General features: G+C 42.7%; 106 protein-coding genes. 51 read left to right on the forward strand and 55 right to left on the reverse strand.

Annotated elements, in window-relative coordinates:
* Both LJ658_RS14210 and LJ658_RS14215 read right to left on the reverse strand, forming a co-directional pair.
* On the reverse strand, nucleotides 1-479 hold a 479-nt coding region (locus tag LJ658_RS14210; protein ID WP_230547185.1), incomplete at its 3' end, for an outer membrane beta-barrel protein.
* 199 nt (nucleotides 480-678) lie between these two features.
* On the reverse strand, nucleotides 679-2289 hold the full coding sequence (locus LJ658_RS14215) for an ammonium transporter (protein ID WP_230547186.1): 1611 nt from the start codon (nucleotides 2287-2289) through the stop codon (nucleotides 679-681).
* 558 nt (nucleotides 2290-2847) lie between these two features.
* On the opposite strand from LJ658_RS14215, the gene LJ658_RS14220 reads away from it, so the two are divergent.
* The gene (locus tag LJ658_RS14220; RefSeq protein ID WP_230547187.1) at nucleotides 2848-5022 is read left to right on the forward strand and encodes a glutamine synthetase III; all 2175 of its coding nucleotides are present in this window, start codon (nucleotides 2848-2850) and stop codon (nucleotides 5020-5022) included.
* Between the two features lie 102 nt (nucleotides 5023-5124).
* The gene (locus LJ658_RS14225; protein WP_230547188.1) at nucleotides 5125-6306 is read left to right on the forward strand and encodes an AIR synthase related protein; all 1182 of its coding nucleotides are present in this window, start codon (nucleotides 5125-5127) and stop codon (nucleotides 6304-6306) included.
* Nucleotides 6307-6376: 70 nt separating this feature from the next.
* Here the strand turns inward: LJ658_RS14225 and LJ658_RS14230 are convergent, their stop codons facing one another.
* From LJ658_RS14230 to LJ658_RS14245, 4 genes are all read right to left on the reverse strand, one after another.
* Nucleotides 6377-7759 (reverse strand): OmpA family protein, encoded by a 1383-nt coding sequence (locus LJ658_RS14230; protein WP_230547189.1) that lies wholly within the window; start codon nucleotides 7757-7759, stop codon nucleotides 6377-6379.
* Nucleotides 7760-7940: 181 nt separating this feature from the next.
* The gene (locus LJ658_RS14235; RefSeq protein ID WP_230547190.1) at nucleotides 7941-9122 is read right to left on the reverse strand and encodes a PLP-dependent aspartate aminotransferase family protein; all 1182 of its coding nucleotides are present in this window, start codon (nucleotides 9120-9122) and stop codon (nucleotides 7941-7943) included.
* A 15-nt stretch (nucleotides 9123-9137) separates the two neighbouring features.
* The gene (locus LJ658_RS14240) at nucleotides 9138-9572 is read right to left on the reverse strand and encodes an OsmC family protein (protein WP_230547191.1); all 435 of its coding nucleotides are present in this window, start codon (nucleotides 9570-9572) and stop codon (nucleotides 9138-9140) included.
* Nucleotides 9573-9686: 114 nt separating this feature from the next.
* Nucleotides 9687-10112, reverse strand: a complete 426-nt coding sequence (locus LJ658_RS14245; RefSeq protein ID WP_230547192.1) for a DUF3052 domain-containing protein — start codon at nucleotides 10110-10112, stop codon at nucleotides 9687-9689.
* 98 nt (nucleotides 10113-10210) lie between these two features.
* Here LJ658_RS14245 and LJ658_RS14250 point away from each other — a divergent pair, with 98 nt between their 5' ends.
* Nucleotides 10211-11452 (forward strand): nucleoside recognition domain-containing protein, encoded by a 1242-nt coding sequence (locus tag LJ658_RS14250; RefSeq protein ID WP_230547193.1) that lies wholly within the window; start codon nucleotides 10211-10213, stop codon nucleotides 11450-11452.
* Between the two features lie 79 nt (nucleotides 11453-11531).
* A complete protein-coding gene (locus LJ658_RS14255; protein ID WP_230547194.1) occupies nucleotides 11532-11966 on the forward strand; it encodes a hypothetical protein in 435 nt (144 codons plus the stop codon).
* 219 nt (nucleotides 11967-12185) lie between these two features.
* Here the strand turns inward: LJ658_RS14255 and LJ658_RS14260 are convergent, their stop codons facing one another.
* The 6 genes from LJ658_RS14260 to LJ658_RS14285 form a co-directional block, all read right to left on the reverse strand.
* Nucleotides 12186-12803: a TetR/AcrR family transcriptional regulator gene (locus LJ658_RS14260; RefSeq protein ID WP_230547195.1), complete on the reverse strand. Its 618-nt coding sequence runs from the start codon at nucleotides 12801-12803 to the stop codon at nucleotides 12186-12188.
* 156 nt (nucleotides 12804-12959) lie between these two features.
* Nucleotides 12960-13445: a DUF4126 family protein gene (locus LJ658_RS14265; RefSeq protein WP_230547196.1), complete on the reverse strand. Its 486-nt coding sequence runs from the start codon at nucleotides 13443-13445 to the stop codon at nucleotides 12960-12962.
* Between the two features lie 181 nt (nucleotides 13446-13626).
* A complete protein-coding gene (locus LJ658_RS14270; protein WP_230547197.1) occupies nucleotides 13627-17043 on the reverse strand; it encodes an efflux RND transporter permease subunit in 3417 nt (1138 codons plus the stop codon).
* A 25-nt stretch (nucleotides 17044-17068) separates the two neighbouring features.
* Nucleotides 17069-18172: an efflux RND transporter periplasmic adaptor subunit gene (locus LJ658_RS14275; RefSeq protein WP_230547198.1), complete on the reverse strand. Its 1104-nt coding sequence runs from the start codon at nucleotides 18170-18172 to the stop codon at nucleotides 17069-17071.
* A 19-nt stretch (nucleotides 18173-18191) separates the two neighbouring features.
* A complete protein-coding gene (locus LJ658_RS14280; protein ID WP_230547199.1) occupies nucleotides 18192-19553 on the reverse strand; it encodes a TolC family protein in 1362 nt (453 codons plus the stop codon).
* Nucleotides 19554-19641: 88 nt separating this feature from the next.
* Nucleotides 19642-20253, reverse strand: a complete 612-nt coding sequence (locus LJ658_RS14285) for a TetR/AcrR family transcriptional regulator (RefSeq protein ID WP_230547200.1) — start codon at nucleotides 20251-20253, stop codon at nucleotides 19642-19644.
* Between the two features lie 148 nt (nucleotides 20254-20401).
* Between LJ658_RS14285 and purB the strand changes: the two genes are divergently transcribed.
* Together purB and LJ658_RS14295 are read left to right on the forward strand one after the other, a co-directional pair.
* A complete protein-coding gene (gene purB, locus LJ658_RS14290; RefSeq protein WP_230547201.1) occupies nucleotides 20402-21745 on the forward strand; it encodes an adenylosuccinate lyase in 1344 nt (447 codons plus the stop codon).
* Between the two features lie 172 nt (nucleotides 21746-21917).
* Nucleotides 21918-22469 carry a NifU family protein gene (locus tag LJ658_RS14295; RefSeq protein WP_230547202.1) on the forward strand — a complete coding sequence of 184 codons (552 nt, stop codon included), beginning with the start codon at nucleotides 21918-21920 and terminating at the stop codon, nucleotides 22467-22469.
* Between the two features lie 89 nt (nucleotides 22470-22558).
* Here LJ658_RS14295 and LJ658_RS14300 read toward each other — a convergent pair whose 3' ends face one another.
* The 7 genes from LJ658_RS14300 to ppk1 form a co-directional block, all read right to left on the reverse strand.
* A complete protein-coding gene (locus LJ658_RS14300; protein WP_230547203.1) occupies nucleotides 22559-23350 on the reverse strand; it encodes an inositol monophosphatase family protein in 792 nt (263 codons plus the stop codon).
* Nucleotides 23316-23801: a GtrA family protein gene (locus LJ658_RS14305; RefSeq protein ID WP_230547204.1), complete on the reverse strand. Its 486-nt coding sequence runs from the start codon at nucleotides 23799-23801 to the stop codon at nucleotides 23316-23318. The genes LJ658_RS14300 and LJ658_RS14305 overlap by 35 nt, the downstream gene beginning before the upstream one ends.
* Nucleotides 23794-24966 (reverse strand): prolipoprotein diacylglyceryl transferase, encoded by a 1173-nt coding sequence (locus LJ658_RS14310; RefSeq protein WP_230547205.1) that lies wholly within the window; start codon nucleotides 24964-24966, stop codon nucleotides 23794-23796. The genes LJ658_RS14305 and LJ658_RS14310 overlap by 8 nt, the downstream gene beginning before the upstream one ends.
* A 27-nt stretch (nucleotides 24967-24993) precedes the next feature.
* On the reverse strand, nucleotides 24994-26313 hold the full coding sequence (gene mtaB / locus LJ658_RS14315; protein WP_230547206.1) for a tRNA (N(6)-L-threonylcarbamoyladenosine(37)-C(2))-methylthiotransferase MtaB: 1320 nt from the start codon (nucleotides 26311-26313) through the stop codon (nucleotides 24994-24996).
* A gap of 86 nt (nucleotides 26314-26399) precedes the next feature.
* A complete protein-coding gene (locus LJ658_RS14320) occupies nucleotides 26400-26960 on the reverse strand; it encodes a UbiX family flavin prenyltransferase (RefSeq protein WP_230547207.1) in 561 nt (186 codons plus the stop codon).
* A gap of 157 nt (nucleotides 26961-27117) precedes the next feature.
* Nucleotides 27118-28011: an ethanolamine ammonia-lyase reactivating factor EutA gene (locus tag LJ658_RS14325; RefSeq protein ID WP_230547208.1), complete on the reverse strand. Its 894-nt coding sequence runs from the start codon at nucleotides 28009-28011 to the stop codon at nucleotides 27118-27120.
* A 1-nt stretch (nucleotide 28012) separates the two neighbouring features.
* Complete coding sequence (gene ppk1, locus LJ658_RS14330) at nucleotides 28013-30061, reverse strand: polyphosphate kinase 1 (protein ID WP_230547460.1); 2049 nt, start codon at nucleotides 30059-30061, stop codon at nucleotides 28013-28015.
* 159 nt (nucleotides 30062-30220) lie between these two features.
* Between ppk1 and LJ658_RS14335 the strand changes: the two genes are divergently transcribed.
* Entirely contained in the window at nucleotides 30221-30712 is a 492-nt protein-coding gene (locus tag LJ658_RS14335) for a YajQ family cyclic di-GMP-binding protein (protein ID WP_230547209.1), read from the forward strand.
* Nucleotides 30713-30974: 262 nt separating this feature from the next.
* Here LJ658_RS14335 and LJ658_RS14340 read toward each other — a convergent pair whose 3' ends face one another.
* A complete protein-coding gene (locus LJ658_RS14340; protein ID WP_230547210.1) occupies nucleotides 30975-31502 on the reverse strand; it encodes a thioredoxin family protein in 528 nt (175 codons plus the stop codon).
* A gap of 249 nt (nucleotides 31503-31751) precedes the next feature.
* Entirely contained in the window at nucleotides 31752-32189 is a 438-nt protein-coding gene (locus LJ658_RS14345) for an Hsp20/alpha crystallin family protein (protein ID WP_230547211.1), read from the reverse strand.
* A 134-nt stretch (nucleotides 32190-32323) separates the two neighbouring features.
* Here LJ658_RS14345 and LJ658_RS14350 point away from each other — a divergent pair, with 134 nt between their 5' ends.
* Both LJ658_RS14350 and LJ658_RS14355 read left to right on the forward strand, forming a co-directional pair.
* Complete coding sequence (locus LJ658_RS14350) at nucleotides 32324-32770, forward strand: thioesterase family protein (protein WP_230547212.1); 447 nt, start codon at nucleotides 32324-32326, stop codon at nucleotides 32768-32770.
* Nucleotides 32771-32915: 145 nt separating this feature from the next.
* Nucleotides 32916-33191: a hypothetical protein gene (locus tag LJ658_RS14355; protein WP_230547213.1), complete on the forward strand. Its 276-nt coding sequence runs from the start codon at nucleotides 32916-32918 to the stop codon at nucleotides 33189-33191.
* A gap of 30 nt (nucleotides 33192-33221) precedes the next feature.
* On the opposite strand, the gene LJ658_RS14360 is transcribed toward LJ658_RS14355, so the two are convergent.
* The 4 genes from LJ658_RS14360 to LJ658_RS14375 all read right to left on the reverse strand — a co-directional run bounded on the left by LJ658_RS14360 (nucleotide 33222) and on the right by LJ658_RS14375 (nucleotide 35733).
* Nucleotides 33222-33812 (reverse strand): hypothetical protein, encoded by a 591-nt coding sequence (locus tag LJ658_RS14360; protein ID WP_230547214.1) that lies wholly within the window; start codon nucleotides 33810-33812, stop codon nucleotides 33222-33224.
* 104 nt (nucleotides 33813-33916) lie between these two features.
* Nucleotides 33917-34096: a hypothetical protein gene (locus LJ658_RS14365; RefSeq protein WP_230547215.1), complete on the reverse strand. Its 180-nt coding sequence runs from the start codon at nucleotides 34094-34096 to the stop codon at nucleotides 33917-33919.
* A 176-nt stretch (nucleotides 34097-34272) separates the two neighbouring features.
* On the reverse strand, nucleotides 34273-34965 hold the full coding sequence (locus LJ658_RS14370) for an SIMPL domain-containing protein (RefSeq protein WP_230547216.1): 693 nt from the start codon (nucleotides 34963-34965) through the stop codon (nucleotides 34273-34275).
* Nucleotides 34966-35043: 78 nt separating this feature from the next.
* Complete coding sequence (locus tag LJ658_RS14375; protein WP_230547217.1) at nucleotides 35044-35733, reverse strand: bifunctional 2-polyprenyl-6-hydroxyphenol methylase/3-demethylubiquinol 3-O-methyltransferase UbiG; 690 nt, start codon at nucleotides 35731-35733, stop codon at nucleotides 35044-35046.
* Between the two features lie 162 nt (nucleotides 35734-35895).
* On the opposite strand from LJ658_RS14375, the gene LJ658_RS14380 reads away from it, so the two are divergent.
* A complete protein-coding gene (locus LJ658_RS14380; RefSeq protein ID WP_230547218.1) occupies nucleotides 35896-36405 on the forward strand; it encodes a hypothetical protein in 510 nt (169 codons plus the stop codon).
* Nucleotide 36406: 1 nt separating this feature from the next.
* Here LJ658_RS14380 and LJ658_RS14385 read toward each other — a convergent pair whose 3' ends face one another.
* Nucleotides 36407-36604, reverse strand: a complete 198-nt coding sequence (locus tag LJ658_RS14385) for a YqaE/Pmp3 family membrane protein (protein ID WP_230547219.1) — start codon at nucleotides 36602-36604, stop codon at nucleotides 36407-36409.
* Between the two features lie 101 nt (nucleotides 36605-36705).
* Complete coding sequence (locus tag LJ658_RS14390) at nucleotides 36706-36936, reverse strand: PLDc N-terminal domain-containing protein (protein WP_230547220.1); 231 nt, start codon at nucleotides 36934-36936, stop codon at nucleotides 36706-36708.
* Between the two features lie 94 nt (nucleotides 36937-37030).
* On the opposite strand from LJ658_RS14390, the gene LJ658_RS14395 reads away from it, so the two are divergent.
* Nucleotides 37031-37453, forward strand: coding sequence for a secondary thiamine-phosphate synthase enzyme YjbQ (locus LJ658_RS14395; protein WP_230547221.1), 423 nt, complete (start codon nucleotides 37031-37033; stop codon nucleotides 37451-37453).
* Nucleotides 37454-37457: 4 nt separating this feature from the next.
* Here the strand turns inward: LJ658_RS14395 and LJ658_RS14400 are convergent, their stop codons facing one another.
* Nucleotides 37458-38429: a GlxA family transcriptional regulator gene (locus tag LJ658_RS14400; protein ID WP_230547222.1), complete on the reverse strand. Its 972-nt coding sequence runs from the start codon at nucleotides 38427-38429 to the stop codon at nucleotides 37458-37460.
* Between the two features lie 128 nt (nucleotides 38430-38557).
* On the opposite strand from LJ658_RS14400, the gene LJ658_RS14405 reads away from it, so the two are divergent.
* The 5 genes from LJ658_RS14405 to LJ658_RS14425 all read left to right on the forward strand — a co-directional run bounded on the left by LJ658_RS14405 (nucleotide 38558) and on the right by LJ658_RS14425 (nucleotide 42289).
* Nucleotides 38558-38983 (forward strand): VOC family protein, encoded by a 426-nt coding sequence (locus LJ658_RS14405; protein ID WP_230547223.1) that lies wholly within the window; start codon nucleotides 38558-38560, stop codon nucleotides 38981-38983.
* Nucleotides 38984-39032: 49 nt separating this feature from the next.
* Nucleotides 39033-39308 carry a hypothetical protein gene (locus LJ658_RS14410; RefSeq protein ID WP_230547224.1) on the forward strand — a complete coding sequence of 92 codons (276 nt, stop codon included), beginning with the start codon at nucleotides 39033-39035 and terminating at the stop codon, nucleotides 39306-39308.
* 34 nt (nucleotides 39309-39342) lie between these two features.
* Nucleotides 39343-40719, forward strand: a complete 1377-nt coding sequence (locus tag LJ658_RS14415) for an MATE family efflux transporter (RefSeq protein WP_230547225.1) — start codon at nucleotides 39343-39345, stop codon at nucleotides 40717-40719.
* A 336-nt stretch (nucleotides 40720-41055) separates the two neighbouring features.
* The gene (locus LJ658_RS14420) at nucleotides 41056-41838 is read left to right on the forward strand and encodes a DUF1080 domain-containing protein (RefSeq protein WP_230547226.1); all 783 of its coding nucleotides are present in this window, start codon (nucleotides 41056-41058) and stop codon (nucleotides 41836-41838) included.
* A 211-nt stretch (nucleotides 41839-42049) separates the two neighbouring features.
* Nucleotides 42050-42289 carry a hypothetical protein gene (locus LJ658_RS14425; RefSeq protein ID WP_230547227.1) on the forward strand — a complete coding sequence of 80 codons (240 nt, stop codon included), beginning with the start codon at nucleotides 42050-42052 and terminating at the stop codon, nucleotides 42287-42289.
* Nucleotides 42290-42366: 77 nt separating this feature from the next.
* Here LJ658_RS14425 and LJ658_RS14430 read toward each other — a convergent pair whose 3' ends face one another.
* Complete coding sequence (locus LJ658_RS14430) at nucleotides 42367-45159, reverse strand: PKD domain-containing protein (protein ID WP_230547228.1); 2793 nt, start codon at nucleotides 45157-45159, stop codon at nucleotides 42367-42369.
* A gap of 408 nt (nucleotides 45160-45567) precedes the next feature.
* On the reverse strand, nucleotides 45568-46986 hold the full coding sequence (locus LJ658_RS14435; protein ID WP_230547229.1) for an FAD-binding oxidoreductase: 1419 nt from the start codon (nucleotides 46984-46986) through the stop codon (nucleotides 45568-45570).
* A gap of 104 nt (nucleotides 46987-47090) precedes the next feature.
* On the opposite strand from LJ658_RS14435, the gene LJ658_RS14440 reads away from it, so the two are divergent.
* On the forward strand, nucleotides 47091-48299 hold the full coding sequence (locus tag LJ658_RS14440; protein WP_230547230.1) for a glycosyltransferase family 4 protein: 1209 nt from the start codon (nucleotides 47091-47093) through the stop codon (nucleotides 48297-48299).
* Here LJ658_RS14440 and folB read toward each other — a convergent pair whose 3' ends face one another.
* On the reverse strand, nucleotides 48300-48659 hold the full coding sequence (folB, locus tag LJ658_RS14445; RefSeq protein WP_230547461.1) for a dihydroneopterin aldolase: 360 nt from the start codon (nucleotides 48657-48659) through the stop codon (nucleotides 48300-48302). It lies immediately after the preceding gene.
* Between the two features lie 103 nt (nucleotides 48660-48762).
* Here folB and LJ658_RS14450 point away from each other — a divergent pair, with 103 nt between their 5' ends.
* Nucleotides 48763-49944 (forward strand): acyl-CoA dehydrogenase family protein, encoded by a 1182-nt coding sequence (locus LJ658_RS14450; protein ID WP_230547231.1) that lies wholly within the window; start codon nucleotides 48763-48765, stop codon nucleotides 49942-49944.
* Nucleotides 49945-50075: 131 nt separating this feature from the next.
* Nucleotides 50076-52151 (forward strand): tetratricopeptide repeat-containing sensor histidine kinase, encoded by a 2076-nt coding sequence (locus tag LJ658_RS14455; protein WP_230547232.1) that lies wholly within the window; start codon nucleotides 50076-50078, stop codon nucleotides 52149-52151.
* On the opposite strand, the gene LJ658_RS14460 is transcribed toward LJ658_RS14455, so the two are convergent.
* Complete coding sequence (locus LJ658_RS14460) at nucleotides 52119-53471, reverse strand: GH1 family beta-glucosidase (RefSeq protein ID WP_230547233.1); 1353 nt, start codon at nucleotides 53469-53471, stop codon at nucleotides 52119-52121. The two genes, LJ658_RS14455 and LJ658_RS14460, sit on opposite strands and share 33 nt — an antisense overlap.
* A gap of 320 nt (nucleotides 53472-53791) precedes the next feature.
* Between LJ658_RS14460 and LJ658_RS14465 the strand changes: the two genes are divergently transcribed.
* From LJ658_RS14465 to LJ658_RS14480, 4 genes are all read left to right on the forward strand, one after another.
* The gene (locus LJ658_RS14465; protein ID WP_230547234.1) at nucleotides 53792-54247 is read left to right on the forward strand and encodes a DinB family protein; all 456 of its coding nucleotides are present in this window, start codon (nucleotides 53792-53794) and stop codon (nucleotides 54245-54247) included.
* A gap of 71 nt (nucleotides 54248-54318) precedes the next feature.
* Nucleotides 54319-54726, forward strand: coding sequence for a hypothetical protein (locus LJ658_RS14470; protein WP_230547235.1), 408 nt, complete (start codon nucleotides 54319-54321; stop codon nucleotides 54724-54726).
* A 2-nt stretch (nucleotides 54727-54728) separates the two neighbouring features.
* Entirely contained in the window at nucleotides 54729-55382 is a 654-nt protein-coding gene (locus tag LJ658_RS14475) for an SCO family protein (RefSeq protein ID WP_230547236.1), read from the forward strand.
* Nucleotides 55379-55798 carry a cytochrome c gene (locus LJ658_RS14480; protein WP_230547237.1) on the forward strand — a complete coding sequence of 140 codons (420 nt, stop codon included), beginning with the start codon at nucleotides 55379-55381 and terminating at the stop codon, nucleotides 55796-55798. Before LJ658_RS14475 ends, LJ658_RS14480 begins: the two co-directional genes overlap by 4 nt.
* Nucleotides 55799-55813: 15 nt before the next feature.
* Here LJ658_RS14480 and LJ658_RS14485 read toward each other — a convergent pair whose 3' ends face one another.
* On the reverse strand, nucleotides 55814-56173 hold the full coding sequence (locus LJ658_RS14485) for a DUF5655 domain-containing protein (RefSeq protein ID WP_230547238.1): 360 nt from the start codon (nucleotides 56171-56173) through the stop codon (nucleotides 55814-55816).
* A 64-nt stretch (nucleotides 56174-56237) separates the two neighbouring features.
* On the opposite strand from LJ658_RS14485, the gene LJ658_RS14490 reads away from it, so the two are divergent.
* On the forward strand, nucleotides 56238-56798 hold the full coding sequence (locus tag LJ658_RS14490; protein ID WP_230547239.1) for a hypothetical protein: 561 nt from the start codon (nucleotides 56238-56240) through the stop codon (nucleotides 56796-56798).
* 2 nt (nucleotides 56799-56800) lie between these two features.
* Here the strand turns inward: LJ658_RS14490 and LJ658_RS14495 are convergent, their stop codons facing one another.
* From LJ658_RS14495 to proS, 3 genes are all read right to left on the reverse strand, one after another.
* Nucleotides 56801-57613, reverse strand: coding sequence for a TIGR02757 family protein (locus tag LJ658_RS14495; protein ID WP_230547240.1), 813 nt, complete (start codon nucleotides 57611-57613; stop codon nucleotides 56801-56803).
* Nucleotides 57614-57691: 78 nt separating this feature from the next.
* Complete coding sequence (locus LJ658_RS14500) at nucleotides 57692-58831, reverse strand: cystathionine gamma-synthase (RefSeq protein ID WP_230547241.1); 1140 nt, start codon at nucleotides 58829-58831, stop codon at nucleotides 57692-57694.
* A 77-nt stretch (nucleotides 58832-58908) separates the two neighbouring features.
* Entirely contained in the window at nucleotides 58909-60381 is a 1473-nt protein-coding gene (gene proS, locus LJ658_RS14505) for a proline--tRNA ligase (RefSeq protein ID WP_230547242.1), read from the reverse strand.
* Nucleotides 60382-60512: 131 nt separating this feature from the next.
* Here proS and LJ658_RS14510 point away from each other — a divergent pair, with 131 nt between their 5' ends.
* From LJ658_RS14510 to LJ658_RS14530, 5 genes are read left to right on the forward strand one after another with little or no spacing between them, the layout of a single operon-like run.
* Nucleotides 60513-61457: a hypothetical protein gene (locus LJ658_RS14510; RefSeq protein ID WP_230547243.1), complete on the forward strand. Its 945-nt coding sequence runs from the start codon at nucleotides 60513-60515 to the stop codon at nucleotides 61455-61457.
* 10 nt (nucleotides 61458-61467) lie between these two features.
* Complete coding sequence (locus LJ658_RS14515; RefSeq protein WP_230547244.1) at nucleotides 61468-62940, forward strand: OmpP1/FadL family transporter; 1473 nt, start codon at nucleotides 61468-61470, stop codon at nucleotides 62938-62940.
* A 46-nt stretch (nucleotides 62941-62986) separates the two neighbouring features.
* The gene (locus tag LJ658_RS14520; protein WP_230547245.1) at nucleotides 62987-63739 is read left to right on the forward strand and encodes a DUF4905 domain-containing protein; all 753 of its coding nucleotides are present in this window, start codon (nucleotides 62987-62989) and stop codon (nucleotides 63737-63739) included.
* A 21-nt stretch (nucleotides 63740-63760) separates the two neighbouring features.
* Nucleotides 63761-64684: a LysM peptidoglycan-binding domain-containing protein gene (locus LJ658_RS14525; protein ID WP_230547246.1), complete on the forward strand. Its 924-nt coding sequence runs from the start codon at nucleotides 63761-63763 to the stop codon at nucleotides 64682-64684.
* Nucleotides 64677-65312, forward strand: coding sequence for a uridine kinase (locus LJ658_RS14530; RefSeq protein ID WP_230547247.1), 636 nt, complete (start codon nucleotides 64677-64679; stop codon nucleotides 65310-65312). Before LJ658_RS14525 ends, LJ658_RS14530 begins: the two co-directional genes overlap by 8 nt.
* On the opposite strand, the gene LJ658_RS14535 is transcribed toward LJ658_RS14530, so the two are convergent.
* Nucleotides 65305-65964 (reverse strand): 3-oxoacid CoA-transferase subunit B, encoded by a 660-nt coding sequence (locus LJ658_RS14535; RefSeq protein WP_230547248.1) that lies wholly within the window; start codon nucleotides 65962-65964, stop codon nucleotides 65305-65307. The genes LJ658_RS14530 and LJ658_RS14535 overlap by 8 nt on opposite strands.
* A 54-nt stretch (nucleotides 65965-66018) precedes the next feature.
* Nucleotides 66019-66714, reverse strand: coding sequence for a CoA transferase subunit A (locus LJ658_RS14540; protein WP_230547249.1), 696 nt, complete (start codon nucleotides 66712-66714; stop codon nucleotides 66019-66021).
* 98 nt (nucleotides 66715-66812) lie between these two features.
* On the opposite strand from LJ658_RS14540, the gene LJ658_RS14545 reads away from it, so the two are divergent.
* Complete coding sequence (locus LJ658_RS14545; RefSeq protein WP_230547250.1) at nucleotides 66813-67202, forward strand: hypothetical protein; 390 nt, start codon at nucleotides 66813-66815, stop codon at nucleotides 67200-67202.
* 71 nt (nucleotides 67203-67273) lie between these two features.
* Here the strand turns inward: LJ658_RS14545 and dinB are convergent, their stop codons facing one another.
* Complete coding sequence (dinB, locus tag LJ658_RS14550) at nucleotides 67274-68458, reverse strand: DNA polymerase IV (RefSeq protein ID WP_230547251.1); 1185 nt, start codon at nucleotides 68456-68458, stop codon at nucleotides 67274-67276.
* Between the two features lie 73 nt (nucleotides 68459-68531).
* On the opposite strand from dinB, the gene LJ658_RS14555 reads away from it, so the two are divergent.
* The gene (locus LJ658_RS14555) at nucleotides 68532-69149 is read left to right on the forward strand and encodes a 2'-5' RNA ligase family protein (protein ID WP_230547252.1); all 618 of its coding nucleotides are present in this window, start codon (nucleotides 68532-68534) and stop codon (nucleotides 69147-69149) included.
* A 42-nt stretch (nucleotides 69150-69191) separates the two neighbouring features.
* On the opposite strand, the gene LJ658_RS14560 is transcribed toward LJ658_RS14555, so the two are convergent.
* Both LJ658_RS14560 and LJ658_RS14565 read right to left on the reverse strand, forming a co-directional pair.
* On the reverse strand, nucleotides 69192-69572 hold the full coding sequence (locus tag LJ658_RS14560) for a DUF1080 domain-containing protein (protein ID WP_230547253.1): 381 nt from the start codon (nucleotides 69570-69572) through the stop codon (nucleotides 69192-69194).
* 15 nt (nucleotides 69573-69587) lie between these two features.
* A complete protein-coding gene (locus LJ658_RS14565; protein WP_230547254.1) occupies nucleotides 69588-71117 on the reverse strand; it encodes a hypothetical protein in 1530 nt (509 codons plus the stop codon).
* 372 nt (nucleotides 71118-71489) lie between these two features.
* Between LJ658_RS14565 and LJ658_RS14570 the strand changes: the two genes are divergently transcribed.
* Both LJ658_RS14570 and LJ658_RS14575 read left to right on the forward strand, forming a co-directional pair.
* A complete protein-coding gene (locus LJ658_RS14570) occupies nucleotides 71490-73307 on the forward strand; it encodes a beta-galactosidase family protein (protein ID WP_230547255.1) in 1818 nt (605 codons plus the stop codon).
* Between the two features lie 101 nt (nucleotides 73308-73408).
* Nucleotides 73409-73864 (forward strand): hypothetical protein, encoded by a 456-nt coding sequence (locus LJ658_RS14575; RefSeq protein WP_230547256.1) that lies wholly within the window; start codon nucleotides 73409-73411, stop codon nucleotides 73862-73864.
* 52 nt (nucleotides 73865-73916) lie between these two features.
* Here LJ658_RS14575 and LJ658_RS14580 read toward each other — a convergent pair whose 3' ends face one another.
* Nucleotides 73917-74177: a hypothetical protein gene (locus LJ658_RS14580; RefSeq protein WP_230547257.1), complete on the reverse strand. Its 261-nt coding sequence runs from the start codon at nucleotides 74175-74177 to the stop codon at nucleotides 73917-73919.
* Between the two features lie 197 nt (nucleotides 74178-74374).
* Between LJ658_RS14580 and LJ658_RS14585 the strand changes: the two genes are divergently transcribed.
* The gene (locus LJ658_RS14585) at nucleotides 74375-75577 is read left to right on the forward strand and encodes an MFS transporter (protein WP_230547258.1); all 1203 of its coding nucleotides are present in this window, start codon (nucleotides 74375-74377) and stop codon (nucleotides 75575-75577) included.
* Between the two features lie 25 nt (nucleotides 75578-75602).
* Here LJ658_RS14585 and LJ658_RS14590 read toward each other — a convergent pair whose 3' ends face one another.
* Complete coding sequence (locus tag LJ658_RS14590; RefSeq protein WP_230547259.1) at nucleotides 75603-78035, reverse strand: outer membrane beta-barrel family protein; 2433 nt, start codon at nucleotides 78033-78035, stop codon at nucleotides 75603-75605.
* A gap of 122 nt (nucleotides 78036-78157) precedes the next feature.
* On the opposite strand from LJ658_RS14590, the gene LJ658_RS14595 reads away from it, so the two are divergent.
* Together LJ658_RS14595 and LJ658_RS14600 are read left to right on the forward strand one after the other, a co-directional pair.
* Nucleotides 78158-81187 carry a glycosyl hydrolase gene (locus tag LJ658_RS14595; RefSeq protein WP_230547260.1) on the forward strand — a complete coding sequence of 1010 codons (3030 nt, stop codon included), beginning with the start codon at nucleotides 78158-78160 and terminating at the stop codon, nucleotides 81185-81187.
* A gap of 14 nt (nucleotides 81188-81201) precedes the next feature.
* Complete coding sequence (locus LJ658_RS14600; RefSeq protein ID WP_230547261.1) at nucleotides 81202-82647, forward strand: arabinose isomerase; 1446 nt, start codon at nucleotides 81202-81204, stop codon at nucleotides 82645-82647.
* 6 nt (nucleotides 82648-82653) lie between these two features.
* Here the strand turns inward: LJ658_RS14600 and LJ658_RS14605 are convergent, their stop codons facing one another.
* The gene (locus LJ658_RS14605) at nucleotides 82654-82794 is read right to left on the reverse strand and encodes a hypothetical protein (protein ID WP_230547262.1); all 141 of its coding nucleotides are present in this window, start codon (nucleotides 82792-82794) and stop codon (nucleotides 82654-82656) included.
* Nucleotides 82795-82800: 6 nt separating this feature from the next.
* Here LJ658_RS14605 and LJ658_RS14610 point away from each other — a divergent pair, with 6 nt between their 5' ends.
* Nucleotides 82801-83178 (forward strand): LiaF domain-containing protein, encoded by a 378-nt coding sequence (locus tag LJ658_RS14610; protein ID WP_230547263.1) that lies wholly within the window; start codon nucleotides 82801-82803, stop codon nucleotides 83176-83178.
* Between the two features lie 107 nt (nucleotides 83179-83285).
* Here LJ658_RS14610 and LJ658_RS14615 read toward each other — a convergent pair whose 3' ends face one another.
* From LJ658_RS14615 to LJ658_RS14660, 10 genes are all read right to left on the reverse strand, one after another.
* Nucleotides 83286-84473, reverse strand: a complete 1188-nt coding sequence (locus tag LJ658_RS14615) for a sorbosone dehydrogenase family protein (RefSeq protein ID WP_230547264.1) — start codon at nucleotides 84471-84473, stop codon at nucleotides 83286-83288.
* 156 nt (nucleotides 84474-84629) lie between these two features.
* Nucleotides 84630-85424 carry a WecB/TagA/CpsF family glycosyltransferase gene (locus LJ658_RS14620; protein WP_230547265.1) on the reverse strand — a complete coding sequence of 265 codons (795 nt, stop codon included), beginning with the start codon at nucleotides 85422-85424 and terminating at the stop codon, nucleotides 84630-84632.
* Between the two features lie 169 nt (nucleotides 85425-85593).
* Nucleotides 85594-86340, reverse strand: coding sequence for a ChbG/HpnK family deacetylase (locus LJ658_RS14625; RefSeq protein ID WP_230547266.1), 747 nt, complete (start codon nucleotides 86338-86340; stop codon nucleotides 85594-85596).
* A gap of 65 nt (nucleotides 86341-86405) precedes the next feature.
* The gene (locus LJ658_RS14630) at nucleotides 86406-88025 is read right to left on the reverse strand and encodes a right-handed parallel beta-helix repeat-containing protein (RefSeq protein ID WP_230547267.1); all 1620 of its coding nucleotides are present in this window, start codon (nucleotides 88023-88025) and stop codon (nucleotides 86406-86408) included.
* Nucleotides 88026-88105: 80 nt separating this feature from the next.
* Complete coding sequence (locus LJ658_RS14635) at nucleotides 88106-89275, reverse strand: glycosyltransferase family 4 protein (protein ID WP_230547268.1); 1170 nt, start codon at nucleotides 89273-89275, stop codon at nucleotides 88106-88108.
* 1 nt (nucleotide 89276) lies between these two features.
* A complete protein-coding gene (locus LJ658_RS14640; protein ID WP_230547269.1) occupies nucleotides 89277-90143 on the reverse strand; it encodes a glycosyltransferase in 867 nt (288 codons plus the stop codon).
* Between the two features lie 9 nt (nucleotides 90144-90152).
* On the reverse strand, nucleotides 90153-91394 hold the full coding sequence (locus LJ658_RS14645; protein WP_230547270.1) for a glycosyltransferase family 4 protein: 1242 nt from the start codon (nucleotides 91392-91394) through the stop codon (nucleotides 90153-90155).
* A gap of 12 nt (nucleotides 91395-91406) precedes the next feature.
* Complete coding sequence (locus LJ658_RS14650; protein ID WP_230547271.1) at nucleotides 91407-92687, reverse strand: hypothetical protein; 1281 nt, start codon at nucleotides 92685-92687, stop codon at nucleotides 91407-91409.
* Nucleotides 92688-92733: 46 nt separating this feature from the next.
* A complete protein-coding gene (locus LJ658_RS14655) occupies nucleotides 92734-95061 on the reverse strand; it encodes a tyrosine-protein kinase family protein (RefSeq protein ID WP_230547272.1) in 2328 nt (775 codons plus the stop codon).
* 2 nt (nucleotides 95062-95063) lie between these two features.
* Nucleotides 95064-95900 (reverse strand): polysaccharide biosynthesis/export family protein, encoded by an 837-nt coding sequence (locus LJ658_RS14660; RefSeq protein ID WP_230547273.1) that lies wholly within the window; start codon nucleotides 95898-95900, stop codon nucleotides 95064-95066.
* 440 nt (nucleotides 95901-96340) lie between these two features.
* Here LJ658_RS14660 and LJ658_RS14665 point away from each other — a divergent pair, with 440 nt between their 5' ends.
* The 11 genes from LJ658_RS14665 (at nucleotide 96341) to LJ658_RS14715 (ending at nucleotide 107711) form a co-directional block, all read left to right on the forward strand.
* Complete coding sequence (locus LJ658_RS14665; protein WP_230547274.1) at nucleotides 96341-97165, forward strand: MOSC domain-containing protein; 825 nt, start codon at nucleotides 96341-96343, stop codon at nucleotides 97163-97165.
* 5 nt (nucleotides 97166-97170) lie between these two features.
* Nucleotides 97171-97455, forward strand: coding sequence for a SelT/SelW/SelH family protein (locus LJ658_RS14670; protein ID WP_230547275.1), 285 nt, complete (start codon nucleotides 97171-97173; stop codon nucleotides 97453-97455).
* 71 nt (nucleotides 97456-97526) lie between these two features.
* Nucleotides 97527-97961: an Rrf2 family transcriptional regulator gene (locus LJ658_RS14675; RefSeq protein WP_230547276.1), complete on the forward strand. Its 435-nt coding sequence runs from the start codon at nucleotides 97527-97529 to the stop codon at nucleotides 97959-97961.
* 149 nt (nucleotides 97962-98110) lie between these two features.
* Nucleotides 98111-100204, forward strand: a complete 2094-nt coding sequence (locus LJ658_RS14680) for a HEPN domain-containing protein (protein ID WP_230547277.1) — start codon at nucleotides 98111-98113, stop codon at nucleotides 100202-100204.
* Nucleotides 100201-100965 carry a uroporphyrinogen-III C-methyltransferase gene (gene cobA, locus LJ658_RS14685; protein ID WP_230547278.1) on the forward strand — a complete coding sequence of 255 codons (765 nt, stop codon included), beginning with the start codon at nucleotides 100201-100203 and terminating at the stop codon, nucleotides 100963-100965. The genes LJ658_RS14680 and cobA overlap by 4 nt, the downstream gene beginning before the upstream one ends.
* Complete coding sequence (locus LJ658_RS14690; RefSeq protein ID WP_230547279.1) at nucleotides 100943-102448, forward strand: TSUP family transporter; 1506 nt, start codon at nucleotides 100943-100945, stop codon at nucleotides 102446-102448. Before cobA ends, LJ658_RS14690 begins: the two co-directional genes overlap by 23 nt.
* Nucleotides 102448-103164 carry a phosphoadenylyl-sulfate reductase gene (locus LJ658_RS14695; protein WP_230547280.1) on the forward strand — a complete coding sequence of 239 codons (717 nt, stop codon included), beginning with the start codon at nucleotides 102448-102450 and terminating at the stop codon, nucleotides 103162-103164. Before LJ658_RS14690 ends, LJ658_RS14695 begins: the two co-directional genes overlap by 1 nt.
* 69 nt (nucleotides 103165-103233) lie before the next feature.
* Nucleotides 103234-104142, forward strand: coding sequence for a sulfate adenylyltransferase subunit CysD (gene cysD, locus LJ658_RS14700; RefSeq protein WP_230547281.1), 909 nt, complete (start codon nucleotides 103234-103236; stop codon nucleotides 104140-104142).
* 66 nt (nucleotides 104143-104208) lie between these two features.
* Entirely contained in the window at nucleotides 104209-105459 is a 1251-nt protein-coding gene (locus LJ658_RS14705; RefSeq protein WP_230547282.1) for a sulfate adenylyltransferase subunit 1, read from the forward strand.
* Nucleotides 105460-105867: 408 nt separating this feature from the next.
* Nucleotides 105868-106971 (forward strand): AAA family ATPase, encoded by a 1104-nt coding sequence (locus LJ658_RS14710; protein ID WP_230547283.1) that lies wholly within the window; start codon nucleotides 105868-105870, stop codon nucleotides 106969-106971.
* Between the two features lie 218 nt (nucleotides 106972-107189).
* Nucleotides 107190-107711, forward strand: a complete 522-nt coding sequence (locus tag LJ658_RS14715) for a transposase (RefSeq protein WP_230547284.1) — start codon at nucleotides 107190-107192, stop codon at nucleotides 107709-107711.
* Nucleotides 107712-107873: 162 nt separating this feature from the next.
* Here LJ658_RS14715 and LJ658_RS14720 read toward each other — a convergent pair whose 3' ends face one another.
* Nucleotides 107874-110828, reverse strand: coding sequence for a TonB-dependent receptor (locus LJ658_RS14720; protein WP_230547285.1), 2955 nt, complete (start codon nucleotides 110826-110828; stop codon nucleotides 107874-107876).
* A gap of 425 nt (nucleotides 110829-111253) precedes the next feature.
* Between LJ658_RS14720 and proB the strand changes: the two genes are divergently transcribed.
* The 3 genes from proB (at nucleotide 111254) to mnmA (ending at nucleotide 115241) form a co-directional block, all read left to right on the forward strand.
* Complete coding sequence (gene proB / locus LJ658_RS14725; protein ID WP_230547286.1) at nucleotides 111254-112333, forward strand: glutamate 5-kinase; 1080 nt, start codon at nucleotides 111254-111256, stop codon at nucleotides 112331-112333.
* Between the two features lie 5 nt (nucleotides 112334-112338).
* On the forward strand, nucleotides 112339-113583 hold the full coding sequence (locus LJ658_RS14730) for a glutamate-5-semialdehyde dehydrogenase (protein ID WP_230547287.1): 1245 nt from the start codon (nucleotides 112339-112341) through the stop codon (nucleotides 113581-113583).
* A 569-nt stretch (nucleotides 113584-114152) separates the two neighbouring features.
* Nucleotides 114153-115241 carry a tRNA 2-thiouridine(34) synthase MnmA gene (gene mnmA, locus LJ658_RS14735; protein ID WP_230547462.1) on the forward strand — a complete coding sequence of 363 codons (1089 nt, stop codon included), beginning with the start codon at nucleotides 114153-114155 and terminating at the stop codon, nucleotides 115239-115241.
* The last annotated feature ends 102 nt before the right edge of the window (nucleotides 115242-115343 follow it).

Here is a 115343-nt window from a genome sequence, read left to right on the forward strand (position 1 = left end):
ATACCGGCATTCTGGAACGGCCCGTAGCTAAACAAATAGGAAGTTGTATAGTTAAAGTTTCCTGTCGGGGCTATAACCTCATAGCCAACAAACGTAGCCATATAGCCACCCGTTAAATTGAAGTTATCCGTTACGTCATAGGATACGTATAAGTTCTCGATATGATTAGAAGGAACCGGTAACGAAGCATCACTGCGCGGGCCAAAAGATAATTCACCTACAAAAGCAGCTTTGCCTACTTTCTTCTTAAAACCAAAATCGATCATACCTATTGAAAATGAATTCTGGTCATTGCCATAATAGGTACCTCCCGCCGGAAGCGCAATGTTGTTATGACCTGAAAAATCATATTTATAATAAGCATCCGCCGAACCGAAAATAACTAACGGAGCATCACTGGTCGTTTTAACAGTATCCTGGGCTTGCGACGCCAGGCTAAATGCTGATACAGTAAGTAATAAAAGTAATAATTTTTTCATGATAATTTGATAAGTGATTGATTAATAATAGATTGTTGTGTTTTATTGCTGTTGTAATAGTTTATTTTATAAATTGTATGTCAGGACCTTATTAATATTTTTTTCGTTAGTTGCTTGCAGTCAGATATAGCTAACCCTTGTACGATTGATAATAGCGTGGCATTATCAGCCGCACAAGGGTTAAATATGTATTTATACCTTAAGCTGTTACTTTAGTGCCTTTATCAAAAAGGCCGCTTAAGCTAATATCATCGTCAGTTACCGGATATACTTCTATACCGTGATCAAACATATCAATACCGCCTACACCAAGTTCGCCATGTTCTTCAATACGCAGTCTCCATGGATTTGGTAATTTATTGATGATGTACATCATGGTTATTGACACCACAAACACTGCTATCGCGATAGTAAATGTACCGATGGCCTGGGCCTCCAACACACTTGCGTTACCACCATAAAATAAACCGGTTACCGGTGCACTGTTATCCGGGCCGCTAACGCCTGTTACGCCGTATTGACCAGAAGCGAATAAACCTAAAGACAGAGTTCCCCAGATACCGCAAAAACCGTGTACAGATACTGCACCAACCGGATCGTCGATACGTAACCACTCAATAAAGTTCATTGCCGCATATACCAGGAACCCGGCAACAGCACCTAAAGCAAGCGCGCCAAGCGGGCTAACCCAGTAGCAAGGGCAGGTAATGGCAACCAGGCCACCTAATAAACCATTTAATGTATAACCCAGGTCAAATTTACCTTTAGTGGGGCCCCACCATAAACCGGCTAACATAGCCATCATACCACCAGAGCAGGCAGCAAGTGTAGTGTTGGCAGCAACGCGGCCGATACCCTGTACATCCATACCAGATAAGGTACTTCCAGGGTTAAATCCGTACCATCCAAACCAAAGGATAAAGGTACCTACTGCGGCAAGAGCCATGTTGTGTCCCGGTGGCATTCCTCCTTTTTCTTTATCATCCCGGGCAAATATTCTGCCCAAACGCGGGCCTAATACAATAGCACCGGCTAATGACGCCACACCGCCAATGGTGTGTACAACTGTTGAACCGGCAAAATCACGGAAACCCTGGCCAATACCCGGTAAGAAACCGGTTGGTGTACCCATAGTAACTAAGAAACCGTCAGGTCCCCAGGCCCAGTGGCCTATTATCGGGTAGATAAAACCAGTAATACCTATACTATAAAGGATATCTCCGCGGAAACTTGTACGGCCGATCATTGCACCCGATACGATAGTTGAGCAGGTATCAGCAAAAGCATATTGGAAAATCCAGTGTGCCAAAATAGGTACGCCGTAAGCCTCATAAGTTGCAGGCGTATTTTGCAGGAAGAACCAGTTTTTACCGTCAGCGCCACCCCATCCTATAAAACCGTTTCCATGTCCAAACATAAATGCGTAACCAACGGCATAAAATAAGATCCCGCAAAGGCAGGTATCATATATACACTCCATTAATACGTTAACTGTTTCTCTTTTACGAGCAAAACCAGCCTCAAGCATTACAAACCCTGCCTGCATCCCAAATACCAAAAACGCAGCTACCAATGTCCAAACTGTATTGATTGAATTCATGATTGAAGTTTCAATATCAGTTGGTTTTGCCGGAGCAGCGGCAGCGTGAGCTGCAGTAGGCAATAACCCCGGAATAGTGAACATTGCTGCCACCACCAAGCCTAAGCCAATCATTTTTCCAGTTAAAATGGTCGCACCCAGCGCCCATTTCTCCCGCGTCAATCCGCGAAACGCGCTTAGCAGGGTGAATTTTGGTTGTTTTACTTTCATTTTGTTTGTTGATTTAGTGAATTAGTTAAATGTGATTTTGTTTCTTGTATAATTAATAAGCGTTGTTGCAATTTTTCATTTAAATATTAACAATATCGTTGTTGAAATATCAGTTTGTTAATATTTTCATAAAATTATGGATGAATTTTATGAAAAACAAGAGTTTGATTAAAAAAATTGCATTAAATCGTAAATTATTACGATAAATATAAAATTTAACAATTATTTAATAGACTTTTTGAATAATTTTTAATTGAAAAACTATACAAGGTATAATTTATACAATTATTTATCCCAACTTTATTTGATTTTCTCCAAAAAAAGATGATTTATCTTTACGATTTCCAATAAATAAATAGATATTTTTCAAAAAAGGCTCTTTTTAATTCTAAAAAACAGAAAATACACCAAATAAAGTGCGGCAACCCTATTTATATTACCATCGTATAAAAAAATAGAAAAAAGCGCGGAACTTTTATAAATTCCTATAATAATTACCGTTTATTTTAAAGTATAATTCTATTTTTGAGCTAAACCATCAAAATAAAAACGCAAACCATGCCTAATATTCGTTTTCAAGCCTTACAGGCTGTATTAACAAGGACAATTCCTGAAACAAAGGCGCCTTCTTCAAAAATTTCTGATTTTTTTGGCGCCAATGTATTCGATATAAAAAAAATGAAGGAGCTTCTTTCAAAAGAAGCTTATAATAGTATAGTAAACTCTATTGAAAAAGGCGAGCCTATCCCCCGGGACATGGCAGAACAGGTTGCAACCGCTATGAAATCATGGGCTTTGGGTAAGGGCGCTACCCATTATACCCACTGGTTTCAGCCCCTTACCGGCACCACAGCCGAAAAACATGACGCTTTTTTTGAACCCACAGCCGATGGCGGTGCTATAGAAGTTTTCTCGGGGGATGCCCTGGCGCAACAGGAGCCTGATGCTTCAAGTTTCCCAAGCGGCGGTATCCGTAATACATTTGAAGCCAGGGGCTATACCGCGTGGGACCCATCTTCTCCGGCATTTTTAATGGCGCGCACCTTATGTATACCAACTGTATTTGTATCGTACACCGGTGAGGCATTAGATTATAAGGTACCTTTATTAAAGGCCGTTAGTGCTTTGGATAAAGCTGCGGTTGATGTTTGCCATTATTTTGACAAAGGCATCGAAAAAGTAAATGCATCATTAGGTATTGAGCAGGAATATTTTTTGGTTGATATTGCCTTATTTAATGCACGCCCTGATCTTTACTTAACCGGACGTACTTTATTCGGCCATATGTCTGCCAAAAATCAGCAGCTAGAAGATCATTACTTTGGTTCAATACCTGAACGTGTATATGCGTTTATGCAGGATATGGAAACCGAGTCGTTATTACTGGGCATACCATTAAAGACACGTCATAATGAGGTTGCACCATCGCAATTTGAATGTGCCCCTATTTATGAAGAGATCAACCTGGCTATAGATCATAATCAGCTATTAATGGACCTGATGGATCGCGTAGCCAAGCGCCATAACTTTAAAGTTTTGCTGCACGAAAAACCTTATGCCGGTATAAACGGATCAGGCAAACACAATAACTGGTCGATGATTACCAATACGGGTAAAAACTTATTGTCGCCGGGCAAAACGCCCAAGAACAACCTGATGTTCCTGACGTTTTTTGTTAACACCATTAAAGCGGTGTATGAACATGCCGATTTATTGCGCGCATCCATTGCCTCTGTAAATAACGATCACCGCCTGGGCGCAAATGAGGCCCCTCCCGCTATTATATCTATATTCCTGGGCAGCCAGTTAAGCGAGCTTTTGGACGAGATAGAAACCTCACGGATCAGCAAAAAAGTTAAAGATGAGGCATTGCTATGGCAGGGCATCCCTAAAATACCGCAAATATTAAAAGATAATACAGACCGTAACCGTACTTCGCCGTTTGCATTTACCGGTAATAAGTTTGAGTTGCGCGCGGTTGGCTCATCAGCAAACTCGGCCAGCCCGATGACGATCTTAAATCTGATCGTGGCCGATCAGCTTAAAAAATTCAAGTATGATGTAGATAAACTGTTGAAAAAAGGCGAGAAAAAAGACGTTGCCTTATTAATAGTGATCAAAAAATATATTAAAGAATCAAAAAATATCCGCTTCGAGGGTAATGGCTACAGTGAAGAATGGGAAAAAGAAGCCGAACAAAGGGGCCTGTCCAACTTTAAAACCACGCCCAAAGCGCTTGATGCATTCGTCTCAGAGAAATCCGAGATCCTGTATGCAGAAAGCTCTGTATTTACTAAACGCGAAGCGCAGGCGCGCCATGAGATATTATTAGACGCTTTTTATAAAAAACTACAGATCGAGGCCCGCGTTATCGGCGAACTGGTAATGAACGTCATTATTCCGTCGGCAATTGATTACCAAAGCAAACTGGTTGAAAATGCAACCGGGCTAAAAGGTTTGGGACTGGACAGTTCTGTTTACCAGGTACAGCTGGACATTATTAATAAAATTGCCGAGCACATTAATTTCATCAAATTAAACGTAGACCAGATGGTTGCCGAGCGCAAGAAGGCAAATGATATTGAGGACCTGCGGGAAAAAGCTATTACTTATGATGAGAAAGTTAAATCATACTTCCAGCCTATCCGGTACCATGTTGATAAACTGGAGCAATTGGTAGATGATTCATTATGGCCACTACCTAAGTTCAGGGAACTGCTGTTTATTAAATAATTTTTCACGAAATGCACGAAATACAGGACGAATTTCACGAATTACCTTTGTGAAATTCGAATAAATTCGTGCATTTCGTGTTTATGACGGTATATTTGGCCCATGATTTCTTCGCAAAGATATGATCAAAGAGGCGTTTCTGCCTCTAAGGACGATGTACACAACGCTATAAAAAACATTGACAAGGGCATTTTTCCGCAGGCATTCTGCAAAATAGTGCCGGATATTTTAACCAATGATCCGCTGTATTGCAATATTATGCATGCCGACGGCGCCGGTACAAAATCTTCGCTTGCTTATACCTATTGGAAGGAAACCGGCGATATCTCTGTTTGGCGCGGGATTGCACAGGATGCCATCATAATGAACCTGGACGACCTGCTGTGTGTAGGCGCGACGGACAATATCCTCTTATCATCTACCATCGGCAGAAATAAAACCCTGATACCCGGCGAAGTTATCGCAGCCATTATTAATGGTACCGAAGAAATACTGGCAGAGTTGAGGGAGGCCGGCATAGGCATTTACTCGACGGGTGGCGAAACAGCGGATGTTGGCGATCTTGTTCGTACTATTATTGTTGACTCGACGGTAACCTGCCGGATGAAACGTGAGGACGTAATATCAAACGACCGTATTAAACCGGGGGATGTTATTGTCGGATTGGCCTCTTACGGGCAAGCAACGTATGAAAAAGAATATAACGGCGGTATGGGGTCGAACGGATTAACATCTGCCCGTCATGATGTGTTTAATAAAAGCATAGCCGATAAATATCCAGAAAGCCATGACGCTGCTATCCCGCAAGAGTTAATATTTTCTGGTACCAAATCGCTAACAGATCCAATCAGTATAGGCGGTGGAAAATCTGTTACCGCAGGCAAACTGGTTTTGTCGGCCACCCGTACTTATGCGCCCGTTATTAAGCAGATACTAGATAACTACAGAAGCCAGGTGCACGGTATGGTGCATTGCAGCGGCGGTGCGCAAACTAAAGTATTGCATTTTGTTGATCGGTTACATATTGTTAAAGACAACCTCTTCCCTATTCCGCCTTTATTTAAACTTATACAGGAAGAATCAAAAACCAGCTGGCAGGAAATGTATAAGGTATTTAATATGGGTCACCGTATGGAACTTTATGTACCCGGGGATATTGCTGACGATCTGATTAAAATTTCTCAAAGTTTTGGTGTTGAGGCACAGGTAATAGGCTACGTTGAAGCGGCCGAAACGAAACAGGTAACGATCCGCTCAGAATTTGGCGAATTTATTTACCAATAGGTAAAATTATCAATAACAAAAAAGTCCGGCCAAAATTGGCCGGACTTTTTTTGCTTAATTATTATAGAGATTAAAACAACGTGAATTCAACACGACGGTTCATCTGACGGCCTTTTGCAGTTTTATTAGTTGCAATTGGCTGTGATTCGCCGTAACCGGTAGCTTCAATACGAGATGGGTTAGCACCTTTGCTTACCAGGTATGATTTGATAGATTCTGCACGATCTTTAGATAATCTTAAGTTTGCTTCATTTGATCCGACAGCATCAGTATGACCTGCTAATTTCAGGCTAAAGTTTTTGTCGATCAGCAATTGAGCAACTCTGTCTAAACTTGGGTATGAATGCGCACGGATAGTCGCTTTTCCAAAGTCAAATTCAAGATTTCTGATAGCTTCTTTTACAATTTTTCTATCTTCTTCAGTTACGTATACTTTAACGTCAGGTCTCGGTGCTGCTGCAACAGGTAACGGACAACCTGAACCATCAACTTTAACGCCAGATGGTGTACCCGGGCATTTATCATAAAAATCAGCAACACCGTCACCATCACTATCAGTGGTAAATTTAGCAAGGTTAGCATTAGTTGCATTGATATCATTTCTAAGTTGATCATTGATTGCTTTTTGGGCGTCAATCTGACTTTGCAATCTTTGTTCTTCAGTTAAGTATTCATGCTGAATAGAAGTGATCGGGTTAGCCCATTGTAAATGAGGTTTTGATTTTGAACCCAAAAAGAACTCTATACCACCATAACCATATGAGTAATGACTGGTTTTAGGATATTGATTAACACCGTTAAAGCTATTTGCATCAATAAAGTTCTCGTTATAACCTAAGTTAATAGCAACGGCATCACTTACTCTAAATTTGACACCTCCGCCAATTGGCATAACCAGGGCTGATGATTTAAAAGAAGAAGTTGCCGTGGTAGGGAAATCGGTGCCATTATAACCGGTAACAGTTGGTGTATAATAAACAACACCCAATCCTGCGTTTAAGAAAAATTGTACTGCATTTTTACGACGCAGATAATCAACTGTAGCGAAGTTAAATACGCCGCTTAAACTAACCTGATTAAATTTGGTGCTAAAGTCTGTATAACGCTCGCCGGCATTGTTGGTAATATAAGGAACATTTGAAGGAACTCCGCCTTTTACTGTACCACCATTATAATCTAATTGCAAACCAAACGAATGAACAAGCTGATCTCTGATAGACAGGCCATAACCAGCAGCTGGCTTCCAATGGTCAAAACCATTATGGCCGCCGGTTGCTAACATTAATGATGGCAAGCCCCCGTTAATACCAATTGACCAGGTATTGTAAGCTGAAGCACCTGAAAATGGTTTCACATACTCAGTATTGCTTACATCAGTTGTTTGGGCAAATACACCGCCGCCTAACAGAACCCCTGTCATCATAAGGGCAGCTTTTTTTAAATTTGTTTTCATAATTGTTGTTTTAGTTGAACGCCTAAAAAAGGCATATACGTGTAAAGGCAATTGTAATGCCATATCGGTAAAACAACTTAATCGCTGCGAGGCTGTGTCCCATAAAAAAAGTGCAATAATTAATTATTGCACTTTAAAGTATACAGTTTTGTATAATATGTGTCAGATTTGAAGCGGCTAATTAGCCTGCACTTTTCTCTAAAGCCTGAGTAATATCAGCTATTATATCTTCGGCTTTTTCCAAACCTGTTGATATGCGAATCAGGCCCGGGGTAATACCCACGCTTAAACGCTCGGCGTCCGTTAAACGCGAATGTGTGGTACTTGCCGGATGTGAGGCGATGCTGCGTGTGTCACCCAAATTGGCGGTAACAGAAAGCATCTGCAAGGCATCTAAAAACTTGCGGCCGGCTTCTAACCCGCCTTTTATCTCCATACAAAAAACACCACCACCCATTTTCATCTGTTTTTTGGCGATGGCATATTGTGGGTGCCCCACTAAAAAGGGATATTTTACCGATGAAACACGCGGGTTATTTTGTAAAGTTTCAGCAACCTTAAGCGCATTTTCGCAATGGCGGGTCATGCGTACATCAAGCGTTTCTAAACTCTTGCTTAATACCCAGGCATTAAACGGCGCTAAAGCCGGGCCCGTATTACGGCAAAACAGGTAGATCTCTTTTATCAGGTCGGCACGGCCAACTACAATACCGCCAAGCACCCTGCCCTGCCCGTCTATCCATTTGGTAGCCGAGTGTACAACAAGGTCGGCACCATATTCAATAGGTTTTTGCAATAAAGGGGTTGCAAAGCAATTATCTACATTTAAAATAAGGTTATGCTTTTTAGAGAATTTACCCGCCCACTCCAGATCCAGTATCTCCAACTGCGGATTGGTAGGGGTTTCCAGGTAAACCATCTTTGTGTTTGGCTGTACAGCAGCTTCCCAGGCAGCCTCATCCCCTGCAGGAACTAAAGTGCAGGTAATGCCATAGCGTGGCAAATATTTGGTTACCAGCGTAAATGTACTGCCAAAAACCGAACTGCAACTTATCATGTGGTCGCCCTGCTTCAGCAATGCAAAAAAGGACCCAAATATGGCGCTCATGCCGGTGGAGGTTGCAAAACCATCCTCGGCACCTTCCAGGGCGCACATTTTAGCGATAAACTCATCAACGTTAGGATTGCTGAAACGGCTATAGATATTATCGTCTGTTTCATCAGCGAAAGCAGCGCGCATGGCTTCAGCTTCATCAAAAATAAAGCTACTGGTTAAGTATAAAGGTGTGGAGTGTTCCTGCTGTTGCGTTCGTTCGGTTTGAATGCGTATAGCCTGGGTTATCGGGTCTGTTTTAGCTGACATTTATATATATGCTTTTTATTTAGTAACAGCAGGATGTACAAATACCTGCGTTTTAATCTCGGCGCCGCCTTTTTCTAAAGTAGCAGCAACCGAACAATATTTATTTACAGAAAGATCCACGGCGCGGTTGGCTTTGTCAGGATCTATGTCGCCGTACAGGTGAAACTCAATGGTAACATCTTTCCATAGGGACGGTTCTTTGCCTGCTTCGCGGCCGCCATTGATCACCATTTTATAATCCTTCACGTCCTGCCGCTGTTTCTTTAAAATAGTAATCACGTCAATTGCCGAGCATCCGCCCAACCCCATTAGCAGCATTTGCATAGGGCGCACCCCAAAGTTTTCGCCGCCGCTTTCCGGGCTGCTGTCCATATTAACCGTATGTCCGTTTTCATCACTTGCAGCAAAGCCGAAGTCGCCGTGCACGCGTTCTAAATTTATAGTAGGCATAATCTATGTAACAAGTGTGCTAAGTTATAACTTTTGCAGGAGTAAACTTTGGGCTAAATCAACATTTTTGTAATTTTAGCAACATGCTATTGTAAAATAGAGCGATCAAAAAACTCACTCTGCGGGTCTGTCCTTTACCGGGATAACCAATTTTAGCCCCGACCAAACCTCATTAACTGCGCAAACTTTTATGTCAACCAAACCTATGCTTATCGCGTAATTTCTGATGATATCTTCGGTAATATCAGCACTCACTTTTGATGCCTTTTTGGGCCATGATACCCATATTATTCCCGCAGGTTTCAGCTGAGCTTTTAATCGCGGAAGCAGGTCAATAAATTCAGATTTGTGTTTGGTGAAGAGATGGATAAAATCCTTTTTAACGCCGTCATCACTAACCAACCTGCAGTCATTCGGAAAGTCAGTAAACAGATCGAAGTAATTTGACGGCTCATTAATCAGGCATAGGGTAAACCCTGATTTTACACCCAGTTTCTTAGCCAGCGGCGTTCCCGAATATCCTGAAGTTTGGTTTGTCATCCTTACAGATGTTTATATTTAATTAAAATTGCGTAAAACAACAGTGCTTATCAAATCAAAATTGCATATTTTCACACCGCTATAAATACGCTCAACACATGGCTTTAAATTATATCTGGGTTGCCTTTTTCTTAATTGCGTTTGTTATCGGCCTGATTAAGCTGATATTTTTTGGCGATACAGAAATATTTAAACTCATGGCCGAGGGAACTTTTGACACGTCAAAAGCAGCTGTTATGGATATTGCGTTGCCATTGGTGGGGATAATGTCCTTATGGTTGGGGATTATGAAAATTGGCGAAAAAGCCGGCGCTATTAATTTCCTGTCGCGCATAGTGGGCCCGTTTTTTAACCGCCTTTTCCCGGAAGTACCTAAAGATCATCCTGCTGTCGGGCAGATGATGATGAACTTTTCGGCTAACTTATTGGGATTGGATAACGCAGCGACGCCATTTGGCTTAAAAGCGATGAACGGTTTACAGGGGCTTAATAAGGATAGCGATACGGCGTCAAATGCACAAATCATGTTTTTAACGCTGCACGCTTCCGGCCTGACAATTTTGCCAATTGCCATAATTGCGCAGCGGGCCATATACCATTCTGCCGACCCTACTGATGTGTTTATCCCCTGTATAATAGCTACCTATGTTGCAACGCTGGCAGGATTAATTGTTGTTAGCATTAGGCAAAAAATAAACCTGTTTGACCGGGTGGTTGTATCCTGGCTGGGCGGAATAACGGCCGCCATTGGTTTAATGATATGGTATTTTGTGGCTTTTTTAAACAAACAGCAGATAGGCGAATTTTCGAAAGTATTTAGCAACATTGTTTACCTGACCATCCCTACGTTATTTATACTGGGCGGATTACGAAAAAAGATAAACATATTTGAAGCATTTATTGACGGCGCAAAAGAAGGGTTTGAAGTATCTGTTAAAATTATCCCCTACCTGGTTGGTTTACTGGTTGCTGTGAGCCTTTTCAGGACCTGCGGTGCATTAACCTATATTGGCGATGGTTTTAAATGGATATTCGGACATTTCCATAATATAGACACGCGGTTTACCGATGTTATTCCTATTGCTTTTATACGCCCGCTAAGCGGCTCGGGTGCCCGGGCAATGATGCTGGATAACCTGAAAACCTTTGGAGTAGACAGCTTTACCGGCCATTTATCGAGCGTGTTATATGGCACGGCCGACACAACTTTTTATATTGTGGCGCTTTATTTCGGCGCGGTAGGCATCAAGAAAACACGCTATGCCATCCCCGCGATGCTTATAGCTGATTTTTTCGGGATAATGACAGCTATTTTAATTTCTTACCTATTCTTCGGTTAGTCTAACCAGTTATATGCTCAACACTGCAAACAGCACCGGAACTATTTTAAACATTAAAATCTAATACCTTTTTTATAGCATGCCTAACAATTTATCTGAAAACAAAACCCAAGATTATTTAAACCAAAAAGCCAATAAGAAAAAAACCGGCAACCGGGCGTTGTGGGTGTTCCTGGTATTTATTTTTATCGCGATAACTGTCGTAGTAAAAATAACCCTTACTGGCTCATTAAAACCGGAATTTTTTAAAGGGATGCCCGGCAGCGATGATGTTTATGCTGTAGCTAAAGAATTTATCCGCCCAACCCTCCGGTCATCAGGCGTCACATTTGCTGACAGTAAATACAAGTTTGGCAAACAGGCCGATTCTGTTTATGTAATCCAATCATCAGTTGAATCAACAAATGATAACGGCGAAAAGATCAATACTGAATTTAAGATAATTTTAAAATATAACGGCGGCCAGGTTGACAAGCAAAAGAACTGGACACTGATAGACCTGAGTGAACATTAAGCCGTTAAACCAAATAAAAAAGCAGGCTGAAATTTTACTTTCGGGCCTGCTTAATCACTCTAAAACAATCACCTCTTAACTTTAGAAGTATCTTTTATAACTAATATATTGTGTATCGATTATTTACTAAACTAAAAACTTTAGTCAAAGGTATTAATAAGTTAGCTGTTTAAACTCATAATAAATATTTTTTACGACGAGGTGACAGTGGCCTGTTAGTTAATACATTAACCCTTTAACAAAAATATCAAGCAACATTAATCTTTTGCTATGTATCTCATCAAGATGCTCTTTTTTAGGGAACATAACTTTTTTATGCGACACTGCGCTAACCCTTACCCCATGCAGGGCATCCAACAGTAAGTCGACAACTTCAATGGGATTAGCAACCGGCTTTATATTTCCTTTATCAGCTTCAATCTTTATGGCCGCGCTTAACAGCGTCAACTCGGTTTGATGGATCTCTGTTATAATTTCCCAAATGGTATCGGGCAGGTTCTGCTCATTTACCCTGAAAAAATCAAAGAAGTTATAATTCTTAACGATAAAATCATGCTGCGCATCTATCTGCGAAATAAAAGCCTCTTTAAGATTATCAAACTGGTTAAGCTTACTTTCAAGCGTTTCAATATACTCACCGGCCAGCTTGCGCATAACATCAATATATAACTGGCTTTTATCCGGAAAATAATAATACAATAACGCTTTGGACAAAGACAGATCACCGGCAATTTCGTTCATCGTGGTTTTTGAATAACCATAATGCAAAAACCTTTGATAAGCCGCATCTAAAATTTTATCTCGCTTGATATCCTGCTGGTCGCTTCCTGAGCTCATTGTAGATTAATTATTCCAAAAACTGACTATTTAAACAAAATTATCAATAATTCTACATTATTAACCTATTATCCCGCCTTTAAGTGTTTAAACTCTCAAAATTGATACACAAATTACATTGAGATTAAATTCAGATTAGATTCAAATGTACTTTGCTCAAGCCAGTCTGGCCAGCTCAATTCCGGCCCCGACCACCAATGCGTCCTCTATTGCGCCAATAACCGGATCGATGATCCCGGTGGCTTTAACAGTCGCTTTACGTAAAAAGAAACTGCCAAATGTTGAAGCGACAGCTGCCGTTCCGCCTAATAAAGCACCGGTAAATGCGTTGCCGCCACTTGCTTTTAATATCCCCGCGCCTGCCAGCGCGCCTGATAGGCACCGGGCAACCAGTACAACAGGTTTTATCCGGTTAGGTGTAAAAGGTAATTTATCGCCAACAAACTCTGCCAGCGCCATATATTTTAAACCACTGGCAACAACGTTCGACTGCAAAAAGCTCAACTTGGATTTTGTCAGGGTTTTAGATTTGTGGTGACTCAATAGATAACTGGTGATTGCAGGAGCAGATGCTGACCGCATCCCCGCCAATGCACCAACACTTAATACCTGCCAAAATGGTTTCTCTATCTTCAGTTTCATAATTACAAGTTTTTCCACTTCATTCGTCGCAATAACCGTTCCTGAAAAAAAGCAGAGTTTTAAACAAAATCCATTGGGGCTATAACGGGATGGGCATAGCCGGTTATGGAAGACCATTCAACAAAAAAAGACCGGACATTTGTGCCCGGTCTTTTTTACGATGTGATCTTTGATCCGACAATTATACTTCTGCCAGCTCGGGTTGTGTTTTATGCGGCTGGCTGTTTTTACTAAACCTTGCCTTGATCCGGTAACGAATCAGGTACATACATGGAACGAGGATCAGGGTGATAATGGTTGCGAAACCTAACCCAAATATCATTGTCCATGCTAATGGCCCCCAGAATGCAACGTTATCGCCACCAAAGTGGATATGCGGCTGGAAATGGGTAAATAATCCAACAAAATCAATATTGAAGCCTACTGCCAACGGTATTAAACCCAATATGGCTGAAGTAGCTGTTAACAACACCGGGGTCATCCGGGTATGGCCGGCTTCAACAACCGCGTCATGTATGTTTGAGCCACTTTCCATTAACATGTCGGTAAACTCAACCAGTAATATCCCGTTACGTACCACAACACCCGCAAGGGCAATGATACCTACACCGGTCATTACAATAGATATGGTCATCTTAAAGATACTCACACCCAGCAATACACCAATGATACTAAACAATATTTCGCTGAGTATGATCAGCGTTTTACCGGTCGAGTTAAACTGGATCATCAGGATGATCAGGATCAAACCAAATGAGGTAGCCAGGGCACCCAGCAGGAAGTTCATAGCTTCTGCCTGGTCTTCCTGGCCGCCGCCCATTTTAATGGTAACGTTAGCCGGTTTTTTAAAGTTGTTTATCGCCCTTAAAATATTGGCGTTAACTTCATTGATATTATTGGGCTTAATAACATTTGATCCCAGTGTTAACACCCGCCTTTGTTGTTTGTGCTTAATGTTACTATAGGTTGTAGTATACCTAACATCTGTAAAAGCAGATATCGGCACCTGGCGTATAGCACCACCTGTGGCTAAGTCGCGGTAAGTGATCTTTAAGTTCTTTAAAGCGTCCAGATTACCGCGCTGGCTTTCAAGTGCCCGCACTTTTATCTGGTAATCATCTTCCCGCGTATTCCTGAAATCGCCGGCTTTACCGCCAAATACCGCGGTAGCTAATGTTTGCGTTATCTGGCCGGTGCTTATACCTTCACGGTTGGCACGTTCACGGTCAACGTCAAATACAATTTCGGGTTTATCAGTTTGCACGTCGGCAATCAGTCCTTCAATACCGGCTATATTTTGTTTAGCCAGGTAGCTTTTCAGGTGATTGGCTGTTTTAACCAGCGTATCTATATTATCACCCGCAATTTCAATACTGATATCTTTTTGCACCGGCGGGCCACCGTTTTCCTGGGCCACCGCTATTTTAGCGCCCGGGATTATACCGTCAACAGCCTTACGTACTTTTGCAAGAACTGCTTTGGTGTCCTTACCATTACGTTTACCAAATTCAACAAACGCAACGGTTATCTTACTCTTGTTCTCGTAATCGCCCTGATCTTCATCAGACGGGTCGGCAACGCTGGCCGTAACGTTTGATATGATTGACGATACAATATCCTTATCCGGTTCAACGGCTTCTGCAACACGTTTCTCTAACTTTTTGGTTACCTCATTGGTGTAAGCCTGGTCGGTACCGATGGGCATGGTTACATACACAAAGGCAAAGTTAGGATCACCCGCCGGGAAAAACTCCACTTTTGGCGACCGGGCAACCAGGAAGAATATGGTGAAAATAAATAAGACTACCGTTCCGCCTAATACCACCCACGGGCTTTTAACGGCACGTTCCAGCCATCTGGCATACCAATCTTTAAAGCGGGGCCAAAAATTATTTTGGAAACCGTCTATCGCTCTTAATAAAACAAAGTGGTTTAGCAGGTATAACGCTATGATCAGCACCATAAAGTTACCAAAGCCAAAATTTATCAGATAGCCAACTACGGTGGCTATTACCAGGTACAATAATGAACGCTGTACTTTTTTATCAAATTTTGGATGATCATGTTCGCCTTCAACATGCGGTTTCATAAAATCAACCGCGAATACCGGGTTAAATAAATACGCTACAACTAATGACGCCAATAACGTTATGATTAATGTGATAGGCAGGAAGAACATAAAGTGACCGATCAGGCTATTCCAGAAAGCCAGCGGGATAAACGGAGCAAGTGTGGTCATGGTACCAGAAAACACCGGTAAGAATACCTCGCCTGCCGCCATCTTGGCAGCCTGCTTAATTGGGATTGCTCCGTTGTTAAAGATCCGGTGCGTGTTTTCAATTACCACAATGGCATCATCCACCACAATACCCAAAGCAAGCAAGAAGGAGAACAGCACGATCATGTTTAACGTAAAGCCTATAGCCGGCATCACCAGGAAGGCAATAAAACACGACAACGGTACAGACAGCGCCACAAATATGGCGTTGGTGCTACCCATAAAGAACATCAGGATAATGGTAACCAATATAAACCCAATAACAATGGTGTTTATAAGGTCATTTAAGGTGGTACGTGTTTTGTCTGACTGATCGCCGGTTACGGTAATCTTAAGCCCCTTGGGGAACGTAGTTTTTAATTTTTGCGCAATCAGGCTATTGATCTTGTCAGAAGCTTCGATCAGGTTCTCGCCGGTACGTTTACTTACGTTAAGGGTGATAACGTTTTTGAAATCCTTACTGTCATTCGTTTTTAAACGGGCATAACTCTCCTGCTCTAAAAACGAATCTTTGATCTCCGCTATATCACGCAGGTATATCGGTTGCCCTTTGGGGTTTCTGACTACCATTTCGGCCACTTCAGCAGCGCTTTTGTAATCTTTTTTAATGTCGATACTGCGGCGGATACCATCAGTAGTTACGTTACCTGCTGAGGCAATGATATTTTCATTACCAATTGCCTGCATAATATCATTAAAAGTTAATTGTACTGCCGCCATTTTATTCATGTCGACATTGACCTGGATCTCGGGCGTTAACGCTCCTACTTCCTCAACCCTTGATATTTCTTTATAGCTTTCAATTTCGTCTTTTAAGTTATCCGCATATTCTTTTAACTTTTTCAAGTCGTAATCGCCTGAAATATTTACGTAAAGAATAGGGATATCGGCAACGTTAATATCAGATATAATAGATTCTTTCAGGTTGGCATCATTTTGCGGCAGATCCTGTTTCGCTTTGTCAACGGCTTCCTTAACATCAATCTTTGCGTCCCTGATCTTAACATCCGCATTAAATTCGGCTGTTATAACAGAGATGTTTTGTTTTGAGTTTGAGGTTACCTTTTTTAACCCTTTAAGTGATTTTAATTGCTTCTCTAACTGCCTGGTTACCAGCAACTCAATATTTTGCGGCGATTGGCCGATATAAGGCGTGCTCACAAAAACCTTTGATTGCGCTATATCCGGGAAATTCTCCTTAGGCAAATTATTGTAGCTGATAAGACCGAGTACCGTTATTAAAAATATCAATACGTATATGGCAGTCTTATTATCAATGGCCCAGCTTGATGGCCCAAATTCTTTGTTAAGATCTTTCATTATAGATCAAATTAGTTAAGTGTGATTAATTAACAGACTGTAGCACATTTACCTTGTCGCCGTCATTCAAATCAGATGCGCCGGCAGTTATTAACTGATCGCCGATAGCTAAACCTGATGTAATTTCGGCCTGGCTGCCATAGCTTGCGCCAACTTTAATGTTTTTGCGTGTGGCTATGCCGTTATTATTAACATAAACGTAATCGCCCTGCTCTGATTTTTGAATAGCGTTTAACGGAATAACAATTGCCTTGCTATGGTTATAGTCAGCTATCTTAATAATTGCTGTCATATTTGGGCGCAATGTTTTGCGTGCCGGCAGGGCTATCTCAATAGCAAAACTACGTGATGTCGGGTCGATTGCTTTAGCGGCAAAAGTTAACCTTGCACTTAAAGAATCGTTACCATCAGGGATAACAATTTTAACATTATCGCCCTGGTTCACCCGGCCCGCATATGATTCAGGCACATCAGCCTTTACTTTCAAAACATCGGCATTTACAATACGTATACCTGTGGTACCCGGCTGTGCAACCTGGCCCAGTTTCAGATCCATTTGGTCAATGCTGCCGCTAATTGGCGATATGATGCGGTACAAATCGGCTTGTTGACGCAATCCGTCCACCTGCTTTTGTGCGCTTTGCATTTGGGTTTGTGCCTGTAAAAACTGCACTTCGGTACCAATCTTCTGATCCCACAGATTCTTTTGACGCTGGAACAAAGTTTTAGCTAAAGCCGCCTGCGACTCGGCCTGTGCGATGTTTTCTTTTAACACGCTGTTATCCAGTTGTACCAATAGCTGGCCTTTGTTAACGTGCTGACCCGGCGCTACATATATTTTGGTAATAACACCCGGTGATTGCGGGTAAGCCGTAACATTATCTTTAGCGTCAATTTTACCTTGTATATCAACATAATGGGTAAAATTGGTTGCTGCAATTTTTAACACGCTTATATCAGTGCTTTTTGAAGAATCCTGACCTGCATCAGCTAGCTGTAACGCTGCAATTTTTGAATTGATATCTGCCTGTTGTTTTTTAAGATCGGCTAATTCGGCCGCTTTATCTTTTGGCTTGTGCGAGCAGGCCGCTAACAACAATAAAGCCGGTATGTATATTAATTTTTTCATTTTTATGGTGATTTTAGTTTTAGTTAATGCGTGCATATGCTTTATCAAGATCTACCTTGCTTATTAAAGCATTGTAAAGCGCCTGTATATATTGGTTATCTGCGTTCTCAAGTTCGGTTTGTGCCTGTGTAACTTCAATACTTGAACCTACCCCCTGCTGATACTTGATTTTTGATACCCGTAAAACCTCCTGCGCCAGCTCGCGGCTGCGTTTTTGGTTGTTAAGCGATTGCAGGCTGTTGGTAAATGTAATTTGTGCTGCGTTGGCTTGTAGTTTGAACCCGTTAGTTGCGTTATGCAAATCGTTTTGTGCCTTATAAACGCTGATCTGTGATTGCTTTAACTGATTAATTTTTTGGCCACCACTAAATATGGGTATGTTAATATTTAAACCTATGAAGCTGGTTGGATAAGCGTGGTTGTATAAAAACTTAGCGTGATTTTCTTGAAACACTTCAGAAAAACCGCCATTTAAACTAACAGATGGCAAAAATTCAGCCTTTTTGCTTTGAACGTCCAGCTGGTTTAAAATAACATTAGTTTCTAAAAGCTTGTATTCTATCCTGTTATGATAAAAACTCGTATCCACTGCATTTTGCAATGTTTGGTCAATGTTGACATCAGCCAGTTTATCTGTTAAGGTCAGGTCCTGCTCAATCGGCATACCCATCTGGAACTTTAGCATCTGGTAGTTTAAGGTCAACGCACGTTGTACATTATCGCGGTTAGTTACCAGGTTGTTATATTGAACCGATAAACGGTCAACGTCAATCTTCTCGACAAAGCCTTGCTTATTTTGTTGTGTAGTTTGGTCAAGCGTTTGTTTTAGCTGCGCGATGTTGGCATCCAACAACGTAATTTGCTCGTTGCTTACCAGGGCCTGGTAGTAAGCTTTGGTTACGTTAACATTAGTTTCAATTTTTGAGCGTACCAGGCTGCGTTGCGACAATTCTCTGAAAGTTTTTACTGCTTTCAATCCGACAAGAAATGTTCCGCTAAACAAAAGCTGGCTGGCATTAAGCGCATAAGTATTATTATACTTTAAAGCACCAAACGGAAGCGCAACCAATGGCGCATTGAAGTCAGGAGTACCTGCAAAGATACCTGCCGGAGCTAACGAGGTTGGCGTTTTCAAAAAATCCTGAAAGGTAATTGAGCCGTTAACCTGCGGTAACCCGGTAGCAATAGTTTCTTTTACCTTATAATCAGCACTTCTAACATCCAGATCGGCATTTTTTACCGAGTCCTGATGTTCATATGCATATTTTATACAATCGGCCAGGCTAAAGCTTACCGGCGTATTGGGTGGCGGTGCCTGTTGCGCATAGCTGCTTAATGCTATGGTGCAAATTAAGGACGCTGTTAAAAAAATATATTTCATTGTATTGTTGTGTTGTTTAGTTGTATTATTTATTAATTATCTTCAAAATAACATCGCCCGGTTGACAACCCTATGTCAGCAGTCAATTTTATTCGTTAGCTATATTTTTATATTCATTTAATAGTTTATATCCTTTAAGCGTACAAATACCAAAGTTAAAATGCTCTAAAAGCTGGTACTGTACTTTCCAGGTGCTAAACTCGGCTATCGGGAAGATGTTGGGATTAAACCCCATCTCTACCTGGTTTACCCGCATCCGCGCCATAATTTTTACATCAATATCCGGACGTATATAGCCCTGTTTAATCCCTTTGGTTAATAATTCTTCTAAAGTGCGTACAATAACATCGGCCTTAAAGCTTTGAAACTGCTGCCAGGCATCCGGATGATACTTTTGCAGATCGTGAATTACTATCGGGTTGATGCGTGAAAAAATATCCTCAGAACATTTCATCATATTGATCATCTCTTCGATCACATTGCCCGACTGGTTGATGATGGCGCACATCTGATCTTCGTCCTGCTGCAGCTTTTTCTTTACCAAAGCTATCACCAACTCGTTTTTATCTTTAAAGAACTGGTAGATGGTTTTTTTTGACATGCCTAAGTGTTTGGCTATATCATCCATCGTTACGCTTTTGATGCCTGCTGTTAAAAACAGGTCCTCGCCGCCTTGTATTATTCTATCTATTTGACCCATTGACTTGATTGGTCAAAACTAAGGAAACATTTTTAGATTTCAAAGTTTCCATTAAAAAATGTTTTCCACATCTGTTTAGCCAACAGGCCAATTCCCCACTACATCTTAATAATGCCGAATTTGTTACCTTTGCACAAAATCAAAAAAAATGACACTTACACCTCTATCTGCAATATCACCCATTGATGGCCGTTACCGAAAAACTACTGCCGGGCTTGGCGCTTATTTTTCTGAATATGCCCTGATCAAATACCGGGTGTTTGTTGAGATCGAATACTTTATAGCTTTATACCAGCATCCGTTGCCACAATTACAGGATTTTGATGAAAATCTGGTAGAAAAGTTACGGAATATTTATAAAAATTTCAATGAAGCTGATGCGCAAAGCATCAAAGACATTGAAAAAATAACCAATCACGATGTTAAAGCGGTTGAGTATTTTATTAAACAGAAGTTTGACGGGTTAAACCTGCATGATTTTAAAGAATTTATCCACTTTGGCTTAACCTCGCAGGACATTAATAATACTGCCATACCTTATACTTTTAAATTAGCCTTAGATGAGGTTTATTATCCGGTCATTGATGAGCTGATTAGCTTATTAAAAAAATATGCCGGCGACTGGGATAAAGTACCCATGCTGGCGCATACACACGGACAAGCGGCGTCTCCTACCCGCCTGGGTAAAGAAATACAGGTTTTTGTTGAACGCCTTGAAAATCAGCTTGTATTATTGAAGCAGGTGCCAACCTCGGCTAAATTTGGCGGCGCTACAGGTAACTTTAATGCACATAAGGTAGCTTATGGCAACATTGACTGGAAAGCGTTCGGCAATAATTTTGTAAACAATATTTTAGGACTCAGCCGCTCGCAATACACCACGCAAATTGAACATTATGACAATTTTGCCGCCCAATGCGATGCGTTAAAACGGATCAACAATATCCTGATAGATCTGGACCGCGATATGTGGGCCTACATCTCAATGAATTATTTTAAACAGCAAATTAAAGCCGGCGAAGTTGGTTCGTCAGCCATGCCGCATAAAGTTAACCCGATAGATTTTGAGAACTCTGAAGGTAACCTGGGTATTGCAAATGCTTTATTTGAGCACCTTGCTGCTAAATTGCCAATATCAAGACTGCAACGTGACCTAACCGACTCGACCGTTTTACGTAATATCGGCGTGCCGGTGGCGCATACGTTAATCGCGCTTAAATCAACCGTAAAAGGTTTGGGTAAATTATTATTAAACGAGCCAGCCATCAATGCGCACCTGGAAGCTAACTGGGCGGTTGTAGCGGAAGCCATCCAAACTATTTTAAGGCGCGAAGGCTATCCTAACCCGTATGAAGCGCTAAAAGAGCTTACCCGCACCAATACACAGGTTAACGCACAAACTATTTCCGAGTTTGTAGATACGTTACAGGTTGATGACAGCGTAAAAGAAGAAATTAAAAAGATAACACCTGGCAATTATACAGGGATTTGATGTGCAGATATGCAAATGTGTGTATGTGCAATGATTAGTTAGTTAATTTTTCATCAGCACATTTACATATCTGCTTATTTGCACAACGTCACCAACAGGTCATAACTATTTTAGTATGATACATTAATCAAAAAGCTATTTAACTTTGTTAAGTAAATAAAAGAAGATCAAGATGAATATCAACGTATATACCGAATCAACGCCTAACCCGGCCACAATGAAGTTCATTGTGAACAAGTTGCTGATTAATGGCAGTGCCGATTTTGCCACTAAAGAAAGCGCAGAGAAATCACCCTTTGCTAAAGAGTTATATAAATTTTCGTTTGTAAACGGCGTTTTCTTTGCCAGTAATTTTGTTACGGTTACCAAAACCGAAGGCACAGACTGGGAAGATATTGAGGCAATACTGAAAGAGTTTGTAAAAGGAGCGGTTGAATCTGAATTGAAAGTTCAACTGGAAGAACAAGCCGAGACCGTTGACTTTGAAGGTACAGATACCGAAATCAAAATTCAGCAGATCTTAAATGATTATGTACGCCCGGCTGTTGAGCAGGATGGCGGCGCTATATCTTACCGTTCGTTTGAAGAAGGCGTGGTAACCGTTGAGTTGCGGGGCTCATGCAGTGGCTGCCCGTCATCAACTATCACCTTAAAAGCAGGTATCGAGAATTTGCTTAAACGTATGGTGCCCGAGGTTACTGAAGTAGTATCGGAAGCTTTGTAAAAAATTTAAAGATCAAAGCTTAGCAGCTTTATCAGAAAAGGATTATACAGCTAATGTATGATCCTTTTTTATGTTTATGCGCAGGACGGTCAGGCAAAATATCGTTGAACTACTGCCAGCATTTCCTCAGTTATTTTACCGTTGGTGGCCAATACCTCGCGGGTATTTAAAACTTCGTCGCCACCATTAAAATTAACTACCTGCCCTCCTGCCTGTTTTAATATTACTATCCCGGCAGCTACGTCCCAGGCGTTCAGGTTATATTCGTAAAACGCATCAAAACGTCCGGCGGCGGTGTAAACCAGGTCTACCGCTGCTGATCCCAACCTGCGCAAACCATGGCAGCTTTGCATCAGGTGCGTAAACAACTCAATATATTGAGCCTGTTTGGTAAAATCATAGTAAGGGAAACCGGTTGCAATTAAGCTATCGGCAATTGTCGGGGCGTTGCTCACCTTTATTATCGTACCGTTTAAATAAGCCGGCGAGCCTTTCCAGGCGTAAAAACACTCGTCCAGGTTAATTTCATAAACCACGCCTAGTATCAGCTCATTATATTCTTTTAAGGCGATACTAACCGAGTATGAAGGTACGCCATGTATAAAGTTGGTAGTGCCATCCAGCGGATCAATGATCCAGTTATATTGGTCGGCAATATTGTTTTTTGTTTTTTCTTCGGTTATGAAACCGGCTTCAGGCAGGATCTTTTCAAGCCCGGCTACAATAATGCCTTCGGCAGTTTTATCAACGTACGATACCAGGTCGTTTAAACCTTTGTATTCTATTTTATCAGCATTAAAGGTTTTTCTTTCCTGGCGAATAAAATCGCCTGCTTGTTTTGAAAGCTCAATTACCTGTTTTGCTATCTGGTCTGGCTGCATGATGTCTTAATGATAAACTAAATGAGAAAAATTTATGTACAAAAAAACTGGCGAAGAACAAGCTCAAAGCTGCCGCAACACGTGCGACAGGCGCATAAAGGTGTAATGACCGGATAAAGATATCCAGTAAAGTGAGGTTTGCAAAAAAACCAATTATGGCCACCGTTACAAAACGAAAGAACTGTTTTGCCGGTGAGGACACTGACTCGTTAAACACCAGGTACCGTGTAATTAAAAAATTAACCATCACCCCTAAAAAGAAAGAAATAGCCAGCGAAAGCGTATAATTATCAAACGTGAAAGAAAACACGCGATAAGTTGGCTGCTCCAGAAAATTATGATCTAAAAGATAAAAAACAAAAATATCAACCAGAAAACCTACACCCGCAGAAAATATAAACCTGGCTACCTGGTTTTTAAAAAGCTTTTGACCAAAGGTTGCGCTAGCCACGTTTAACCGTTGTTTTTTTCTGCCGGTTTAACCCGGTAACAATTAAAGCCAACCCGCCTATAACCAGCAATAAGGAAATCATTTCGGCCTGCGTAAACGATATCCCGCCTACATGGTAGCGAGTATTTACGCGTATCAGTTCTATTAAAAAACGCTCTATCCCATTTAATATCAGGTATACGCCGAACATAATACCCGGTATTTTAATACGGTCACGTATGGCCCATAAAAGCAGGAATAATAAAATGCAAACTACCGACTCATAAAACGAGGTAGGATATACTGGTAATTTTAATTCATTACAATATTTGCCTACGCAGTTGGGTATAATGTTTCCGGCATCTTCCATACCCACATTATGCGGAAATTTAAACGACCACATCCAATCAGGTGCCCAGCTTAAAAAGCCGGGTTTGGGTTTAAGATTAGGGATGCCCCAATCTCCATCGCCAGACATTTGGCAGCCTATGCGGCCAACGGCATAAGCCAGCATCATACCCGGCCCGCCTATATCCAACATATTTAAAGGCTTAATGCCATGTTTATTGGCAATATAAAGAACCGCCGCGCCACCGCAAATCAGTCCGCCATAAAATGTCAGCCCGCTAAAACCAATCAGCATCCCTACAGGGTCAGCCATAAACTCGTTCCAGTTTTCAAGCGCGTTAAATAACTTGGCACCAGCAAACCCGCAAATGGCGGCCCATAACAACAGGTTCCCCATCAATTCATACGGATGGACCTTTATAGTTTTAGTCTCTGGTTTGGGCAGGCGTTGCTTTTTATTTTCGGCATAGGCCCAGTAGCCAAACAGGGCTGCAAACACAATCCCTCCGGGGATATTACCGCTGGCAGATAAAAGAAATGCCTGCGGATCGTCGATCATGGCATGGTAGTTAAATACCATCGCTACCAATTTAAGCCCTAATACAAAACCAAAAAAGCAGTTAGCCAATAATTCAACCGGGGTGATAGCTTTACCTATTGTTATTGTTTTTTCGAACGTGCGGATATAGCCGAGTTTTTCTTTCCGTTTAAATTCCTGCACAAACGCCCAGTAAGCGGCCATAAAAGCCAATGCTACAAAAAAGCCAAAGGTTTGAATTGGTAACAGGATATCCCAACCGGTGAGATATTTTATAAGCGAACTAATGCTTGGAAACATAGGTAATAATTTGCTGCGAATATAGAGTTAATGTACTAATATTTCTTCGCTTTCGGTTATTTCAACATCACCATCAGTTGAAATTTTTGTTAAGCCTACTTTTTTTAACTCATTTACCAGCACCGGGTCAAATTTAGTTTTAACCTTAACATAGTTACGGGTAAAACCGTGCATATAGCCTTCTTTGATATCGCCTTCAAACAAAACCTCGCCGGTGCGGCCTAACTGGGTTTCGTAAAAAGCACGGCGTTTTTTGTCTGATAAGATATGCAGCATCTTGCTCCTGTCGGCGCGGGTTGAGCCGGGCACTGTCCCGTTCATTTCGGCAGCAAGGGTATTTTCACGTTCAGAATAGGTAAATACGTGCAGATATGATATATCGAGATCGTTTAAAAAGTTGTAGGTGTCTACAAAATCTTCACGTGTCTCGCCCGGGAAACCGACAATCACGTCGACCCCTATACAGCAATCGGGCATTAGCTGTTTAATGTTAGCTACTCTGTCAACATAAAGTTCGCGCTTATAACGACGGCGCATTAAACTTAAAATTTTATTGGAACCTGATTGCAGCGGAATATGAAAATGCGGCACAAAACGTTTTGAACCGGCCACAAATTCTATGATCTCATCAGTCAGTAAATTGGGCTCGATAGATGAGATCCGGATCCGGTCTATACCTTCCACTTCGTCCAGCGCCTTAACCAAATCAAAGAATTTAAACTCGCGTTTCCCGTCAATTATTCCAAAATCGCCCAGGTTAACGCCAGTTAACACAATCTCTTTAACGCCTGATGCCGCTATCTGTCTGGCCTGCTCAATTACACTGGCAATAGTATCGCTTCGGCTTGCACCGCGCGCCAGCGGTATAGTACAAAATGAGCAGGAGTAATCACAGCCGTCCTGCACCTTTAAAAACGTGCGGGTACGATCGCCGAAAGAATAAGCAGGCACAAACTCATTGGCCTGGGAAACCGGCTGATTATAAATCTGCGCTTTTGGCTTTTTGGTAAGATCTGTAATGTAATCAATGATCTGAAATTTCTCGGCAGCGCCCAAAACCATGTCCACGCCCTCAATTTCGGCTATCTCGATCGGTTTTAATTGCGCATAGCAACCTACAATGGTTACATAAGCGTTAGGCGATACCTTTAATGCTTCTTTTACAACCTTTTTGCATTTTTTATCTGCATTTTCAGTTACCGAGCAGGTATTAATAACGTAAACGTCGGGCGTATCCGTAAAATCAACCGTATCAAAACCGGCATTGCTAAAAAGGCGGCCCAGCGTTGATGTCTCTGAGTAGTTGAGTTTGCAACCCAGCGTATAAAAAGCAACTTTCTTGTTCATTATCAAGCCGCAAAGATAAGATTTTTAAAGATTAGTTAAATACCTGCTGAATATTAGTACCAGTTGCCACTATGTTAACTTAATTACTATTCAGACCAGCGGTAGCTGTCGTTCTCTAATCCTATTAAATCGACAACCCGGTTTACTACGGTCATTGCCACTTCTTCTACTGTTTGGGGCTTACTGTAATATGACGGTACTGCCGGGCAGATGATCCCGCCTGCCTCTGTAACGGCTGCCATATTGCGGATATGGATCAAATTTAAAGGCATATCACGGGCAACCAATATTAGTTTTCGGCGCTCTTTCAATATCACATCGGCGGCGCGGGTAATTAAATCGTCAGATATGCCACCCGCTATGCGGCCCAGGGCACCCATGGAGCACGGCACAATCACCATGGTATCAAACTTCGCCGAGCCGGAGGCAAACGGTGCCATAAAATCTGTTTTAGCATAAAATTTATAGGGCAGGTTATTATAGTCTTCGTTATCCAGTTCAAATTGCCATACCTGTTTTGCATTGTCAGACATCACAATTGCAATTTCCTGAACTTGACTATCTAAGTGCTGTAAACGATCCAGCAATAATTTAGCATATATGGAGCCGCTGGCGCCGGTAACAGCAATTACAATTTTTTTCTTCATGATTATTGGTTAACAAACCAAAGGGATTAAAGTTGCGGGTACAAAAAAGGGTCGAATAACAAGTACCCGACCCTACATCTACCTATGAAAAACATGCCCTTTGAGAGGGCAATACAAATATAATAACACTTTTTAAATTATTAAACAATTATTGAAATTATTTTAATGCACTTTTCACATAATTTTCATCTATCAGGGTTTGTATAATACCGTCAACCATGCCCACACTTGGTACATAGATATTTTTTATACCTGCCCACTTCATTACAGACAGGTAAATTTCGCAGGCGGGTATGATAACGTCTGCCCTGTCCTGGTTTAAACCCAGCACATTAATACGATCTTTTAACGAAAACGAATCCAAATAATCATAGAGCGATTTTAGTTTGGAAAAGCTCATCGGTGCGTTGTTTTTCTCTTCGGATAACTTATACAACTTGTTAATATTACCGCCGGTGCCAATGCCTAGTACCCCTTTAAAATGGCGGGTATGTTCGCGGATAAAGTCGCGCATGGCGTTCCAGGTCTCTTCGGTGTCCTGGTTATCCAGGATCCTGATCGTTCCGATATTAAATGATTTTGACGCAATCAGCTCTCCGGATGAAAATAATGAAAGCTCTGTACTGCCGCCCCCCACATCAATATACAGGTAGGTTTTATTTTTATCGATGTTTTGCTCGGCATGGCTGGCATAAATGATCTTAGCTTCAACCTGGCCATGTACAATTTCCAGCTTGATATCCGCTTCTTCTTTTATCTGTTTTACCACCTCTGCCCCATTTTTGGCTTCGCGCATGGCGGAGGTAGCGCAGGCCATATACTCGCCGACTTTATATACATCCATCAGGTTACGGAAAGCCTGCATGGTTTTAACCAGGTCGGCAGCTTTTTTATCCGAAATATGCTGATTTAAAAACGCGTCGTCGCCTAAGCGCAGCGGCACGCGGATAAGTGTGTTTTTTTTGAACGATACTGTCCCGTCGTTCTCTTTAATATCCGCAATAAGTAGCCTTACCGCGTTTGATCCTATATCTATAGCTGCGTATCTCAATTTATTGTATGTTGCTCTTTAAATAATTATATATATCTATCTGCGCGCGCACCGGCAGGTCTGATTTTGTTTTGTGGTATTTATTGGAGTTTTGGCTATTGATCTCGCGCGATTTGGTATTATCGCTTAACTGGATATTAATGATATCCCGCACCTCCTTTTTTATCCGTTTATCATATATCGGGAAACCAACCTCAACCCGGCTGTCAATATTACGCGACATAAAATCAGCAGATGTTAAATAGATCAGCTCATCGCCGCCATTACAATAGATATGTACCCGCGCATGTTCCAGGTATTTATCAATGATGCTTATAACTTCAATATTTTCACTGTAACCCTTTACGCCCGGCACCAGGCAGCACATGCCCCGTACAATTAACTGTATTTTAACACCTGCATTACTGGCCTGGTATAATTTGATGATCAGCTGCTCATCAGCCAGGCTGTTCATTTTCAATATCATGTAAGCCGGCTTTTTGGCTTTAACATTCCTGATTTCTGTATCAATCAGCTTATAAATTGCCGGCCTTGAATCAATAGGTGATACAATGAGGTGTTTTAAATCTTTAGGTAATGCCCCTTTGTTAATGGCTTTAAATACGTTTACCAGATCGGCGGTGATTTTCTTATTGGCGGTAAGCAAAGTATGGTCTGCATATATACGGGCCGTTTTTTCGTTATAGTTGCCGGTAGACAGGCAGGCATAATAGGCTAACTTATCTTTTTCGGTGCGGCTAACCAGGCATATCTTTGAGTGTACTTTATACCCATCAATGCCGTATATTACGTTAACCCCCTCCTCCTCTAAACGGCGGCTCCAGGTTATGTTATTCTGCTCATCAAAACGGGCCCTGAGCTCAACCAGGCAATTAACCTTTTTGCCATTTTTAGCCGCGTTAATCAACGCGTGCATAATGCGCGAGTTTTCTGCCAGGCGATATACCGCTATGCTGATCTCTTTTACCTTTGGGTCAATAGCTGCTTCCCGTAAAAAGTGAATCACATAGTCGTAAGTTTGGTATGGAGTGCTTATCAGGTGGTCTTCTTTGGCTATAATAGCCATTAAGCTTTTATCAAAACCAAGCTCATCAACGGGTAATGCAGGGTACTTTACATACTCAAGCTCAGGCCTGCCCACGTTTGGAAACGATATAAAGTTTTTAAAGTTATGATAGCGGTTGCCCGGTATCAGGCTCTCGCCGTGTAGCCCCATCCTGCTTACCACGTATTTTAACATATCCATCGGCATTTCAGAATCATAAAGTAAACGCATCGGCTTACCCTTTTTTCGTTTCTGTAAACTTTTTGATAAGGAATCAATGAACTTTCCGCTAACTTCTTTATCTAAATCAAGCTCGGCATCACGGGTGAGCTGGATAGAATAGGCTTCGATGCTGTCGTGCTCAAAAATGAAAAATATGTCTTCCAGGCAATACCTTATAATGTCATCCAGCAGGATAATAAATTTAAGATTATTGGTCTCGGGCAGTACGATAAACCGCGAAAGGTTATCGGGGATCTCAATTAAGGCGTAAGTAACCTTTTTCTCATGGCTCAGCTTTACAAAGAAGTAAATGGCACGGTCGCGCAGCTCCGGTAATACGGTAGTGTTATCCAGCATAATGGGCACCAGCGTAGCCAGCAGCTTTTCGCGGAAGTGATTTTTAACAAAGGTACCGCGGGCAACGTTTAACTGCTTGTCGTTTAGCAGGAAGATCTTCTCTTCGGCAAGCTGTTTGACGATAATATTTTCATAAAGATCATTAAACTTACGCTCTTGCTTTACCACCAGGTTTTTGATCTGGTTAAGTATCTTTTTGGGATTGTAGCCTAAGATCTCCTTTGCCTTATCATTCAGGTTAGATAAACGGCTTAGGGTGGCTACCCTCACCCGGTAAAACTCATCAAGATTTGAAGAAAATATGGCTAAAAACTTAATCCTCTCAATTAATGGCACTGTGGGGTCGGCAGCTTCCTGCAAAACGCGCTCGTTAAAGTATAGCCAGCTTATTTCTCTGTTAATTAATGGTACCCGTTTAATATCCATATTCTGAACGCCTTGCAGCATTATTGCAAAGCTGCTTATTTATTTGTTAAGTTAATATTAATAGATTACTAATATCTCCCCGTTTAACATAAAAGTTAACTATTTGATTTTATAACCTTATAAATACTAATTTTGTAAGAAATTATAAACACTTTACCTATGCCAACATTTGATATAGTAAGCAAGATAGACGGCCAGACCCTGGATAACGTTATCAATATCGCGAAAAAAGAGATTTTGAACCGTTATGATTTTAACGACTCAAAAAGCACCATAGAACTTGAGAAGAAAACCAACGTGGTAACCATAGTTACCGAGAATGACATGCGCGTTAAAGCCATACAGGATGCCATTATCAGCCGGATGGTGAAGCAGGGGCTTGACCCCAAAGCAATGGATTTTGGTAAGGAGATAGCCGCATCAGGCAACATGATCCGCAAGGAGATCAAGATCAAGCAGGGGCTTGACCAGGACGCTGCTAAAAAGATCGTCAAGAAAATTAAGGATAGCGGACTAAAGGTACAGGCCAGCATTATGGACGACCAGGTGCGGGTGCAGGCCAAGAAGATAGACGACCTGCAGGCCGTGATAGCCCTATGCCGTAAAGAGGATTTTGATCAGCCGTTGCAGTACATCAACATGCGCGACTAACCGCTGTTAAGCGAGGTGATCCACATTAAAATATGGATCACCCGGATCACCGTTCTGGGTTAACTCGTTGTAAACAAATGGATTAACTTTTTGAGCGGATCACTTTGGATCAGTCTTATTCGTCAGGATCATTAAACTCAATATTTAGTTAAATAACTGATAATCAAATAATTGCAAAATAGCCGTTTTGGGCCATTTTTTGATGGATGGATCAGTAGATATGGATCATACCTAAGATTCTTAGGTATAGTGAACTGCCAACTTATCTACCTTTATAAGTTTCAGGATCAATTGCTGCAGGCGACCAATTATGAAAAAACTCCATCACCTTAGCTTTGCTATGTCCCCGGCCCTCTTCCAGGTAAGCCGAATTTTGGGTATGTAACCTTTTACCCTTATCGTCAAGCACCACAAATACCGGGAAACCGAAACGCTGCGGGTAACCCAGATCAGCCAGCACCTGCTCATTTTTATTTTCGGGACTGTAATTTACATGCACCACAACGTAATTTTCGCGCAGGTATTTATCAAGTTCGGCGTCTTTTTTTACCAGGTCATTAAAATATAAACACCATATGCACCAGTTGCCGCCAATTTGCAGGAATACATTTTTATGGCTCGCGGCTGCCTGTTTTACCGCCGCTGCAATCTCTGCCTTTGCATCAGCAGCGGGATTGTACACCCTGGAGGTATCTGTAGGGTTAACAGCTTTAGCCGGTACCGCCGTGGTTTGCGCCTTTGCCCCAAGGCCTAAAATAATAAGGGATATAATGAGCAGTAATTTTTTCATAGCCGGGATGTTTAAAATTTAAAGGTAGTAATTGCCGCGATTATTCGGAAAGAGCCGGACCCATGATGGAAAATATTGACAATTAACACACATTACTAAAAAGAAAAGGACCGCCCCTTACGGAACGGCCCTCTTCAAACTAAACCAACATTACTTATGAAAACACTCTTTTTTCGGTATTTCCCGGGTCCGGGCCTGTCATTCACAAACCTCACTCACTGCCACGGACCTTCGGAACGTCCCGATATATTATTTTACAGCTATTTCTCTTGATTGAAATTTAGCTTCTTCTTTTTTAGCGATGGTCAGTTTCAAAATCCCGGCTGTGTAATCAGCTTCGATTTTTGAATGATCTGCGCTTTCAGGTAAGGTAAATGACCTTGAAAATGAATTAAAACTGTATTCGCGTTTGGTAAATTTCTTATTGTCATCAGTGGTTTCAGTTTTTTTATCAGCCGAAACGCTTAATACATTTTTGTCTAAATTGATTTTGATATCTTCTTTGCTTAAGCCGGGTACCGCAACTTCAATCTCAAACTGGTTATCGTTTTCTGAGATGTTTACAGCGGGTATACGGGTAGCTAATTTTTCGTTTAAAAACGAATCATTTAACAGTGAATACACATCATTAAAAAATGGATTCACGATGTTGTTCTTTTGTTCCTTGCCAAATTTTACTAAAGTCATTTTTATATCCTCCTAAGTTTTTCTTTTATTAACTTCGCAGAGACTTAATCAAGAGCTGTACCAATGGCTTTTTGAGTTGTTTTGTATGGCAATTTGTCGCTTAACCTTTTTTTAACCAGACATAATGACACTTAATGGCTGAAAAACTCTCAGATTATAAATTCCGTACGGCTATACCTATCCGGTTTTCAGATATAGATGCAGTAGGGCATGTTAACAACGCTATTTATTTAACCTATTTTGAAATAGCCCGTTTTAATTATTGGAAAGAAGCCATCAACTGGAACTTTAGCGAGCATGGCGTAATTGTGGGCCGGAGCGAAATAAATTATTTAAAACCCGTAAACCTGCACGACCAAATTGCCTGCTATGTGCGGGTGGTGCGCATAGGCAACAGCAGTTTTGACGTAATGCATGTTTTGGTGAGGGTAACCCCCAATGGCGAAGAAATTTGCACCACCGGTAAAACCGTATGTATTAGTTATGACTATAAGGCCAATAAATCCATACAGATACCGGCAACAGAACGCGACCAGATGATCGCCTTTGATGAACCAAGACTGATATTAAATACTAATTAACTGTCTGGCAGCGTTATATCGGGAGGAAACCGACTATAAATGAAAAAAGTCTATCTGTGCCTTTTACTGTTGAGTTGCTTTGGTTGCAAAAAAAGCGAGACGGTATCACCAGCTACCAACCCTGCGGCAACACCGGCGGTTATGAATGTTAATAACCAGCAGCCAGCTTTTCTCGTACAACATCACAGAGGTTGATACGGTAACGAATGATTTTTATGTTAAAGACGATTATGATGTTGCCAGCCTTAATTATACGTTTACACCACAGGTTGGCCATAAAATCATCCTTGAGGCTACCACCAGGCCCAATGCAGATATAACGGCCGCCGTTACTTATAAAGACAAAATACCGGGCCCGGTGAATATCGCCAAATACACAGACCGGATAGACGTTTCTTTTACCTATGTAGTGCCTAAATAGCGGTATGGCCCGCTGCGGACAGGATTAAATCTATTTACTGCAAAGTGTATTCAATTCGGCCTTACTTTCTGCCTTGGTTAAGGTGGCTATTACCCCCAATAAAAATCCACCTATATTTTTCAACTCCTGGTTATTAAACTGTGTTCCTGAAAGGCCGAATATTTTATCACCGGCCACCATGTTGACAAACACCTGCGCTTTTACATTTTGGGTTACAGACTGTGGCATATCAAAATACCATATCACCACCTTTTTGTCGCCGGGCAGCGTTAAGGTATTCATCCTTGAATTTAATTGAGTTTTAAAACTATTGGCAAAATAATCGCTTTCGCTTTTAGCATACCGCGTTAGTACAGCAAAATCGGTATTGTCGCCACCTTCTTTTAAATAATTTGCTTTATTTACTATTACCACCTGCAATGGCATTGCATTAACCGATATAAGGGTTGGCCTGGTGGTTGTTACAGCCTTCCCCATAAGTTTAACATACAGGAAGCTGCTGTCTTTTTCAAATGTCCAGTAAGCTTTGGTGGTATCGCATTGATAAAGTTGCTGCGCTGCAGATTTCTGGATACCCATTACAAAAAATACAGCGGTAAATAACAGTAAAATTTTTCTCATCGCTTTACTTGTAGAGATAAGGTGAAACAATAATCGGTTATGCGGCCGGCGACGGTCAGTACCGGGCTAAAAGCTATTCCTTAACGGCTGGATAGCTAATAACCTTAGGATTTGATTCTATCAAATAACCGTAACACGGCATAGGCAAGTGGCACAATCAAAGTAAACATGATCTCGCGTGGCCCGAAGTTAAGGTTTAAAATCAGAATGGCCAACGCGCTGAAAAACCAGATAGCACCGGTTGCCAGGAATAGATTTTTGAGGAAAGTAAGGGTTGTGTTCATAAAAGAATTGTAAGGTTAGCAGGTTTAACGGTAATAAAGATAATGATAATCAAATATAAAATTTAATTATTAATAAGACGTACCGTTCTTAAGACCAATTCCTATTGGTCAGAATGATCAAAAAAAACCTCTGCCGAAATCATCAGCAAAGGTTTAATTTTTAATAACACTATAACTTACTTCCCTATTTGAAACACTGCATTGATCTGGAAGCTTAATTTAATTTTTCGTACATCGATATCCGACTCCGGTACCGATCTGACATCACTTGCAGCCATAGTTTTAAACATCATCTGCCTTGGTTGCGGATAGTTGCTATTGTCTGTTTCTGTAATATTAAGCACCTGGCCCAGGTTTTCACCCAAACCATTTACCAGGTATGCTGCTTTGGCTTTTGCTGTTAACAGCGCTTTTAATTTTAATTCGTTTTTCAGCTCGTCAATTTTTGAATAATCATAGCTATCAATATTGGTGCTTTGGATGCCTTTAGGGTCAACCTTGCTTATTATCTGGTTAAATTTATTCAGATCATGAAACCGGATACCATATTGTTTCGAAGCCAGAAAATCAGGGTTCTTTTTTTTCTGATAAGTATTATTGTAGGCCGACAGGTTATTGATCGTGAAATCCTCTTTCGGGATACCGGCATCACGTACGGCCGCCTCTAACTGACTTTCCAGCTGATCTATGGTAATCTTTTTCTTACCGTCCAGGTATTCTTGCAGAGATATGGTAACATTGATAATATCAGGTGTCACCTCCTGGTCGGCAATGCCGGTAACTTCAATTTTACGGCGCAGGTCTACCCCCTGGGCAAAGGTTGTATAGGTAGCAATAGTTAGTGCGGTTAGGATTAGTAGCTTTTTCATGTATTTATTTTTTGTGATGATTTTGTTGATATAGAACAAATAATCCGGTTAAAGTTTAACGGATTTTATAATAATAAGCTAAACAGCTTTTGTTAAACGGGTTAAATATTGGCCATGCTCGTCTTCAATTAACACTTCCAGGTTAAAACCTGTTTCCAACGCAACCTGTTTTAAGGTTTGCTCGTCAACATAGAGCCAGTTAAACCATTCCGTTTTATTTTTTTTATAACTGTACTGATATTGTATTTCGCCATAATAACCCGCTGCGGGCAATTTACCTTCGTACAGGTAAGCGATATCCGACGAGTCGAACAGGATCTGCCCGTCGTCATTTAACAATGTTTTAAGATGCAGCAGCAGTTTTTTTAAGCCCGCTATGGTGCCCGCCAAACCAATACCATTCATCAACAACAGCAGGGTATCATATCCCGGCTGGTTATAAGTAAAGATATCAGCCTCCAGTGTTTTTTTTACGCCGCGCGCTGCCATTACCGCTGCCCCCAGGGGCGAGATATCCATGGCCGTGATATCAAGCCCCTGCTCCTGTAAGTATAAAGCATGGCTGCCCGCCCCTGCACCGATGTCCAGCACCTTGCCGCGGCATTGCTCCAGGGCCATCCATTCTATATCCGGCATATCGTCCTCGCCTCTGAAATAGGTAGCTACCGGCATCTCTTCTTTGGGGCCGTATTTGTTATTTATCCAGAGTTTACTGCCGCGCTGGTTGTGAAAATAATCATTTAGCGCCTGGCCCAAAACATCATTCATCTTAAAAACGGTATTTTTTAATTCGCGGCAATTTACTTAAAACATTAGGATGGTATATTACGTTAAAATCACAATAACACTCCCCTGTTATATAAGCTTAATTTCAGTTACAAGCTCATTACTATCAATTGTTTAGATGGTTTTGACTAAACCTGATGACCTATGAAAAAGTCACATTTGTTAATCGCATTTTTGCTGCTGGCTATTTATTCCTGTAAAAAGGATGACACGTCCGGCACAAAATCACAATATGCCAAACTGATAGTTGGCACCTGGAAATCCTATCAGCAAAATATCCGGGTTTATGATCTTATCACCGACGTCCTTTTAAAAGATTCGACTATTAATTTTACCGGCAGCAATGCGGATAAAGCCTCATTTGAAATTTATAATGCCGATGGAAGCGCTTACGTAACCACCCCACCGGCAAAAAAACCGGGCGAAATGATGGCCACTATAGACACTACCGGTTATTTAAATTACTCCATTCTGGGCTCAACTTTGTTCTTAAAACAGACGATAGGCGGCACCACAACCAAACCTATTTTAACTTTAACTTCAACAGAACTGGAGCTTGAAAATACGTTTACCGGCACGTTAACCGCGAATTGGGGATTAGCCGTAAATACCACTTATAAAATAATACAGGCCACGTATTACCTGAAGCAATAAATTACCGGCCGCGCTTCATTGCGCGCACCAGCTGCCTGTGTCTTTTTTCAGCATAATAATCATTGGTAACCAATATGGCGTGGATTACGCCGGGGATCCAGAAAAACAGGGTCAAAAAGATACTCAATATAAAGGCACCCACCCTGCCGGTGCTGAATACAGCCAGCGGAGGCAACAGCAAACAAAGAAAATAGCGCATAATCACAACATACCTGGTTTAACCTAAATTAGACGCGGCGCGGAGAATATCGTTACAACGAAAGTTGCATTTATCCGGGCAGGCGCCGTCAATAACGTTTATCAGGTATTGATTACTTTGCTTTTCCGGCCTATAAACAGGTAGAGCACCGACCCGATAAACGGGGCAAACAATACCACCAGCACCCATATTAACTTAGCGGTTGAGTCTTTAAAATCAGACCTGATAATATCTATCAGGCAAAACAAACATAATAAAGGGAACGCCAGTATTAAAATAACGACAAGCATTATCTCTGATGTCGTAAATTCAAAAAATGCTACAATGTTCATGGTTTAAGGTTTTGGCTAAATTAATATTTTATCTAAATTTTATCATAAACTTTTATCATTTACTTGGTAATTACAGATATTTTTGTAGGGCACTATGAAAATATATCAACAGCAAATACAGCTTAGCCAACGGCGCAGGGGCTTCCATTTAATAACGGCCGAAGTTTTACAGGCGCTCCCACAGATCAGGGAAATTAAGGTGGGGATTTGCCAGGTATTTATTCAGCATACATCGGCCTCATTAACGATTAATGAAAATGCCGACCCTACCGTCAGAAAAGATTTTGAAATGTATTTCAGTAAAACCGTGCCCGAGAACGACCCCGGTTACCTGCACGATGATGAGGGCCCGGATGATATGCCGGCGCACCTGAAAGCGGCCTTGCTGGGCAGTTCGGTAACCATACCCATCCGCGACGGCAGGTTTGCGCTGGGGATATGGCAGGGGATTTATTTATGCGAGCACCGTAACTATGGCGGCCAGCGCAATTTAATGATTACGGCCTGGGGCGAGTGAGCCGCTAACCCATATAAAATTTCTCCCTGTACCCGGTTGGCGTCATGCCTACCGTTTTCCTGAAGATCTTACGGAAGGCCTTGGGATCGCTGTACCCGGAGTTGATCATGACCTCCGTCATTTGCTGATTGGTTTCTACCAGCAATTTTTTAGCGGCTTCTATCCTTGTTTTCTGCAAATATTCTATCGGTGTAATACCGGTTACCTGTTTAAAACGCCTGGCTATGTTTCTGCGGCTTCCGGGGATCTCTTTTATCAGTTCTTCAATGGTGCCGGTTTTTTGATATGATGTTTCAATGCTTTGCTGCGCCATGCTAACCAGCTCGTCATTATGCGATTGCAGGGGCGAAAACGTACTGAAATAAGCCTGATGTTCCCTATCCATATCAATCGAGAAAAGTTTAGCTGTACGCACGGCAATATCTTTACCGCAATATTTTTGTAACAGGTGCAGCATTAAATGAAAGCTTGAGGTTGAGCCGCCGCTGGTATACAATCCTCCGTCGCCGGTAACCACTTTATCGGCCTGCAGCTTTACCGTCGGGAAAGCGTTGGCAAACTCTTTACACGCATCAACGTGCGTGGTAGCGGTCCGGCCATTTAACAACCCGGTAGCGCCCAGCAAAAATGCGCCGGTACACACGCAGGCCAGCTCCGCTCCTGCCTGGTACTGCTGTTGTAACCAGGGTATATATTTATGATTTTCACGAATGGCCTGCGCAATATCTGCAGCCCCAAATGCCGGTATAAAAACCAGGTTTTGCTTTGGAGCCGGGTAAATAGATTTAACGGGATAGCCATTAAACTCGACACCCTTTTCTTTAGGTAATTCGTCGGCGTTAAACAACGAAATATTAAATGCAGGTTCTTTTTTATCATTAATATAAAACCGGTTAACGCTTTCAAAAACGTCTAATATGGCTGCTACACTTAATAGCCTGTACCGATCAGTAAGTAATATACCCAGTTGTATCATCTGTTTATTATTTAACAATGGATAAATATAAAAAAATGTCCCGAATACCCCCTAAGGTTGACATTAATACACACCATCGCTATTGCAAATAGCATTTATCTTAGCATCACAATAAAACAACAAACACCATGGCAAAGATCAATCCGTATTTAAACTTTTTGGGTAAGACCGAAGAAGCTTTTAATTTTTACAAATCAGTGTTTGGCGGCGAGTTTTTAACGCTGCAACGCTTTAAAGACACACCGCATGGCGACAAGATGTCGGCAGAAGACAAAGAAAAAATAATGCACGTGGCGTTGCCCATCGGCGGAAATATTTTAATGGGCACCGATGCACTGGAAACAATGGGCCAGAGTTTAAAGTTTGGCGATAATATCTCTATAGCAATTGATCCGGAAAGTATAGACGAAGCTAACAAGCTGTTTAACGCCCTTGCGGCTGGTGGTAAAGTTATAATGCCCATGGAAAAAATGTTTTGGGGCGCATGGTTTGGTATGCTGGTTGATGCATTCGGTGTACAGTGGATGGTAAACTATAACGATAGCCAGCAATAAACCAGCAACGCCTTGCCATGGCAAGGCGTCTTAACTAATTTATATGATAATGAATGATTTATTGGCGGCGCGCCCAAATACAGGCGGGCACGGCTTTAGCCGGTTAAAAGTTATGATAGTTGAAGTATTTAAAACCAATGTTGATGAAATTAAAATAGCCGAAAAATTAGTTAAACAATTACTTGGCTATTTTCCGGATAGCCTGATTAACTTTGATTTGGAGGACTGCGACAAAATTTTAAGAGTTGAGGCGGCGACTATTGTCCCCGAACAAATAATAGCCATATTAAAGTCAAATGGTTATAGCTGTAAGGTGTTGATATAACCCCCGGCCCATAGCCATCTTTATAAACCTTATCATGACAATTAAAAGTATCATTTCAGTAGTACGCCAGTCGTTAAACGGCGAAAATCAGGATTACACGCAGGGCAGCATACGCAAAGCAGTATTGCTATTAGCTGTACCTATGATATTAGAGTTAAGCCTGGAAAGTGTGTTTGCCCTGGTCGACATGTTTTTTGTAGGCAAGCTGGGGGAGAATGCTATTGCAAGCGTGGGTTTAACAGAATCTGTAATTACCATAGTTTACTCTATTGCCATTGGGCTAAGCACTGCGGCCGGTGCAGTGGTGGCACGCCGCATAGGCGAGAAAAATATTGACGGGGCAGCGCATGCCGGGGCGCAGTCGTTAATAATTGCTTTTGTGATCTCGGCTATCCTTACCGTTACCGGAATGATATATGCGGGCGATATCCTGGCGTTGATGGGTGCCAGTAAGGACGTAATTGCCAACGGCGCCATTTTTACCCGCATTATGTTTGGCGGCAGTTTGGTTATTATACTGATATTTTTGATCAACGGTATTTTTCGTGGCGCCGGCAATGCCGCTATGGCCATGAAGAGCCTGTGGATAGCCAGTTTTACCAACATCATTCTATGCCCGGTTTTAATTCATTTCTTTGGCTTAAAAGGCGCCGCTATGGCCACGGTAACCGGCCGTACATCGGGTGTGCTTTATCAGTGTTATCATTTAATAAAAGGGAACGGCCTGGTGAAGTTTACCGCACTGCATTTTAATTTTGAAGCGCAAGTAATTAAAACTATTATCAACATTGCCTGGCCCGCCACCTTGCAGTTTATTATTGCCAGCGGCAGCTGGATAGTGGTGGCACGTTTGGTGGCCGAAACCGGCGGTACGGCAGCATCAGCAGGTTATCAGGTTGCTATACGTAATGTGGTGTTCTTTATTTTGCCGGCCTGGGGGCTAAGCAATGCGGCGGCTACGCTGGTTGGTCAAAACCTGGGGGCCAAAGAATTTGACCGCGCCGAGAAAAGCGTAATGATAACCGCCAGGTACAACGCTATTTTTATGGGCATCGTAATGATTATATTTTTATGTTTTTCTAATCCTATTATTCGTGTTTTCACGTCGGACGAAGCAGTTATAAAATTTGGCGTACAGGCTTTGCAAATTTTTGGCTCGGCATATATTTTTTATGGGATAGGAATGGTAATGACCCAGGCACTTAACGGAGCGGGCGATACCAAAACACCAACCTGGATAAATTTCATCTGCTTTTGGGTCATTCAAATACCTTTTGCGTGGTATTTATCCAAACACCTGGACATGAAAGCCACCGGGGCATTTATTTCAATCCCCATTGCAGAAACAATGCTGGCCCTGGCAGCCTGGTATTATTTCAAAAAAGGTAAATGGAAAGCGGTTAAAGTTTAAATTTAATCTTTGATAAGTGCGATTATTTAACAAATGCACCAAAGCAGGTCAATCGTCAATAAAATCACAACTACCCAATTTAAAATCACCAGGCCCGCTGGTTTTTCTGGGTAAGGGTCTTTGTCTAAAAATTCCATATCAGGTTAGTTAATCAATAGTGTTACCGGGTTATACGGAAACAATTGTTGCCCGGTTATATAATTATTGATTATTTTTTGTTTTTATACGGACAGCTGTCAAAATCAACAAATAAGTTACACAAAAAGGGGCTTTGATGACTGAAAATCTTATAGATTTGACCTGATCAATTATAAAACAATCACCAAATTAACCAGTATGAAACGTAATCTTATAGTAGCAGCGCTGTTATTCCTGTCGCCGGTTGTATACGGGCAAACAACATCGGCAACTATTAAACAGGCTAATCTTAGTACGTCAAACCCAACTAACGCCGAGGTTTTTACACCGGTACCTAATGTCGTTGTTCCGGCAAAAACACCGGGCAACCCACCGTCAGACGCTATTATATTATTTGATGGCAAAAACCTGGACGAATGGGTAAACGCCAGCGATAAATCACCGGCAAAATGGACGGTTGCTAAAGACGTATTAACTGTAAACAAAGCAACCGGCGACATCGAAACCAAAAGAAAGTTTGGCAGCTACCAGCTACACATCGAATGGAAAATCCCTGCCGACATTACCGGTACCGGGCAGGCAAGAGGCAATAGCGGTATATTTCTTTCCGGCAAATATGAGATACAGGTGTTAGACACTTATAACAACGATAACAAAACCTACACAAACGGCATGGCCGGCAGCGTATACAGGGAAGCGATACCATTGGCAAACCCTGCAAAAAAAGCGGGGGAATGGAACGTATATGATATTGCCTATACCGATCCCGAATTTAATGAAGACGGAACAGTGAAAAATCCGGCCCGGGTTACTATTTTCTTTAACGGTGTCCTGATTCAAAATAACGTGGCTATACAAGGCGGTACATCTACAGGCACCAAGCATGTTTATACACCGCATGGCCCTGCACCACTGAGATTACAGGCGCATGGTGATAAAAGCGCGCCAATCAGCTACAGAAATATCTGGATAAGGGAATAATTCCCGCTAAATAATTACCCCGGTAACCGGATATTTTTTTTGTAACTTATTCAGTTACTGGGGTATAATTTTTCTTTGTTTTAATTCGCATTTTTTAACATTTTTACGTACAATATTTGCCAGTATACTACGTATTAGATCAAAGTTAAACCACTACTTAAACGCTGCTATTTGAAGGAAAACGTACTATTCAACAATTAATCATCACAACATGAATTATAGAGTTAAGTTAGCCGACGGTACTACGCAGTTAATAGAGATCACTACCGGTCATTTTAAAAACTGGCGCGTGTGGAAAGTTAAAATAAACGGAAAAGCAGCCATGCTTTACAAGTTAGGGACCGAGTGGATGCAGCGCAATGAAGACTATCTCGATATTTATACTTTAAAAGCTATCGGCGAATTTATTGACACCATGCTCTCGCCGCCCGGGCAACCGTCGGTTGCCTGACATAAATATCAAACACGGGTTCCGTATCGCTTTAACATTTGGTACACAAGTGAAGCCTGCTGACGGATTGAGCTTCTTTACCTGATTATCGTAACATAACCCGTCAATGGCAGGCGGCCGTGTTTTGGGTCGATAATATAATAATAAACCCCTACAGGCAGGTTCGCGTTGTTGAACCGGCCGTCCCAGGCGATTGTATACCCAACCGACCGATATACTTTTTGCCCGTTTCTGTTAAAAATATCAACAGTACAATCTAAATAGTCGTCTAAATATTTAATATTCCAGGTATCATTGATCCCGTCTCCGTTTGGTGTAAAGGTATTAGGGATGACAGGAGGCCGCAATGGGGTTATTTTAACATTATCTGTAACAGAACAGCCTTCGCCATTAGTTACGGTTAAGATGTAGGTTACGTTCTGGTCTACCGTAACAACCGGGTTGGGGATGGTACTGTCGCTTAAACCCGCAACCGGTGCCCATGAGTATTTAAGGCTATCACCGGTTGCTGTCGTCTGTATCGTTATTTTATTTCCGGCTAATATGGCAATATCGGGGCCGGCGTTAACTGTGGGTATCGGTTTTACAGTAATACTCCTGGCAATCGTATCCGCACAAGCTGTCGCGCCGGTTGTAGTGTAAACACATTTTATTACAAAGATGCCCACACCGGCAACAACAGGGTCAAATACGGCACCGCTAACCCCAGGTCCCGAAAACACCGGCGCGCCGGGAATACCTGTAGCTTCGCTTATAAAAGCATCAAGACGAAGGGGACCGTTATTTAAGCAAACAGCGTCGGGCGGATTAAAGGAAAGAACCGGGGCTATCACGACGGTTACCTGCATTAACTTTTCTTCCCGGCAAACATTGGCATCGCCGGTGAATGCCACCATACGCACATTGTAGGTTTTTGTCGTTTGCGGATAATGCAGCGCCGGATACAGATGCCGGTATAATTTACCCGGGTAAGGATTATCATCAACTTCGGGTGCAGACGGATCATCAGCATCAAAATACCATATTATTTTAGTGATCACCCCTACGGTAGCGCTTGATTTGTTTTTAAAAAAAACCTCGCGGTTAGCGCAAAACGGGCCGCCGTTAAGCACTTCAAAGTCGGGAACAGGCGAACCGTTTACCTGGAGCGTTTTAGTAACAGTGGCAGCTGTACAGCCATTTGCTGAGGTTACGGTAAGACTAACCTGGTATTTCCTGGTTTTACCGTAATAGTGGGTTGGATTTTGTAAGGCTGAGGTATTGGGGTTGGCGGCATTTGCGTCGTCATCACCAAAATTCCACAAATAGGTTAAACCGGTATTGCTGTCAGCTGTAATAGTTTTATTTATAAACCTGGCAGACAGGTCTGCATAACAAATTTCGGGTAAATCAAAATCAACTACCGGCAACGGGTTTACCACAATGGTCCTGGCCAAAGTTGTTGTACACCCTATATCGGTTGTTATGATCCGTTTTACGGTATAATCGCCCGCAACAGTATAGGTATGCGTCGCAGGCGGGCCGGCAGTTGTGGTATCTTTAGTACCGTCGCCGTAATCCCATATCCGGCTGGTAATACTTCCTTCTGTACTGGTCGCTACATCGGTAAAAGTAACCGGCTGGGTAACACAAACAGGGGTTGAAGTACTGAATGAAATATCAACTTGCGGAATGATATGTATTTTTTTACTGCTAACCTGTGAAGTGCATCCCGCTTGATTGGTCACTGTTAATTTTACCGTAAAATCGCCTGCGTTGGCGTAAACATGCGATGGATTTTGTTTTGTGGACGTCTGCCCGTCGCCGAAATCCCACAACCATGAAGTTACGGTTGAACCGACTGCAACAGAAAGATCGCTGAAAACCGTCGTATCACCCTGGCAGGTGGAGTATGGTGCCTGAATTAAAGCATCAGGTAATGGCAGCACGGTTATATTTATAAAGTTTGAGGCCACTACACACCTGGAGGTGCTTATGTTACCTGCATCCCCTTTTACTATGCGATAAGAGTAATGGCCGGCAGTGTCCGGCGATAAAAAACTAAAAGTTGACGCCGTATCCGCCGGGCCCTGGTCTACCCAGGCACCGTTAACATAAGCCTGAAGCTTTTGAGCAAAATTAGGATCAAGTGTGGTGATGGTTTTTATTGACATGGTATGCGGCAAACCGGCACAAAAAATAGCATTATCCTGGTCAGAGTGCGCAAAAAATTGCGTCCCATAGGGCCTGAATATAATATCGTCAATAGCAATATCATTGCCGGTTCCGCCGGGAGCGTTGTTGATCATTTTTAAAACGACGGATTGCGCACCTGCCGGGGTTGAAAAGGTAAAAGGGTATTCGTGCCAGGTGCTATCTGCAATCATATTACCTGTATTATATTCACCCAAAGAGGCGCCGTCAATGCTTTCAAGTTTAAAGGTTACATTGGGCAAAATGCCATTTCCCTTTAAAATATTTTTTATAAAAGCCGAAAACAGATAGGTTGTACTGCCACAGAGCCCATCAACTTTCCGGGTATAAAACAGCCCCGGGGTAAAGCCGGCATTCACTATCATCATATAACCATTAAAGTCGCCGGTATGGTCGGTTGTAAAAACCCAACCCTTATTTAATCCCAATGTGCTGTTAGCTATTGTGTAATAGTTGTCGTCAGGCGAGTGGGCAACATAGCCATAGGTAGTTGAACCGGAATCTGGTTTTAACGCCCCCCCAAACTGAAAAACCCCCGAACCAAAAGTAATATGAACGATAGGGTCGCCTAAACTTTGGGCCTGACATTTATAGCCGGAAACAAAAACTGCCAGAAACAGAAAAAAAATTCTGTAAATACTCCTGTTAAAAAATCTTACAATAAAATCTGGTAGCATTGCTCTTCCCGCACATTATTAATTATTGGCAAAGTAAATATATTATAAATTAATCACCTGTTAAATACCAACCCAACAACTGTGAAATATAGGCCTTTAAGCACAATAAATTGCACTTTATACATTTAATAAATTGTTTTATTTTTTATATTTGTTACGAAATATAAAATACAACACCCCCTTAATTTGTATTATGGTTTTAGCTTTACAAAATCAACAGGACAATAGAATACCTGCAAAAAATCAATCTGTGTGTCCCAAGTGCAAAAAACGCACGGAAGACCGGATACAGCGCAGCGCCTTTGTAAAAACATTTTTATTTTGGCTACCGTTACAAAGGTACATCTGTTACAGCTGCAAACGCAAATACTACGTATTATCCAGCTAAAATTTCAGCTACAGATATTATTATTGGGCTGTCTGATTATTATCGAATATTTTTCCAGGATTTAATATATAAAAAGGATCAAAAACACCTTTAATGCCACGCCATAGTTGAAAGTGGACGGGTGAATATTTGATAGACATAAATTCCTTTTGCACCAGGCCGATACCATGCTCGCCGGATAGCGTGCCACCTAAGGCAACCGTTAGCTCAAATAGCTCGCGGATGCCGTCTTTTAGTTTATGGTTCCAATCGTCATCGCTCATGGTGGCTTTAATGATGTTTACGTGCAGGTTGCCATCGCCGGCATGGCCATAGCAAACCGATTCAAATCCATATTTGGCGCCGATGCTTTTAACCCCTTTTATTAATTGCGGCAACGCCGCGCGGGGCACCACGGTGTCTTCCTCCTTATAAACAGAGTTTGATTTTACCGACACGCCCATCGTACGTCTTATCCGCCATAGTTCCTCCTTTTGCGCCGCCGATTCGGCAAATAGCACGTTGGTACAGCCAAACTCTTCTAAAACCTGGTTTATCCTTTCGCAATCGGCAAATATTACTTCCTGATTATTTCCGTCAACCTCAATTAACAGGAAGGCCGCGTCATTATCTTTCAGGTCGAAAACAATCGCATCTTTTTCCATCACCCACTCCACCCCTTTACGTTCCATAAATTCAAGCGCGGAAGGGACTATCCCCGCTCTGAAAATAGCTGAAACGGCGGCGCAGGCTTCGTCATTCGAGCTAAAAGAAGCCATCATCAATGCATCGGCGGTCGGCGCAGGTATAAGCTTGACGACAATTTTGGTAACGATGCCCAAGGTCCCTTCAGACCCGATGATCAACTGGGTTAAATTATACCCTGATGCATATTTTAAAGTATTGGCGCCGGTCCATATAACCTCGCCTGATGGCAAAACCAGTTCAAGGTTTAATATGTACTCGCGTATGGTGCCATATTTCACTACCCTGGGCCCGCCCGAACCATGAGCCACATTACCGCCGATAAAACAGCTTCCTTTACTGGCCGGATCTATCGGATATAACAACCCTTTTGCCGCTACCTGGTTCATAAACTCTTCGGTAATTACACCCGGCTCAACAATTGCCTGTAAATTTTGCTCATCAATGGCAAGTATTTTATTGAGACGCTCCAGGGCTATTACTAAGCCGCCCATTACCGGTAACGCGCCGCCGCTCAGGCCGGTGCCCGCCCCCCTGGGTGTTACCGGTATTAGCTGTTCATTACAAAGTTTCAGCAGCGCAGATACCTCGCCGGCAGATTTAGGTTTAACAACAACTTCAGGGTAATATCGCAGGTCTTCGGTTTCGTCATGGCTGTATTTTTCCATCCCGTTTTTACCGGTTACAACTGCTTCATCCCCAACAATTTGCTTTATGACAGCTAATATCTCGTGCGTTATTTTATTGTAAACCATAAACTTTTAAAAATCAAAACTAGGCATTATGCGCTGTAAATTAATTTTTATACGTATAATTAGCCTATAAATTCATCGTAAAAATGCCCGGGCACCAAGACTAAATGCAGAAGATCATATTATCGGCTTTTGCCTGCGAACCTGGAAAAGGATCAGAAGAAGGGAATGGCTGGCACTGGGCATCAGGATTGGCGGGGTTGGGCTATGAAGTTCATTGCTTAACCCGCAGTGTTAACCGCACCGGCATTGAATCTTATCCGGCACCGGCAAATCTTCATTTCCATTACGTAGCCATGCCGGCCGGCAGTGAAAGGCTGTTTCATATGGGGCCGTTTATTTATGTACATTATATGGCCTGGCAATACCTGGCTTATCAAAAGGCCAAAAAGCTTCATAAAGATTTAGGTTTTGATATTGCGCATCATGTTAGCTGGGGCAGCCTTCAAATGGGTTCGCATCTGTATAAGTTAAAAATTCCGTTTATTTTTGGCCCGGCCGGCGGCGGGCAACATGCACCCAAAGCATTTAAAAAATACTTTGGCCACCACTGGGTAGCTGAAATAAAACGCGAAAAAATCAGTAATTTATTGGTTAAGTATAACCCGGCTTGCAAAAACATGCTGCAAAAGGCCCATGCGGTCTTGGTATCAAATAGTGACACGCTTGAACTGGTAAAATCGCTTGGGGCAAAAAACTATTACTTCTCGCTGGACACCGCTCTTCCGGAGAGCTTCTTCCCTGCTGTATTTAAACCAAAAGTACCGCAACCGGGCAAACTTAAACTGCTATGGGTGGGCCGCTTTATGCCTCGTAAGGGCGTGTTGTTAACGCTTGAAGTAATGCGTGCTTTAAAGGCGTATCCGCAGATCAGCTTAACGATTGTTGGTTATGGCGAAACGGAAGAAGAAATTGCCGCCTGTATCCGGGAATATGGATTGCAAGACACCGTTACCCTAACCGGTAAAGTACCTTATGACGAGGTGCGCGGGTATTATGACAGCCATGATGTTTTCTTTTTTACTTCGCTTCGCGACTCCTGCCCGGCACAGCTGTTGGAGGCCGCTGCGTTTGGGACGCCGGTTGTTACCCTGAACCTGCATGGGCAGGCTTTATTAGTTAATGATGATACCGGTATACGCTGCAATGTTACCACACCAGACGCTACCGTTTTAGCGTTAAAAGACGCCCTGCTTGATCTTTACAATAACCCGGATAAAATTACCAAAATGAGCCATGAGGCCGTGAAGTTTGCAAAAAAACAAACCTGGCCCGCTAAAATCGCCGCTATCACTAAAGATCATTACCCGGTATAATCAGCCTTGTTTATGATAGCTGAGCGTAACGCTTGCATACTTCGTTTTGGCGCCGGTTAACGGGGTTAATTTTTTGATAGATAGCTGTATCCTGTCAACAAAAGCATACTGCCGTTTTATCTCGTCAATAATAGCTTCGGCCACAGTTTCAATCAGCTTCCTGGGGATTTTCATTTCTTCGCAGGCGATATCATAAAGTTGCTCATAGTTAACGGTGTTAGCCAGTTCATCTTCACTAACCTTACCCAATGGTGTAAATTCGACGTCGATATCGACGATAAAGCTATTTCCTAATTTTTGTTCTTCGGGGTAAAAGCCGTGATAGGCAAAAAACTCCGCACCGTGCAGGGCTATAATCATTTTCAAAAGTACTGTTTTAGTTAATTAGTGAGCGGGTGTTTATTAATATGTTTAGCCGGCAATACTGCAATCAGTTATATTTGTTAAACTAACAAACCATTTCATGGCAAAGACCGATCTTTTTGAATCGCCGGACTATTATTTATTGGATGAACTGCTTACCGATGAACATAAACTGATCCGTAAAAGCGTACGCGATTGGGTAAAAAAAGAAATAAGCCCTGTTATCGAAGATTATGCCCAACGTGCCGAGTTTCCTAAACAACTTTTAAAGGGGCTGGCCGGGATAGGGGCCTTTGGCCCTACTATACCGGTGCAGTATGGCGGCCTGGGGCTGGATTACCTGGCTTACGGTATTATTATGCAGGAAATTGAGCGGGGTGATTCAGGGATCAGGTCTACCGCATCGGTGCAGGGTTCATTGGTAATGTATCCTATCTACGCTTACGGATCTGAAGAACAGAAAATGAAGTATCTGCCTAAACTGGCCAGCGGCGAGCTGATGGGATGTTTTGGATTGACAGAACCCGACCACGGTTCTGACCCGGGCGGGATGACCACCAATTTTAAAGATGCAGGTGATCATTACATTTTAAATGGTGCAAAGATGTGGATCTCGAATGCGCCATTTGCGGATATCGCTATTGTCTGGGCAAAAAACCAGGAAGGAAAAATTCAGGGGTTGATCGTTGAACGCGGTATGGATGGCTTTACAACGCCCGAAACACATAACAAATGGTCGTTACGGGCGTCGGCTACCGGCGAGCTGGTATTTGACAATGTTAAAGTACCGAAAGAAAACCGGTTACCCCATGTAACCGGATTAAAGGGGCCGCTTGGCTGCCTTAATCAGGCCCGCTACGGGATTGCCTGGGGCGCCATTGGGGCCGCTATGGATTGTTATGATACCGCGCTGCGGTATGCCAAAGAACGTAAGCAGTTTAATAAGCCAATAGCCGCTTTCCAGCTACAGCAGAAAAAGCTGGCCGAAATGATCACCGAGATCACAAAGGCACAGCTATTGACCTGGCGCCTGGCTATTTTAAAAAATGACAACAGGGCCACGCCCGCCCAAATTTCAATGGCAAAACGCAATAGCGTAGAAATTGCTATAAACATAGCCCGCGAAGCCCGGCAAATACTTGGCGGCATGGGTATTACAGGAGAATATCCAATAATGAGACATATGATGAACCTTGAATCGGTAATTACCTATGAGGGAACACATGATATTCATCTGCTGATAACTGGCATGGATATTACGGGTGAAGAGGCTTTTAAATAAAAGGTGATAAAATATTTGCATGATAGCGGTAATCACCGCGCGAATATTATATTTGCTGCGGACCCTAATAGTAGAAATTGATCTCCCCTATATCCCGTTCAGCCGTTAAATCCATTCTCCGCAATTGCCGATTGGGGCTGCTGTTGCTGTTGATTTCAGGTTGCAGGCAGGTAACCACGGAACGCCAGGGAAACTCGGCTGAATTTAAACGGATAACAAAACGGCTGGATACTTTTTTTGGTAACAACCGTGTTGAGCAGGGAATGCGCCTGCTGGATTCGACTAAGAAATATTCAAATAACCTTACGCTTTTAGACAGATATCAAATCTATGGGTTTCGTTATTTTTATTATCAACGAACAGCGGGCGGTAATAAAAAAGCATTGCTATATGCAGATACCATGCTTGCCATTGCCGGGCAAAGTACTGATGCCAGGCAACGCACAGCATTATATGTAGATGCCAATTTCGCCCTTGGCGACGCTTATTTTGCCTTACAGCAATATGATGAAGCCTATCAGCATTTATTTAAGGGTTACCAGGTCGGAAGGAACACCTTAAATAAGGTTGTCCTCTCGTTTTATATGTACCGGATGGGTATGATAACCTATAAGATGGGCAACTATAACCTGGCCAATAGTTATTTTAAAAAAAGCTATAACTATTATACCGTTATACCCGGCGATTTTGTAAATTTTTACCATGCACAGGAATTGCTTGATAATATTGCGCTGAGCTATAAACACAATAACCAGCCGGATAGCGCGATCCTGTATTTTGACCGGTCTTTACAATTCATCAATAAATACGGGCCAAATTTTAAAGACAGACTTAAAATGATTGATATTGCCCGGGGCGTTGTTTATGGCAACAAGGCCGAGGTGCTGGTTCAGCAAGGTAATTATCAGCAGGCTATTGAATTGCTCAAAAAAAGCATACTGATAAACCTGCAAAAAAACTACGATAATAATGACGCCGAACTAAGCGAAATAAAACTCGCCAGGCTTTATTATGACCACCACCAGGATAATAATTTATTTTCGCTGTTAACCACTATTGGCCGCCAGTTAGACAGTGTAAAGAACCCGGAAGTTGAAGCCAGCTGGAACCAGTTAATGAGCCAGTATTATCTCCGTCAAAACAAACTACCCGAAGCTTTACGTTATTTGCAGGCATATAATACCATTAAAGATTCGAACATTAAAAAGCTGAACCTGTTAAAAGCAAGCGACATTAATAAACAGCTGGAAAACTTTGAAAATCAGCAGCAAATAGAACGCTTGAGCAGCAACAATAAAACACAGCGGGTACTGCTTTACGTAATAATTATTGTTGCTTTAATGGCACTCATCATTGTATTTTTGGTTTACAGAAACTGGAAAAGATCAAAAAAAGATGTACTGACCGTTAAATTGCTTAACCGCCAGATTAATGAACAAAACGGCGAGTTAGAAAACGCCCTGAATGAGCTTAAGTTAAGCAGCCAGGAAAAAGACCGCATTTTACGCACCGTAGCGCACGATCTGCGCAACCCTATTGGTGGTATAGCCTCATTAACCTCAATACTGGCCAATGATGATTGTACAGAAGAACAAATAGAATTAATAAATCTGGTTAAAGAGACTTCCTACAATTCGCTGGAGCTCATCAACGAGATCCTGGAGGCGACAAATGCAACGTCCATGGAGCTGAAAGTTGAACTGACAGAGATCAATTCACTGGTTAACAACAGTGTAGAATTGCTGCGCTTTAAAGCTTCAGAGAAAGGACAGAAAATATTTTATGAACCCTTACACGGCCCGTTACAATTATTGATAAGCCGTGAAAAAATCTGGAGGGTGATTAGTAACTTAATCAGCAACGCTATAAAATTCAGTCCGCCCGACGCACCCATTTTTGTTAAGGTGGCGCGCGAAGCCGGCCAGGTGGTTATATCTGTTTTAGACAACGGCATTGGCATCCCTGATGACCTGAAAGACCAGGTTTTTAATATGTTTACCGTTGCGCAACGGCCGGGCACATCGGGCGAAAAATCTTTTGGATTGGGTTTGTCAATCTGTAAACAGATCATGGAGAAATCACATGGTAAAATTTGGTTTGACAGCGGTAAACATGGCACCATCTTTTTTATAAGCCTGCCAATACCGGCCGAAGACAGTGCACTTAAAGAATCATCAGCGCAGCAAACCGGCATACCACAGTCCTGACGACTTAATTATACGTTGCTGTGTCTCAAAATCAACGTATATAATACCAAAACGGGGATGATATCCCTCTGCCCATTCAAAATTATCCGTAAGGGTCCATATAAAATAGCCCTCAACCTTACAACCTTCATTTTTGGCTTTTAATACCTGTTGCAGGTATTGTTGCAGGTATTCAACCCGTTTAGGATCGTCAACCAAATCATCAACAACCTCGTCTTTAAAAGCAGCGCCACTTTCCGTAAGGTAAACTTTCCTGATCTGCGGGTACAGGTCGTATTTTTTTAAGATATGATAAATAGATGCCGGGTACACCTCCCATCCCATTGCAGTTATCGGCACCTTCCTTTTTTCGGCTTTTACCAGGCTGGCGTGGATGTAAGGCGTAAAAAAAGAATGCTCTACAATTTCACGGGTATAGTTTTGTAATCCGATAAAATCAAAATCAAACTTCACGCTATCCATATCGCCCGGCAAAATGTACTTATCCATTCCGGCTAATACAGTAAGCTCGGCCGGGTAGCCCAGTCCCAGTATGGGTTCAATAAACAAGCGATTAAGCAAAGCATCAACGCGTATTGCTGCGGCTACATCCCTGGGTTTGGCCGAATAAGGTTCGATATATGAACACGAAAACGTGGTCCCTATCTCTGAATCCGGTAAGATCCCGCGCAATGTCCTGGCCCCCGCAGCTATACACAAAACCGCATGGTGGATCGCCGGTAAAAAATTCTTTATTCCTTTTCTTCCCGGTGCATGTATGCCCAAAAAATAACCGGCTCCGGTAAATACCGAAGGTTCGTTCATCACCATCCAGTGCTTTACGCGATCGCCAAACGCGTTGGCGCAAACAGCCACGTATTCGGTAAACCAATCTACAATGGCCCTGTTTGTCCAGCCACCCTGCTGCTCAAGTGCATGCGGCAAATCCCAGTGATACAAAGTTAACCAGGGCTCGATACCCAGTTCAATACAATAGTTTATAACACGGTTATAATAGTCAATGCCAGCCTGGTTAACCTCGCCGGTACCGTCAGGTAAAATGCGAGACCAGGAGATAGAAAACCTGAAGTTTGGAATGTTAAGCTGCTTGATCAGATCAATATCGCTTTGGTAACGATTATAAAAATCTGTAGCTATATGATGATGGTGGCCGTTTAATATTTTACCTTTTTTTTGAGTAAAAACGTCCCAGATAGACTCTCCTTTTCCGTCAGCATCATGCGCGCCCTCAATTTGAACGGCGGCAGTTGATATTCCCCAGATAAAGTCTTCGCCGAAAAGTTGCTTGTTGAGCGGTGTATCCTGAATGTTAGATTTCATTAAATTGAGCTACGCAACGCCCAAATTGTATATTATAATTGTATAAAAAAAATGTTAACACGAATAAATTAGTGAATAAAAGATGATCTTATGCTTTTTAAAATGATCCACTCACGTAAGCTGTCGAATAAATTGCTGATGAATTTCATAACAGTTAGTTTTAATGTTCAGTACTAAGGTACAGTGTCAATATATGTTTATGATGATGTTAACATTATGTTATTGTTAACCGTTGCTTAACATCCAGAAAGTAAATAATGTTTAATTTAGAAGCAGCTTAAGTTAAATATTTATTATTGCCTGCTGTTATTGATAACCTTATGAAAGATCATTTTATCCGCCTGTTTAAGTATGACAGGTATGCTACCGAAAAGCTGCTGACCGTGATCAGAGCGATGAACAACCCCGACAAACCGGTACAATTGACAGGGCATTTATTAGCGGCGCAACAGCGTTGGCTAAGCCGTTGTTTAAAAGAATCTGTCGCAGAAAATGAGCTGTTTCCGCAACAGGAGACAACACCGTTTGAGGAACTGATAGCCCATAATCACGATAAATGGATCGACTTTTTAGGCGGCCTTGATCCCTCGGATCTGGATCAGATCATTACCTACAAAAATACTGCAGGCGCAGTCTTCTCCAATACGCTTATTGATATTTTAACCCAGGTAATTAATCATGGCACCCATCACCGGGCCCAAATCGGGCAGCAGCTAAAGCTTGCCGGGGCCGAAAGCCTGCCTCCTACTGATTACATATTCTTCATCCGCAATTAAATTATATTCAAATTATGCAATACGGCCTGCATTAATGTAATTTTAGGGCCGTCAAATACCGTAAATAAAATATGAAAAAGATATCCTTATTGGCAATTGCCGCCCTGGCCCTTGGCGCCTGCAAAGATCCTAAAAGTGAAGAAAAAGCTGTTTTAAACGACGTTATTAAAATACATGATACTGTAATGGGTTATGACGAACAATTGATGCATAATAAAATGAAGCTGGATACTTTGCTTACCGAGGCGAAAAACCAGGAGGCTAAAGACAAGATCAACTGGTTAAGGAGCCAGTTAAATAAAGCAGACAGTAATATGAGCAACTGGATGCAAAAATTTGACCCGCTGCAAAAAGGCAAGACCCACCAGGAAATAATGAATTACTTGTCGGCACAAAAAAAAGAAGTGCATGTTGTTGACTCATTAGTTAAAAAAGCGGTCAAAGAATCAGGCGAGTATTTAAAACCATTTTCAAAATAATAATGAAGAAACTAATTGGCGGCATGGTAGCTTTACTGGCCCTGGGCGCGTGTAAATTTAATACGGGGCCAACGGCCACCCTGCCTGTTTACGGCAACCGTACCCCCGTAACAAAAACAGTGGGCGGTAAAACCGTAACCGATACTATTTATCAAACCATACCGGCCTTTAAAACCGTTAATCAGTATGGCGACAGTATTACCAGTAAAAATCTGGCCGGCAATATTTATGTGGCCGATTTTTTCTTTACCACCTGCCCGTCCATTTGCCCGGTAATGCACCGTAATATGCTGAATGTTTACAATGCTTTTAAAGCCGACAAGGAGGTAAAGATCATCTCCTACTCCATCGACCCTAAGCACGACAGTGTTAACGTATTAAAAAAATATGCTGATAACCTGGGCATTGCCGGTAATACCTGGTGGCTGTTGCAGGGAAAAAAAGAAGAGATTTACAAACTATCAGAAAGTTACCTGGTGCGTAAACCCGAGGAAGATGCCAGGCAATTATTTATACATGACGGTTATTTTATTTTGGTTGATAAGCAAAAACGTATCCGGGGCACTTATGATGGCACCCTGCCTGAGCAGGTAACCAAACTGATTGCCGATATCAAAACCCTTAAAACCGAACCCGACCAAATCACCGGCAAATGAAATTAAAGATAATAAGCGCTATTGGTTTACTAATAGCGGTGCTGTTTTTTTCCTGCCAAACCGAGGATGAGATAACCTTCGCCCGTTACTATTCTACCGGAAGCGTTGTCTATCAAAACAAATGTCAAAACTGCCACGGCAAAGACGGGCAGGGCCTGTCGGCATTGATGCCGCCGCTTACCGATTCTGTATTTCTTAAAGCCAATAAAGCGTTGTTGCCCTGCATTGTTAAATATGGCGCTAAAGGTAAACTGATGATCATCAACCAACACCCGTTTGAGGGCAATATGCCGCCTGTTGATCTTGCCCCTATTGAAATTGCCGAGGTGCTTACTTATGTAACCAACTCTTTCGGCAACAAAGCGGGTGTTGTTACCGCGCAGCAGGTTGAAGCTGATTTAAGTAAGTGTAATTAAGGCTGCTACCGGTAGCTATAATTCGTACGCCAACCGCATAAACCCCAATACTTCATCGTTAATATCATCCACATTTAAAATTCTCAAATGGTGGTTAAACTGATTTTGCCCCGGCACCTGCCCTACTTTTTGAAAGCATAAATTATCCGGGTAAGGTTGCTTAAACGGAAATACCACATGAATGAAATTTTTGCCCAATTGGGTAACCCAGGCAATGCGTTTATGCGAATTGGAGATACCGATCATGGTTTTGGTGGGTTCGACGGTGATATTGCCGATTTTTTCAAATTCATTAATAAAATGATGGAACAGCAGGAGTGTATACGATGATTTACCTGTCAGGAATTTTACAAGCGCTGGATTTTTGTCGGCCATAAACAAAATTAATCAGTTTTAGACTACTTTTGAGCAGAAAAGATACCAAACAAAAATTATAAAATTGAATACAGAACAAAAACTTAATATTCTTTACGATTTGTTAGTTGATAACTACGATATACTAGCTACTGAATTAACTGATCTTATCAAACAACCATTAAAAATCACTGATACCAATAAGTTTGCTTCTTTATTGGAAATGACCAAAGATTCAAACTTCATTGATCCGCTTCTTTTTCAAATCAGTTTAGGTAATAAAGGCGATGCCTGGTTAACAGATTTTTTATATGCCGCAATATCTTTATTAGAAGATGACTCATGGAATGAATTTAATACTCCAACAAATCTCATTGATAAATTAGAAGATTGGATTCTTAATAATAAAGGTGAGATAGCCTGGAAAGCCGCCAACCTACTAAAGTTTTACGAATCAGAATCAGCTGAAAAAATTCAGTTAAAAAAATTAGAGGAGCGCGGGGATTTTTTCCTGACCTATGTGGAATGTATCTTAGGACTTTTACGCTATAATAGGGATAAACATATTGGATTAGTTGCACAAATTGCGGATGATGAAACCAGGGATGAAAAGCTAAGAGAGTTTTGTGCTGACATCGAGCCATAACATTACACCGAAATTATTTCATTAGCTCCCCAACGTTCGTCTATCCCCAGGCCAAATAAAGCAAAATCATATTTAACCGGGTCATTAGGGTCAAACTCGCGGAGGCGCCGGGTGAGCTCGATGGCGGTTTGCCAGTCGGTTTGTTTACGTTGGATAAGATTGAGTTGGCGCGCCACACGGTCAACGTGCAGATCGCAGGGCATGATCAGTTCAGATGGTTTAATATCGTTCCAGATCCCGAAGTCGACACCGCAGTTATCCTTGCGCACCATCCAGCGTAAAAACATATTTAACCGTTTACAGGTAGATTTTTGTGACGGTGATGACACATGTTTTTTAGTACGGTGCGGGAAATCGGGCAGTGAAAAGAAATATTGGCGGAAATGGTTCAGGTATTTTTCAATGGGTTCTTCGCCGGATGATGGTTTCTCCTTTAACGGGTTGGCGGGCGCAAACGCCGACTCCAGCGATTCATGATTTTCATAGTGCCATCTAAAGAAAGCAATAAAATACAGCGTGTCTGTATCATTAAAAGTACGGTGCTTAAAGTGCAGTAACTTCTTTAGGTCGACCTCCTCGTGATTGACGATAAAATCATAAGGCGCCCCATCCATCAGCGCTATCAGCTCTTTGCATTTATTGATAATGGTAACCCGCTGCCCCCAGGCCAGTGTCGCTGCCCAAAAGCCCGTGATCTCGATATCCTGCTTTTTGGTAAACAGGTGCGGAATGCTGACCGGATCGTTAGCAATAAAGCCGGGGCGGTTGTATTGAGCGACTTTAGCATCGAGAAAAGCTTTTAGATTTTCTATCATTTTATTGTTATCAAATAGCAGGCCTCACGTATGGATACAAATTTTAAGATCTTGCTACCTGATACTAACTACTTACTACTAAGAAAGTGCCTGCTTCAAATCATCCAACAAATCCTCTACGTCCTCCACCCCTACGCTTAAGCGCAGCAGGTTGTCAACCACGCCAACCTTCTCCCTTGCCTCTTTCGGTATGGAAGCATGCGTCATGGTAACCGGATGATTGATCAGCGACTCTACTCCGCCTAACGACTCAGCCAATGCAAACACTTTAAAAGACGAAGCCACCCTAAAGGTTTCTTCCAGGTCAGCATCTTTTAAGGTGATGGAAATCATCCCTCCAAAATCACGCATCTGCTTTTTAGCGACCTCGTGGTTGGGATGATCGGCAAAACCCGGCCAGTAGATCTTATCCACTTTAGGATGCGTTTTCAGGAACCCGGCTATGATGCGGCCGTTTTCGCAATGTGCTTTCATGCGCAGATGCAGCGTTTTAATGCCGCGTAACACCAAAAAGCTATCCATCGGTCCCGGTGTTGCGCCGCAGGCATTGTAGATAAAGAAAAGGCGTTTATACAGGTCCTCGTCGTTCATCATCAGGGCGCCCATCACTACATCCGAGTGACCGCCGATGTATTTAGTTACCGAGTGCATCACGATATCAGCACCCAGATCTATCGGGTTTTGCAGATAGGGAGAAGCAAAGGTGTTATCAACCACTGTCAATAAACCTTTTTCCTTTCCGATTTTGGTTACCGCCGCAATATCAACGATCTGCATGGTGGGGTTGGTTGGTGTTTCCAGCCAGATCAGTTTGGTATTGGCGTTAATATACTCACGGATGTTCTCCGGGTTTGATAAATCAATAAAATGAAACCAGATCCCGTAATTGGCAAAGATCTTAGTAAACATACGATACGAGCCACCGTACAGATCATCACCGGTGATTACCTCGTCGCCCGGCGATAACAACTTCATCACCGCGTCGGTAGCACCCATTCCGCTTGAAAAGGCCAGTCCAAACTGCGCGTTCTCCAAAGCTGCCAGGCAGTTCTCCAAAGCCTTGCGGGTTGGGTTGGTACCACGCGAATACTCATATCCCTGGTGGTTTCCCGGCGATTTCTGCCAGTAGGTTGATGTTTGGTATATCGGCGTCATAACCGCGCCGGTTGTCGGGTCGGGCTCCTGCCCTGCATGAATGGCTTTTGTCGCGAATTTCATTTTTCTGGTTGTATGTTATGAGTTGCAGGTTGTATGCAAATTGTAACTTACAACTTATAACATACAACCCGCAACAATTAGTAGGCTCTTGCAAACAATACTCTCTGGCTACTTGGTTTACCTGTCAAAATACATTTGCCTTCTTCCAGTTTATTATCCAAAGGGATACAACGGATGGTAGCTTTGGTTTCGTCTTTTATCTTCTGTTCGGTTTCTGCGGTACCGTCCCAGTGTGCAGAAAGGAAACCCGGTTTTTCGTCCAGCAGGCGTTTAAACTCTTCGTAGGTATCAACCTCGGTGGTGTTCTCCGTTCTGAAATTGGCAGCCTTCCGGTAGATGTTGTTTTGAATTTCTTCCAATAACACTTCTATATGCTCAGCCAAACCAGCCTGGTTAACCGTTTCCTTGGTTTTGGTATCCCTGCGTGCCAGTTCAACAGTCCCGTTTTGCATATCGCGGCTGCCGATGGCAACGCGCAATGGTACACCCTTCAGCTCGTACTCGGCAAACTTAGCACCCGGGCGATGGGTATCGCGCTTATCAAACTTAACCGATATATCTTTGGCCTTCAATGCTTTACTAAGTTCATTTACATAAGCACTTATGTTCTCCAGTTCTTCGTCATGCTTATAGATCGGTACGATAACCACTTGGATAGGCGCCAGTTTTGGCGGCAATACCAGGCCCGCATCGTCAGAGTGCGCCATGATCAGCGCACCTATCAAACGGGTTGATACTCCCCATGAGGTTGCCCAAACGTAGTCCAGTTTATTTTCTTTATTGGTGAACTTTACATCAAATGCTTTGGCGAAGTTTTGACCCAGGAAATGCGAGGTTCCTGCCTGCAGCGCTTTACCGTCCTGCATTAAGGCTTCAATACAATAAGTATCCAACGCGCCTGCAAAACGTTCGTTCGGAGTCTTACGGCCCTTTACTACCGGTAAGGCTAAAAAGTTCTCCACAAAATCAGCATAGACCTCCAGCATTTGCTCGGTTTCAGCAACGGCTTCTTCGGATGTCGCATGGGCAGTATGCCCCTCCTGCCATAAAAATTCGCTGGTGCGTAAAAACAAACGGGTACGCATCTCCCAACGCATAACGTTGGCCCATTGGTTAACCAAAATCGGCAAATCGCGGTAGGATTGGATCCAGCCTCGGTAGGTGTTCCAGATAATCGTTTCAGACGTTGGACGGATAATCAATTCCTCTTCCAACTTGGCATCTTCATCAACAATGATATTGCCATTACCGTCGTTTTTTAAGCGATAATGAGTAACCACGGCGCATTCTTTTGCAAAGCCCTCAACATGACTGGCTTCTTTTGAAAAAAAAGATTTGGGGATCAGTAACGGGAAGTAAGCATTGCTGTGACCGGTTTCTTTAAACATTTTATCTAACACTGCCTGCATTTTCTCCCAAATTGAATATCCATACGGTTTAATGATCATACAACCTCTAACCGGCGAATACTCAGCCATATCGGCTTTTATAACCAGATCGTTATACCATTGCGAATAATCTTCATCTTTACTAATAACGCCTTTACTCATTTGTTTGTGGAATAGATTTTGACTGTTTAATTACTTATTATTGTGGTCAAATTTATAAATTTATACGTTATTAGAACGTCAAATTAAACTATCGGTGTAATAATAGTCTAATTTGCATAACCAAGCCTAATATGAAACGGAACCTGCTTAAAGGAATTATTTTGATCAGCGCGATAGCACTGAGTTCCTGCTCTACCATGAACAGCCTGTCAAAAACCGGGGACGCAGGCGACGACGTGTATTATACCAAAGCAAAAGCAGGTGATTCATTTGATTTTAATCAACAATATATTCAGCCGCAGAATGATTATGTAAGAAACGACGATTACTATTATTATGGCGATTATGAATCGCGCATAAACCGTTTCAGCTATTTTACACCGTTTGACTATGATGACGATTTTTATTATAGTTACGTGCCTTATAATACTTATCCAAATATGGCCTACCAAACAAACAACCAGGTTATAAATCAACCCGCTGAGTATTATTACGAACCGGTGTACGGAGATCTGGGTGTATACTCTGCCTATGATTTTGGTTATGGTGATTTTGGCGGATATGACAATTATGGTTATGGAGTAGCCTATTCAACGTTTATTTATGGCGGTGGCAGCAGGGCCACTCATAAAAGATCATACACTTATTCAAATAAAGCCAATGCAGGTAATGGCCCCGGTGCTTTTGTACGGACAAACAGTTCAAACCGCAATGGTTTTGGCGGTGTTTCAATCAATAACGACGGTACGGTAAGACATGCCGCACCCGGATTAATCTTTACCCGGGCTAATACCGGACGTGGAAACAGCTCCACTCCCGGATTTTCAGGCTCCCGCCCCGGCGGTTATAACGCAGTTTATCCGGGGCGCCCGGGCACCAATGCGGTTACCCAGGTTTCTACCAATAATGGTAATACACCCGTTATCCGTCCTCAAAGCCAAAATCCAAGGCCGGTAATTCAGCAGCCTGCTATCGAACGGGTATCTGCACCGAGCCAAAGCAGCTCATCAGGCAGCTCCGGCAGTTCGGGCAGCAGTAACAGCAGCGGCGGTGGCGGCAGACCGGTTAGGCCATAATCAATTAAATATGAGATTTAAATATTTACTTTACGTAATTGCATTATTGGCAATTAGCAACAGCAGTTTTGCCCAATATGCAAAGGATGCTATCCGTTTTTCAACTTTTCAACCCGGCTCTACCTCACGGATAAAAGCTATCGGCAATGCGGGCACCGCAATTGGCGGAGATCTGAGTTCAATAAGCGGCAACCCGGCAGGACTGGGCTATTTCACACACTCAGAGCTCAGCCTGACACCGGAGTTTGATGGTTACAGCAACAACGCCGCTTATTTAGGTCAAACCAGCCAGGCCACAAAAAACAATATTAATTTCAGTAATGCTTCAGTGGTTTTTTACTCGAGGTTAAATACCCCTCCCGGGCAAGACAAAACCAGGGGATGGTTAAGCTTGAACTTTGGCATGGGCTATAGCCGTACAAACAATTTTGACGAGCGGGTTCAATATGGCGGTAAAAACAGCGCTAACTCTATAAATGATTATTATGCCAGCCTGGCAAATTCACAGGGTGTTGCTGATGATAACCTGCAGGCCTGGGCCCTATCCGAAAAGCTAATTGACGCATTTGGGACACCTGCCAGTTACAGTTACGCCAGCAATTCTTTTCCGGGTGTGCAGCAAACCGGCAACATTACCCGCACCGGCGGGCAAACTGCCTATGATTTTTCATTAGGGGCAAACTACAGCAATAAATTATACCTTGGTTTTGGTATCGGGCTTACAGATATGCGTTATAAATCAACCAGCAGCTTTAATGAAACCGGCTCTGCTACCATTAATGAAAACGGTACTGCTGTCACCCGAAATTTCAATTCAACTTATTCGCAATACCAAACCACCAAGGGGAGCGGCTTTAACGCCCGGCTGGGTGTAATATATAAAGTTATAGAAAGCATCAGACTGGGGGCTGCTATCACCACTCCAACTTTTATCAGCATTGACGATTCTTTTAGCGAAGGTTTAGAAAACAGCCTCAGCAGCGGCAAAAACTACTCAAACGGCCCGGTTGAATATCCGTTAAGCTATTCTATGCGTACGCCGTTTAAAGCGGCAGGCGGCGTGTCTGTATTTCTGGGTCAATATGGCTTTATTACGGGTGATGTTGAATATATCGATTACAGTTCAACGCATATCAACAGCAATGACAACTATACGAACACCTATGATAATGGCCTTATCAAAGCCAATTACAGATCGGCCATTAACGCCCATGCGGGTGCAGAGCTTAAGTTAGGTTCGGCCCTGGCTTTACGCGGAGGTTATGGCATACAGGGTAGCCCGCTAAAAACAAACGGTACTACTACCAAAATGGTTACCGGTGGCCTGGGCTACCGCGTTGGTAATTACTATGCAGATGCTGCTTATGTGCACCTGCAGGGGTCGCAAAATATCATGCAGTATGATATAGGCCCAACCACACCGGTTGCCGGTATTAATGCAACTAATAACAACTTCTTTTTAACTATTGGCTTACGGTATTAATAATCTGCTCCGCCCGTTTTAATTTTATAGACATATTTGTGGCCTTATGACTATGCTATTACCTTTCATTAATGAGCAGTTAAGCGGTGTGATCTGGCGGGTGGAAATTGACGGTTTAACCGACACTGTTTTCCTTGAAATAAGGACAACCGAGAGGCAGGTTTCATTTAATTCCATAAACCTGGTAAATGGCAAAACCTACCTGAAAGATTATACTAGCCCTGAAAGATGGTTAACAGGGATTGAAGCGGCATATGACGGTATACTGTTAGTACATAATTATCAATCAGAAAACACACCGGTACACAAAGGGGTAACTGCAATTAACAGTAAAGGCGAGGTATTATGGAGTAATTACACCTACGCATTTGATCATCTTTCAATAAATGGCCCCATATTATTTAATATCCAGCTGCAACCTAAAAAATTATTTTTAACGGATATTAAAACCGGGGTACAGTTAAGAGCTTTTGAGCAAACGATTGATGTTGAGGCACCTGCTTATGTCGTGATACCTAAAATTTCGGCTCCTGAGGATTTGAATATTTCGTTACCGGTTGAAGTCTATGGAAACATCGTACATTACCTTGATTACAATAATTTCAGAATTGTATCTTTGCACTCTTTAGAAGCGGGACAGTTAAAACAACATCTGTATATCACAGATGGCAACGGCCTTGTATATGAAGATTTATTAAATGCAGATATACAAAAAATGCAGCCTGAGTCGTTTATCCTGTATAAAAACTCGCTCATTTATATCAAAAACAAATCAGAGTTGAAGGTTTTAAACCTATAAATTACTGACTAAGAATTTATTATGAAATTAAAAACTTTATTATTACTAACCTCTCTGTTAACCACAACCACTTCTCTTTTCGCTAAATCTACCCTGATTGATTCAGTTGGTATTGAAAACCTGGACGGAAAAAAAGTAATATTACATAAATTAGATCCCAAGGATAATTATTATTCAATAGGCCGGCGTTACAATGTTAAGCCGGGCGACATCATAAAATTCAACAATAATGCGCCGTTAAAAATCGGCAATATTATAAAAGTCCCTACGGACAGGTCATTTTTGGAGCCATCAAAGCCGGCCGTAATGCAAAGGCCCGTGGCTACCCCACCGCCGCCTGTTCAGCAACAACCGGCGCAGCAGCCTGCCCCTGCCAATCCAGCGCCTGCCAATACCGGGTTGACACCACAACAATATAAAGTATCAGCCGGCGAAACGCTTTATTCAATAGCCAAGCGCTTTAACTCGACTGTTGAAGATATAACCAGGTTAAATGGTTTAACATCTACTACGGTAACTCCCGGCCAGGTTATCCAGGTAAAATCAAACACTGCCGACGTGCCGCCGCCGGTAGTACGCCCCGTTGCGAAACGCGACTCGACGAATTATATGACCGGCCAGGATAGTGCCGACAGGAAATTGAATGCCAACCGCTTTGGTTTATTTGAGAAGAATGAAAAAGGTGTAGCTACCTGGATTGATGATACCAGCCTTGATCCTAATAAAAAACTGGTATTGCACCGTACCGCCCCAATTGGCACTGTAGTTAAAATAACTAACCCCATGACCAACCGCACAACCTTTGCCAAGGTTGTAGGCCGTTTTTCTGACAATGAGACCACCAGGGACGTTATCCTGATCATGACAAAAAATGTAGCCGAATCTATCGGCGCTTTAGATAAGCGTATCCATGTAAACATTAGCTACGGCAGCCCTAATGAATAGACCTTATATTATAGGCATTGCCGGCGGAAGCGGCTCGGGAAAGACTTTTTTTTTAAATCGTTTTCTTGATCACTTTTCGGCCGATGAAGTTTGCCTGGTATCGCAGGATGATTACTATTTCCCGGTGGCGCATAATATGACGCCCGAGGAAAATAAGCTGTATAACTTCGACCTGCCGTCTACCATCGATAACGAACAGTTTGAAAATGATATTTATAAGCTGATTGACGGGCAGGTTATCTACAAAAAGGAGTATACTTTTAACAACCCCAACATTGAGCCTAAAATGCTGGAAATTAAACCGGCTCCTATCTTAATAGTGGAGGGCCTTTTTATATTCCATTTTAAGGCGATAGACGAACTTTTGGATATGCGCATATTCCTGGAGGCCGACGGGGAAACAGCCTTACAGCGCCGCTTAAAACGCGATCTGCACGAACGTGGCTATTCGCATGATGATGTCATGTATAAATGGGAAAACCATGTTGTGCCGGCCTACAATGAATTTTTGCTTCCTTATAAAGATGACTGCCACAAGATCATCATCAATAACACCAATACAGCCGAAAATATACAGGCAATTACTGATGATATCTCGAAGGAATTGAGAGAAAAGATACTTAGCTAAGATCCATTTCGGGGATCTCACCTTCAATAATCAGCTTGCCCGCTGTTGCATTCTTTATTTCTTCAACACTTACACCGGGTGCGCGTTCTAATAATTTAAATCCGCCACCGGGCAATACGTCCAGTACGGCCAGTTCAGTAACGATTTTCCTGACGCAGTGAATGCCGGTTAGCGGTAAGCTACACTGTGGTAACAGTTTAGATTCGCCGGCTTTATTTACATGCTGCATGGCAACGATTATATTTTCGGCAGATGCCACCAGGTCCATAGCCCCTCCCATTCCCTTGACCATTTTACCCGGTATCTTCCAGTTAGCGATGTCGCCATTCTCTGATACCTCCATAGCGCCCAGGATGGTTAGATTTACCTTGCGGGCCCGTATCATCCCGAAACTCATAGCCGAATCAAATATCGCCGATCCCGGCAGCATGGTGATGGTTTGCTTGCCGGCATTAATTACGTCAGCATCCTCTTCACCTTCAAACGGGAACGGCCCCATACCCAGTAACCCGTTCTCGGACTGCAATACCACATCTATATTATCGGGGATATAGTTGGCTACCAATGTAGGTATGCCAATGCCTAAATTTACATAGTAACCGTCTTTAATTTCTCTGGCTATTCGTTTTGCTATTCCTGTTTTGTCTAACATATTAAACTATTTATGTCATCGCAGCGCGATTGTTTCGTTACCTGCTATGATAAGTTATCTGGGTCTGACGGTTCTCTGTTCAATCCTTTTTTCATAGTTCGCCCCCCTGAAGATCCTGTGGACGTAAATTCCCGGGGTATGGATTTGATCCGGATCAAGTTCGCCGGGTTCAACTAATTCTTCAACTTCGGCAATAGTAATCTTTCCGGCCATAGCCATAACGGGGTTGAAGTTGCGCGCTGTCGATCTGTAAACCAAATTACCCATGCTATCTCCCTTCCAGGCTTTTACGATAGCAAAATCCGCGTCGAACGCCATCTCCATTAAATAATCCTTGCCATTGAAATTTCTTATTTCTTTGCCTATGGCAACCTCGGTTCCCACTCCTGCCGGGGTAAATATCGCCGGCATGCCATAGCCCGCGGCCAGGCAACGGGTTGCCAGTGTACCTTGCGGGATGAGTTCAACTTCCAGTTCACCGCTGAGTAGCTGACGCTCAAACTCCGCGTTCTCGCCTACGTAGGATGAAATCATTTTTTTTACCTGGCGCTGCCTTAGCATCAGGCCTATGCCAAAATCATCAACCCCGGCATTGTTTGATATACAGGTAAGTTCCTTTATACCTTTTTTTACCAGCGCGGTGATACAATTTTCGGGCAGGCCGCATAAGCCAAATCCGCCCAATAACAGGGTCATGCCATCTGTTATATCATGAATGGCTTCGTCGGCATTGCTAAAAACTTTATTCATTGGTTATAATTGGTAACACAAATCTACTAAATCATAAGCACACAAAAACAATTATAAAAGCTGTGCATTAGTATTATAGCAATCCTAAAAATAAGAATATGCCAGATAAAGAGGAAGAATTAAAAAACCTTGGCGATAGGCCTGGTCAACCCAACGCCTACCGCGTAGATAATGATAACAGCGAAGACGAAGAAAAACTGACACGCGGCTTCAATGGCGGCGACGGAACCAGACCGGTAACAGAGGGCCAGCCAATGGGTGGCGAAAACTTTGGCGCCAACAATGTGACCCCGTCCGGTGATGATAAAAACAACCCATCACAAAACGCAGGTTATACTAACGCCTACTTTAGGCGCACAGAGCCGGCCGAGGAACATCCCGAAAACAGTAACTTTAAACCTGATGCTGACCCAACATATCAACAAGGCACCGCAGATAACGATGGGCAGGGCGATGCCAAGCCTAATGTGCCGGGACCTAATGACTGAATTAAACGAGTTTAAAACCAGGTAAATACCTGTTGTGAAACATGCCTGAGATACCAGGCATGTTTCCTATATTAATCCCTTAAAAACGGGTTAAAGTTCCGCGTTCCGATAGCCATGCCTGCAGCCCGGCATACTGTCTTTTCACCAAACTTAAAATTGATCTTATCCATAGCCTGGTAGAGCCTGATGCGTTCTTCATTATCCTCAAAAAGATTGATCTGATAACTGCCGGAGCAAAGATTGCTAAGCCTGACACCAATCAGCCTGATGGGCCGGTGGCCGTTCCATGTTTTTTTGAGGAGATTTTTAACGCCGGGGATCAGGATATGTTCGGCAGCGGTGAGCGCGATTTTCTCCTGTACAGTATGGGTCTCGAAGTTGGCGTAACGTATTTTTATGGCAAGGCATGAAGCTACTTTATTTTCTTTGCGCAATTTGTAAGCCAGTTCCTCGGTCATAGACACCAGCACAGTTTCCAGCGTCTTTTGGTCGGTAACATTAGTTTCAAAGGTATTTTCTGTGGATATGGATTTACGGTCGCTGTGTGGTATTAACTCGCTCTCGTCAATGCCATTGGCCCGCTCCCAAATGTAGCGGCCATGCTTACCAAATACTGTTTCTAAAAATTTCAACTCAACCCGCTGCAGATCGCCAATCTTTTCGATACCAAACTGGTATAGCTTCTGACAGGTCTTCTCGCCCAGCATAGGTATTTTACGGATGGATAGCGGCGCCATAAACTCTTTTTCCTTACCATGCTCAATTAATAACTGTCCGTTTGGCTTAGCGGCGTTGGTAGCCATTTTAGCAACCGTTTTGCAGGATGCCATCCCAAAAGAAATTGGCAAACCGGTTTCGCGGGTAATGCGCGCCCGCAGGTCGGTGGCTAACCCGTAGCAATCATGGAACCGGTCCATGCCCGTCATATCGATATAAAACTCATCTACCGATGTTTTTTGGTAAAGCGGCACGCTGTTATGGATGATCCGGGTAACGTCTCCTGAGGCTTCGCTGTAGCGGCCATGACTACCGCGAATAATGATAGCCTGCGGGCAAAGTTTCATGGCCTGTTTCATGGGCATGGCCGAATGGATCCCGAATTTACGCGCCTCATAACTGCATGAAGCTACCACGCCCCTGTCTGCCGAACCACCTATTAATACCGGCTTACCGATCAGGCCGGGATTAAACTTACGCTCGACGGATACGAAAAAGGAATCCAGATCAATATGTACAATGCAGCGTTTGGTTTCCATACCGCAAATCTAAAATAAATTTGCACAATTGCTAAAAATATTAGTATTATTGTTTCCCGTAAATAGCAGGTCAATGAAAGGTTATACAGATTTTTTAATGATGCTTTCCCCATCAGATAAGGTGAAGGCTGTGGTGCATAATCATAAATTTTATGCCGCAGGTATCATTGGTAATTATGAAAGCATGCATTCAACCGCCCATATATCTATCCGGATGATGCACCGGCAAAAAACATTCCTTACCGAACCGGGAATCCTGACTTTTAGAAAAAGGCTTTGCCTGATACCGCCGGTAACCCTGCATATTGACGGGTTTGACTATTTTAACCATGGTGATGAATATAAAACGATCTATGCCCGTATCAGTAACAGTCCCGAAACTAATCAATGGTTTAAGATACTGAAGCAGCACCTGCATATCAAAGAATTCATGGTACCCCATATCACTATTTGCCGCAATATTCCGGTGGCCGACTTTGATAAACTATGGCCATACTTTAAATCTATTGAGTGGAAGGCCACTTTTACAGTAAATACACTTACCGTATTGCAACGCGAAACATTTGCCAGCTTTGCCAAATGGGAACCTTATACTGAGTTACCGTTTGAAGGTAAAACGCAATACAGCCTGGCACCGCCGAAACCATCATTATTAAAACAATTAAATAGCCAGCAGACAAGTTTATTTTAACTAACGCCTGCCACGAATAGCCGCCGGAGTGCTATTCAGTGGTTAGAGGTGTACCCTGATATTATCAAATAAGTTATGATTGTAGGTACTCGCGATGAATGCCATGCCCTTTACACCTGATTTATCGGTGAGGGTTGCCAGTTTATTGCCATCCACGAATCCGGTAAGCCGGTTGCCGCTCATTTCAAGCCGGAGATGGTGCCAGTTCGCGGGTTTAAAGTATTCAATCTGACCCGAGGCGAGCGTGGCGTATTGCCAGTTTAGTTGCCAGCGCCCATCGCGGGTAAGGATAAAACGATAGCCCAGTTTATCCCTGTCGGCATAGCGCCCGCCCAGCTCAATATCTCCGCCTTCCAATAAAACATCGGCTTCGATAATATAATTTTGCCAGGCAACGTCACCAAATAAAGAGTGTGGTTTCAATAACCAGTTGTTATATCATAAACTCCCCTGATCGGGTACTATCTGCGCCAGGCACATCCCCCCATTCGGGTATTGATAGGTTTCAAAAGTGCCTTTCTGATCCGAAAAATACCGTGGTGTCTGGCCGGGGGTGTAACTGTTAAAGTTCTCGGTATATGGAAACGGAAAGGATTCACTTGCCGGCGGTGTGCCAAATGTGCCTTTTGTTTGTCCGGTGGTACTGGTTAAAGTGTAAATAGCATCGGGTTCAAGCATCAGCGATACTGTATTCTTATTTAACCGCAGCGGCTTTTGGCTTATAAATTGTTCTTTTTCGGTTGATTTCCACAAATAAACCGGCCCGTTTTTAAGCCCTTTACCAATAGCAAGCTTTACTTTTCGTTTTTCTCCGGTGACAATGATAACCGACCAGTCGCCGGTTTTCGGATCGTGCATTGCCACATGGCTGCCGCGCCACGTATCGGCATCAAACTGCCCGCAGGCGGCGTCCATATATACCCACCCAGGCTGCACAAATTGGGTGGTATGAGCCAACGCCCATACCGATGGCCATACCGTGTAATGACCGCTCCACGGCGAGTCGGCCTGTATTGCGCCGGTGTTGGCCCAAATAATTTGATTGTAAATACCATCAACAGGGCACCAGATCTCGTATTTGGTAATTCGGTCACGCGTGTATAGTTTATTCATTAACCGGGCAAGGTATAGGGCGCCTTTCCCTCCCCACTCCTGTCCCGACTGGCTCCATTCCTCGGTGGCCCAAAGGGGCTTGCCTGATTGTTTGGCTTTCTCTGTAGCAGCGTGACCTGCTTTCTGATCGATCTCCCACGGCTCGCGACCATCCACATAGTGGTAACCAACCGCATCAATCAGGTGGTTGTATTCCGGATTCTTTTCAAGCTGATCAAATATCTGCCAATATTCACTGTCATCGTCCGGAGCCTGAAGTTTTACTTTTGAGAAACCATGCGCGTCTAATGTCGGACGCAGGTATTTGGCTATCCAGTTCAAATCAGTACCGTTTTCGTTTTGAGCGGCGGCTATCCAGTTCATATCCAAGCCATAATATTTGCGGGCAACCTCCAAGAACGAAACAAACCAATCTGCAGACTGCTGCGAAAACCGGTTACCTACCCAGGCGGGGTAACCCCACGGAAGGCAGTCTAATATAATATTTGGATTGCGTTTACGCGCTTCGGCCATCAGCCAAAACTCATAGCCGCGAGGCTTGGGGTCAAGTAGTTCGTCCCGGGTAATAGCATGTGATGGTTCGCTGCCACAGGTTGAATTTTCGCCGCTTCCTATTTCGACTTTAAGGTGTTGAAAACCTGCACCAAACTTGGGCTTAAATAAAAAATCAAGTACCTCGGCGCGCTGCTTTTCAGGATAATCAACCAGGTTGCGACTTGAGGCCCCGGCGCTTACCGCACCGATCCCTTCAAAAACCCGTCCTTTATCATTTGCATTTAATGAGATGGTTGTTTGCGCGTTAATATCAGACACAATAAAAAGCATTGCCGCAAAGCAGCGCAGATATTTTTTCATTGGTATTGTTAAAATTTTAAGGTTTAAATACAAGGCAATAGTGCCAGCATTATCATGCAAGCTAAAAATAAAATATTGAAAATAAATGGACGTTATGATACTAATAATGGACTATTTTACCAATTGACAGGTAGCCGGCTTTATTACTACAAACTCCTTCACTGTTATAGGTGAACAAAAGGTCATGCTTGTGTTAGGGATTATATTGATAAAATAAATCTCATACCCCCTTATCCCAGCGGCCAATACAACCAATCATATTGACAAAATCATATAATATCCAATAGCATAATACACCTATATTTGTATAACCCGCAATAAACCGGCGGGCCACTCCGCATGAAAATATCCCCTGGAAATACTTTTTGTAGTATGCTGGCTTTCTTATTGTTGCTATCTGCATCTGCCACAAAACTGCAGGCACAGGCTGTTAAACACACATTTACATTAAGCGACAACGCTTTTCTGCTGGATGGCAAACCTTTCCAGATCATTTCGGGCGAGATGCATTATACCCGCATACCCCGCGGGGCGTGGCGCCAACGCATGAGGATGGCTAAAGCTATGGGGCTCAATACCATTGGCACCTATGTTTTCTGGAACGCCAATGAGCCGCAAAAGGGCCATTATGATTTTACAGGCAACAACGATATTGCCGAATTTGTAAAAATAGCCAGGGAGGAAGGCCTATGGGTGATACTTCGCCCCAGCCCGTACGTATGCGCCGAGTGGGAATTTGGTGGTTACCCCTACTGGCTTGAGAAAGAAGAAGGATTACAGGTGCGCAGCACTGAATCTAAATACCTGGAAGCTTACCATAAATACATTATGCAGATAGGTAAGCAACTGGCGCCCTTACAGATAAATCATGGCGGTAATATTTTAATGGTGCAGATTGAAAATGAATATGGATCATACGGTGCTGATAAAAAATACCTTGCCCTTAACCAAAAAATGTTTATCGAAGCCGGGTTTGACGGACAGCTATATACCTGCGACCCTGAAGATGCTATTAAAAACGGCCACCTGCCCGGTTTGTTGCCGGCTATAAATGGCGTTGATGATGTGGCCAGGGTAAAACGGCTGATCAATGAAAATCATGACGGAAAAGGCCCATATTATATAGCCGAGTGGTACCCCGCCTGGTTTGACTGGTGGGGCGAAAAGCACCACACCGTACCGGCAGAGCAGTACTTAACCAGGCTGGATAAAGTTTTAGCGGCCGGTATCTCCATTAATATGTACATGTTTCATGGTGGTACCACCCGCGGATTTATGAATGGCGCCAATTATAATGATAAAGAGGCTTATGCCCCGCAGGTAAGCAGCTATGATTATGATGCCCCCTTAGATGAAGCCGGTAATGCCACAGATAAATTCATGAAGTTTAGGGCGGTGATAGAAAAATATCTGCCGGCCGGCGTAGCCCTTCCCGAAGTGCCTTCAGCCAAGCCTTCGATGGATATACCTGCAATTCATTTTACGCAGACGTTTGGTTTGTTTGATCAATTGCCTGTAGTCAGGCTGCATACCAATCCGCAGACATTTGAAGACCTGAACCAGGCTTACGGTTTTGTACTATACCGCACTACCGTAGCAGGTGGGAAAACGGGCACATTGAAGATAGACGGGTTGCGCGATTACGGGATTATTTATATCAACGGTAAACGAACAGGAATATTAGACAGACGATTGAAACAGGACAGTATGCAAGTTACCTTGCCTAACGGCAAAGTGAGGATTGATATCCTGGTTGAAAACCTGGGACGTATTAATTTTGGCCCTTACCTGCTAAAAAACAAAAAAGGCATTACAGGCAAGGTGTTGTTTGATAATACAGCAGTTAAAAACTGGTATAGTTACGGCTTACCGCTAACTAACCTAAATTTACATGGTAAAGGCATTGAAACAGGCGCAGGGAAACCAGTGATTAAAAAAGGCGGCTTCGACATCAAAAAGCCAGCTGATACGTATCTGGATCTGAGCAACTGGGGAAAAGGAACTGTTTGGATAAATGGCCATAACCTTGGACGTTACTGGAATATTGGCCCGCAACAAACAATTTACGTCCCGGCCGAATGGTTAAAAACCGGCGCCAACGATATCGAGATTCTGGAACTGATCAAAACGGAGCAAAACACCATATCAGGTTTGAAAACACCCGTTCTAAATAAGTTAAATCCGCAATAACGCAATTCGTTTTTTATGGCTTCGCCAGGTCAAAAAAACATCACACAAAGGCAACGTTTACGCAGAAAGCATCGTAGAGCTATATGAAAACCTTTGCTGCAATGAAAAGACTAGTTGTTTTAATTTTATTTGCTGCTACACTTGCAGCCTGCAAAAAAAGCCAAACTATGACGTTGCCCGTACCGGGTAATAAGATAACCGGTAAATGGACGATTAATTCGGTAACTGTTATTCCGCGTGACTCGACCGGGAAGGCCATTAACAATGGCGCCGTTTATCCCGAACCATCCTACTATTATTTTCAGTTTAATAGCGACAATACCTGGGCGGAAAGTTTATCCCCCGACCCCAACTCTGGTATCGGCGAAGCCGGTAACTATATTTTGCATGCAGATACCAGTTTTACGCTTATTAACGTAAATTTACCCTCGAGCCCGGTAGAATGCAAAATCACCTCGCTCACCGACAAGTCATTCGTCTTCACCCATCAAAAAGCTACCTTATTCAACGGTATAACCCCGGGTTACCTTGAATACATATTCGACTTAAAAAAGTAATTTAGAAAAGATGCGCCTTACAGGCTCACAACATGCGCGGGTGGCGCAGCCGTTAAATAATAGCCAATAACAGTACAAATGCCATTACCGAGCCGTTAGCAGTTAAACCAATCTGGTGGGCTTTTATGGGTTTTGCGTGCTTCATGTCATTAATAAAAAAAATAAATCCAATTACCAACGTAAAAAACTCGATGGCAAAGGGTAAAGGCGGTATATGGCTGTCGCCGGTAAAGCCGGTGGCTATGCCCGTAGCTACAGAAACCACAAAGCAAATTGCATAAAACCAGTAATAAAAAATTTCTTTAGACGACATGCGGTTAGGAAAAGTATCACCAAGATAAAAAATCTTTAATTAAAAAGAATTACTTTTTGTCCCGAATTTTGATGGCAGTTTCAGGCACTTCTTTACTTACCGTCCACAATAACGAAGACCGCTATTTGTAACTTTGGCGCGGTAAGTAACCCGGTATGTGCCGTGTCCGCTTTTTATAATACATCTGCCAACTCATAATGCTTAAAGAAAAAAACCAACGCATATCAACAATTTTAGCTTTCGCCTTGCTCCCGCTTTCGGGGTTCGCAACTGATATTTATATCCCGTCGTTACCCAGCATGGGCGCCGATATGCACATCAGCAGTATCCAGGTACAGCTTACACTCACTTTGTTCCTGATCAGTTACGGTACGTCCCAACTGTTTTTGGGGAGCATCCTGGATAGCTATGGCCGTTATCGTTTTAGCCTGTGCGCGCTGGTTGTATTTATTATTGCCAGTATAGTTATCGCGGTAACGCATAATATTTATATTATTTACGCCATGAGGATAATTCATGGCATAACCGTAGCTATGATTGTGGTGGCAAAAAGGGCCTATTTTGTAGATGTTTATGAAGGCATACGGCTTAAACACTATTTAAGCATGTTCACCATAATCTGGTCTGCCGGGCCAATTGTAGCGCCTTTTATTGGCGGCTACTTCCAAAGCACGCTGGGCTGGCAGTCAAATTTTTACTTTTTGGCAGCTATAGCTTTTGTGATTGCGATCCTGGAAATTATTTACAGCGGCGAGACCTTAAAACACCCTATCGTGTTTCACCTAAAAAGTATTGCCGGTTTATATACCGAAATGATCAGGACGACCACCTTTAGCTTAGGTATCCTGATGTTGAGTTTTGCCTATTCAATGGTGATCATGTATAATATGACCGGGCCGTTCATTGTCGAGCACCATTTTAAATTCACCCCGGTGGTTGCAGGTTATTGCTCTTTAATTTTGGGTATTGCCTGGATGGTTGGCGGGTTTATCGGTAAAGCTTTAATCAGCCGGCCGTTTTTTAGCAAGCTGTTTGTAAATATTATCCTGCAGGCTGTTTTTGTAACGCTGATGATCATCAGCCTTAACTTTGTAACCAATATTTATACAATGGTTTTCTTTGCGTTTATAATCCATGTCGGTGCCGGTTTTACCTACAATAATTACTTTACTTATTGCCTTGGCCGCTTCCCTAAAAATGCGGCTATGTCAGGTGGTTTAACGGGTGGTATGGTTTATGTTATCCTATCCTTATTAACTTATATTGTGGTATCGGTGATACCGGCTAAAGACGAACGTAACCTGAGTTATAGCTACCTGGTTTTTATTTTATTATCGGGCGTTATAATGTTGGCCCTCTTTAGCATGAACAGAAGACCAAAAACCGTTGTGAATATTTAGGCAACGCTTAATTTGTGCCGGTTTTTTAACCATTCCCAACCCGTTGCATTTCATCACTGACACCACTTGCATGTTTAACTGTTTTATAGGCTTTGCCAAAACGGTAGGTGAATGATAACAGGATAACCCGGCTATCGCGCGTTAACTTGAAATATTCGGTTGAGTTTGGGAACTGGGTTAGCCCTTCCATAGCGTTGGTATATAGGATATCGCGCGCTATTAATTTCAACGTGCCCTTTTTATTCAGTATTGGCCTTGATATTCCTGCCGATAACTGCCCGGTAGGATATAGCAGTTCCTGCACATCATTGCGGGCCTTTGTAGTATAGAAGCCGGATACCTCAGCAGTATAGTTCTTCGCGATTGTAAATTGGTTGTTGAGGTTAAAATTAAACTGATCTATAGCTGTAGTATAAGTATTGCCGTTAAATCCTTTTAATTGCTTATGATTATAAACAATATTAGCGGTGAACGACCACCACGTAAGCGGTGCCAGGACTACAGTTGTTGATAACCCGAAATTGCCCGTATGTCCAACATTGCCCTGGGTATACAAAATGATATCTTTGGTAGCGCCGTTAAGAAATATCTGCGAGAAATAATTTTTAATGGTGCTATAAGACACAGTGGTTGTTAACCAATTTTTATATTGATGACCCAGCTCAAAATTCCAGGTGTACTGCGGTAAAATTAACGGGTTGCCGGTGATATAAGTATATTTATTTACAATGGAAAGGAACGGGTTCAATAACTGAAATGCCGGCCTGTCAACACGCCGCCCTACTGTTAGTGTGAAACCATTCGCGGTATCAGGCTGGTAGGTAATATACCCGCTGGGGAAAAATCCTCCATAATTTTTTCTGAATGCCGAATCCTTTTGCGTTGCGTTACCATATTGATGGGCATTATAGCTGGTATATTCATACCGGATGCCTGCCTGGTAGCTTATCTTTTTATATTTATTCTCAAGCGTACCGTATAAAGCGTGGATATTCTCTTTGTATAAAAAACGGTTGTTTCGGCTGTTATCATCTACCCACTGGGTACCCGCCAGGTTTTGATAGGATGCTGCATTATCTGTTTTGCTAAACGATGATTTCCATCCCGATTGAAAGCTCAGGTCCTTCCCCATCTTCCAGCTATAATCTATCTTGCCTGAACCGATATTTATGGTAGATGGAATATTGCCGCGCGATTGTTCATCATACCCCCCTGCAGTGAGCAGCTTATTGTCATAGTCCTGGTCGCTTTGTGTGGTATAATGCAGCCAGTCAAAATCAGCCGTCAGGTCCTGTGATGATGAAATTGTGTGCCTGGCATTAAAATTAACCGACCCGTTTCTGAGTTGATTATTAGTTTTGTTAGTAGTGTAAATGGCTGAATCAGCCATACCCGCCGGATTTAACCAGGTAGCCGTACCAACATTGCCGCCAACCCTGCTAACCGCAATGCCCCCGATTGCGAAACCAAGGGTGGTATTTGAATTGACTGAGTAGTCCAGTCCGGTTTTAATAATATTATTAAATAACGTCCCCCTAAATCCACCGGGCTGATCAAGTTGCGCGGTCAGGTTGTTATTAATGTCGTAATATTTTCTAAGTGCGTAAAGGTTCGTCAGGTATTTTAATAAAGTGGCGTTATAATTAAAAAATAGGTTCACTTTGCCGGTACGATAATTTAAAACCACGCTTTCGTTGTTTTTGGGGTAAACGCCTACGCCACCGGTAATATTGAACGAGCCATTAAAGCCCTGCTGTTTGTTTTTTTTTGTTTTGATATTGATGATACCCGCATTCCCGCTGGCATCATATTTAGCAGTAGGATTGGCAATCAATTCTATCTGCTGGACATTTGACGAACTCATGCTGCTCAATAAATTATTAAGATCAGCTCCCGAAAGATAAGTGGGTTTATTATCAATCAATACCAACACCCCGGCCTTACCCTTCATTGCGATACCGCCGTTCCGGTCAACCGTAATCCCCGGTGACTTTTCCAGCACTTCCAATACGGTAGACCCCGCGTTAGTTACAGAGGAACCTATATTTAATATTGTTTTACCTTGTTTATTTTCAATAGGTGGCACAGTAGCCACCACCGTTACCTGCTGTAAATTTGTATTAAGTGGTTGAAGCCGGATAGTATCGGCAAAAGTATTTCCGGTAAAATTATAGGTTCGTGTAATTTGCTCTTTATAGCCGGTATAATTAACCACAAAAGTGTAGGTGCCGATAGCTAATCCTTCAAACCGGGCAACCCCTCTGGCATTTGCGACAGCAGTTTTTACCGGCTGGTTATCCTTTAACTGTTTAACTTCAGCGCCCTCCGCAGGCTGCGATTTTTCGTTTAAAATTATAAGCGAGAAAGCACCTCCGCCTGCCGGCATAGATTGGCTATAAACATCCCGCGATAATAAGATCAGTGCAATTACGTAAATCGCCTTTTTCAGCTCCGTCATAAACTATAATAGTAGACTTGATTATGATTATAATGTTACAGGGGTGATCAATTATTAATTAACATGCTATATTAGCCTTACCAAAAAGCTTTGCGTGGCATTTTTTAACGACCCAAACCACTATGAATAAAAATTTATTTTTAACCGTCGCCTTAATTGTTAATTGTATTTTTTGCTATGGTCAGCAAATCACTAATCCCACAACTGCCACATTAAAAGCCGGATTTTTAAACCCGCCGAATACCGCAAAGCCCGGCGTTTACTGGTATTTTATGGACGGCAACATGAACAGGCAATCCATAACCGCAGATTTGGAAGCGATGAAAAAAGCTGGCATAGGTAACCTGGTTTTCCTGGAGGTAAATGTCGGCGTCCCCCGTGGGCCGGTTGACTTTTTAAGCCCGCAATGGCTGGATCTTTTTAAACACGCCGTACGTGAAAGCGAACGTTTGGGCATAGAAATAACCCTGGGTATTGGCCCGGGTTGGACAGGAAGTGGCGGCCCATGGGTAAAACCAGCGCAGTCTATGCAGCACCTGGTATCAAGCTCAATCAGTATTAAAGACGGACAAAAAGGCAAGATCACATTACCCGTTCCGGCACCTAAAAGCCCCTACTTTGGTGAAGGTGCGTTTACACCCGTGTTAAAAAAACAATGGAATAATTTTTATGAGGATGTAGCCGTATTGGCCTATCCAACACCTTTAGCAGCCAGAAAAATTATAGATATTGATGAAAAAGCGTTGTATTACCGGGCTCCCTATTCATCTGCGGCGGGGGTTAAACAATACCTGCCTTCGGTTGCTGATTATCCGGTTAATGATAAACAATCCGTTATCGACAAGAGCAAGATCATTGATCTTACCCGATACCTGCAGCCCGATGGAACCTTAAATTGGGCGCCGCCACCCGGTAACTGGATAATAATGCGGTTTGGGCGCAGAAACAATGGCGCCGTAACCCGGCCGGCACCTGTACCCGGATTGGGCTTTGAAGCGGACAAGTTTGACACTGTGGCGCTGGCTGCCCACCTGGATAATTACGTTGGTAAGTTGTTACACAAAGCAGGTACGACCAACAATAAGTCAGCTGGTGGTTTAAAGCGCCTGCATATGGATAGCTGGGAAATGGGGTCGCAAAACTGGACCTCGAATTTCCGCGCAGCGTTTATTAGCCGGCGCGGTTATGACCCGCTGCCTTATTACCCGGTTTATGCGGGCCAGATAGTTGAAAGCACAGAAATAAGCGAGCGTTTCCTCTGGGACCTGCGCCAAACATCGCAGGAGCTGATATTGGAATATCACGCGGATGCGGTAAAAAAATATGCGCATAAAAACGGAATGGGCTTATCGATAGAGCCCTATGATATGAACCCAACTGCCGATTTGGAGCTGGGCGCGGTTGCCGATGTGCCGATGAGTGAATTTTGGAGTAAAGGATTTGGATTTAATTCGTCATTCAGCGTCGTTGAGGCCACTTCAATTGCACATGTAAACGGCAGATCACTTACCCCTGCCGAAGCATTTACGGCCCAAAACGATGAAGGCTGGAAACAATATCCCGGATCAATGAAGAATCAGGGCGACTGGGCATTTGCCGCAGGCGTTAACAGGTTTGTTTATCACACTTTTCAAAACCAGTTTTTGCCGGATTCTTTGCGGCCGGGAGCCACAATGGGCCCCTATGGCGTTCACTGGGATCGTAATCAAACCTGGTGGCCAATGGTGGGTAGTTATCATCAATACATCACCCGCTGCAGCTACATTTTGCAACAAGGTAATACCGTCGCTGATGTTTTATATCTAAATCCTGAAGGATCGCCGCACGTGTTTCGCCCACCGTTTTCTGCCCTGGTTGGCAATGACACAATTCCCGACAGAAAAGGCTATAATTTTGACGGATGCCCGCCGGGTTTGTTATACAAAGCCCGTGTTAGTAACGGCAATATTGTTTTCCCCGGCGGCGCGAGCTATCACCTGCTGGTGCTACCCGTTGTTAAAACCATGACACCCGCGTTAATGGCAAAAATAGCCCAACTGGTAAAAGCCGGCGCAACCGTTGTTGGTTCTGCTCCTGTAAAGTCACCGGGGCTTTCTAATTATCCGGCCTGCGATACTGAATTAGCTACCCTGGTTAAAGAGGTTTGGGGTGATGATCCCTATGCTTTCAAACAATCTACCCACGTTTACGGAAAAGGCAAAGTGATCTGGGGCGGAGCGCTTGAAACAGGCCTGGATAACCTTTATCCTAAATATGCCCTTACCGCAAACATTTTAAAGGAGATGGGCATAGGCCAGGATTTTGAATCGGACGGACCGGTTCGTTATACCCATCGCGCAGCTAAAAACTGGGATGTTTACTTTATAGCCAACAAAACCGGGCAGTCGGTCAGCACCGATGTTTCATTCCGCGTCAATAAAGGCACGCCTCAATTATGGGACCCCTTAACCGGGCAAATACGCGCCTTAAACGAATTTAAAAAACAGGGAGCTTATACTACCCTGCCGGTACAATTAGCTGCCTATCAAAGTTATTTTGTGATATTTGACAAGGGTGCAGCCACGACAGGCACGTCGGTAAAAAACAAAAATTTTTCTCAACCGATTAAAATAGCCGACTTAAGCGGCCACTGGGAAGTTTCCTTTGATCCGAAATGGGGCGGCCCCAAAAATATTGTTTTTAACGAATTGTCAGATTGGACCCTAAGGCCGGAGGATGGCATTAAATATTATTCAGGCGCGGCTACCTATTCAAAAACTTTCGACCTGCCTCATAAAGCTATCGGCCAGGGAGATAAACTATTTCTTGATTTAGGCGAGGTCAAAAATCTGGCGCGGGTAAAACTAAATGGTAAAGATCTGGGTGTAGTATGGACGGCGCCCTGGCGGGTCGAACTCCCCCCGGCTGTGTTAAAAAAACAAAATAAATTAGAAATTGAAGTGATCAATCTTTGGCCGAACCGCCTTATAGGCGACGCTAAATTACCGGACGACGGCGTTGTTAATGACAGGTGGCCAGAGTGGCTGACCAAAGGTTTACCAAGACCCGGCAAACGCTATACGTTTGCGTCGCATCAGTTTTATAATCAAAATTCGCCTTTGTATCAATCGGGGTTACTGGGGCCTGTTACTATTCAAAAAAATCATCAATAACATATACAGCATACATGATAACGGCAAGAAACACTAATACACCTGTTAAAATCGGTCTTTTCGGCATTGGCCTGGATACCTATTGGGAACAATTTGAAGGACTGGAGAACCGGTTGCGCGGCTATATCGACACAGTAAGTAAAAAAATAAGTAATTGCGGGGCCGAAGTTGTCAACCTGGGATTAATTGATAACGCCCAAAAAGCTTTTGAAGCCGGGAGCCGGTTTAAACGTGAAGATGTTGAGCTGATATTTTTATATGTGACCACCTACGCCTTGTCGTCGACGGTTTTACCGGTGGTAAAAAAAGCTAAGGTGCCGGTTATCGTGCTCAACCTTGCCCCCGGAGCGGCAATTGACTATACGACCTTTAATCAATCAGGCAACCGCACTGCCATGACGGGCGAATGGCTTGCCTATTGCTCGGCCTGTCCTGTGCCCGAGATCGCCAACGTTTTTAAGCGCTCCCATATTCCCTTCCACCAGATCACCGGGATGCTGGATAATGACCCACAGGTTTGGCAGGAGGTTGAAGAATGGGTAGCGGCCGCAAAAGTTGCTGATACCATGTATAACAACACGCTGGGTGTAATGGGTAACTATTATGGTGGGATGTTAGATATCTATTCAGACCTGACTTTACAATGCGCCACATTTGGCGGCCATATTGAAATAATTGAAGTAGACGAGCTTTCCGGCATCCGCGGCGAAGTGTCAGCAGTTGAAGTAAATACCAAACTGGCGGCTATCAAACAATTATTTGACGTTCAGCCTGATTGCGCTGACGATGAACTTGAACGAGCAGCTAAAACTGCGGTAGCTTTAGATAAATTAGTTGTTAAATATAATCTGGGTTCATTAGCTTATTACCATAAAGGAAGCGGTAATGCTGTTAATGAGGATACCATGAGCTCAGTAATATTGGGCACTTCGCTGCTTACCGCGCATCATGTGCCGGTAGCCGGCGAATATGAAATTAAAAACGCACAGGCTATGAAGATCATGGACAGTTTTGGGGCCGGCGGATCATTTACAGAATATTACGCAATGGATTTTAATGCTGATGTGGTACTTATGGGTCATGACGGGCCCTGCCATCCGGCAATAGCTGAAGGAAAGATTAAAGTAAAGCCACTACAGGTTTACCATGGTAAGGTTGGCAGCGGTTTATCTGTCGAGATGTCGGTAAAACACGGGCCGGTAACCTTGCTATCGGTTGTTGAGACTGTTGACAATAAAATAATGTTGCTGATGGCTGAAGCCAAATCAGTTCCGGGCCCGATACTGGAGATTGGAAATACCAACAGCCGGTATAAATTCCCTATCGGGGCACGCGGGTTTGTTGAAGCCTGGAACTCGCACGGGCCCGCGCATCATTGCGCGATAGGCAATGGGCATATCGCATCAAAAATCCAAAAGCTGGGCAGTTTACTGGGGTTAGAATGTATCCGGGTATGTTAATCCGGGTTATGATGCCCTGATATTCAATGATGCTATCAGTTGAAACTTCACCGACTTAATACAGGTATTTACCGACAAGTTATTATATTCGGCGGGGTTTGTCTTTTCCTGTTTGATGGCGTTATTTAGTTTTAGATAATAAAACATTAAGCAATGGAAATTTTATCAGGAAACATCAGCAGTAACACCGAAAATTTTATTGATTTGTCAACCATTTTCGGTTCACTGAAAAGAACTGTCCTTTCAAAAGACTTTAAAGGCGGACAAGTTAAAAACGTGTTTGGAAGTATGCATCTGGATTTTACTTATGCAGATATCAATGGCATCGTTACGCTTGATATTTCGCAGGCGTTTGGCGAGTTAATGATAGCGGTTCCTTCTGACTGGCGCGTGGAGTCAGATCTGTCTCATTTTTGCTCGTTAGTTGAAGAACACCGTAGTTATGAAAGCCGCGGATACAATTCAAAAAAAGTATTATTGCTTAAAGGCTTGTCACTATTTGCAGTAGTGGATGTGGTCAGCCTGATCTAAGTAATGAACCGGCTTAAAATCGCTATATCTTTAGCCGGCCTGACACTTTGTACCGGTGCTTTTGCACAATCCTATAATCGGCCGCGGCGGGCTGGATAAATATAAACTTATTGCGCTGGGACGAGTTTATATATTTTCCCGTCAGTATAGTTTAGTATATATAAATTGCTGTTATTATCCTCTCCGAAAGAGGATAGTGTATTGGCGCTCACTTTACCGATCAGGTCGTTACTCACTGCTTTCTTATCTGCGTTGGTCAGCGCCCAGATATTGCCCGACACATAATCGCCATAAATATACCTGCCGGCTAAGCCCGGTAAGTTCTTGTCGCGGCAAACATAGCCACCGGTAACACTGGCACCTGGCGAACCATGCATATAACTCCATATAGGCGATTGCAATCCTGTTTTGTCACAGGTGACTGAATTATAACATTCATCACCTTCCATAATGTTCCAACCGTAATTGCCGCCCTTTTCAATAATATCAATCTCTTCAATTTTATCCTGGCCCACATCGCCCGCCCACAGCAAGCCGGTTGTATGGTCAAAACTAAACCGCCAGGGATTACGCATGCCATATGCATATATTTCTTCACGGAAACCATCCGCATTTCCTTTAAACGGATTATCCGCAGGTATGGCATATTTTGTATTTGAGCCAACATTGTTTACGTCTATTCGCAAAATTTTGCCCAATAGTTGTTTTTTATTTTGCCCGTTTTTAGATGGATCGCCTGCACTCCCGCCATCGCCCGCCGCTATGTAAAGATACTTGTCGTTACCAAACGCCAGTTTACCGCCTTTGTGATTTTCGTAGGGTTGTGTATAGGTAAGCAAGATTTCTTCACTGTTAGGATCGGCTATATCAGGGTCGGTTGCGCTCACCTTATAACGCGCTATAACAGTTTCCAAGCCCGGGTTTTTGCGATTATAATTCACATAGAAATAACCATTGTTCTTATAATCCGGCTTAAAAGCTAATCCCAATAAACCCATCTCACCCCCACTGTTTATCTTACCAGATATATCCAGGAAAATGGTTTTGGTGCTTACGCCAGCTGTATTTGAAAATAGCTGTATCTGTCCTTTTTGTGAAACGACAAATATCCTGTTACTGCCGTCATCAGGGCTTGTTAATTCAACCGGGTTTACAATTGCCGGAAGATTTATAAACGCCGGCTTGATAGTGTAAGTTCCTAATGCTACAGGTATGGTATCGGGTTTAACAGTATTGTTAGACTTACAGCTAAACAATACTAAACCGACCATGGCGCATATACTTAAATATTTCATATCGGATAATCTATAGTACTTATTAAGCAACATCTGCGTATGCGCTTTGTTTTATAAGTATTTATCAGATAGCATTATATCCCTATGGCAGGAAAAAAAGGAAACAAAATACGCCTTAAGAAATCTTAAAGCGTTAATCATTATATATCGTAATTATCAGGCGATGATATGTCGTTGATCAACGCTGTTTTTAACAAACGGGTGTGTTATTTTAGCTTTAAACAACTCATAAACAAAAGCGGGCCCGTAGTATAAATATCTTTTTGCCATGCGTTTTGGCTCTTTTACTAACCTTACCGCCCATTCAAGCCCAAGGTTAATCCAAAATTCGGAAGGACGTGTTATTGTTTCGGCATAAAAATCAAAAACAGCGCCTATGGGGCAAATAATGGTTGCGTCCAGCTTATTCTTGTATTTGAATGCCCATTTCTCCTGTTTTGGCGCAGTCATCCCAATAAACAAAACATCAGGATTAAACTGATTTACCGCGGCAATCATTTCTGCATCTTCTGCAGCGTTAAACTCAGCCTTGTATGCCGGCGAAAATGTTGCCACCTTAACCTGTGGATATTCTTTAGCCATGCGCTTTCTAATGGCGGCTAACGTTATTTCCGTTGCACCCAGATAAAAACAGCTTCCACCTTCCAGGTTTAGTTTTTGAAGTAAATGTTGATGTATGTCTGCGCCAGCTATTTTTTTTACAGTTTCGCCGTTAAGCATTTTTGCAGCGGCCACTATGCCGATACCGTCCGGCAACAAGATATCAGACCCTATCAGGGCTTTTTTAAAATCTTCATCCTTTTCAGCTACCATGTATGAGTACTGGTTAACTGTGCTGATGAGGCACTTGGTATCAAATTTTAACTGACTAAGGCTGCTGTTAAAAATAGAATAGTCTAACACTTCCACCGTAGAATGATTAAAAATATCTGTTAAAGCAAAAGGGGTCATTGTGCAGGTTATTATTGCTGAACTATAACAGGCAAATACCACACCCAATTATTAAAAGCAGCCAGCTATACTTAAAATGAAGATTTTAAAATTTATTTTACGCCAAACAGCGCTTTTTGGGGAATTTCAGGGAAAAAAGATTACTCAAAGTGTGGAATTGCTTGCCGTATTATCCGGCAATTTTAACTGTTTCGCCCAGGTAGGAAATCCAGTTGTTAATTGCGGTTGTATCAACGTGATCAAACAGTTTGCCCTGCCCATCAAAATCCGGATGAACCATTATCTCAACTGCCTTGTCAATTTGGCTGGTGCCTTTATTATTCAAAAATTCGTCAACGGTTTCAAACAACGCTGTATAGTTTATACCGGCGGCCTTAATTTCACGGTTAATATATTTTCTGTAGTAAAACTTGAGATAACTGTTTTCGTTATAGGTTTGCGCCAGGCGTAATTTTAACTTTCGCTGCCGGGCTACCTCTATAAAAAGCTTATAAAAAGCGGGCAGCGTATGCAGGTGCAGATGAGAGTCGAGATGAACAATGTCGAGAGCTGACGATATAGCCCGGTCTATTTGCGCATTGATCTCTTTTAGAAATAACGCTTTACCGTCGTGATTTAAAAACTGAATTAATTTTCCCGTTTTACCCGGGTCCCAATAACCGTCATCGTCCAGAAACTGAGATTTACTGAAATCTGTTAACGGTCTGCCTTCGGAAAAGTTAACATGTACACCAATGTTTTTTATAACGGGGTTGTTATGAATCAGATCGATGGCTTCGTCAAAACCATCCATATTGGTCAATAACGATGTGCTGTTGATATACCCTTGTTCATAGCAATATAAAATAGCCTGGTTCACCGAGGTCTTTAAGCCGATATCGTCTGCGTTTACAATAATTTGAGAAGGTATCCCCATGCCGGTTAACAATGAAAATTACACTGATGTAAGCGTTATTCTTATCACCGGCAAATTAACATTATTTAATCGAAGTTATTGCCCGATCTGGCTTTTATAGTGAAGTCGTTAAAGTTAACCGTTCCGCCGTAAACCAGGTTGTTGGTTACGGTTAAATTATACGCCGGATCAGTATTACCGGTTATGGCAACTACAGGTAATTTAGCCCCTTTGATATTGTTGCAATAGAAATAATTTCCATTGACAACAACATTGTCTGTGCCTATCTCAAAACCGTATTCCAGGCCGGGCCCGCCGGTTGCCGTACCCGCATAAGATATACTGTTATTATTTAAGTTGATGTGCTGACCGTCAGAATGACTAAAGCTGTTATGCGATTCAAAGCCTTTTCTTATTTGTTGGTTAGGTACCGTAAATGATATTTTGTTATCAGCAATGTTCATAACGTAGGTTGGTGACGAAGTATCCACATTGATGCCGATAACTGCGGGATTAGTCATGGTATTACCGGTTATGTCTGCATAAGGGTTATAATTACCGTAAATGACAATACTGCTGGTACAACCGGTTATAATGTTACCGGTTATCTTCATTTTATTGATGGTATATAACGATTGTTTGATTGCATTATCAGCGGTAAAATTTCCGATGATCCCGATAGCTTTAAACTGACTGTCGTTAATCACATTGCTGTCTATCGTATTGTCCCCGCCGGATTCTATATAATATCCAATCGCATCACTGATAATGTTGTGTACAACCCTGCTGTTAATACCTACAGCTGATATACCGATACTATTTCCTTGTGAAGGGTCTTTACCTACCCCTGTTATCGTGTTATTGCTGATTAGCGTTCCGTCTACTTTTCCCCAGTCTTCAATTCCCATTAAACCGGAGTTTTCAACCACATTATTGATTACTACGTTTTTCGAGCAATAGGTATCAGAATTACCATGGGCACTTAATCCATCGCCCGGCGCATGGCTTATGTAATTTCCATCTGCCAGGGTTGTGTTAGCGCCATTTTCAGCGTACTCAATGCCAACAGATTGCATTTTATTGCTTTTAATAATATTATTTGAGGATAAACTGCCACTTACCCAAACAGCCGCCAACCCGGATACGGCATAGGGCAAATTGAAATCAAAATTATTATAGCTAACGGTATTGTTACGGCTATTAAAGATGAGTATACAGGTATTAGACCAGTCGCCTAATTTAAATGGCTGGGTTGATTTCTGGAATTTGATGTTGGTGATGAGGCTATTATCAGCATTTTCAATATTAAAATACATACCCCGGCTTAATAATGTGCCTTTTAAACTATTGCCGGCTTTAATCACCGCCCCACCCGCTCCGTATATTTTTATACCGCTGCGCATGCTTAGCGTATTATTAATGATGTAAGTCCCGGCAGGTAAAACTAAAACCGTTTCTGAATTTATAGCAGCTTGTAAAGCATTCGTATCGTCGTGGGTGCCGTCGCCGGCTGCGCTGTATTTTTTTACGCTTACCGCGTTTGCCGGTGCAAGTGTATCCAGCAAAGGTCCAACTGTAGCCGTCTTGCCAGCTGTTTGAAGTGCATTCACTTGTTGGGCCTGCCGTGGAACGGTAACCAAAGCATCCTTTTTACAGGAACAAAACAGCAGTAAACAAGCAAGAAGCACAAGCCGGTGACTTTTCATTTAAATCAATTGTGGGTACAGTCATTATACGGCTATGAGGTATATTTAAGTTACACAATAATTAAATAATATAAAAGAAATTATTTATTCCAACCCGCGGTATTATAGCCCCCGTACCATAAACTCATGAAAAGCTTACCTGTAAAAGTGACCCTTTTAGGTTTTAACGCCGCCATTTCGTTTAAAATAGTCAGTAAAGCATTGCCCATGTTTTTATAGTCCATAGTATTGATTAACTGTAATGACCTGTCGGACATTGCTTTTTTTGATGCCTCATCCAGCATGATAAATTTTAAGATCTTCCCGGCTATTTCGTTAACATCATACGGATCAAAAACAAAACCGTTGCCGCCCTCCTGCAAAAGTGCATTGGCAGCGTTAATTTTTTTACTAAGCAGCACCGGCAATGCCGCCGCCATAGCCTCATTGACCACCAGCCCCCAGCTTTCGGCAAAACTTGCCAAAATAAAAGCGTCGGCATTGAACAGATAAGCCGGTATATCTTTATTGGCAACTACGCCTAAAAATTCAACCCGCTTTAGCTGAAGATCTGCCTGTAATTGCATTAGGCTGTCTTGTTCAGGGCCCGAACCCACGATCTGTAATTTATAGGTATCGTTCTGCTGTTCAACATGCTGCCATGCCCTTAACAGGTTGTCTATATTTTTTATTGCAACCAACCTGGCAACACATATAATTACGTTATGGTTAAATTCTTTTTTACGGTTGGTTTTAAACAGCTCATTGTCGATGGTATTATACCCGTGAAAGAACCACGGCTTCTCAAACACACCGGTATACTCCGCATCGTAATCAGCAGACGGGAGCCACAAAGCGTCAGCCAGGCCGATAATCGTATCTTTTATATATTGTACAAATGGGTTTCGTTTAATGTCTGATGGCTTGCCGTCATCAAACATGATAAAATGTTTATGATGTTTTCTGCACCAGTTTACCCCTAAGGCACCTGAGAAAAACACGATCGACCCGCCTATGATAACATCGGGGTTTATCTCATCCAGTTTGGCAAATAATTTATTTTTTATTTCGGCTTTTGTCAGTTCATTATAACTATGACCGGGGAATAAGCAATTATCGGTATCAAGCGGATCAAATGCATAAGGCGATCCTTGTCCAAAAAGCTCAATAGCATATAAGGTAATATGATGATCTGCCAAAAATTGACGCAGATATTTTATACGCCCCTTCCAGTAAACACGCAAATCATTATGTACTATTACTACCTTCATTTTAGTCTTTTTTATACTTGTCATAAATTACCGGCAGTAGGGTTTTTAGCCACAATTTTAAAACGGCCGCCGGATAATTTAACGGGAAAAATTTCCTGATATAGCGTAAATAGCTTCTGGATTCGATACCCTTTGGGCTGCGCATATAAGCAATGCGCTTTTTTAGCGAATGCGCCGATGACAACCAGGGTTTGCCATGATCATAATCGCATGAACCATAATAACCGGGTGCAACCCAAACTTTAGCACCGTGTTTTTTTGCATTTAAAGTATAATCAAAATCGGCAAAGCTGTGGATGTACCGGTCTGACAATATCCCGATTTTATTGACAGTGCCCTGATCAATCAGCATGATATTGGCATTGCCAAGATCACACTCTTTTAAATCGTTAGCATCCGGTTCGATCATTACCGCATCACCATTATAGCTATTCAGCAATTTGCGGCCGCCATAAGTGATCCGGGTAAGGTCCGGGTTCTGGACGGTACCCACGAGCACATTTTCTTTTTCTGCTGATTTAGGGTAGGCTGCCAGGAGTTTCTCAATCGCGTTATCAAACAGCTTAACATCATCATTTAATAAAATATAAAAGTCATAATCAGCTGTTTCTCTTACCTGCTGCCAAAGCCTACGCATACCACCGGCCCAAAACAATGAACCTGAACCTGTTATTAAATTTACCGACGGAAAATGCTCACGGATATAATTTGCTGTTCCATCGGGCGACTGATCATCAAGCATATAAATATCAAGCTGATACCCTTGAGGTACGTATTGATTGGTCAGACTTTTTAAAAAAGCTTTGGTTTTTTCTAACCGGTTGTATGAGCAGGCCATTGCCGCTATTTTTAATACTCTGGCGTCCACTTTAATTATTTAATATTGATCAGCTGACACATCTTCGTAAATAGCCAGCAGCTCCCGCGTTATGGTTTCGATGTTATGCCTTAATAAACCACGTATGCGGGCTTTCTTACCCATGGCAATGGCTAACTCTTTATTCTCATTTAATTCAATTATAGCGCCCGTCATCGAGTATGGGTCGCCATCCTGGATCAGTAAACCGTCATGGCCATCGGTAATCAGGCTGCCGGTACCGCCCGCATAAGTCGCAATACAAGGCATACCCAGTAATAATGCTTCGCATAAACTATTTGGGCTATTTTCAATATGCGATGTTGCCACATAGATATTGGCTTTCAACAAGGCGTCAACCAGCGACTGTTCATCCAGTTTGCCCATAAATATAATATTGTCCGACAACGGCTTACCTGTACTTTTTGAAGCTATTTTTACAATCTCATCCGTTTTGCTTATACCGGCCACCCCCCACTTAAAGTTTATATGATGAAGGTCAAGTAAATGGGCAGAGAAAATTATTGTTTCTATGCCTTTATAAATATCCGGCCCGTTAATAGTCATTAAGGTTAATTGCGCCGACGCTTGATATTGCCATTCGGATGTATAAAACAAATCGCGCAATATCTCGTCGTTATGAAAATAACGTGCCTGCGGCGCCAGTACTCGCGATACCCTTCGGTCCCACGCTGTGCGGCCTATTAAATTTTTGGTGTGCTTAAAAATATCCAGCTCCCTGTTACGGGCCTTGCTAAAGAGAAAATAGGTATTAATTGCCGTGCGGAAAAACAATAGATTTTTAATTCTGGCCTTTCTTAAAACGTCTAAGAAAGTTATTTTAGAAAAATACTTGTACTTATAAACCGTTATGATCCCCTGTATAGAAACTACCGTTGGGATATTGGTAAATTTTTGAATTAAGCCAAAAGGAAACTCGGTGCCATGTACATGGATAACATCGGGTTTTATCCTGTCTATGATTTCAACAAATTTTTCAATGTCTTCTTTAGGTTCAAGGGTATTAAATACGCGACGGCCTATTTTTGAAACGTCGCCGTTAGTAAACCTTTTAACAGGATAATAGGTAGTTTGCCCTAATGTAAATGGCTCCACTTCGCGCTCATAATAAAAAGCGACTGACAAGTGTACTTTTGATTGAATGCTTTTCTCCAATGATTTTATCCAACCGCCGCCGGTAGGTTTATCATTTAAATAAGACTCGCTTAATGAAGGCGTAAAACAAAACCAGAGAACTTTCAATTTCTATTTATTTTATATAATCGTTTTATTCAAAAAGGAATGACGTTTTTGTCCTCCATTCTCCAGCTCCGGTTCGTCAAATTGGTGTTGGTCATCTTCTTCAATTTCTTCCGGCTGTGCATAATAATGTAAAAAAAACAGGGCAGTTGCTATGGGTAATACAAATATCGACTCGCCAAAGCCCAGGATGAGTATTAATATAACACAATAGAAGGCTTGTTCAAAATTTACGGTAAAAGTTCTAAAAAAAAGATATCCCCTGTATAACATAAACACCAGGCCTATAACCCCAAACTTAGCGCAAAACTCAAAGATCCCATTAGATATATTAATATTTTTTAAAATAGGCTGTGTTTCTGTAAAGATATTTGACACTCCAAAAATAAGCTGCGCCCCAAATAATTTATAAATCAAAAGCAGGCTGGCAAACCGGTTCAGCGCGAAGGACTCTCCTGTTTGCAGGTAATACCTACTTAGGTATTCAATATTTTGCAGGCTGTATAAATCATGTTTATAGGTCTGCACAATTTTATCGGCTAAAAAAGGAAGTTCAAAGACCATTATTAAAATCACCGGCACAGCCAATATCGTTAAGAAACTAAACTTTACTCCGCGCGCCCTGAAGAATAATATCATAACTACCAATAAACCTATAAACGAGGTAGTAGAAAGCGTAGTGATAATGGCAACTATAATCCATACGGCCCTTTTATCCATTACAAAGCTGTTGTACATTAAATGAAATACCAGGCCCAGGTTTAAAAAGAAGCCATAGGCACCGGGTTCCCAGGCAAAACCGCAATTTTGCAGCGTATGAGCCTTGGTATATACAAATACAATAAAATTGGTATAGTCATAATCGCGGTAAGGCGGCAGGCCAATTGAGGTACCGATATTGTATAGCGCATTGCCGGCCACCAGTTGCACCAAATAAAAGGGTATCGAAATAATGACCAGGTCAATAATCACCTTTGATAAGTAATATAGCGCGCGGTCTTTTAACAAAGCACAAAATAAAAAACTCGGCAGGATATATTTAAACAGATAAATTATATCGCTGACAAAATAGTTTAATGGCAGGTGAACCAGAAAAAGAGAACGAAAAGAACAATAGCCTATGTAGATGAGCGCAAATTTGCCAAAAAGCCGGATATCTCTTTTATTAAATCTATCGTATTCAATGCCTATCCAGATAAAAATAAATTCAATAATAAACCAGTCTATATTAAAGAACGAAACAAATGTACCGTTTGCCGATAGTAGTATAAAAAGGAATGTTGCAAAATAATACATACCTGGTTAATAGAATATTGGATATTGATTCAATGGGCGTTATTAATTATCCCCGGGTAACGAAGTAATCTTTATAGCCGTCTCTGACTTGTTCAACCCCATTAAAAACTATGCTCATATTAGGTAATTGCTGATCAGTATATAGTTTATTTATAAACGGAATTTGTGATTTCGACGTAAAGTCCTTCCTGATAACATACAAGGTAATATCACATAACCTCGATACTATATTTGCGTCCCCGATCACCTGTAAGGGCGAGGTATCGATCAATATATGGTCATAATGCAGGCGCAGCCAGTCCAGCAATATTTCGATCCTTTTGCGATCCAATAGCTCCGAAAAATTCGGAATGAATTGCCCGCTGGTGATCACATCAAGGTTGCGGTAGGTAACCGTATTTTGAATAACTTCTTCTTTTAATGACTCCCAGTTTAAATAGCTACTCATGCCCGGATGCGAGCCCGGTAAATTAAAGATTTCAGCCATTATAGGGCGGTATAAATTTAATTCAAGGATGATAGTTTTCTTTCCGGAAGTGGCTAATGCAACGCCCAGATTTGAGGCTACAAAACTTCTGCCCTCACCTGCTACGCTTGATGCAATTAAAGTAACCCGGCCATTGTTTTCATTATCATGCAGATAATGGAGTTGCGTACGTAAACTTCTGAATTGCTCAACCGACATAAAATTGATCTTGTCGTTCACAGCATCGGTAACAATGGGCGATTTTAATTTAACCTCTTCTAGTTCGGCCGAAATAGGTATTGGTAAGGTTTTTTCAATATTACGCCGGCTGGTTACCTGGTTCTTTATGGTTTCTCTTAAATAAATTAAACCGGCCGGTATAAGCAGGCCCAATATCAATGCGGCGATAAAAGGCAGCAAAGCCTTTGATTTTTTTAACGGAAGTACATAGGCCAGATCTACCAGGCGCGCATTTGTTAACGTGGCAGCATAGCTTAAAGCTGTCTCCTCACGTTTTTGAAGCAGGATATTATAAAGCGTTTCTTTACTGGCCTGCAAACGTTTTAAAGCCGCCAGTTCCCTGTCTTCGCCGGGGATGCTTTCAATAGACGATCTGAATTTTGTACCAAAACCCAGCAATTCGGCCCGTGTTACCTGTAATGATGATTTAATATTATTGATATTTTCTTTTATAGCTGCCCTGGTTGTTGCAATCTGCTGGTTGATCGGATCAAAAACGGGATTCTTTTCAGGGGTGGTTCCCAGCAGGCGGCTCCGCTCCCGTTGCTGATCGGTATAGCTTTGCACCAGGGCAACCAGGTTTTGATCGGCTATATTTATTGTTGAGGGTACGGCCCGGTCGGTGACGTTGGGTGCATTAATATAATTCTCAATATCATTAATAACTTTTAACTGAACATTGATATCGTTTAAACGCCCCTGGTTTGCCTGTGCGTCCTGTAAATACACCTGCGACTGCGCGTTAATATCAGTCAATCCGTGCGAACTCCGGTATTGTTCTACCTGTTTCTCCGCATAATTCAGCTCAACCGACAGCGAGTCAAGCCTTTGATCAATAAAATCAAGCGTACTTTTAGTCTTGCTGTTTTTTTCGGCTATTTCATTTTTATTATAGAGATTGATCAGATAGTTAATAAAATCCTGCCCCCGTTGTGGTATCTGATCCTTAACAGTGATATCCACTGCCGACGACTCCATTTTGTCTTTCAGCGCAACGTCCAGGCTACCCTGGTAATTATCGGTTACAACTTTGGGGTCGGTTAGGTTAATAATAATGGTTGAGCCGATATATTTTCTGAGGTTGGCTGTCGGCGTAAGTTGCCAGGTACCTGCTGATGTTGAGACGTCGCTTGAAAAACTGTATTCTGTGCCCTCTGTTTCCGGGTCGTCTGATGTTTTTAGCAAAAATTTATCAGCGTTCAGGATAACTATCGTGAGCCTTTGATTTAAATCACGGCTGCCCCTGATCAGGTTAAATAACACGGGCGAATTGTCTTTATAAAGATCCTCTTTTAAATGATTGGCCAAAACCTGGTAGGAAACCCATAATTGAAGATCTCTGACCACCGATTCAACCAGCCGTCTCGACTGTAATATCTCTACATCATTTTCGATTTTTTTTGGTGCGTTACCCATCCCCAGGTCCTGTAAAGATGATTTAATATCGCCGCTATTTTTGTCATCCTGCAAAAGCATGGTCGCTTTAATATCATATACCGGTTTAGTTACTACATGATACGCATAGGCGCCAATCATCATTATTATGGTAAATAATAAAAATACCGGCCAGTAATACACATATTTTACCAATATTTCACGCAGGTCAAAGTCGTCGTCTATTAATGGAGGACGCCTGTTAGCATGCGTGGTGGCTTTTTGTGCACACATATTTATTTACTGTTGTGATATAAAAAGTACGAAGTAACAACTACCCCTGCTGTTGTGATTACCGCCAATACGGTTGTTAACGTACGGTATCCCCTGTCAAGCGGCGCATATTTTATCCGGTCCGGCTCAACATAAATCACGTCATTATTCTGCAAGTAATAATAGGGCGATGAAAATATCTTTTTCGATGTCAGATCAACCGGCAAATATTCACGTTTACCATCATATTCGCGGATAAGTATTACGTTTTTACGCTTTGCAGTAATATTTAAATCTCCGGCAAGGCCCAACGCTTCCATAATGGTAATACGCTCGTTTTGGATAGTATATACATCCGGCCGTAAAACATCACCCATAACCGAAATTTTGAAATTTAATATCCTGATATTAACAATCGGCTGTTTAAGATATTGTTCCAATAACGGGTTCAGTTTCGCAGCCAGTCCGTCGGTCGTCATTCCGGTTACTTTCATTTTACCCAGGTAGGGTAAATCAATTTCGCCGGCGGGGCTAACCCTGTAGCCAAACACCGGGTTAGCGTTGGTGTTTTCGCTGCCGTTGGGTATATTGCTCTTGTTGGTACCGCCGCCATTATTATCGTTGTTGCCATTTATTCTCGTATTTGCTGATGAGAACTCATTAACGGGGCTCAAACTGTTTACATTAATACCAAGCAGATCACCGGGTTGTATTTTTAAAGGAGTGTAATTATCAATGCTTTCCTGCGATATTTTTGTATGGTCAAGATCCTGAAAATAAGGTATTGTTTTATAGCTTGAGCAAGACATACTGAATAATAATACGGCTAAAAAAAATACTTTACTGGCGTTGGATCTCATTATTTGCAATCTTTAAATAGTTGTTTCGAAATTAGTCATTACTTTGGTATCGCGGGGTTGGTAGTTATTAACAAGAGCTATTTAATTAACAATAATTTGACATACGGGTCAACCTAAACCAATTAGCGATAACATGACGCGTTAATGAACGTGGATGTAGTGCAACAGACGTTTTCCGTGATCAGCCACATGTATGCAATAATTATGCGCTGTTGGCTGTTAAGTATGATTTTTATGGAAAGTTGAAAGCAGCGGGCCGGTTTTCACAGCTAAATCAGTCAACATAAAAACAAATTTTAATACCCGAATTAAATCGTGCAGTTAGGGCCCGTTGCGCATTTTGCCTGCTTTCTGTAGAAATCGTGTAATACTGCGTATAAATTTCCCCAATTATGAAATTTTAAACTGGTTAATAATAACTTTGGAATATCTTAAACACTATGCTTCGGATCAGCGAATTGTACATTTATCCAGTTAAGTCGTTAGGCGGCATACAGCTTAATAAGGCAACAGTTACAGACAGAGGTTTTAAATATGACCGAAGGTGGATGCTGATAGACGAAAATAACAGGTTCATTTCGCAACGTGAGCACGCGATAATGGCATTGTTCAATACCAGCATCTCCGCCGGCTATTTAACCGTAACCTATTCCGGCACTAATCATTCAATTAACCTGTCATTAACACCTGTAAAAGAAAACGTTATGCCTGTCACTATTTGGGACGACACGTGTTTGGCCCAACCGGTTAGCGACGAGGCCGACGAATGGTTTTCACGCCTATTAGGCATTAATGTCCGGTTAGTTTTTATGCCGGATGATACCAGGCGCGTCACAGATCCGCAATATGCACCGGCAGATAGTATAACCTCTTTTTCTGACGCCTATCCTTTTTTGATGATTGGCCGGGCATCACTTGATGACCTTAATCAACGGTTAAAAAACAGCCTGCCAATGAACCGGTTCAGGCCCAACATCGTGTTTACAGGCGGGCAGCCCTATCAGGAAGATACGATGGACAAACTTACCATCAACAATATCGTGTTTAACGGTGTAAAGCTCTGTGCCCGGTGTAATATTATTACCATTAACCAAAGTGATGCTTCAATAGCAAAAGAGCCCGTTAAAACGCTGGCATCTTACCGGGCCAGAAACAACAAAATATATTTTGGGCAGAACCTGGTTCACTCAGGCACCGGCATTATTGCTGTTGGTGATGAGTTAACGGTACTGACTACACATGATGAACCTGCATTTATTATTTAACACCCATGAAACCTACTATTACCATTGAATATTGCCCTAAGTGCCACTGGCTGTTGCGTGCGGCCTATATGGCCCAGGAGTTATTGACTACGTTTGAAGATGACCTTTACGGAGTTACCTTACACCCAAGCGAAATTGCCGGGCGCTACACCCTGAAAATTGATAGCGAAATGTTATTTGACCGTAAAGCGGCCGGCCGTTTCCCCGAGATCAAAGAGCTTAAACAATTGGTACGCGATAAGGTAAATCCGGGTAAAAATCTGGGGCACTCAGACAATATTGTAAAATAAGTATACTAAATCGGTATTTTTAATTGCTTTACAATTCTTTAATTTATATTTGTTAGTTATTGACTTAAAAAATGCTATCGAAAAAAACTAAATACGCTATTAAAGCATTAGTGATTCTGGGGAAGAATATGGACAAACCTCCCATGCAGATCTCCAGGATTGCAGAGCTTGAACGTATTCCAAAAAAGTTTCTTGAACAGATTTTACTGGACATGCGAAATGCCGGTTTTTTATATAGTAAGAAAGGCGCCGGCGGCGGTTATGCTTTAAATAAGGATCCCAAAGATATATTTTTGGTAAGTATAATGCGTATCACCGACGGCCCCGTTGCTATGCTGCCCTGCGCCAGTTTAAACTTTTATCACAAGTGCGATGAGTGCCACCAGGAAACTACCTGCGGAATCCGCGACGTCTTTATAGATGTACGCGACGCAACCTTAAAAATCCTGTCTGAGACCAGTATCGCAGACGTTATAAGCCGCGAAAATACGCTGATTAACAACTAGCCGGTTTATTCATCTTATTGTTAAAAAATATCTTTTTTATATAATATTCTACCATTTCCATATACTATATATATCTTTTATATATCTTTGGTGAAAAATGGCACTCTTTAGCTATATAAAGAGATTTTAATTAAACATTATTATAAGTTATGCAGAGCTTCAGAACAGAGCTTGAGAACCCGATTGTTGAGAAAGACATTATAGATCTTGAGAAAAAGATAAGGGAATTTCGTGAAGGCAAAATACATGATGAGAAATTCAGGAGCCTGCGCCTGGCACGAGGAGTTTACGGGCAGCGTCAACCGGGCGTACAAATGGTGCGTATTAAGTTGCCATTTGGCAAAGTAACCTTTAAGCAATTACTGCGCATAGCTGATGTTTCTGACGAATACGCGAGCCGTAATTTACATTTAACAACCCGCCAGGATATCCAGATACATTATGTTAGCCTGGACAGAACCCCGCAACTATGGGCCGATCTGGAAAAAGATGATGTCACCCTGCGCGAAGCCTGTGGAAATACCGTACGTAACGTAACAGCCTCTCCTGCCGCCGGTATTGATCCGCTGGAACCATTTGATGTATCACCTTATGCGCACGGTACCTTTGAGTATTTGTTACGCAATCCGGTAAACCAGGACATGCCGCGTAAATTTAAAATAGCATTTTCATCAAGTGATGAGGATACCGCTTATACATTCGCGCATGATTTGGGCTTTATACCCAAAATAAACAGCGCCGGCGAACGCGGCTTTAAGGTAATGCTGGGCGGCGGCTTAGGCGCACAGCCCATACTGGCTAATATTGTTGACGAGTTTTTGCCTGAAGATCAGTTAATACCATATATCGAATCTACCATTCGTGTATTTGATCGGTATGGCGAACGTAACAACCGTAATAAAGCCAGGTTTAAATATGTGATTCAAAAATTTGGTTTAGAGGAAGTTTTGAATTTAATTAAGCTGGAAAGAGTCGCCAACAAGGTAAAATCATATAAAATAAATACGGACGCCATTGATGTGCCTGCCCTGCCGCAGCCTCTTGATTTTGGACAGGTTGAAATAAACAATCCGCTGGGTTATGAGCAATGGCTGGCAACCAACGTATTTGAGCAAAAGCAAAAGGACTTTTATGGCGTATACATTAAGGTACAGACCGGCGATATCCCTACAGATAAGGCCCGCAAACTGGTAGCCCTGCTTCAGCCATTAGCCGGTGATGAGATCCGCATCACTCAAAATCAGGGCTTGTTATTAAAATATGTACGCAAAGAAGCCTTCGCCACTTTATATAATGGCCTGGCCGAACTGGATATGGCTGCACCTGGCTTTGACAGCGTTGCCGACGTTACAACCTGCCCGGGCACTGATACCTGTAACCTGGGTATATCAAACAGTATGACATTTGCACGGGTATTGGAAGATCTGATCTATAACGAATATGAAGACCTGATCTATAATCGCGATATAAAAATAAAAATAAGCGGCTGCATGAACTCATGCGGTCAGCATAGCATGGCGCATATCGGTTTTCACGGCAGTTCGTTAAAAGCGGGCGCCAAAGTACTACCCTCAATGCAGGTAATGCTGGGCGGTGGTGTTGTAGGTGACGGCGTGGGCCGTGCCGGCGACCGGGTTATCAAAATACCCGCCAAACGTGCCACCCAGGTTTTAAGAGATCTGTTGGATGATTATAAAGCAAATTCAATTGAAGACGAGCTTTTTAATAACTACTATGACCGCCAGGGTAAGGATTATTTTTACCAGATGCTGAAACCACTGGCTGATCTTAATACGCTTACCGACGAAGATTTTGTTGACTGGGGACATATGGAAAGCTATGAAAAAGCAATTGGCGTTGGCGAATGTGCCGGTGTGGTGATTGATCTGGTGGCTACCCTGTTATTTGAATCGGACGAAAAACTGGAGTGGGCAAATGAGTCGTTTGCGGCCGGTGCCTGGGCTGATGCCATCTATCACTCATATAATGTATTTATCAATTCGGCCAAAGCTTTATTGTTGGATAAAGGCATTAACAGCAGCACACAGGTTGGTATAATACGCGAATTTGATACACAATATGTTGCCACCGGCGAACTTGAATTAAGCACTAGTTTTAATGACCTGATCTTACAGATCAACCAAAACGAACCATCTGAAGAATTTGCTATTGCTTATAAAGCAGCGGCAACAGCTTTTTTAGATACGGTTAAGGCTAAAAGAGAAGCGGTATTACAATCATGAATAACCAGCCAAAAATAACTTTAGTTGGTGCGGGCCCGGGTGATGCAGAGTTGATTACGCTAAAGGGTATTAAAGCACTTAAAGCCGCTGATGTGGTTTTGTATGATGCCCTGGTTAACGAGGAGTTACTGGAGTTTGCTGAAAATGCAGTAAAAGTATATGTTGGCAAACGCTCTGGCGAGCATTCATACGCGCAGGATGCCGTAAATAAACTTTTGGTTGATTATGCCTTAAACTACGGTAACGTAGTAAGACTAAAAGGTGGCGACCCGTTTGTATTTGGCAGAGGTTATGAAGAACTGGATTATGCGGCGGCGCACAACATCGCTGTTGAGATTATACCGGGCATATCCAGCTCTGTTGCTGTCCCCGGGTTACAGCACATCCCCGTTACCCATCGTGGTTTAAGCGAGAGTTTTTGGGTAGTTACAGGCACCACATCAAATGGCCGGATATCAGATGACGTTTATGAAGCCGCACGCAGCAAGGCAACCGTAGTGGTATTGATGGGCTTGCATAAACTGGCCGAAATTGTCGAAATCTTTAAAAAACAAACTAAAAACAAACTGCCGGTCGCTGTGATCCAGAGCGGGTCTACCCCACAGGAAAAACTGGCTATAGGCATAGTAGATAACATAGTTGAAATAGTGGAGGAAAATGGGCTTACATCACCGGCAATTATAATATTTGGCGAAGTAGTGGCACTACATCCTTTATTTCAGGCAGAAAAAGAAGCACATGACGTTGTTACCGGAAAATAATGAACTAACTACCGTTCAGGAAGAAAAAACCGGTGGCAATCAGTTGTTCCCCGTTTTTTTAAAGCTGAATGAATTGCATACTGTGCTTATTGGCGCGGGTAACGTTGGTTTGGAAAAACTGACTGCCATTTTGAATAATAGCCCCGAGGCAAAGGTTACCATTATTGGAAAAACAGTGATCCCGGCCTTAATGGACCTGTCGTCAACCTACCCCGCTATCAGCATTATTGAAAAAGCATTTGCTGATAATGACCTGGACGATGCTGACCTGGTAATTGCTGCTACTGATGATTCAAAACTAAACACCTATATCCGCGATGCGGCGCACCAGCGTAAACTGCTGATCAACGTTGCTGACAAACCGGACCTTTGCGACTTCTACCTGGGGTCTATTGTACAAAAAGGCGACCTGAAGATTGGTATATCAACCAACGGCAAGTCGCCGACGATAGCTAAGCGCCTCAAAGAAGTTTTAAATGAAAGCCTTCCTGCCGAACTGGATATCTCTCTGCAACAAATGAGCAACCTGCGCAATACCTTAAGCGGTGATTTTACCGACAAAGTCAAAAAGCTAAATAAAGTGACATCCGTTTTAGTTGAGCAAAAAGCTGAACGTAAAAATTTAAAATGGCTGATCTGGCTTTCCATCGTATTTTCGTTGGCGGTAGCTGTAACCGCTTTATGGTTCAATGAGCCCGAATTCAGAGCCTATGCACAGGAGATCAACCCGGCATTTTATTATTTCCTTGGTGCCGGTTTCGTTTTTGCTCTGATTGACGGCGCAATTGGCATGTCATACGGTGTTACGTCAACCACATTTTCATTATCGATGGGCATCCCTCCTGCTTCGGCAAGTATGGGCGTGCATTTGTCTGAGATCATGAGCAACGGCATAGCTGGCTGGATGCATTACCGGATGGGCAATATCAACTGGCGCCTGTTTAAACTATTGTTGATACCGGGGATTATTGGCGCCGTGTTAGGGGCCTATATCCTGTCGTCATTAGAGCATTACAGTCAGTATTCAAAACCCATCGTATCCCTTTATACGCTTATTTTGGGTATCGTGATATTTACCAAGGCTGTTAACCTTAAACGCAAAAGGGTAAAAGGTAAAATAAAAAGAATATCACTGTTAGGTTTTGGCGGCGGTTTTATTGATGCTGTTGGCGGCGGGGGCTGGGGATCAATCGTATTATCAACACTTATTGCCGGCGGACGCAACCCGCGTTTCTCTTTAGGCACCGTTAAACTGTCCAGGTTTTTCATCGCGTTAATGAGTTCGATAACGTTCATTACCATGCTAAACGGCGCACACTGGGAAGCGGTGGCAGGTTTGGTTCTGGGCAGCGCCCTGGCATCGCCTATTGCGGCAAAAATATCAAACAAAATATCAACCAAGGCAATAATGGTATCAGTAGCGGTGATAGTTATACTGATAAGTCTGAGAAGCATTATTACCTTTGTAACCAAAATACTGTAATGAGCACACAGGCAGAAGACATCAAACAATTAACTGCAGGGCTTGAGCCCGTTGCTGCTTTGGCAAAACTGGCCGAACGTTTCGCGGGTGAAATAACCTTTTCAACCAGCTTTGGCTGGGAAGACCAGGTGATAACACACATGATCTTTACCAATAACCTGCCCATCAAAATATTTACGTTGGAGACAGGCCGTATTTTCCCCGAAACGTATTATGTTTGGAACCGCACAATGGAAATGTATGGCAAGCCTATAAACGCCTATTATCCAAAGAACGAACCGCTGGAGAAAATGCTGAATGAAAAAGGCCCAAGCAGTTTTTATGAATCGGTTGAGAATCGTAAAGAATGCTGCGGGATCCGTAAGGTAGAACCTTTAAACCGTGCTTTGGCGGGTAATAAATGCTGGATAACCGGCATTCGTGCAGAGCAGTCGGTAAACCGGCATGATATGCACAATGTAGAATGGGACGAACAGCACAACCTGGTTAAGTTCCACCCTATTTTTAGCTGGACCTTAACCGAAGTAAAAGAATACGTCAGAAAATATAACGTACCGTATAATACGCTGCACGACAAAGGTTTTCCAAGCATTGGCTGCCAGCCATGCACCAGGGCAATAAGAGAGGGTGAAGATTTCAGAGCCGGCCGCTGGTGGTGGGAAGACCAGTCGAAAAAGGAATGCGGCCTGCACGAGTTAATAATTGATAACAAATAGAGTAATTATTGAATTGAGGAGTTGATTTAAGATCTGATTCGCTCATTAGATAACTCACTAACTAAACACATGAGTAAACACAACCAACTGGATTATTTAGACGAGCTTGAAGCAGAAGCTATACACATTCTGCGTGAAGTGGCCGGCCAGTTTGAGCGCCCTGCGCTTTTATTTTCAGGAGGAAAAGACTCCATTACCTTGGTTCGCCTGGCTGAGAAGGCCTTTCGTCCAGGTAAGTTTCCTTTTCCGCTGGTACATATTGATACCGGCCATAATTTTATTGAAACGATCGAGTACCGCGACGCGATGGTGAAACGCCTGGGCGAGAAACTAATTGTGGGCAGCGTGCAGGACTCAATTGACCAGGGCAAAGTAGTTGAGCAGAAAGGCAAAAACGCCAGTCGTAATGCATTACAGACCGTAACCCTGTTAGATACTATTGCCGAACATAAATTTGATGCCTGTATCGGCGGCGCCCGCCGGGATGAAGAGAAAGCGCGGGCTAAAGAACGGATCTTCTCTGTACGTGATGAATTTGGCCAGTGGGACCCAAAACGTCAGCGGCCGGAGCTGTGGAACATCTATAATGGCAAGATCCATAAAGGCGAAAACGTGCGGGTGTTCCCCATCAGTAACTGGACCGAGCTGGACGTGTGGAACTATATCCGCAGAGAGAAAATTGACTTACCTACCATCTACTTTGCGCATGAGCGTGATACCATTGTGCGTAACGGCCAGTTAATGGCGGCCTCCCCTGTTTTAAATATGGATGAGGATGACGTGATTGAGCGCCGCACCGTGCGTTTCCGTACCGTGGGCGACATGACCTGTACAGCCGCCGTGGCGTCTGATGCGTTTTTGATCGATGATATTATTAACGAGATCAGCGAATCAAAGATCAGCGAGCGTGGCGCACGTATGGATGACAAGGTTTCAGAAGCAGCAATGGAAGATCGTAAGAAGGGAGGATATTTCTAAATTTCGAATATTTTATTTTATGGACAAAAATCCGAAATCGAAAATCCGAAATCCGAAATTATAATTATGGATATACTTAAATTTATAACAGCAGGCAGTGTTGATGATGGTAAAAGCACCTTAATCGGTCGTTTACTGTATGACAGCGATTCTATCCTTGCTGACCAGCTGGAAGCATTACATTCATCAAACCGTAAAAACGACGATGGCAGCATTGACCTGGCTATTTTAACCGACGGCCTTAAAGCCGAACGCGAACAGGGCATTACCATTGATGTAGCTTACAAATACTTCCAGACCGACAAACGAAAATTCATTATTGCCGATACCCCGGGACATATTCAGTATACCCGTAACATGGTAACCGGCGCCTCAAACGCTAACCTGGCAATTATTTTGGTTGATGCCCGTAAAGGCGTTATCGAACAAACTATCCGTCACTCGTTCCTGGTAGCTTTGCTGGGAATCCAGCAGGTTGTGGTTTGTATCAACAAAATGGATATGGTTGATTATAGCGAAGAGGTTTATAAAAGCATATTAAAAGATTACAACGCCCTTGCAGCCAAAGTAGGACTGAAAAATGTACACGCTATACCCGTAAGCGCACTAAAAGGCGACAACATCGTTAACACCTCCGCCAATATGGATTGGTATAAAGGGGAAAGCCTGTTGCATTTCCTGGAGACTGTCGAGATCACCATTGATGCCAGCACAGAGCACGCCCGTTTGCCCGTACAATGGGTTATACGCCCCCAGACAGAAGAACTGCATGATTACCGGGGCTATGCCGGCCGCGTGTCTTCAGGGTCATTTAAAGTGAATGATAAGGTTACCGTATTGCCGTCGGGCTTTACCTCAACTATAACCAAAATAGAGTTGCTGGATAAAGAGCCTGAAGAGGCTTTGGCCGGGATGTCGGTAACGGTACATTTAAAAGATGAGATTGATATCAGCCGTGGTGATCTGCTGGTGAACAGCAGCTATCAGCCGGAAGTGTCGCAATTAATTGAAGCCGACCTGTGCTGGATGGATACGCGCGCGCTGGATACCACGCATACCTACTTTATCCAGCACAACAGCAAAGTAACCCGTTGCAAGATCCAGGAAACTTTATACAAGGTAAACATCAACACGCTGGAGAAAGAGTATAACGAAGATTTTAAACTGAACGACATTGGCCGGATCATCATCAAAACTGCCGATCCGCTGGCGTTTGACCGTTACCAGGACAACAAGGCCAACGGCGGCGCTATCCTGATTGACAGCCGCACCAACGTTACCGTGGGCGCCCTTATGCTGCGTAACGTGGCAGACTGATCGCTTTTAAACGTTCTTAAATAAAGCCGAAGGCGGCCCTAAAACAAGCGGGCCGCCTTCGGCTTTTTAATGCAGGTGATCCAACTAAAAAAGTGGATCACCCGGATCACCATTTTTAATTAAACTGCTGACAATCTGAATTTTAACTTTTTAAGCGGATCAGTTTGGATCACTACCAATACTTCAGGTTAAATTAGATAAACAATTGATAATAAATTGATTGTACAATTTTAACCATTCCTTAAAATTCAAAGCGGATCACCCCTGGGTGGATCACCCTGATTCGCTGTTTTTCATCCCGAACAATAGCCTAAATATCAATTTTTTGACGGCCCGGATCCCTACTGACAAACTACTGTCACCATAACTTTCTGCGGGTTGCCGTACCTTGCAGCATTCCCATATTTTATGAACAATTACGAAAGATCCGACCATTATTTTGAGCGGCCGCTGGCGATCGAGCTGATCCGGTCGGCCGCCCGTGGCAACATCACCGCCAAACAAACTAAAACACTGAACAACCTGCTGCGCAGCCCGGCCGACAGCAAAGACGCGTTCATCATCAGGCCCGCGGCCGACTTCCTGCAAAACACCGGCAACCAGTCCGGCGCGGGCATGCTTTTCGGCGATTTTTGGTACGAGGGCGAACTATGTATTTTGTTTGCCGATACCAACGTGGGCAAATCCATCCTGGCCGTGCAAATTGGAGATGCGCTTAGCCGGGGCGTGCCTGTCCCCCGTTTCGTCATGAAGCAGCAATCCGCTGCCGTATTGTATTTTGATTTCGAGCTAAACGATCAGCAATTTGCCAAACGCTATACCAGCGACCTGCACGGCCGGCACGAGTTTGCCGATAACTTTTACCGCGTGGTACTTAATCCCGATGCCGCCGGCGCCCATAAATTTGACAGTTACCACGCCTATATCAATAACGCGCTGGAAAACGCGGTGGTTGCCAGCCAGGCGCGCATCATTATTATTGATAACATTACCTGCCTGCGCACCGGCACACAGGCTGCCGCAACGGCCGTAAGCCTGATGCAAAACCTGCAAACGCTGAAAAATAAATACGGACTGTCGGTACTGGTGCTGGCGCATACGCCTAAGCGTAACCCTGCCAGGCCCGTTACCCGTAACGATCTGCAGGGCAGTAAAATGCTCATTAACTTTGCCGACAGCGCCTTTGCTATCGGCGAGAGCCAGGCACAGGCCGGTTTGCGTTACCTTAAACAGATCAAACAGCGCAGCGGCACGCAGGTTTACGGCGCCGATAATGTCTACCTCTGCCAGGTCCAGAAACCCTATAACCATTTACATTTTGAATTTATCGGCCCCGCCAACGAAGCCGACCACCTGCTCCACTTTACCGAGCAACAACGTAAAACTGCCGAGGACCGCATCATCCAACTGCACCAACAGGGCCTGAGCCTCCGCCAGATCGCCGCCGAAACCGGCAGGCCCTATACCACAGTGTTTAGGTTGGTGAAAAAGTTGGGTGACTCTTCATCGTAAGCGTGGACGCTTACAATTGGTTGCGTGCAAGTGTGGACACTTGCACTGGCGGCAGGGTGAGCAAGTTGATTGGAAGGAATAAATATTTAAAGTATATTTTCGCGCCTGTTCCACCCGCCGCCGCCTGTTCAAGTGTCCCCGCCTGTTCAAGTGTCCACACTTGAACATAAAAAATTGTAAGCGTCCACGCTTACAACAAAAATTACTATTTTTATTTAATGTCACGCAATGCCTCAACCGACGAACTTTACTTTGTCACCTTAACCGTAACCGATTGGATAGACGTATTTACCCGGCGCATTTATAGCGAGTTTATAGTCGAAAATTTAACGTGGTGCCAACAAAACAAAGGGCTAAACATTTACGCGTATGTGATCATGACAAACCATATCCATATGGTTGCAAACGTAACCAACGGGTCACTTGGCGATGTCTTGGGTCATTTTAAAACCTATACTTCCAAAGAGCTTTTTAAAATGATAAAAAGCAACGAACAGGAAAGCCGCCGCGACTGGATGCTTTATGCCTTTGAACGGGCCGGCAAATATAATCCCCTAAATGTCAATCACCAATTTTGGCAAAATGGTAATTACCCGGTACTGCTTTACTCTTTACCGGTCATCAATCAAAAAATAGATTACATTCATGATAATCCGGTCAGGGCCGGTTTTGTCGGGTCGGCGCATGAGTTTTGGTATAGTAGTGCTAATCCTGAAAGCCCTTTAAAAGTGCTTTATTGATTGTAAGCGTGGACGCTTACAATCGTTTGCGTTCAAGTGTGGACACTTGAACGGGCTTCTCGTCTGGTGTGAGGACGAAGTCGACTGTTTTAAACCAAAAAAGCGGGCCAGAAGAACTCTGAACCCGCTTTACCAATTATAAACCTAAGATGAAAGAAGAGACTATTTACCTAACAGGCCGTCAAGCGTAACTGAAGCATAATATAATGCACCGATGGTAGGGCCGCCGGCATATTGAATGTAACGTTTGTTTAACAGATCGGTACCGCCAATTTTGAAGGTAGCATTGTATACCGGTACCTTAAATGATACCTGTGCATCAAACGTATTGATGGCCGGTACTGTACCGGTAACCAGCGGGCTCTCCCACAGGAAAGCTTTTTGCCATTTATAAACAATATTGAAACCGATGTTTTTAAATACCTCGCGGTTACCAAATGAGAAGTTACCTGACCACTCGGGCGTGTTAAAGCCGGTAACAAAAATATCATTGGCCTGCTGCGCTTTTAGTTTATTATAACTTACGTTACCTGACAGGGTATATCTTTTATAAAAGTTATAGCTGATACCGCCGGATGAACCAACGTTATTATAAATATTTTTGGCATTGGTATACACACGGTATCTTGACTGGCCCAAACTGGCGGCGTTGTTAGCCGTAGCGGTTGTCGGGTCGCGGTTAATGTCAAGCATAGCTAATACAGCGGCATCACTGCCCACGGTTGCGCCGTTAGGTACAAACACCTGCACCTGTCCCAGGAAACCATTGTACCGGTTAGCGTAAGCATCGATATCGACAAATACTTTATTATCAGCAAACACACCTTTATAGCCAACTTCAAATGAAGTTATTTGCTCGGGGCGCGCCTTAGGCAAATCAGCTACCTGTAATAAGCTTCTGTTAGCCAAAGCAGTAGCATCGGTACCGCTTGCTCCACCCGGGGCGGCATTAACAGCAGCATTAAATGCTACTACCGATTGCTGGGTATAGCTGTTGCCCAGGTAACCTAAGCCGTCATTAATAAACGGCAGGCTGCCCACGCGTTTAACACGGCCGTTGTTTACGTAGGATAAAGCCTCAAACAAAGACGGGAAACGGTAGCCGTTCTGGAAAGTGAACCTGAAGTTATGATTTTCTGTAGGCGAATAAACGGCCGCCAAACGTGGTGTAAATTTAGGATCGTAATAAGGATTGTAATCCAAACGCACAGAACCAAACAGTTTCAGTTTCTCGTCGAAGAAGGTTTTGGTTACCTGTGTAAAGCCACCAAATTTTTTGTAGATAACATTGTCGCCAAAGCTGCCGTTGGCAAGCGGTGTGTTCCGCTCGGCAATGGGCCGGCTAAAGTCGACAAAGTTATTTCCGTCAGGTGTGATGCTGTAAACACGCACGTCGCCGCCAATTAACAGATCGATAAACTTTACTTTATCCGTTAAATCCCATTGCGCATCGGCGTTATACATATGGCTTTTTTGAACCAATGCCGCGCCGCCGGTTACCGGGGCGTTTGGGATCAAACTTGATTTAATATCCCAGTTATTGATACCGATGATGGTTTTTTTCAATTCATTAAAGGCAGCTGTACCCGGCTCTACCCTGCCGGCATCAGCGGCGGCTCTCGCCGCATCATTTGCCGCGGCTAAATTTGCCGAGGTTAAAGATCCGCCATGGCTTGCAGCATAAGCACTAAGCGCGTTTTTATATAACGTACCCCAGGCAGAATTGCTGGCATGGTTAAGATCAAGGTTATCAGCCAGAGGCTTAACGTTGTATGAGTTTCCGGTATTTTCGATAGACTCATAAGCCCTTACTTCGAAAGTCCTGCCTTTTAAATCAATCGAATGATTTTGAACACTGGCGCCGTTTAAGGCGATCTTGTTGCCGCGCTGAAATACACCATCCATTTTTCCGTAACGATAGGTATAGCTCAACACCAGGTCTTTCTTTAGCTTATAGCTGAAAGTTCCGTCAAATTTCAGGTTGCTAACTTTCGGGTCGACCAGGTCAACCTCGTTATATCCCGTACGGGCAACGGTAAGGTTTGGCCGCGCCACACCATCAACGGTAATCCCTTTTATCACTACGGTATTACTGCCGGCTAACGCATCGTCACCATATTTGTTCCAGCCGTCATAAGCCGCGTTGTGCGTTCCGCTTAGTTCGGGATACGCCGGGTTGGCCGTTTTTAAATTGCCGGGGTTTTGGTCCTGTCTGGTGTTTGATTGCCAGTCTTGCCCCTGTAGATAGCTGAAGTTAACTTTAAAAGCAAACTTGTCATTAAACGCTTTAGCGTATCTGAAAGCATCTTCGGTAAGCAGGCTTGGCCTTATGCCTATACCATCAACATGGTTAATGCCTGTACGGTGGTAAAAGCTTAAGCCCTGGTATCTGAACGGATCTTTAGTTTGTAAATTTGATAAGCCATTGATAGCGTTGGTGCCGTATAATGCAGCCGCTGCACCCGGCGTGATCTCGATACTGGCTATATCCAGCTCTGTGGGGCCTATAGCATTACCAAGCGGCACACCTAAAGTAGCCGACTGCATATCTACACCATCAACCAACTGCATAAATCTGAAGTTATTGGGGCTGTTAAAGCCACGGGTGTTAGGCACCTTTAAGGTGATACTGGTAGTCGTCATTTGTACGCCTTTTACATTTTCAAGCGCGTCATAAAAGCTTGGGCCGGGCGATTGCTTAAGCGAATTGATATTCAGTTTTTCAATCGCAACGGGCGAGCGCAACAGTTTTTCTTCCTTTCGCGATGCGGTAACAACAACCTCGTTTACCAGCAGCGCCTGGGTTGACAGCTTTACATTTAACGGATCATTCAGGTTTTTAATAAAAAACTCCTGTGGCGAAAAACCAACTGATGAAAAGACCAATGTATAAGGTAACTTAGCATTAGTAACTAAAGAGAAATGCCCGGTACTGTCTGTAGATGTGCTGTTGTTTGAGCCTTTTATGGAAACGGTGGCACCGACCAGGGGGTTGCCGTCTTCGCCTTTCACCAGGCCGCTTAAAGCATAGTTGCCATTAAGCTGTGCGTGTCCCGTTAGTGGCGATAGCAACAATAAAATTGCGGTAAGTTTAAATAGTTGAGTAACAATTTTCATAAAGATTTGGTTGATAAGTAAGTATTAATTGCAGCTAATTGATCAGGATAAATGCTCAACAGCAACAGCAGGCATGAACGCCTTGCATTGGTAAAGAAGTGGGAATGGTTTTAACAAATAACATAAAGTCTATAGAATAAGTAGACAAAAATATAAAAAATATTTATCCTGCAAATATTTTTTAAAAAAAGTTTTTTAGGTGTGGCAGCTGTCCGGAATTCTAATGTCCGTCCAAAAAAGAAAGAGATTGGCTGATTTTATATAGTTTTATCGATTTTTTATACGAATTTGGGTCGAAAACTTTCATTATAACCACATAACAACCTGAAACAACTTCATTTAGGTCATTTTTGCGTGTTTTATAGTTAAAAACTGTTATAAACCATTAATAATGGCAATATTTGCATAATTTATATCCTATACTAATGGCGTTTAACTACAAACGGATTGTAATAAAAATTGGGTCGAACGTACTAACGCAAAGCAACAGCCTCCCCGACCTTGAACGGATCAGCAAACTGGTGGAGCAAATTGCCGCCATTAAAAAGCAGGGCATTGATGTAATACTGGTATCCTCAGGAGCGGTTGCTGCCGGCAGGAGCTTAATCACCGTATCAGATAAATACGATGCTATTGCAGCCCGCCAGCTACTTGCAGCCATCGGCCAGGTTAAACTGATCAACACTTATGCCGGCTTATTTGAAAAGCATAATTCGCTTTGCGCGCAGGTACTGGTAACTACTGACGACTTCAAGGGCCGTCAACATTATTTAAATATGAAAAATTGCCTGGAGATCCTATTACAGCACCAGGTTATCCCCATAGTAAATGAAAACGATGTCGTATCGGTAACGGAGCTGATGTTTACCGATAATGACGAACTGGCCGGGCTTATCGCGTCTATGTTAAATGCGCAGGCGCTTATTATATTAACCAACGTTAACGGCATATATAACGGCGATCCCAATGATAAAGGCTCGGCTATCATTACCGAAGTGGCCGATACCGGTATTGATTTTGCATCCTTTGTTACTTCCGGCAAGTCGCAATTCGGGCGCGGCGGGATGATCACCAAATCGCACATGGCCCAAAAAACAGCAAAACTGGGTATCGCAGTCCATATCGCCAACGGCACCAAAGATGATATCCTGCTTAACGTGCTTAACAATACCGCGCCACACACCCGCTTTGTGCCCAATAAAACAGCCTCTGAAAAAAAGAAATGGATAGCGCATTCAGAAAAATCGGCTACAGGTGTTGTTCAGGTTAATACCGGTGCTAAAACCGCGCTATTATCAAACAAAGCAACCAGTTTGCTGCCCGTTGGGATAGTAAATATATTAACCGATTTCAAAAAAGGCGAGATCATTAAATTAGTGGATGACCAAAATGAGGTTATCGGCTTAGGGATAGCCGAATATGGCGCTGATAAAGCCAAAGAAAGCATCGGCCAAAAAAACCAGAAGCCACTGGTGCATTATGATTATCTTTATTTATTAAGCTAACTGCCATGGATTATACCGCCTATTTTGAAAGCGCCCGGTTGGCTGCCAGGAATTTAAACCTATCGCCTGATGCCATTAACCTGGTTTTAACCGACCTGGCTACTGAAACTGTTGCGCAAACCGATCAGCTGTTAGCCGAGAATAAAAAGGACCTTGACCGGATGGATCCGGCCAATCCAAACTACGACCGGCTAAAACTTACCGTCGATCGTATTAAAAGTATTGCTGATGATATTATTAACGTATCCCGCTTGGAAAATCCTTTGGGCCATATCCTGTCAGACAAAACAATGCCAAACGGGTTAAATATCTCAAAAATAAGTGTGCCGCTGGGTGTGGTTGGCGTAATTTACGAGGCCAGGCCAAATGTTACTTTTGATGTATTTTCCTTATGCTTTAAAACAGGCAATGTTTGTATTTTAAAAGGTGGCAGCGATGCGGTATATTCTAACCAGGCTATTATCGCTGTCATTCATCAGGTATTGGCAAAGCATAATATTGATGTTAATGTTGCCGTACTATTACCCAGGGAGCGCGAAGCCGCCGAAGCGTTAATGCAGGCGGTTGGTTTTGTGGATGTAATTATCCCCCGCGGCAGCCAGGGACTGATCAATAGCGTGCGCAAAAACAGCAAAGTGCCGGTTATTGAAACCGGTGCGGGTATTGTACATATTTATTTTGATGAATTTGCCGATCTGAAAAAAGGCACCGATATCATCTTTAATTCAAAAACACGCCGGGTTAGTGTATGTAATGCTTTGGATTGCGCAATTATCCATTCGGCCCGCCTGGCTGATCTGCCACAAATAGCCAAACCATTAGGCGACGCCGGCGTAACAATTTATGCGGATGCCGATGCATATGCGGCATTGCAGCACCACTACCCTGCTGAACTATTGCATAAAGCTGGCCCGGAACATTTTGGCACAGAATTTTTATCCATGAAAATGGCCATAAAAACGGTGGATACGTTTGAACAGGCCCTGGATCATATCGCCACACACAGCTCAAAACACAGCGAGGCCATCATAACAGAAAATGCCGATAACATGCAGACTTTTTTAAACAGGGTTGATGCAGCTGCGGTTTATGTTAATGCCTCAACCGCGTTTACGGATGGCGCACAATTTGGGCTGGGAGCAGAAATAGGGATAAGCACACAAAAACTACATGCCCGCGGGCCGATGGGTTTACAGGAATTAACCAGCTATAAATGGCTGGTTAAGGGCGACGGGCAAATTCGAATATAGACTTACATTGGCTTATCTTTTTAGGATAAGCCAATGACACTTAAAATTTTATGTAATTAATAACTGCCAAAACGCAGATAATAAATAAAATTACAGCTTGCAGTTTTTGCTCTATTGATAAGCGGGCTATTGTCTTCATCTTTATTAAATTAGGTTAAGCAAATTAAAATAGTAACCGCATTTTTACAATAGTTTAATTCATTTTTATTGTTTTTTTAATAATTAGGTTATGATGGGTTTATAATTGACCGTTTAAACATTTATTACTTAACAAAATGCTAATTAAACAGACCAGTAAGTTGTTTTTTCTTATCCCGAAAAAAATCAAAATCAATCTTAAATGAAGTAAAAATTAATCCCCGGGCACCTTTTTATGACTTGTAATTAAAAAAAGGAATGAAATTTAAAACAAACAATAAGTTTTGTTGTGAACAATTGATCATTTTGGAGGGCGGGACGGCGGGATTTGCCGTTGGGTTTAACACCCGTTGTTAATCAATTATCTTTACGCTTAATTGACGGTTGAATTTTACAACGATAAAATTGAAAGCCGTATCTTTGCCGCCAATATGAGTAAGCACGGAAGGATTTTAGTGGCGATGAGTGGTGGCGTTGATAGTTCGGTAGCGGCAGTGATGCTGCATGAGCAGGGCTATGAAGTAATAGGCCTTACCATGAAAACCTGGGACTATGCGTCGGCAGGCGGTAGTTCAAAAGAAACAGGTTGCTGCAGCCTGGACAGTATCAATGATGCCCGGGCACTTGCTGTCGGCTATGGTTTCCCGCATTATATATTAGATATCCGCAATGAGTTTGGCGATTTTGTAATTGATAACTTTGTTGACGAATACCTGGCCGGCCGTACCCCCAACCCCTGTGTACTTTGTAACACCCATATAAAATGGGAAGCCTTATTAAAACGTGCGGATAAGTTAGATTGTGAACACATCGCCACAGGGCATTACGCCAATATCCGCTTACAGGATAATGGCAGGTATGTGATCTCAAAAGGCAAGGACGAAAACAAAGACCAGTCTTATGTGCTTTGGGGCGTATCGCAGGAAAACCTGGCGCGTACCAAATTTCCGTTAGGAAGTTTCTCCAAGCCCGAGATCAGGCAAATGGCCATGGATATGGGCCAGATAGAACTGGCCGGCAAAAGCGAAAGCTATGAGATCTGCTTCGTACCTGATAACGACTACCGGGCCTTTTTAAGGCATAAAGTAGAGGACCTGGAGCAGCGTGTAGCCGGCGGTAACTTTACGTTAACAGATGGCACTATTGTCGGCAAACACCAGGGTTATCCATTCTATACCATAGGGCAACGCCGTGGATTGGGCATCGCATTGGGCCATCCCATGTTTGTTACCCATATTGACCCCGTTACCAATACCGTAGTTTTAGGTACCGAGGACGAACTGCAAAAGAAACAAGCCTGGGTTAAAAACTTAAACCTGGTTAAATACGCCAGCATTACCGAACCGCTAAACGCTATTACCAAAATAAGATATAAAGATGCCGGTGCCGAAAGCACTATCGTTCAAATGGGTGACCATATGAAAGTTGATTTTACGCATATGGTGTCAGGCATAGCGCCGGGCCAGTCGGCTGTGTTTTATGAGGGTAACGATCTTTTGGGCGGCGGGTTTTTGATGTAATGAGCCATTTCCGGCCTTTCTGCAATTACAATTCCGGTATTGATAAATAAATTAAACTCTGCACAAAGTTTGCGTTTCGCATACTTTATCCTTTATTTGCAA

This window comes from Mucilaginibacter sp. UR6-11, assembly GCF_020880695.1.
Lineage (GTDB): Bacteria > Bacteroidota > Bacteroidia > Sphingobacteriales > Sphingobacteriaceae > Mucilaginibacter.

Excerpts from the sequence above, each read along its gene's own strand:
- LJ658_RS14435 (WP_230547229.1), bottom strand. The coding sequence starts at position 46,986 with ATGGTTTACAATAAAATAACGCACGAGATATTAGCTGTCATAAAGCAA.
- LJ658_RS14285 (WP_230547200.1), bottom strand. The coding sequence starts at position 20,253 with ATGGGTCAAATAGATAGAATAATACAAGGCGGCGAGGACCTGTTTTTA.
- LJ658_RS14430 (WP_230547228.1), bottom strand. The coding sequence starts at position 45,159 with ATGCTACCAGATTTTATTGTAAGATTTTTTAACAGGAGTATTTACAGA.
- LJ658_RS14675 (WP_230547276.1), top strand. The coding sequence starts at position 97,527 with ATGCTATCGAAAAAAACTAAATACGCTATTAAAGCATTAGTGATTCTG.
- LJ658_RS14440 (WP_230547230.1), top strand. The coding sequence starts at position 47,091 with ATGCAGAAGATCATATTATCGGCTTTTGCCTGCGAACCTGGAAAAGGA.
- LJ658_RS14500 (WP_230547241.1), bottom strand. The coding sequence starts at position 58,831 with ATGAAATTCGCGACAAAAGCCATTCATGCAGGGCAGGAGCCCGACCCG.
- LJ658_RS14415 (WP_230547225.1), top strand. The coding sequence starts at position 39,343 with ATGACAATTAAAAGTATCATTTCAGTAGTACGCCAGTCGTTAAACGGC.
- LJ658_RS14275 (WP_230547198.1), bottom strand. The coding sequence starts at position 18,172 with ATGAAAAAATTAATATACATACCGGCTTTATTGTTGTTAGCGGCCTGC.
- folB (WP_230547461.1), bottom strand. The coding sequence starts at position 48,659 with ATGATTATAGCCCTGCACGGTGCGGAGTTTTTTGCCTATCACGGCTTT.
- LJ658_RS14510 (WP_230547243.1), top strand. The coding sequence starts at position 60,513 with ATGAAACGGAACCTGCTTAAAGGAATTATTTTGATCAGCGCGATAGCA.
- LJ658_RS14575 (WP_230547256.1), top strand. The coding sequence starts at position 73,409 with ATGAAAAGACTAGTTGTTTTAATTTTATTTGCTGCTACACTTGCAGCC.
- LJ658_RS14235 (WP_230547190.1), bottom strand. The coding sequence starts at position 9,122 with ATGTCAGCTAAAACAGACCCGATAACCCAGGCTATACGCATTCAAACC.
- LJ658_RS14390 (WP_230547220.1), bottom strand. The coding sequence starts at position 36,936 with ATGAACATTGTAGCATTTTTTGAATTTACGACATCAGAGATAATGCTT.
- LJ658_RS14610 (WP_230547263.1), top strand. The coding sequence starts at position 82,801 with ATGGAAATTTTATCAGGAAACATCAGCAGTAACACCGAAAATTTTATT.
- LJ658_RS14365 (WP_230547215.1), bottom strand. The coding sequence starts at position 34,096 with ATGAACACAACCCTTACTTTCCTCAAAAATCTATTCCTGGCAACCGGT.
- LJ658_RS14400 (WP_230547222.1), bottom strand. The coding sequence starts at position 38,429 with ATGATACAACTGGGTATATTACTTACTGATCGGTACAGGCTATTAAGT.
- LJ658_RS14525 (WP_230547246.1), top strand. The coding sequence starts at position 63,761 with ATGAAATTAAAAACTTTATTATTACTAACCTCTCTGTTAACCACAACC.
- LJ658_RS14730 (WP_230547287.1), top strand. The coding sequence starts at position 112,339 with ATGGATTATACCGCCTATTTTGAAAGCGCCCGGTTGGCTGCCAGGAAT.
- proS (WP_230547242.1), bottom strand. The coding sequence starts at position 60,381 with ATGAGTAAAGGCGTTATTAGTAAAGATGAAGATTATTCGCAATGGTAT.
- LJ658_RS14515 (WP_230547244.1), top strand. The coding sequence starts at position 61,468 with ATGAGATTTAAATATTTACTTTACGTAATTGCATTATTGGCAATTAGC.
- LJ658_RS14605 (WP_230547262.1), bottom strand. The coding sequence starts at position 82,794 with ATGTTTTATTATCTAAAACTAAATAACGCCATCAAACAGGAAAAGACA.
- LJ658_RS14320 (WP_230547207.1), bottom strand. The coding sequence starts at position 26,960 with ATGAAGAAAAAAATTGTAATTGCTGTTACCGGCGCCAGCGGCTCCATA.
- LJ658_RS14270 (WP_230547197.1), bottom strand. The coding sequence starts at position 17,043 with ATGAAAGATCTTAACAAAGAATTTGGGCCATCAAGCTGGGCCATTGAT.
- LJ658_RS14460 (WP_230547233.1), bottom strand. The coding sequence starts at position 53,471 with ATGAAATCTAACATTCAGGATACACCGCTCAACAAGCAACTTTTCGGC.
- LJ658_RS14335 (WP_230547209.1), top strand. The coding sequence starts at position 30,221 with ATGCCAACATTTGATATAGTAAGCAAGATAGACGGCCAGACCCTGGAT.
- LJ658_RS14580 (WP_230547257.1), bottom strand. The coding sequence starts at position 74,177 with ATGTCGTCTAAAGAAATTTTTTATTACTGGTTTTATGCAATTTGCTTT.
- LJ658_RS14660 (WP_230547273.1), bottom strand. The coding sequence starts at position 95,900 with ATGAGATCCAACGCCAGTAAAGTATTTTTTTTAGCCGTATTATTATTC.
- LJ658_RS14465 (WP_230547234.1), top strand. The coding sequence starts at position 53,792 with ATGAAAGATCATTTTATCCGCCTGTTTAAGTATGACAGGTATGCTACC.
- LJ658_RS14615 (WP_230547264.1), bottom strand. The coding sequence starts at position 84,473 with ATGAAATATTTAAGTATATGCGCCATGGTCGGTTTAGTATTGTTTAGC.
- LJ658_RS14360 (WP_230547214.1), bottom strand. The coding sequence starts at position 33,812 with ATGAGAAAAATTTTACTGTTATTTACCGCTGTATTTTTTGTAATGGGT.
- LJ658_RS14240 (WP_230547191.1), bottom strand. The coding sequence starts at position 9,572 with ATGCCTACTATAAATTTAGAACGCGTGCACGGCGACTTCGGCTTTGCT.
- LJ658_RS14410 (WP_230547224.1), top strand. The coding sequence starts at position 39,033 with ATGAATGATTTATTGGCGGCGCGCCCAAATACAGGCGGGCACGGCTTT.
- LJ658_RS14215 (WP_230547186.1), bottom strand. The coding sequence starts at position 2,289 with ATGAAAGTAAAACAACCAAAATTCACCCTGCTAAGCGCGTTTCGCGGA.
- LJ658_RS14620 (WP_230547265.1), bottom strand. The coding sequence starts at position 85,424 with ATGACCCCTTTTGCTTTAACAGATATTTTTAATCATTCTACGGTGGAA.
- LJ658_RS14650 (WP_230547271.1), bottom strand. The coding sequence starts at position 92,687 with ATGTATTATTTTGCAACATTCCTTTTTATACTACTATCGGCAAACGGT.
- LJ658_RS14530 (WP_230547247.1), top strand. The coding sequence starts at position 64,677 with ATGAATAGACCTTATATTATAGGCATTGCCGGCGGAAGCGGCTCGGGA.
- LJ658_RS14385 (WP_230547219.1), bottom strand. The coding sequence starts at position 36,604 with ATGCGCTATTTTCTTTGTTTGCTGTTGCCTCCGCTGGCTGTATTCAGC.
- ppk1 (WP_230547460.1), bottom strand. The coding sequence starts at position 30,061 with ATGGATATTAAACGGGTACCATTAATTAACAGAGAAATAAGCTGGCTA.
- cobA (WP_230547278.1), top strand. The coding sequence starts at position 100,201 with ATGAATAACCAGCCAAAAATAACTTTAGTTGGTGCGGGCCCGGGTGAT.
- LJ658_RS14625 (WP_230547266.1), bottom strand. The coding sequence starts at position 86,340 with ATGGGGATACCTTCTCAAATTATTGTAAACGCAGACGATATCGGCTTA.
- LJ658_RS14395 (WP_230547221.1), top strand. The coding sequence starts at position 37,031 with ATGAAAATATATCAACAGCAAATACAGCTTAGCCAACGGCGCAGGGGC.
- LJ658_RS14280 (WP_230547199.1), bottom strand. The coding sequence starts at position 19,553 with ATGAAATATATTTTTTTAACAGCGTCCTTAATTTGCACCATAGCATTA.
- LJ658_RS14585 (WP_230547258.1), top strand. The coding sequence starts at position 74,375 with ATGCTTAAAGAAAAAAACCAACGCATATCAACAATTTTAGCTTTCGCC.
- purB (WP_230547201.1), top strand. The coding sequence starts at position 20,402 with ATGACACTTACACCTCTATCTGCAATATCACCCATTGATGGCCGTTAC.
- LJ658_RS14690 (WP_230547279.1), top strand. The coding sequence starts at position 100,943 with ATGACGTTGTTACCGGAAAATAATGAACTAACTACCGTTCAGGAAGAA.
- LJ658_RS14300 (WP_230547203.1), bottom strand. The coding sequence starts at position 23,350 with ATGCAGCCAGACCAGATAGCAAAACAGGTAATTGAGCTTTCAAAACAA.
- LJ658_RS14265 (WP_230547196.1), bottom strand. The coding sequence starts at position 13,445 with ATGAAACTGAAGATAGAGAAACCATTTTGGCAGGTATTAAGTGTTGGT.
- LJ658_RS14630 (WP_230547267.1), bottom strand. The coding sequence starts at position 88,025 with ATGAAAAGTCACCGGCTTGTGCTTCTTGCTTGTTTACTGCTGTTTTGT.
- LJ658_RS14635 (WP_230547268.1), bottom strand. The coding sequence starts at position 89,275 with ATGAAGGTAGTAATAGTACATAATGATTTGCGTGTTTACTGGAAGGGG.
- LJ658_RS14420 (WP_230547226.1), top strand. The coding sequence starts at position 41,056 with ATGAAACGTAATCTTATAGTAGCAGCGCTGTTATTCCTGTCGCCGGTT.
- LJ658_RS14655 (WP_230547272.1), bottom strand. The coding sequence starts at position 95,061 with ATGTGTGCACAAAAAGCCACCACGCATGCTAACAGGCGTCCTCCATTA.
- LJ658_RS14370 (WP_230547216.1), bottom strand. The coding sequence starts at position 34,965 with ATGAAAAAGCTACTAATCCTAACCGCACTAACTATTGCTACCTATACA.
- LJ658_RS14590 (WP_230547259.1), bottom strand. The coding sequence starts at position 78,035 with ATGACGGAGCTGAAAAAGGCGATTTACGTAATTGCACTGATCTTATTA.
- LJ658_RS14405 (WP_230547223.1), top strand. The coding sequence starts at position 38,558 with ATGGCAAAGATCAATCCGTATTTAAACTTTTTGGGTAAGACCGAAGAA.
- LJ658_RS14595 (WP_230547260.1), top strand. The coding sequence starts at position 78,158 with ATGAATAAAAATTTATTTTTAACCGTCGCCTTAATTGTTAATTGTATT.
- LJ658_RS14715 (WP_230547284.1), top strand. The coding sequence starts at position 107,190 with ATGTCACGCAATGCCTCAACCGACGAACTTTACTTTGTCACCTTAACC.
- mtaB (WP_230547206.1), bottom strand. The coding sequence starts at position 26,313 with ATGAACAAGAAAGTTGCTTTTTATACGCTGGGTTGCAAACTCAACTAC.
- LJ658_RS14665 (WP_230547274.1), top strand. The coding sequence starts at position 96,341 with ATGCTTCGGATCAGCGAATTGTACATTTATCCAGTTAAGTCGTTAGGC.
- LJ658_RS14470 (WP_230547235.1), top strand. The coding sequence starts at position 54,319 with ATGAAAAAGATATCCTTATTGGCAATTGCCGCCCTGGCCCTTGGCGCC.
- LJ658_RS14260 (WP_230547195.1), bottom strand. The coding sequence starts at position 12,803 with ATGAGCTCAGGAAGCGACCAGCAGGATATCAAGCGAGATAAAATTTTA.
- LJ658_RS14220 (WP_230547187.1), top strand. The coding sequence starts at position 2,848 with ATGCCTAATATTCGTTTTCAAGCCTTACAGGCTGTATTAACAAGGACA.
- LJ658_RS14495 (WP_230547240.1), bottom strand. The coding sequence starts at position 57,613 with ATGATAGAAAATCTAAAAGCTTTTCTCGATGCTAAAGTCGCTCAATAC.
- LJ658_RS14350 (WP_230547212.1), top strand. The coding sequence starts at position 32,324 with ATGGCTGAAAAACTCTCAGATTATAAATTCCGTACGGCTATACCTATC.
- LJ658_RS14345 (WP_230547211.1), bottom strand. The coding sequence starts at position 32,189 with ATGACTTTAGTAAAATTTGGCAAGGAACAAAAGAACAACATCGTGAAT.
- proB (WP_230547286.1), top strand. The coding sequence starts at position 111,254 with ATGGCGTTTAACTACAAACGGATTGTAATAAAAATTGGGTCGAACGTA.
- LJ658_RS14225 (WP_230547188.1), top strand. The coding sequence starts at position 5,125 with ATGATTTCTTCGCAAAGATATGATCAAAGAGGCGTTTCTGCCTCTAAG.
- LJ658_RS14555 (WP_230547252.1), top strand. The coding sequence starts at position 68,532 with ATGAAAGGTTATACAGATTTTTTAATGATGCTTTCCCCATCAGATAAG.
- LJ658_RS14720 (WP_230547285.1), bottom strand. The coding sequence starts at position 110,828 with ATGAAAATTGTTACTCAACTATTTAAACTTACCGCAATTTTATTGTTG.
- LJ658_RS14570 (WP_230547255.1), top strand. The coding sequence starts at position 71,490 with ATGCTGGCTTTCTTATTGTTGCTATCTGCATCTGCCACAAAACTGCAG.
- LJ658_RS14475 (WP_230547236.1), top strand. The coding sequence starts at position 54,729 with ATGAAGAAACTAATTGGCGGCATGGTAGCTTTACTGGCCCTGGGCGCG.
- LJ658_RS14520 (WP_230547245.1), top strand. The coding sequence starts at position 62,987 with ATGACTATGCTATTACCTTTCATTAATGAGCAGTTAAGCGGTGTGATC.
- LJ658_RS14535 (WP_230547248.1), bottom strand. The coding sequence starts at position 65,964 with ATGTTAGACAAAACAGGAATAGCAAAACGAATAGCCAGAGAAATTAAA.
- LJ658_RS14230 (WP_230547189.1), bottom strand. The coding sequence starts at position 7,759 with ATGAAAACAAATTTAAAAAAAGCTGCCCTTATGATGACAGGGGTTCTG.
- LJ658_RS14425 (WP_230547227.1), top strand. The coding sequence starts at position 42,050 with ATGAATTATAGAGTTAAGTTAGCCGACGGTACTACGCAGTTAATAGAG.
- LJ658_RS14710 (WP_230547283.1), top strand. The coding sequence starts at position 105,868 with ATGAACAATTACGAAAGATCCGACCATTATTTTGAGCGGCCGCTGGCG.
- LJ658_RS14450 (WP_230547231.1), top strand. The coding sequence starts at position 48,763 with ATGGCAAAGACCGATCTTTTTGAATCGCCGGACTATTATTTATTGGAT.
- LJ658_RS14485 (WP_230547238.1), bottom strand. The coding sequence starts at position 56,173 with ATGGCCGACAAAAATCCAGCGCTTGTAAAATTCCTGACAGGTAAATCA.
- mnmA (WP_230547462.1), top strand. The coding sequence starts at position 114,153 with ATGAGTAAGCACGGAAGGATTTTAGTGGCGATGAGTGGTGGCGTTGAT.
- LJ658_RS14340 (WP_230547210.1), bottom strand. The coding sequence starts at position 31,502 with ATGAAAAAATTACTGCTCATTATATCCCTTATTATTTTAGGCCTTGGG.
- LJ658_RS14565 (WP_230547254.1), bottom strand. The coding sequence starts at position 71,117 with ATGAAAAAATATCTGCGCTGCTTTGCGGCAATGCTTTTTATTGTGTCT.
- LJ658_RS14310 (WP_230547205.1), bottom strand. The coding sequence starts at position 24,966 with ATGTTTCCAAGCATTAGTTCGCTTATAAAATATCTCACCGGTTGGGAT.
- LJ658_RS14245 (WP_230547192.1), bottom strand. The coding sequence starts at position 10,112 with ATGACAAACCAAACTTCAGGATATTCGGGAACGCCGCTGGCTAAGAAA.
- LJ658_RS14600 (WP_230547261.1), top strand. The coding sequence starts at position 81,202 with ATGATAACGGCAAGAAACACTAATACACCTGTTAAAATCGGTCTTTTC.
- LJ658_RS14480 (WP_230547237.1), top strand. The coding sequence starts at position 55,379 with ATGAAATTAAAGATAATAAGCGCTATTGGTTTACTAATAGCGGTGCTG.
- LJ658_RS14295 (WP_230547202.1), top strand. The coding sequence starts at position 21,918 with ATGAATATCAACGTATATACCGAATCAACGCCTAACCCGGCCACAATG.
- LJ658_RS14250 (WP_230547193.1), top strand. The coding sequence starts at position 10,211 with ATGGCTTTAAATTATATCTGGGTTGCCTTTTTCTTAATTGCGTTTGTT.
- LJ658_RS14670 (WP_230547275.1), top strand. The coding sequence starts at position 97,171 with ATGAAACCTACTATTACCATTGAATATTGCCCTAAGTGCCACTGGCTG.
- dinB (WP_230547251.1), bottom strand. The coding sequence starts at position 68,458 with ATGGAAACCAAACGCTGCATTGTACATATTGATCTGGATTCCTTTTTC.
- LJ658_RS14545 (WP_230547250.1), top strand. The coding sequence starts at position 66,813 with ATGCCAGATAAAGAGGAAGAATTAAAAAACCTTGGCGATAGGCCTGGT.
- LJ658_RS14255 (WP_230547194.1), top strand. The coding sequence starts at position 11,532 with ATGCCTAACAATTTATCTGAAAACAAAACCCAAGATTATTTAAACCAA.
- LJ658_RS14680 (WP_230547277.1), top strand. The coding sequence starts at position 98,111 with ATGCAGAGCTTCAGAACAGAGCTTGAGAACCCGATTGTTGAGAAAGAC.
- LJ658_RS14355 (WP_230547213.1), top strand. The coding sequence starts at position 32,916 with ATGTTAATAACCAGCAGCCAGCTTTTCTCGTACAACATCACAGAGGTT.
- LJ658_RS14540 (WP_230547249.1), bottom strand. The coding sequence starts at position 66,714 with ATGAATAAAGTTTTTAGCAATGCCGACGAAGCCATTCATGATATAACA.
- LJ658_RS14705 (WP_230547282.1), top strand. The coding sequence starts at position 104,209 with ATGGATATACTTAAATTTATAACAGCAGGCAGTGTTGATGATGGTAAA.
- LJ658_RS14695 (WP_230547280.1), top strand. The coding sequence starts at position 102,448 with ATGAGCACACAGGCAGAAGACATCAAACAATTAACTGCAGGGCTTGAG.
- LJ658_RS14380 (WP_230547218.1), top strand. The coding sequence starts at position 35,896 with ATGAAAAAGTCACATTTGTTAATCGCATTTTTGCTGCTGGCTATTTAT.
- cysD (WP_230547281.1), top strand. The coding sequence starts at position 103,234 with ATGAGTAAACACAACCAACTGGATTATTTAGACGAGCTTGAAGCAGAA.
- LJ658_RS14375 (WP_230547217.1), bottom strand. The coding sequence starts at position 35,733 with ATGAATGATGTTTTGGGCCAGGCGCTAAATGATTATTTTCACAACCAG.